Annotated in this window: 99 protein-coding genes, 3 tRNA genes and 3 pseudogenes; 58 read left to right on the forward strand and 47 right to left on the reverse strand. The window is 59.1% G+C overall.

What is annotated here, in order from left to right; translation table 11 throughout:
* The first annotated feature begins 368 nt into the window (after positions 1–368).
* From clpP to ACVWVQ_RS04240, 4 genes are all read left to right on the forward strand, one after another.
* Positions 369–971: an ATP-dependent Clp endopeptidase proteolytic subunit ClpP gene (gene clpP / locus ACVWVQ_RS04225; RefSeq protein ID WP_011434140.1), complete on the forward strand. Its 603-nt coding sequence runs from the start codon at positions 369–371 to the stop codon at positions 969–971.
* A gap of 508 nt (positions 972–1,479) precedes the next feature.
* Positions 1,480–2,904, forward strand: a complete 1,425-nt coding sequence (locus ACVWVQ_RS04230; RefSeq protein ID WP_011434138.1) for a form I ribulose bisphosphate carboxylase large subunit — start codon at positions 1,480–1,482, stop codon at positions 2,902–2,904.
* Positions 2,905–2,970: 66 nt separating this feature from the next.
* A complete protein-coding gene (gene rcbX, locus ACVWVQ_RS04235; protein ID WP_011434137.1) occupies positions 2,971–3,378 on the forward strand; it encodes a RuBisCO chaperone RbcX in 408 nt (135 codons plus the stop codon).
* An 8-nt stretch (positions 3,379–3,386) separates the two neighbouring features.
* Complete coding sequence (locus tag ACVWVQ_RS04240; protein ID WP_457507048.1) at positions 3,387–3,719, forward strand: ribulose bisphosphate carboxylase small subunit; 333 nt, start codon at positions 3,387–3,389, stop codon at positions 3,717–3,719.
* A gap of 165 nt (positions 3,720–3,884) precedes the next feature.
* Here ACVWVQ_RS04240 and ACVWVQ_RS04245 read toward each other — a convergent pair whose 3' ends face one another.
* The 3 genes from ACVWVQ_RS04245 to ACVWVQ_RS04255 form a co-directional block, all read right to left on the reverse strand.
* On the reverse strand, positions 3,885–4,643 hold the full coding sequence (locus ACVWVQ_RS04245; protein WP_457507050.1) for a DUF92 domain-containing protein: 759 nt from the start codon (positions 4,641–4,643) through the stop codon (positions 3,885–3,887).
* Between the two features lie 307 nt (positions 4,644–4,950).
* Positions 4,951–5,041, reverse strand: a tRNA-Ser gene (locus ACVWVQ_RS04250).
* A gap of 153 nt (positions 5,042–5,194) precedes the next feature.
* Complete coding sequence (locus tag ACVWVQ_RS04255) at positions 5,195–5,743, reverse strand: hypothetical protein (RefSeq protein ID WP_457507052.1); 549 nt, start codon at positions 5,741–5,743, stop codon at positions 5,195–5,197.
* 557 nt (positions 5,744–6,300) lie between these two features.
* On the opposite strand from ACVWVQ_RS04255, the gene ACVWVQ_RS04260 reads away from it, so the two are divergent.
* Together ACVWVQ_RS04260 and ACVWVQ_RS04265 are read left to right on the forward strand one after the other, a co-directional pair.
* Positions 6,301–7,284: a PhoH family protein gene (locus tag ACVWVQ_RS04260; protein ID WP_457507053.1), complete on the forward strand. Its 984-nt coding sequence runs from the start codon at positions 6,301–6,303 to the stop codon at positions 7,282–7,284.
* Complete coding sequence (locus ACVWVQ_RS04265) at positions 7,281–8,006, forward strand: HAD-IA family hydrolase (RefSeq protein WP_457507055.1); 726 nt, start codon at positions 7,281–7,283, stop codon at positions 8,004–8,006. The genes ACVWVQ_RS04260 and ACVWVQ_RS04265 overlap by 4 nt, the downstream gene beginning before the upstream one ends.
* On the opposite strand, the gene ACVWVQ_RS04270 is transcribed toward ACVWVQ_RS04265, so the two are convergent.
* The 3 genes from ACVWVQ_RS04270 to ACVWVQ_RS04280 are packed head-to-tail and all read right to left on the reverse strand — an operon-like array spanning position 7,984 to position 10,693.
* Positions 7,984–8,799 (reverse strand): alpha/beta fold hydrolase, encoded by an 816-nt coding sequence (locus ACVWVQ_RS04270; RefSeq protein WP_414400545.1) that lies wholly within the window; start codon positions 8,797–8,799, stop codon positions 7,984–7,986. The genes ACVWVQ_RS04265 and ACVWVQ_RS04270 overlap by 23 nt on opposite strands.
* The gene (locus ACVWVQ_RS04275) at positions 8,796–9,545 is read right to left on the reverse strand and encodes a lysophospholipid acyltransferase family protein (protein WP_414413352.1); all 750 of its coding nucleotides are present in this window, start codon (positions 9,543–9,545) and stop codon (positions 8,796–8,798) included. Before ACVWVQ_RS04275 ends, ACVWVQ_RS04270 begins: the two co-directional genes overlap by 4 nt.
* Positions 9,545–10,693 carry a cob(I)yrinic acid a,c-diamide adenosyltransferase gene (locus ACVWVQ_RS04280; RefSeq protein ID WP_457507057.1) on the reverse strand — a complete coding sequence of 383 codons (1,149 nt, stop codon included), beginning with the start codon at positions 10,691–10,693 and terminating at the stop codon, positions 9,545–9,547. The genes ACVWVQ_RS04275 and ACVWVQ_RS04280 overlap by 1 nt, the downstream gene beginning before the upstream one ends.
* A gap of 210 nt (positions 10,694–10,903) precedes the next feature.
* On the opposite strand from ACVWVQ_RS04280, the gene ACVWVQ_RS04285 reads away from it, so the two are divergent.
* The 3 genes and pseudogenes from ACVWVQ_RS04285 to ACVWVQ_RS04295 all read left to right on the forward strand — a co-directional run.
* Complete coding sequence (locus tag ACVWVQ_RS04285; RefSeq protein WP_457507158.1) at positions 10,904–11,806, forward strand: PLP-dependent cysteine synthase family protein; 903 nt, start codon at positions 10,904–10,906, stop codon at positions 11,804–11,806.
* Between the two features lie 110 nt (positions 11,807–11,916).
* Positions 11,917–11,997: transfer RNA gene (locus tag ACVWVQ_RS04290), tRNA-Leu, on the forward strand.
* A pseudogene (locus tag ACVWVQ_RS04295) lies at positions 11,993–12,511 on the forward strand (IS5-like element ISSoc13 family transposase); the annotation flags it as partial. The gene ACVWVQ_RS04290 and the pseudogene ACVWVQ_RS04295, both read left to right, overlap by 5 nt.
* A 29-nt stretch (positions 12,512–12,540) precedes the next feature.
* On the opposite strand, the gene ACVWVQ_RS04300 reads toward ACVWVQ_RS04295, so the two are convergent.
* The 3 genes from ACVWVQ_RS04300 to ACVWVQ_RS04310 form a co-directional block, all read right to left on the reverse strand.
* Positions 12,541–13,344, reverse strand: coding sequence for a hypothetical protein (locus ACVWVQ_RS04300; protein ID WP_457507059.1), 804 nt, complete (start codon positions 13,342–13,344; stop codon positions 12,541–12,543).
* 263 nt (positions 13,345–13,607) lie between these two features.
* A complete protein-coding gene (gene nrdR, locus ACVWVQ_RS04305) occupies positions 13,608–14,150 on the reverse strand; it encodes a transcriptional regulator NrdR (RefSeq protein ID WP_414374563.1) in 543 nt (180 codons plus the stop codon).
* Between the two features lie 75 nt (positions 14,151–14,225).
* Complete coding sequence (locus ACVWVQ_RS04310) at positions 14,226–15,803, reverse strand: cryptochrome/photolyase family protein (protein ID WP_457507061.1); 1,578 nt, start codon at positions 15,801–15,803, stop codon at positions 14,226–14,228.
* Between the two features lie 136 nt (positions 15,804–15,939).
* On the opposite strand from ACVWVQ_RS04310, the gene ACVWVQ_RS04315 reads away from it, so the two are divergent.
* Positions 15,940–18,393 carry a phospholipid carrier-dependent glycosyltransferase gene (locus ACVWVQ_RS04315; RefSeq protein ID WP_457507062.1) on the forward strand — a complete coding sequence of 818 codons (2,454 nt, stop codon included), beginning with the start codon at positions 15,940–15,942 and terminating at the stop codon, positions 18,391–18,393.
* Here ACVWVQ_RS04315 and ACVWVQ_RS04320 read toward each other — a convergent pair.
* Positions 18,275–19,303, reverse strand: a complete 1,029-nt coding sequence (locus tag ACVWVQ_RS04320; protein ID WP_457503466.1) for a LysR substrate-binding domain-containing protein — start codon at positions 19,301–19,303, stop codon at positions 18,275–18,277. The two genes, ACVWVQ_RS04315 and ACVWVQ_RS04320, sit on opposite strands and share 119 nt — an antisense overlap.
* Positions 19,304–19,878: 575 nt before the next feature.
* On the opposite strand from ACVWVQ_RS04320, the gene ACVWVQ_RS04325 reads away from it, so the two are divergent.
* A complete protein-coding gene (locus tag ACVWVQ_RS04325; protein WP_457507064.1) occupies positions 19,879–21,555 on the forward strand; it encodes a hypothetical protein in 1,677 nt (558 codons plus the stop codon).
* A 37-nt stretch (positions 21,556–21,592) separates the two neighbouring features.
* Positions 21,593–21,958 carry a hypothetical protein gene (locus ACVWVQ_RS04330; RefSeq protein WP_011433539.1) on the forward strand — a complete coding sequence of 122 codons (366 nt, stop codon included), beginning with the start codon at positions 21,593–21,595 and terminating at the stop codon, positions 21,956–21,958.
* A 283-nt stretch (positions 21,959–22,241) separates the two neighbouring features.
* Here the strand turns inward: ACVWVQ_RS04330 and argS are convergent, their stop codons facing one another.
* Positions 22,242–24,038, reverse strand: coding sequence for an arginine--tRNA ligase (argS, locus tag ACVWVQ_RS04335; RefSeq protein ID WP_457507160.1), 1,797 nt, complete (start codon positions 24,036–24,038; stop codon positions 22,242–22,244).
* Positions 24,039–24,308: 270 nt separating this feature from the next.
* Here argS and ACVWVQ_RS04340 point away from each other — a divergent pair, with 270 nt between their 5' ends.
* From ACVWVQ_RS04340 to lpxB, 10 genes and pseudogenes are all read left to right on the forward strand, one after another.
* A complete protein-coding gene (locus tag ACVWVQ_RS04340) occupies positions 24,309–25,397 on the forward strand; it encodes an ABC transporter substrate-binding protein (RefSeq protein WP_457507066.1) in 1,089 nt (362 codons plus the stop codon).
* A gap of 479 nt (positions 25,398–25,876) precedes the next feature.
* Positions 25,877–26,701, forward strand: a complete 825-nt coding sequence (locus ACVWVQ_RS04345) for an electron transfer flavoprotein subunit beta/FixA family protein (RefSeq protein ID WP_414331223.1) — start codon at positions 25,877–25,879, stop codon at positions 26,699–26,701.
* Between the two features lie 173 nt (positions 26,702–26,874).
* Positions 26,875–27,957 (forward strand): electron transfer flavoprotein subunit alpha/FixB family protein, encoded by a 1,083-nt coding sequence (locus ACVWVQ_RS04350; RefSeq protein ID WP_457507068.1) that lies wholly within the window; start codon positions 26,875–26,877, stop codon positions 27,955–27,957.
* A 229-nt stretch (positions 27,958–28,186) separates the two neighbouring features.
* A pseudogene (locus ACVWVQ_RS04355) lies at positions 28,187–29,155 on the forward strand (RRXRR domain-containing protein).
* Between the two features lie 235 nt (positions 29,156–29,390).
* Positions 29,391–29,978 (forward strand): hypothetical protein, encoded by a 588-nt coding sequence (locus tag ACVWVQ_RS04360; protein WP_414329482.1) that lies wholly within the window; start codon positions 29,391–29,393, stop codon positions 29,976–29,978.
* Between the two features lie 14 nt (positions 29,979–29,992).
* Entirely contained in the window at positions 29,993–30,847 is an 855-nt protein-coding gene (lpxC, locus tag ACVWVQ_RS04365) for a UDP-3-O-acyl-N-acetylglucosamine deacetylase (protein ID WP_457507162.1), read from the forward strand.
* Entirely contained in the window at positions 30,837–31,067 is a 231-nt protein-coding gene (locus tag ACVWVQ_RS04370; RefSeq protein ID WP_457507070.1) for a hypothetical protein, read from the forward strand. Before lpxC ends, ACVWVQ_RS04370 begins: the two co-directional genes overlap by 11 nt.
* Positions 31,057–31,557 (forward strand): 3-hydroxyacyl-ACP dehydratase FabZ, encoded by a 501-nt coding sequence (fabZ, locus tag ACVWVQ_RS04375; protein WP_414355588.1) that lies wholly within the window; start codon positions 31,057–31,059, stop codon positions 31,555–31,557. Before ACVWVQ_RS04370 ends, fabZ begins: the two co-directional genes overlap by 11 nt.
* Positions 31,558–31,816: 259 nt before the next feature.
* Positions 31,817–32,794, forward strand: a complete 978-nt coding sequence (gene lpxA, locus ACVWVQ_RS04380; protein WP_457507072.1) for an acyl-ACP--UDP-N-acetylglucosamine O-acyltransferase — start codon at positions 31,817–31,819, stop codon at positions 32,792–32,794.
* Between the two features lie 26 nt (positions 32,795–32,820).
* Positions 32,821–34,029: a lipid-A-disaccharide synthase gene (gene lpxB, locus ACVWVQ_RS04385; RefSeq protein WP_457507074.1), complete on the forward strand. Its 1,209-nt coding sequence runs from the start codon at positions 32,821–32,823 to the stop codon at positions 34,027–34,029.
* On the opposite strand, the gene ACVWVQ_RS04390 is transcribed toward lpxB, so the two are convergent.
* Positions 34,026–34,217 (reverse strand): hypothetical protein, encoded by a 192-nt coding sequence (locus tag ACVWVQ_RS04390; protein ID WP_457503464.1) that lies wholly within the window; start codon positions 34,215–34,217, stop codon positions 34,026–34,028. The genes lpxB and ACVWVQ_RS04390 overlap by 4 nt on opposite strands.
* A gap of 40 nt (positions 34,218–34,257) precedes the next feature.
* The gene (locus tag ACVWVQ_RS04395) at positions 34,258–35,433 is read right to left on the reverse strand and encodes an NAD(P)/FAD-dependent oxidoreductase (RefSeq protein WP_457507076.1); all 1,176 of its coding nucleotides are present in this window, start codon (positions 35,431–35,433) and stop codon (positions 34,258–34,260) included.
* Between the two features lie 226 nt (positions 35,434–35,659).
* Between ACVWVQ_RS04395 and ACVWVQ_RS04400 the strand changes: the two genes are divergently transcribed.
* The gene (locus ACVWVQ_RS04400; RefSeq protein ID WP_457507078.1) at positions 35,660–37,438 is read left to right on the forward strand and encodes a response regulator; all 1,779 of its coding nucleotides are present in this window, start codon (positions 35,660–35,662) and stop codon (positions 37,436–37,438) included.
* Here ACVWVQ_RS04400 and ACVWVQ_RS04405 read toward each other — a convergent pair.
* The gene (locus tag ACVWVQ_RS04405) at positions 37,428–37,919 is read right to left on the reverse strand and encodes a DUF4168 domain-containing protein (RefSeq protein WP_414329775.1); all 492 of its coding nucleotides are present in this window, start codon (positions 37,917–37,919) and stop codon (positions 37,428–37,430) included. The two genes, ACVWVQ_RS04400 and ACVWVQ_RS04405, sit on opposite strands and share 11 nt — an antisense overlap.
* A gap of 829 nt (positions 37,920–38,748) precedes the next feature.
* Between ACVWVQ_RS04405 and ACVWVQ_RS04410 the strand changes: the two genes are divergently transcribed.
* From ACVWVQ_RS04410 to ACVWVQ_RS04420, 3 genes are all read left to right on the forward strand, one after another.
* A complete protein-coding gene (locus ACVWVQ_RS04410; protein ID WP_049749658.1) occupies positions 38,749–39,090 on the forward strand; it encodes a DUF3155 domain-containing protein in 342 nt (113 codons plus the stop codon).
* A gap of 221 nt (positions 39,091–39,311) precedes the next feature.
* Positions 39,312–39,569: a DUF3146 family protein gene (locus ACVWVQ_RS04415; protein WP_457507080.1), complete on the forward strand. Its 258-nt coding sequence runs from the start codon at positions 39,312–39,314 to the stop codon at positions 39,567–39,569.
* A gap of 190 nt (positions 39,570–39,759) precedes the next feature.
* Positions 39,760–41,046 carry an AmpG family muropeptide MFS transporter gene (locus ACVWVQ_RS04420; RefSeq protein WP_457507081.1) on the forward strand — a complete coding sequence of 429 codons (1,287 nt, stop codon included), beginning with the start codon at positions 39,760–39,762 and terminating at the stop codon, positions 41,044–41,046.
* A 59-nt stretch (positions 41,047–41,105) separates the two neighbouring features.
* Here ACVWVQ_RS04420 and gap read toward each other — a convergent pair whose 3' ends face one another.
* Positions 41,106–42,122, reverse strand: a complete 1,017-nt coding sequence (gene gap, locus ACVWVQ_RS04425; protein ID WP_457507083.1) for a type I glyceraldehyde-3-phosphate dehydrogenase — start codon at positions 42,120–42,122, stop codon at positions 41,106–41,108.
* 186 nt (positions 42,123–42,308) lie between these two features.
* Here gap and surE point away from each other — a divergent pair, with 186 nt between their 5' ends.
* Entirely contained in the window at positions 42,309–43,115 is an 807-nt protein-coding gene (surE, locus tag ACVWVQ_RS04430) for a 5'/3'-nucleotidase SurE (RefSeq protein WP_414374912.1), read from the forward strand.
* On the opposite strand, the gene ACVWVQ_RS04435 is transcribed toward surE, so the two are convergent.
* Positions 43,038–43,685, reverse strand: a complete 648-nt coding sequence (locus ACVWVQ_RS04435) for a DUF3318 domain-containing protein (RefSeq protein ID WP_457507085.1) — start codon at positions 43,683–43,685, stop codon at positions 43,038–43,040. The two genes, surE and ACVWVQ_RS04435, sit on opposite strands and share 78 nt — an antisense overlap.
* Positions 43,686–43,918: 233 nt before the next feature.
* Here ACVWVQ_RS04435 and ACVWVQ_RS04440 point away from each other — a divergent pair, with 233 nt between their 5' ends.
* From ACVWVQ_RS04440 to ACVWVQ_RS04455, 4 genes are all read left to right on the forward strand, one after another.
* Positions 43,919–44,749 carry a GvpL/GvpF family gas vesicle protein gene (locus ACVWVQ_RS04440; RefSeq protein ID WP_457507086.1) on the forward strand — a complete coding sequence of 277 codons (831 nt, stop codon included), beginning with the start codon at positions 43,919–43,921 and terminating at the stop codon, positions 44,747–44,749.
* 204 nt (positions 44,750–44,953) lie between these two features.
* Complete coding sequence (locus tag ACVWVQ_RS04445; protein ID WP_457507088.1) at positions 44,954–46,342, forward strand: homoserine dehydrogenase; 1,389 nt, start codon at positions 44,954–44,956, stop codon at positions 46,340–46,342.
* A gap of 77 nt (positions 46,343–46,419) precedes the next feature.
* Entirely contained in the window at positions 46,420–47,976 is a 1,557-nt protein-coding gene (gene hemG, locus ACVWVQ_RS04450; protein ID WP_457507090.1) for a protoporphyrinogen oxidase, read from the forward strand.
* Between the two features lie 53 nt (positions 47,977–48,029).
* Positions 48,030–49,256 carry a DUF3326 domain-containing protein gene (locus ACVWVQ_RS04455; RefSeq protein ID WP_457507092.1) on the forward strand — a complete coding sequence of 409 codons (1,227 nt, stop codon included), beginning with the start codon at positions 48,030–48,032 and terminating at the stop codon, positions 49,254–49,256.
* A 13-nt stretch (positions 49,257–49,269) separates the two neighbouring features.
* On the opposite strand, the gene ACVWVQ_RS04460 is transcribed toward ACVWVQ_RS04455, so the two are convergent.
* Together ACVWVQ_RS04460 and glcD are read right to left on the reverse strand one after the other, a co-directional pair.
* Positions 49,270–50,157, reverse strand: coding sequence for a leucine-rich repeat domain-containing protein (locus ACVWVQ_RS04460; protein ID WP_457507094.1), 888 nt, complete (start codon positions 50,155–50,157; stop codon positions 49,270–49,272).
* Between the two features lie 259 nt (positions 50,158–50,416).
* Positions 50,417–51,928, reverse strand: coding sequence for a glycolate oxidase subunit GlcD (gene glcD, locus ACVWVQ_RS04465; RefSeq protein ID WP_457507096.1), 1,512 nt, complete (start codon positions 51,926–51,928; stop codon positions 50,417–50,419).
* A 72-nt stretch (positions 51,929–52,000) separates the two neighbouring features.
* On the opposite strand from glcD, the gene ACVWVQ_RS04470 reads away from it, so the two are divergent.
* The 4 genes from ACVWVQ_RS04470 to ACVWVQ_RS04485 all read left to right on the forward strand — a co-directional run bounded on the left by ACVWVQ_RS04470 (position 52,001) and on the right by ACVWVQ_RS04485 (position 54,986).
* A complete protein-coding gene (locus tag ACVWVQ_RS04470) occupies positions 52,001–53,233 on the forward strand; it encodes a class I SAM-dependent methyltransferase (protein ID WP_457507098.1) in 1,233 nt (410 codons plus the stop codon).
* A gap of 128 nt (positions 53,234–53,361) precedes the next feature.
* Entirely contained in the window at positions 53,362–53,562 is a 201-nt protein-coding gene (gene rpmI, locus ACVWVQ_RS04475) for a 50S ribosomal protein L35 (protein WP_011434387.1), read from the forward strand.
* Between the two features lie 133 nt (positions 53,563–53,695).
* Positions 53,696–54,052, forward strand: coding sequence for a 50S ribosomal protein L20 (gene rplT / locus ACVWVQ_RS04480; protein WP_457507099.1), 357 nt, complete (start codon positions 53,696–53,698; stop codon positions 54,050–54,052).
* 154 nt (positions 54,053–54,206) lie between these two features.
* Positions 54,207–54,986 (forward strand): transporter substrate-binding domain-containing protein, encoded by a 780-nt coding sequence (locus tag ACVWVQ_RS04485; RefSeq protein WP_457507101.1) that lies wholly within the window; start codon positions 54,207–54,209, stop codon positions 54,984–54,986.
* Between the two features lie 107 nt (positions 54,987–55,093).
* Here ACVWVQ_RS04485 and purH read toward each other — a convergent pair whose 3' ends face one another.
* From purH to ACVWVQ_RS04505, 4 genes are all read right to left on the reverse strand, one after another.
* On the reverse strand, positions 55,094–56,827 hold the full coding sequence (purH, locus tag ACVWVQ_RS04490) for a bifunctional phosphoribosylaminoimidazolecarboxamide formyltransferase/IMP cyclohydrolase (RefSeq protein ID WP_457507103.1): 1,734 nt from the start codon (positions 56,825–56,827) through the stop codon (positions 55,094–55,096).
* A gap of 180 nt (positions 56,828–57,007) precedes the next feature.
* Positions 57,008–57,799: a serine O-acetyltransferase gene (gene cysE / locus ACVWVQ_RS04495; RefSeq protein WP_414424610.1), complete on the reverse strand. Its 792-nt coding sequence runs from the start codon at positions 57,797–57,799 to the stop codon at positions 57,008–57,010.
* 136 nt (positions 57,800–57,935) lie between these two features.
* A complete protein-coding gene (locus ACVWVQ_RS04500; protein ID WP_457507105.1) occupies positions 57,936–59,477 on the reverse strand; it encodes a hypothetical protein in 1,542 nt (513 codons plus the stop codon).
* A gap of 176 nt (positions 59,478–59,653) precedes the next feature.
* A complete protein-coding gene (locus tag ACVWVQ_RS04505; protein ID WP_457507107.1) occupies positions 59,654–60,556 on the reverse strand; it encodes a 4-hydroxybenzoate solanesyltransferase in 903 nt (300 codons plus the stop codon).
* 417 nt (positions 60,557–60,973) lie between these two features.
* On the opposite strand from ACVWVQ_RS04505, the gene ACVWVQ_RS04510 reads away from it, so the two are divergent.
* Positions 60,974–61,699, forward strand: a complete 726-nt coding sequence (locus ACVWVQ_RS04510; protein ID WP_457507109.1) for a response regulator — start codon at positions 60,974–60,976, stop codon at positions 61,697–61,699.
* Here ACVWVQ_RS04510 and ACVWVQ_RS04515 read toward each other — a convergent pair.
* The 3 genes from ACVWVQ_RS04515 to ACVWVQ_RS04525 form a co-directional block, all read right to left on the reverse strand.
* Positions 61,696–63,078, reverse strand: coding sequence for a CCA tRNA nucleotidyltransferase (locus ACVWVQ_RS04515; RefSeq protein ID WP_457507111.1), 1,383 nt, complete (start codon positions 63,076–63,078; stop codon positions 61,696–61,698). The genes ACVWVQ_RS04510 and ACVWVQ_RS04515 overlap by 4 nt on opposite strands.
* A gap of 145 nt (positions 63,079–63,223) precedes the next feature.
* The gene (hemH, locus tag ACVWVQ_RS04520; protein ID WP_457397905.1) at positions 63,224–64,258 is read right to left on the reverse strand and encodes a ferrochelatase; all 1,035 of its coding nucleotides are present in this window, start codon (positions 64,256–64,258) and stop codon (positions 63,224–63,226) included.
* Between the two features lie 245 nt (positions 64,259–64,503).
* Positions 64,504–64,971: a hypothetical protein gene (locus ACVWVQ_RS04525; protein WP_457507113.1), complete on the reverse strand. Its 468-nt coding sequence runs from the start codon at positions 64,969–64,971 to the stop codon at positions 64,504–64,506.
* Between the two features lie 306 nt (positions 64,972–65,277).
* Here ACVWVQ_RS04525 and ACVWVQ_RS04530 point away from each other — a divergent pair, with 306 nt between their 5' ends.
* The 5 genes from ACVWVQ_RS04530 to ACVWVQ_RS04550 all read left to right on the forward strand — a co-directional run bounded on the left by ACVWVQ_RS04530 (position 65,278) and on the right by ACVWVQ_RS04550 (position 70,132).
* Positions 65,278–65,769: a Tic20 family protein gene (locus tag ACVWVQ_RS04530; RefSeq protein ID WP_414355562.1), complete on the forward strand. Its 492-nt coding sequence runs from the start codon at positions 65,278–65,280 to the stop codon at positions 65,767–65,769.
* A 92-nt stretch (positions 65,770–65,861) separates the two neighbouring features.
* The gene (gene moaC, locus ACVWVQ_RS04535) at positions 65,862–66,413 is read left to right on the forward strand and encodes a cyclic pyranopterin monophosphate synthase MoaC (RefSeq protein WP_457507115.1); all 552 of its coding nucleotides are present in this window, start codon (positions 65,862–65,864) and stop codon (positions 66,411–66,413) included.
* Between the two features lie 92 nt (positions 66,414–66,505).
* Positions 66,506–68,317 (forward strand): hypothetical protein, encoded by a 1,812-nt coding sequence (locus tag ACVWVQ_RS04540; protein ID WP_457507116.1) that lies wholly within the window; start codon positions 66,506–66,508, stop codon positions 68,315–68,317.
* Complete coding sequence (locus tag ACVWVQ_RS04545; protein WP_011429917.1) at positions 68,311–69,306, forward strand: alpha-E domain-containing protein; 996 nt, start codon at positions 68,311–68,313, stop codon at positions 69,304–69,306. Before ACVWVQ_RS04540 ends, ACVWVQ_RS04545 begins: the two co-directional genes overlap by 7 nt.
* Positions 69,307–69,571: 265 nt before the next feature.
* Positions 69,572–70,132, forward strand: a complete 561-nt coding sequence (locus ACVWVQ_RS04550) for a gamma carbonic anhydrase family protein (RefSeq protein WP_457507118.1) — start codon at positions 69,572–69,574, stop codon at positions 70,130–70,132.
* 21 nt (positions 70,133–70,153) lie between these two features.
* On the opposite strand, the gene ACVWVQ_RS04555 is transcribed toward ACVWVQ_RS04550, so the two are convergent.
* The 6 genes from ACVWVQ_RS04555 to ACVWVQ_RS04580 form a co-directional block, all read right to left on the reverse strand.
* Entirely contained in the window at positions 70,154–71,614 is a 1,461-nt protein-coding gene (locus tag ACVWVQ_RS04555; RefSeq protein WP_457507120.1) for a circularly permuted type 2 ATP-grasp protein, read from the reverse strand.
* 152 nt (positions 71,615–71,766) lie between these two features.
* Positions 71,767–73,563 (reverse strand): glycosyltransferase family 39 protein, encoded by a 1,797-nt coding sequence (locus ACVWVQ_RS04560; RefSeq protein WP_457507122.1) that lies wholly within the window; start codon positions 73,561–73,563, stop codon positions 71,767–71,769.
* Positions 73,564–73,779: 216 nt separating this feature from the next.
* Complete coding sequence (locus ACVWVQ_RS04565) at positions 73,780–74,040, reverse strand: DUF6761 family protein (RefSeq protein ID WP_011434405.1); 261 nt, start codon at positions 74,038–74,040, stop codon at positions 73,780–73,782.
* A 98-nt stretch (positions 74,041–74,138) separates the two neighbouring features.
* A complete protein-coding gene (locus ACVWVQ_RS04570; RefSeq protein WP_457507164.1) occupies positions 74,139–75,761 on the reverse strand; it encodes a CocE/NonD family hydrolase in 1,623 nt (540 codons plus the stop codon).
* Positions 75,762–76,353: 592 nt separating this feature from the next.
* On the reverse strand, positions 76,354–76,818 hold the full coding sequence (locus ACVWVQ_RS04575) for a cupin domain-containing protein (protein WP_414424334.1): 465 nt from the start codon (positions 76,816–76,818) through the stop codon (positions 76,354–76,356).
* A gap of 45 nt (positions 76,819–76,863) precedes the next feature.
* The gene (locus tag ACVWVQ_RS04580; protein ID WP_414389364.1) at positions 76,864–77,643 is read right to left on the reverse strand and encodes a cysteine hydrolase family protein; all 780 of its coding nucleotides are present in this window, start codon (positions 77,641–77,643) and stop codon (positions 76,864–76,866) included.
* A gap of 273 nt (positions 77,644–77,916) precedes the next feature.
* On the opposite strand from ACVWVQ_RS04580, the gene ACVWVQ_RS04585 reads away from it, so the two are divergent.
* From ACVWVQ_RS04585 to ACVWVQ_RS04625, 9 genes and pseudogenes are all read left to right on the forward strand, one after another.
* Complete coding sequence (locus tag ACVWVQ_RS04585) at positions 77,917–78,075, forward strand: hypothetical protein (protein WP_414374717.1); 159 nt, start codon at positions 77,917–77,919, stop codon at positions 78,073–78,075.
* A gap of 2 nt (positions 78,076–78,077) precedes the next feature.
* The gene (locus tag ACVWVQ_RS04590; protein ID WP_457507125.1) at positions 78,078–78,614 is read left to right on the forward strand and encodes a GNAT family N-acetyltransferase; all 537 of its coding nucleotides are present in this window, start codon (positions 78,078–78,080) and stop codon (positions 78,612–78,614) included.
* Positions 78,615–78,692: 78 nt separating this feature from the next.
* Positions 78,693–78,983: a 4a-hydroxytetrahydrobiopterin dehydratase gene (locus ACVWVQ_RS04595; RefSeq protein WP_414418552.1), complete on the forward strand. Its 291-nt coding sequence runs from the start codon at positions 78,693–78,695 to the stop codon at positions 78,981–78,983.
* Positions 78,984–79,127: 144 nt separating this feature from the next.
* On the forward strand, positions 79,128–80,084 hold the full coding sequence (locus ACVWVQ_RS04600; RefSeq protein ID WP_457507128.1) for an NAD(P)H-binding protein: 957 nt from the start codon (positions 79,128–79,130) through the stop codon (positions 80,082–80,084).
* 522 nt (positions 80,085–80,606) lie between these two features.
* On the forward strand, positions 80,607–82,442 hold the full coding sequence (locus ACVWVQ_RS04605) for an NAD(P)H-quinone oxidoreductase subunit F (RefSeq protein WP_457507130.1): 1,836 nt from the start codon (positions 80,607–80,609) through the stop codon (positions 82,440–82,442).
* A 50-nt stretch (positions 82,443–82,492) separates the two neighbouring features.
* Entirely contained in the window at positions 82,493–84,028 is a 1,536-nt protein-coding gene (locus ACVWVQ_RS04610) for an NADH-quinone oxidoreductase subunit M (RefSeq protein ID WP_457507132.1), read from the forward strand.
* Between the two features lie 58 nt (positions 84,029–84,086).
* Positions 84,087–85,397, forward strand: coding sequence for a CO2 hydration protein (locus ACVWVQ_RS04615; protein WP_457383994.1), 1,311 nt, complete (start codon positions 84,087–84,089; stop codon positions 85,395–85,397).
* An 81-nt stretch (positions 85,398–85,478) separates the two neighbouring features.
* Complete coding sequence (locus tag ACVWVQ_RS04620; RefSeq protein ID WP_011434417.1) at positions 85,479–85,937, forward strand: fasciclin domain-containing protein; 459 nt, start codon at positions 85,479–85,481, stop codon at positions 85,935–85,937.
* Positions 85,938–86,186: 249 nt separating this feature from the next.
* Positions 86,187–86,372, forward strand: a pseudogene (locus tag ACVWVQ_RS04625) (CHRD domain-containing protein); the annotation flags it as partial.
* Positions 86,373–86,606: 234 nt separating this feature from the next.
* On the opposite strand, the gene ACVWVQ_RS04630 reads toward ACVWVQ_RS04625, so the two are convergent.
* The 4 genes from ACVWVQ_RS04630 to ACVWVQ_RS04645 all read right to left on the reverse strand — a co-directional run bounded on the left by ACVWVQ_RS04630 (position 86,607) and on the right by ACVWVQ_RS04645 (position 93,096).
* Positions 86,607–87,998 carry a TldD/PmbA family protein gene (locus ACVWVQ_RS04630; RefSeq protein ID WP_414351927.1) on the reverse strand — a complete coding sequence of 464 codons (1,392 nt, stop codon included), beginning with the start codon at positions 87,996–87,998 and terminating at the stop codon, positions 86,607–86,609.
* Positions 87,999–88,093: 95 nt separating this feature from the next.
* The gene (locus ACVWVQ_RS04635) at positions 88,094–89,248 is read right to left on the reverse strand and encodes an RNA-guided endonuclease InsQ/TnpB family protein (protein ID WP_457507135.1); all 1,155 of its coding nucleotides are present in this window, start codon (positions 89,246–89,248) and stop codon (positions 88,094–88,096) included.
* Between the two features lie 168 nt (positions 89,249–89,416).
* Complete coding sequence (gene leuS, locus ACVWVQ_RS04640) at positions 89,417–92,065, reverse strand: leucine--tRNA ligase (protein ID WP_457507137.1); 2,649 nt, start codon at positions 92,063–92,065, stop codon at positions 89,417–89,419.
* Between the two features lie 140 nt (positions 92,066–92,205).
* A complete protein-coding gene (locus ACVWVQ_RS04645) occupies positions 92,206–93,096 on the reverse strand; it encodes a ferredoxin reductase domain-containing protein (RefSeq protein WP_011434421.1) in 891 nt (296 codons plus the stop codon).
* 351 nt (positions 93,097–93,447) lie between these two features.
* On the opposite strand from ACVWVQ_RS04645, the gene ACVWVQ_RS04650 reads away from it, so the two are divergent.
* Together ACVWVQ_RS04650 and pgl are read left to right on the forward strand one after the other, a co-directional pair.
* The gene (locus ACVWVQ_RS04650) at positions 93,448–94,455 is read left to right on the forward strand and encodes a phosphoribulokinase (protein WP_457507140.1); all 1,008 of its coding nucleotides are present in this window, start codon (positions 93,448–93,450) and stop codon (positions 94,453–94,455) included.
* A gap of 86 nt (positions 94,456–94,541) precedes the next feature.
* Entirely contained in the window at positions 94,542–95,273 is a 732-nt protein-coding gene (pgl, locus tag ACVWVQ_RS04655; RefSeq protein ID WP_457507143.1) for a 6-phosphogluconolactonase, read from the forward strand.
* 152 nt (positions 95,274–95,425) lie between these two features.
* On the opposite strand, the gene ACVWVQ_RS04660 is transcribed toward pgl, so the two are convergent.
* The 4 genes from ACVWVQ_RS04660 to rplS form a co-directional block, all read right to left on the reverse strand.
* Positions 95,426–95,848, reverse strand: a complete 423-nt coding sequence (locus tag ACVWVQ_RS04660; RefSeq protein WP_414344534.1) for a hypothetical protein — start codon at positions 95,846–95,848, stop codon at positions 95,426–95,428.
* A gap of 399 nt (positions 95,849–96,247) precedes the next feature.
* Positions 96,248–97,075 (reverse strand): tetratricopeptide repeat protein, encoded by an 828-nt coding sequence (locus ACVWVQ_RS04665; protein ID WP_457507145.1) that lies wholly within the window; start codon positions 97,073–97,075, stop codon positions 96,248–96,250.
* Positions 97,076–97,144: 69 nt separating this feature from the next.
* Positions 97,145–97,217 (reverse strand) — tRNA-Trp (locus ACVWVQ_RS04670).
* Between the two features lie 51 nt (positions 97,218–97,268).
* Positions 97,269–97,661, reverse strand: a complete 393-nt coding sequence (gene rplS / locus ACVWVQ_RS04675) for a 50S ribosomal protein L19 (protein ID WP_457482586.1) — start codon at positions 97,659–97,661, stop codon at positions 97,269–97,271.
* A gap of 165 nt (positions 97,662–97,826) precedes the next feature.
* Here rplS and ACVWVQ_RS04680 point away from each other — a divergent pair, with 165 nt between their 5' ends.
* Both ACVWVQ_RS04680 and ACVWVQ_RS04685 read left to right on the forward strand, forming a co-directional pair.
* Entirely contained in the window at positions 97,827–99,200 is a 1,374-nt protein-coding gene (locus ACVWVQ_RS04680; RefSeq protein WP_457507147.1) for an efflux RND transporter periplasmic adaptor subunit, read from the forward strand.
* Positions 99,197–100,408 carry an ABC transporter permease gene (locus ACVWVQ_RS04685; protein ID WP_457507149.1) on the forward strand — a complete coding sequence of 404 codons (1,212 nt, stop codon included), beginning with the start codon at positions 99,197–99,199 and terminating at the stop codon, positions 100,406–100,408. Before ACVWVQ_RS04680 ends, ACVWVQ_RS04685 begins: the two co-directional genes overlap by 4 nt.
* On the opposite strand, the gene ACVWVQ_RS04690 is transcribed toward ACVWVQ_RS04685, so the two are convergent.
* Positions 100,405–101,913: a UbiD family decarboxylase gene (locus ACVWVQ_RS04690; RefSeq protein WP_457507152.1), complete on the reverse strand. Its 1,509-nt coding sequence runs from the start codon at positions 101,911–101,913 to the stop codon at positions 100,405–100,407. The two genes, ACVWVQ_RS04685 and ACVWVQ_RS04690, sit on opposite strands and share 4 nt — an antisense overlap.
* A gap of 18 nt (positions 101,914–101,931) precedes the next feature.
* Positions 101,932–102,828, reverse strand: a complete 897-nt coding sequence (locus ACVWVQ_RS04695; protein ID WP_414329037.1) for a carbohydrate ABC transporter permease — start codon at positions 102,826–102,828, stop codon at positions 101,932–101,934.
* A gap of 221 nt (positions 102,829–103,049) precedes the next feature.
* On the opposite strand from ACVWVQ_RS04695, the gene ACVWVQ_RS04700 reads away from it, so the two are divergent.
* Positions 103,050–103,385, forward strand: a complete 336-nt coding sequence (locus ACVWVQ_RS04700) for a YbaB/EbfC family nucleoid-associated protein (protein WP_011434432.1) — start codon at positions 103,050–103,052, stop codon at positions 103,383–103,385.
* Between the two features lie 35 nt (positions 103,386–103,420).
* Positions 103,421–104,020 (forward strand): recombination mediator RecR, encoded by a 600-nt coding sequence (recR, locus tag ACVWVQ_RS04705; RefSeq protein ID WP_414374697.1) that lies wholly within the window; start codon positions 103,421–103,423, stop codon positions 104,018–104,020.
* Positions 104,021–104,033: 13 nt separating this feature from the next.
* Here the strand turns inward: recR and ACVWVQ_RS04710 are convergent, their stop codons facing one another.
* The gene (locus ACVWVQ_RS04710; protein WP_457393978.1) at positions 104,034–104,612 is read right to left on the reverse strand and encodes a hypothetical protein; all 579 of its coding nucleotides are present in this window, start codon (positions 104,610–104,612) and stop codon (positions 104,034–104,036) included.
* Between the two features lie 247 nt (positions 104,613–104,859).
* Here ACVWVQ_RS04710 and frr point away from each other — a divergent pair, with 247 nt between their 5' ends.
* A complete protein-coding gene (gene frr, locus ACVWVQ_RS04715; RefSeq protein WP_011429597.1) occupies positions 104,860–105,408 on the forward strand; it encodes a ribosome recycling factor in 549 nt (182 codons plus the stop codon).
* 231 nt (positions 105,409–105,639) lie between these two features.
* Entirely contained in the window at positions 105,640–108,354 is a 2,715-nt protein-coding gene (locus ACVWVQ_RS04720) for a CBS domain-containing protein (protein ID WP_457507154.1), read from the forward strand.
* A gap of 9 nt (positions 108,355–108,363) precedes the next feature.
* On the opposite strand, the gene ACVWVQ_RS04725 is transcribed toward ACVWVQ_RS04720, so the two are convergent.
* The 5 genes from ACVWVQ_RS04725 to ACVWVQ_RS04745 all read right to left on the reverse strand — a co-directional run bounded on the left by ACVWVQ_RS04725 (position 108,364) and on the right by ACVWVQ_RS04745 (position 112,468).
* Positions 108,364–108,870, reverse strand: a complete 507-nt coding sequence (locus tag ACVWVQ_RS04725) for a hypothetical protein (RefSeq protein ID WP_011434437.1) — start codon at positions 108,868–108,870, stop codon at positions 108,364–108,366.
* A 92-nt stretch (positions 108,871–108,962) separates the two neighbouring features.
* The gene (locus tag ACVWVQ_RS04730; protein ID WP_457507156.1) at positions 108,963–109,904 is read right to left on the reverse strand and encodes a transglutaminase family protein; all 942 of its coding nucleotides are present in this window, start codon (positions 109,902–109,904) and stop codon (positions 108,963–108,965) included.
* A gap of 125 nt (positions 109,905–110,029) precedes the next feature.
* A complete protein-coding gene (locus ACVWVQ_RS04735; RefSeq protein WP_041438122.1) occupies positions 110,030–111,067 on the reverse strand; it encodes an isopenicillin N synthase family dioxygenase in 1,038 nt (345 codons plus the stop codon).
* A 116-nt stretch (positions 111,068–111,183) separates the two neighbouring features.
* A complete protein-coding gene (gene mazG / locus ACVWVQ_RS04740; RefSeq protein WP_457507166.1) occupies positions 111,184–111,984 on the reverse strand; it encodes a nucleoside triphosphate pyrophosphohydrolase in 801 nt (266 codons plus the stop codon).
* Between the two features lie 262 nt (positions 111,985–112,246).
* Complete coding sequence (locus tag ACVWVQ_RS04745) at positions 112,247–112,468, reverse strand: DUF2949 domain-containing protein (protein ID WP_414332365.1); 222 nt, start codon at positions 112,466–112,468, stop codon at positions 112,247–112,249.
* Positions 112,469–112,679 lie beyond the last annotated feature (211 nt).

The following is a 112,679-nucleotide window of genomic DNA, read 5'->3' on the forward strand; positions in this document are numbered from 1 at the left end:
GAAGGGGATGCTGACTATAACGCTGCTCAAGTAATCTCTCTCCTTGGGGCGACTGTAAACTCGCCTGAAATTCCGAAACTTAGCTGTCCTCTGGGTCAGCTAGGGATTGGGATAAAGCCCGCACCCTGCGCATAGCGCGGGTGCCGGGTAGTTTACCTCACCACATCACAAAGAGCCACACCTCAGACCCGTTCCACATCCCAGAAGAAGAGGGATCCCGCCATAACCACCCCGTCTCCTTGCTGTTCTAGCCGGCTCACACCCCATCGAGCCCCGTACGGAGGCGGGCCGGTGAGTCGTCCTGAGCAAAGCATCCATCCAGTGGCTTAGACTACACTAGTAAGGACTGACCCATCGTTTGGACTGGCATGATTCCCACCGTTATTGAGCAATCTGCGCGAGGCGAGCGCGCCTTTGACATTTACTCGCGTCTCTTGCGGGATCGGATCATTTTCTTGGGCACCCAGGTGGACGACGACATTGCTAACCTGATTGTGGCCCAGATGCTCTACTTGGAGTCCGAAGACCCTGAAAAAGACATCTACCTCTACATCAACTCCCCCGGCGGCTCTGTCTATGCTGGCATGGCCATTTACGACACCATGCAGCACATTCAGCCGGATGTCTCCACCATCTGCATTGGTTTGGCTGCCAGCATGGGAGCCTTTCTGCTGGCAGGGGGCACCAAAGGCAAGCGCATTGCCCTTCCCCACGCCCGCATCATGATCCACCAACCCCTTGGTGGAGCTCAGGGGCCAGCTACCGATATTGAAATTCAGGCCAAAGAGATCCTCTTCATCAAAAACAGCCTCAATAGCCTGCTGGCCTACCACACCGGCCAACCTCTAGAGCGCATCGAACGAGATACCGACCGCGACAACTTCATGACCCCAGAACAAGCCAAAGAGTACGGCCTTATCGACCAGGTGATCAGCAAGAGACCCCAGCCAACCCTGGCAGCCGTTTCTTGACCGTCCAGGCCCTGCGGGTGGGTTTGCTCTGCTCCCTCAAAGAAGGGAGCTTTTGGTTTTGGCCGGGGATTCCACCCAAAAGATATTAAGAAAGCCAAAGAAATCTGTATTCTCAGCGGGAAGCAGGGGGCCTCACTTTAATTAAACTAATCAAACTCATAAAGAAAGTAATGTTCAGCCCACTATTGCGGATGATAGCTTAGGATTAAACCTATATAGAGTTGTGTTTGCCGAGATTCTAGCTTAGGCGCTGTATAAATTCCTTTCCGCTGGGTTTGCAAATCCAGGGAGTCGAAGCTAGTAATTGAAGGCGCTCGAAAAGAAGGGTTTAGGGCTTCCATCCGCCGGGATGAAGAGTGTCTTAAAGCCCAACTTTGGCCTCATGGTTGTGGGGCGGTCTTATTCACGGAAACTCGGCGGTCTCGAGTTTTGGCCCTGAGTTTTTCCTCTTGGTTGCATCCGTGAAGGGCATTTTCTGGTTCTGTAATTCGTTCAGAGGGAGATCAACGTGGCCTACTCAGCAACCCAATCCAAAAGCGGCTATCAAGCCGGGGTGAAGGATTACCGACTCACCTATTACACTCCCGACTACACACCCAAGGATACCGATGTCTTGGCCTGTTTCCGGGTTACTCCTCAGCCGGGCGTTCCTCCCGAAGAGGCGGGGGCAGCCGTGGCGGCTGAGTCTTCGACGGGCACCTGGACAACGGTATGGACCGATTTGCTTACCGACTTGGATCGGTACAAAGGCCGCTGCTATGACATCGAGCCGGTTCCCGGCGAAGACAACCAGTACTTCTGCTTCGTCGCCTATCCGCTGGATCTGTTCGAGGAAGGCTCGGTGACCAACATGCTCACCTCGATTGTGGGCAACGTTTTTGGCTTTAAGGCCCTAAAGGCGCTGCGGCTGGAAGATGTGCGGATCCCGGTGGCCTACCTGAAAACCTTCCAGGGCCCTCCCCATGGCATTCAGGTGGAGCGGGACAAATTGAATAAGTATGGCCGTCCGCTGCTGGGCTGCACCATCAAGCCCAAGTTGGGCCTTTCTGCCAAAAACTACGGGCGGGCCGTGTATGAAGCTCTGCGGGGCGGCCTGGACTTCACCAAAGATGACGAAAACATTAACTCCCAGCCCTTCCAGCGCTGGCGAGATCGCTATCTGTTCGTGATGGAGGCTGTCCACAAGGCCCAAGCGGAAACCGGCGAGATCAAGGGCCACTATTTGAACGTGACGGCGCCCACCTGCGAAGAGATGTTCAAGCGGGCCGAGTTTGCCAAGGAGTTGGGCGCCCCTATCATCATGCACGACTACTTGACAGCTGGCTTCACTGCCAACACCAGCTTGGCCAAGTGGTGCCGGGATAACGGCATTCTGCTGCACATTCACCGGGCCATGCACGCGGTGATCGACCGGCAGAAGAACCATGGCATCCACTTCCGGGTGTTGGCCAAGTGTTTGCGCATGTCCGGTGGCGACCACCTGCACTCCGGTACGGTGGTGGGCAAGCTGGAAGGCGACCGCGCCATCACGATGGGCTTTGTGGATCTCATGCGGGAAAACTACGTAGAGGCCGATCGCTCCCGCGGCATTTTCTTCACCCAAGATTGGGCTTCCATGCCAGGGGTGATGCCGGTGGCTTCCGGCGGGATCCACGTTTGGCACATGCCGGCACTGGTGGAAATCTTCGGCGACGACTCGGTGCTGCAGTTCGGCGGCGGAACCTTGGGGCACCCCTGGGGCAATGCGCCGGGCGCAACCGCCAACCGGGTGGCCTTGGAGGCTTGTATCCAAGCTCGTAACGAAGGTCGAGACCTGGCCCGTGAAGGCAACGACATCATCCGGGAAGCGGCCAAGTGGTCGCCGGAGCTGGCGGCTGCCTGCGAGCTGTGGAAGGAAATCAAGTTCGAGTTCAAGGCCGTCGACACCCTCTAGAGATCTGCTGGGGGCAGGGGATCCCCACGGCTCTCTTGCCCTACTGGCTCCCTCCCTGGATCGGCAATGGATCTGAAACAGATCGCCAAAGACACCGCCAAGACCTTGATCAGCTACCTGACTTATCAGGCGATGCGCACGGTGCTGGCTCAACTGAGCGAAACAGATCCCCCCAGGGCTCTTTGGCTACAGCAGTTCTCCGCTCGGCAAAACCTTCAGGATGGGGAAGCCTACCTGCGGGCTTTGCTGGCTGAGCGTCCTGAGTTGGCCTATCGCATCATGACCGTTCGTGAACACATTGCTGCGGAGGTGGTCGATTACCTGCCGGAAATGGCCAAAGCCGGCATCCAGCAAGCCAACATGGAGCACCGCCGCAATCATCTAGAACGGATCACCTCAGCAACAGGATCCCTACCCGTTACCCACCCGGAAGCGGGATCCCCCCCACAAAACCCTAGGCTCGAAACGGAGTGACACCGATCATGCAAACCTTACCAAAAGAGCGCCGCTACGAAACCCTCTCCTATCTGCCGCCGCTGACGGATCTGCAGATCATCAAGCAGGTGCAGTACATCTTGGATCAGGGCTATATCCCTGCCATAGAGTTCAACGAATCTTCTGAACCGACGGTTCGCTACTGGACACTGTGGAAGCTGCCCCTGTTCAGCGCCACTTCTCCCCAGGAGGTGCTCAGTGAGGTGCAGGCTTGCCGCAGCACCTACCCCAACTGTTTCATTCGCGTGGTGGGGTTCGACAACATTAAGCAATGCCAAGTGCTCAGCTTCCTGGTCTATAAGCCCAGCGGCCTGCGCTAGGAGAGCGTCTTGCCAGTTCCCGATCAAGTTCTGGCCAGCAACAGGGGAGAGCTTCTCCCCTTTTTGTCTTTATATTCGCTTCAGTTTAGGGTGAGACGCCTGGGCTACTGAGAAAAGCCTTCCAGCCCCGTGTATTGTTGCTCCGCAACGCTAACGCCGTTGTTTCTAGGATCCGATGCCCACAAGGGATCCCAGCCCTGCCGCCAGAAGAGCGGCCAAAGTTGTTTGAATGCCGTTCACGACTTCGTTGGTCATCCAAGCCAAACGGGGTTGCAACACCACTCCCATCCAGCTTTCTGCCAAGGTGGCCAGGATCCCGGCCAGCCAGCAGATGCCCAGCCAAAATGGGCTTCCCCCTACCCATTCCCCGCCAATCCCCCAGGCCAACCCGGCCATCCCTGCCGCTGCTGCCACTCCCGCCAGGGATCCCTCTAGGCTTACAGCTCCTTCTGTGCCCGCCGGCACGGACTGGAAGGTGGTGATTAAGAAGGTCTTACGGCCATAGGCTTTCCCCACCTCGCTGCTGACGGTATCGGCCAATTTCGCCGCGAAGCTGGCACTGTACCCCAACCACCACAGGGGATGCGGGAAGAAAGCATATCCCACCGCACATCCTGCCCCGGTCAAAGCGGATCCCCAGACGTTCTCCGGCCCTCGCGCCCCCTCTCGCTTTTCGGCGATCCCCTGCGCCTGCTTGCGCCGGATCCCCAGTTTGGTTACGGCTGTCCCTATTAAAAAATAGGCGGCTACCACCGCGTAGCCCCGCCCCCCCAGCCCCCCCCACACCAGCAAGCCCAGAAGGCCCGCGTGGATGACCCCTGCTCGCGTCAGAGCTTTCTGAGGGCTCAGCAGACCCAGCACCACCAGAGCCAGGTTGAGCCAGAGTGCCACCCCCCACTGACTCAGAAGCCACGCCTGCCACATAAACGCTCAGAAGGGGGTGAAATTGCAACCGAGGTTGACATTCTCCCTGCCCTAAAGGGTAAGGATTCTTTCCCAGGTCGCAGGATGATCCCCACTTCCTGGGCCACACCACCCTTGCGAGTGATGGGGGATGCCATGACCCCAACTACTGGGATGAACTCGCAGATACTTTTCCTGTTGACACTGCGCCATATTCAAGTTGGCGGAGTTCAACCAGCACCATAGCACAAAGCCGCCCTGTTCAGCTTGCTGCCGCGCAGCGGTAGGACGGGGCTTGCAACCCAGTTTTCTTGGTCAACTACAGAAACGGAGAGGGAGGGATTCGAACCCTCGACGGAGCTTTTGGGCCCCGTAACTTCTTAGCAGGAAGCCGCTTTCGACCACTCAGCCACCTCTCCAGGGCTAGCAGGGGCAACAAGCAGGCTGGGATCCAGCCACCAGTTCACCTATTGTAGGGGATGGGATCCCACCCGACAACCGCCCTTTGACCCGGCCTGCCAGGACTCCCAGTCGGGATCTCTTCTGGAGACAACTCCTGAGATTGGGTGGGCCTAGCTCACCACCTGCAGGTAAATATCGAAGCTGCCGCTATTGTCGCCGTAGCTGCCCTTGGCATCGTTAATGTTGAAGCCAATGTCCAAGTTGGGATACAGATCCACCTCTTGGGGCTGCTCTGGCGAGGACTCGAACACCTGATGGGCCACCAGTTGGGCGTTGGGTTGAAACAGCACAATCCCGTAGCGGCAGAGGCCTGGGTAGCGCCACTCCTCAGGGGTCGGGATCCCTTTGCCAAGGGGCGAGCGGATGCTGGTGGAAAACGAGAAGCCATAGCGCCAAGCCACATTCCTGGGGAAAAAGCGGATACGGCTGGCCCGCAACGGACGCCCTTGCCAGCGTAAAATGTTGCCCGCCTCTTGGTTCACCCGCAGGTCACGGAAAGCCATCCAAGCCTGTAAAGCTTCTTCTTCAGGTTGGATCCCTTCGATGGCCAGGGCCTGGATCCAATCCAAGTCGCTGCCATCGCAGGTGATCTGCCGCGGAATTTGCGCCAAATCCAGTTGTGCCAACCCCAGGGTATCAGACGCAGATTGGGTAAACATCTATCTCTCCTTTTTCCATCTGATTTTTCAAAATGACTCCAGAAAGGATGGGCTCCCTCCCCAGAGATTGAGGAGCCGCAGGGATCCCAAAAATGTGTCTAGGGAAGGGTTGTAAGAGACCAACCTATTCACATCTCCCCTGCTGGGTAGAGAATGTCAGATGCACGATGCCCAACGGAGCTGAAAACCTCAAGCTCTTGCCCAAACGGATGAGAGGTTGGGAGTTCAAGCCCCTTTAGCAATAGATCAACTTTACTTGATGAATAGGAGCTATTCCCGAAAAAAGAGCCCTTTGCAATACTTTTTTAGGGAACCTTAGAGAGTTGTTAATTCCCTGTGACTCGGCTGCGAATGAAGGCCAGAACCCAAATCCAGGTTTGCTGCAGATCTTCCAGAAGCTTGTATTTTGGAACACATTAATGGTGTAATCGCCTGTTAAGCACTCTTGCGCTCGACCCCTGGGCTCTGCAGCGGCTTTCCACAGCCCAGAGCGCCCTGACAAGCGTTTTTGGTAAGATCACCCCTACAGGTCTCCCAGGGTGCCCGGCGCCCACGGCATGCACGACAACCCTACTTCCCTCTCTTCTGATTTCGAAGTCATCTCTCTGTCCAATCCTCAACAGGCCATGTCTTTGGCGGGCACTCAGGAGGCCAACCTGAGGTGGATCAGTCGCTCCAGCGGTGCTTCTGTAACGCTGCGCGGACAAGACCTGTACCTGAAAGGCACTCCCCAACAGCGGCAGCAGGTGCGGCAATGGCTAGAATTGCTGAGGCCGCTTTGGCAAACTGGGCACCCCGTCACTGTGATCGATGCAGAGCAAGCTTTTCGCGCCCTCTCCGGACAAGAGGCTGCCGCCTACCAGCAAGCACAAGCAGGAGTTTTGGCCCGCACCCGCAAAGGGGAGCTTATCCGACCGAAAACGCCCCGCCAACAGGAGTACGTGCGAGCCATTCGCACCCACGACCTCTGCTTTGGCATTGGACCGGCGGGCACAGGAAAAACCTATCTGGCTGCCGTTGTGGCCATTGCTGCCCTACAAAACCGGGAGTACGAGCGTTTGATCTTGACTCGCCCGGCTGTGGAGGCGGGAGAAAAACTGGGGTTTTTGCCGGGGGATCTGGTGGAAAAGGTGGATCCCTATCTGCGGCCCCTTTACGATGCCCTGTACGAGTTTATCGACCCGGCCAAGCTGCCGCAGTTGATGGAGCAGGGGGTGATCGAGGTGGCGCCGCTGGCCTATATGCGAGGCCGTACTTTGAGCAATGCCTTCATCATTTTGGACGAAGCCCAGAACACCACCCCCGAGCAGATGAAGATGGCCCTCACGCGGCTGGGGTTCCGGTCGCGCATGGTGGTTACCGGGGATCTCACCCAAACGGATCTGGGCAAACATCGCATGTCCGGCCTGGCAGCGGCAGAGCGTATTCTGACAGGGGTAGAGGGGGTTGCCTTTTGCTACTTCGACCAGCGGGATGTGGTGCGCCACCCTCTGGTGCAGCGGATTGTCGATGCCTACGCCCGCTACGAGGGGCAGTCGTGAAGCTGAGGGTGCTCTTTTTCGACGCTGTGGGCACTTTGTTTCGGGTGCGGGGCAGCGTGGGCCAGGTTTACAGCCAGGTGGCAGCGGAGTATGGGGTAAGGGTGGATCCCCAGGCCTTGGATCGCGCTTTTGGCCAAGTTTTTGCCCAGGCTCCAGCCCCGGCCTGCCCAGGATTGACGGGATCCCCTTTGCGGGAGTGGGAGCGGACCTGGTGGCGCCAGGTGGTGCGGGAGACTTTTGCCCGGGTGGGATCCCTGGCTGCCTTCGGAGAGCACCGGTTTGAAGACTTTTTCGCCCAATTGTTTGAGCACTTTGCCGGGGCGGATCCCTGGGAGCTGTATCCCGAGACGCTGCCGGCTTTGCGGGCCCTGCAGCAGGAAGGGATCCGGTTGGGGGTGATCTCCAACTTCGACAGCCGCTTGCCCAGAGTGCTACAGCAGTTGCAGTTGGATCCCTACTTTTCCACCCTCACCCTCTCCACCCAAGTGGGCTATGCCAAGCCCCATCCCCTGATCTTCCGGGCCGCCCTGGCCGCCCAAGGGATCCCCCCCGAAGCTGCTGGCCACATCGGCGACAGCCACCGCGAAGACTACCAGGGGGCAAAAGCAGCAGGCTTGAGGGCCCTTTGGCTGGATCGAGAGGGGAAGGAGAGCTCCGGCCCAGAGCGGATAGAAGATCTGTGGGGATCCCTGTCCATGCTCAATGGGCCGAAGCAGAATTGAGCAGCAGAGGGGCAAAAAGGCCATCCGGCTTGAGCAGGTAACGCCGCAGGTTCATCCGCCGCTCCAGCAGGCAAGCGTGGCCGCTCTGGGGCGAGATTTCTACCTGCGCCTGGGGCAGCCGTTCCGCCAGCCAGCCCACCTCCTGCACCGAGGGCAACAGGCGATCCCGTCCCCCCGCCACCAGCAAAGTTGGCAGGGTCATCGACTCCAGGGGCAGCTTCTCCACAGCAAAGGATCCCAGCAAAGCCAAGCGCTGGGCAGCCACTGTGGGCTCAACACTGTGAACCGCCTGGCGCAGCCGCTCCCGATCCGGCGGCTCCATTTGGCTGAGCTCCGCCAAAGCCCCCAACCCTCGCTCCGACAACTGGTGATAGAGCGCCGGCGGCAAAAAGGGCAAGAGAACATGTCCTGCCCACCACCAGGGCCTGCGTCGCAGCGACGAGGCCGGATTGACCAAAATGAGGCCGCGGCACCGTTCCGGCCATTGGGCAGCCACCAACAAGGCCAGGCAGGCCCCAAAGGATTCTCCACACAAGTACGCCCCCGCTTCTAGCTGGGATCCCACCCAATCGGCCAGGGTTTCCCAGCTATCCCCCGCTTCCGGGTGGTTCAAACTCAGGGGGCGAATGCGAAACTCCCGCCGCAAAGCCTGCGCCTGCCGGTAAAACAACGTACCTGTGCCATCCATACCGGGCAAATACAGCAGCAGGGGCCGCTCCTGACCGACCGCTCCCGTTGCCGGGCTGACCAAGCTAGAGGCAGATGCTACCGGCTCGCCACTCAACTTTCTCATCTCTCTGCCAATCCCAATCGCACCTGTTCTCGGGCCGCTGCAGTTAGCTCTTGAATGACCTGCATTCGCTCGCGTCGGGATCCCTGGCGCTGCTTCCTGCCCACCCAAAGGGGGGATCCCACCCTGAGCACCACCCGCCGATACAACACCACCGGATGTCCCCCTTCCTGTTGAAATCGGGGTTCAGTGGGGTCAAACCAGCGGAAAAAAGCCATAGGAATATCTACTCCCCGCCATTCTTCCTGCGCCCACACCGCCACCGGCAGAATCGGCAAGGGATCCACCGCTGCCGCCAGCGCCAGGTGGGCAAAACCTGGCTGAAACCGCCCCACCTCCCCAGGCGAGGTCTCACGGGTGATCTGCTCCGCCCCTTCTGGGAAGATCCCCACACCCACCCCCGCTGCCAAACTGGCCTGCGCCTGGCGAAAAAAATGGATTTGCTGTCGGGATCCCTGCTTGAGGGGAATGCAGTCCAAAGCCAGGGCGATTTCCCGCAGCAGCGGCACCTGAGCCAGGTAGTAATGGCAGGCAAAGCGAATCGGTCGGTCCAACCCCGCGATCAGCACCGGCGCATCCAGAAAACTGCGGTGATTGCTCACCACCACCAGCGGGCCGGCGGGAACGTGCTCCTTGCCCTCCACCCACACTTCCGTCTGGAAAAGGGTGAGCAACAACTGGGCCAGAGTCCTGGGGTCTGGAGGCCAAGAGAGAGCAGAATTGGCTGAGAACGCTGCGAAGGATCCCATCAATAGTCCACCCCGCGCCGCAGATCGGCCCCCTGCTCGGCATAGTGCTTGTGGCTCACCATTTCCGAGTGGACAGAGGCCAGCTCAAAGTAAGGTAAGGGGGCATGGCACCGCCCCGTGATGATGATCTCCGTATCGCGCGGCTTGCGCAGCAAAGCCTGGACAATCGGCTCCACGTCCAACAGCTCCAGATCCACTGTCGGGTTCAGCTCATCCAGGATGATGGTTTTGTACAGGCCGGAAGCAATGGCCGCCCGCGCCAACTCCCAGCCCCGCTCCGCTTCTACATAGTCGATTTCCTGTTGTTTGCCCCGCCAGACAATGGCGTCCCGACCGCAACGCTGGTGATCCACCAAATCGGGGTAGCTTTCCCGCAGGGCCCGAATGGCTGCATCCTCGGTGTAGCCCGTTCCCCCCTTCAGCCATTGCATGATCAGCACGCGATGGGAGAGATCCTTGCTGATGCCGCGCCCAATGGCTTGCAGAGCCCGACCCAGAGCGCTGGTGGATTTTCCCTTGCCGTTGCCGGTGTAGATCTCGATGCCGCTGGAAGGAAGCTCGCCGTTGCGGGGATCCGCCGTCCGACGCAGGCTGCGCATTTCCGAGTGCAAATCCGCCAGGTCGATAATTTCCTTGGGAGCGCCGCGCCCGGTGATGATCACCTCCATGGCCTCCGGCTTTTGCTTGAGGGTACTGACCACCTCCTCCACAGGCAACAGGCCCAGATCCAGCACCGGGTTGAGCTCATCCAGCACCACCACCGAGTAAAACCCCGACGCCAAAGCCCCTTTGGCCACATCCCAACCGCGGCGGGCCTCCTGACGGTCAAACTTGGTGATCTCATCTGGGCCGAAAAACTCTCCCCGCCCGGTGCGCAATTGATCGATGAGATGGGGGAAGCCTCGCTGCAGAGCCGCAATGGCCGCATCCTCAGCATAGGTTCGGCCTGGCCCCTTGAGAAACCGCACCAGCAACACCCGGCTGGGGGCCGCCTTTTCGATCCCCAAGCCAATGGAACGCAGCACAACCCCTAGGGCCGCCTGGGACTTGCCTTTGCCCTCGCCGTCGTAGACATGGATCTGGCCCCGTCGCCGATCAAACTGCTGGGCAGTCACAATCCCAATTTCTGCCATGCCCCTCCGCGTCATCCTGCTGTGGGAAAATCCCACTTTTCTACCCCCATCTTAGAGCCTACTTGGAGCCTAGCCAGAACTTGGGCAGGAGGGGGAAACTAAAAAGCTCCCAAGAGGCCGGAAAGACCGGGGTAAGATGAGCAATGGTTGTCCAGCCGATGCCTGTCTAGCGAGGGATCCCCCTTGTATCCGACTGCATTTTCTTCTCGCCCGTTACTCCCTGCTGTGGATAGCCCTATTGAGCTGGTGGGGGGGACGCCGCTGATCCGTCTGCGGCGGGTTGCTGCCGATTTGCCGGAATCGGTACGGGTATACGGCAAGGCAGAGTGGTACAACCCTGGGGGTTCAGTCAAGGATCGCCCGGCCCTCAACATGATTCGCGCTGGCGAACGCCAGGGCAAGCTTACCCCCGGCAAGATCATCCTCGATGCCACCAGCGGTAACACCGGCATCGCCTATGCCTGGATCGGGGCGGCCTTGGGCTACAAAGTCAAGCTGGCCCTTCCCGCCAACGCCAGCCCAGAGCGCAAGAAGATCCTGGCTGCCTACGGCGTGGACTTGGTTCTGACGGATCCCGCTCTGGGATCCGATGGGGCCATCGAGAAAGCCCGCGCCCTCTATGCGGAAAACCCCGAGCTTTATTTCTACCCTGACCAGTACAGCAACCCCGCCAACTGGCAAGCCCACTACGAAACCACTGGGGTGGAGATTTGGGAGCAAACCCAGGGGCAGGTCACCCATTTTGTTACCGGGCTAGGCACCAGCGGCACCTGTATGGGGGTGGGGCGGCGCCTGCGAGAGTATCGCCCGGATATCCAAATCATTGCCATGCAGCCCGACTCTCCCTTCCATGGCCTAGAAGGGCTCAAGCACATGGCCACCGCTCTAAAACCTGAGATTTACGATCCCACCCTACCCGACCAGCACATCGAGATCTCCACAGAAGCAGCCCAGAAAATGGTTAAGCGCTTGGCTTTAGAGGAAGGCTTGCTGGTGGGCATCTCTGCCGGGGCCAATGTGGTGGCAGCCCTAGAGGTGGCCCGTCAGCTCTCCTCTGGAGTGGTGGTGACCATCTTTTGCGACGGGGCTGACAAATATCTTTCCGAGCGTTTCTGGACAGAGGATTAACTTTCAGGCATGGGGAGTATGTCAACAAGGCAGGACAAGCCGTCGGCTGCAAAATGGCCAATGCCCTTAACAACTCCACCCTTCTGTCGCTATGATGGTTAGGCTCGGAAGCGGATGTGGCGGAATTGGTATACGCGCACGTTTGAGGGGCGTGTGGCTTTGCCTTGCGAGTTCGAGTCTCGCCATCCGCATCGATCCCTCCCGGAAAGATGTGGAAAGTGGTACACCATTTACCCAAGATTCCATCGCTGGAGTCGCTTGGGAGTCTGGGAGAGAATGTTTCAGTTCTTCATCACAGAACCCGATTGAGAGCATCTTGTCCTGGACTCAACCATCGTTCGTGCTCACCCCTGTGCAGCCAAAGGGGAGCAAGCCTTGGGCAGGAGTCGAGGTGGATACAGCTGGCAAGAAGAACACACGAAAGTGATAGGGGATAGAGGATAGGATTCCCATCGATTTACGCAGAGGATAGGGGAGAGTCGGGTGGTGATTCCTTCTAGGAAGAAGAGGAGGGTGGTGCAAGATTACGACCGGCATGTTTACAGAGAGAGGCACCCAGTAGAGTGCTTTTTTCAGAAGCTGAAGCAGTATCGGCATTTGTTTTCTCGTTTTGACAAGTTGGCCAGGAACTTCTTGAGCTTTCTCGACTTCCCAGGTGCTCTCTTCTGGCTCAAATATACAAATATAAAGACCAACAGAACCTAGCAAGTTTTGGGGCATCCTGTGAACAGCTCTTAGGGTGCTTGCACGGACGGTGGGTTGTTGCGCAAAAAGGGCTGCACGGCTACAAATCCCAACCCAAACGATCCAATGACTAAGACGACTGCAGCGGCTATCCAAAGTACGGCAGAGCCCTGGGATCCGTGATGTTGCTCCCGTACCCGCTGATAAATGCCGGTGGAATAGGCTGAGGAGTCTGCCTCGCCGAGATAGGGATCCGGGCCGCCCCTATCCTGCATCAACTCGTCCAGGGAAGGAACCTGGTAGCCAGTGCGGGGGTAGGGCTCGGCAGAGGTGTGGGTGGAAGGGTGGCGAAGGGAATCAAAGGAGGACGGGGCAAAGCCGTTGGATGAGAAGGAGGGGGTCTCGTTGCGGGCCTGTCGGCGCTTGAGGCGATTCAAAAAATCGTAGCTGGGAGGGGCTTCCGGTTGGCCGGGATTGGCAGTCGGGCTGTTCTGTTGGAAAGAGGCTTCAGAAGCTGCAGCAACTTGGGCAGCCTGGCCATTTGCGTCAGCAAGCCGTAGGCTGATTTGCTGCAGGCGCTTCAGGGTGTGGCCCAATTGCCCCTGGAACTCTCGGGTGATGGCAGCGAGCTCTCCAGACAACTGCTGATGCAGAGCGCGCAGGTGCTGGTTTTCCGAGGAAAGCAGGCTTACCTGCTGACGGGCAGACTCCAACTCTTCGGCCACTTGTTGATACACCTGAATCGGCACCACCCCTGGCCCCGTCTCCATTGCGGCAGGGGAGCGAAAGCCACTGGGGTTACTGTTGCTGTTGCGAGTGCCAGAGGGGCTAGAACCCCGAAAACCGTATTGCATAAATTGGGATCGACTCGGAAGGACAGGGGGCTGGGACAGCTTGACACAGAGGGATCCAAGATATCAGGGATCTCCAAGGATAGTGCTGAACACCGGCAATCTAAAGGCATGCAGCTCTAGCTTTAGTGTAAGCCGCGATTGCTACCCCAAGCATACCGCTAAGCCTTTGGAATGGGCGATCTCTTCACAGCAATTTTTCCCGCCCACAAGCGCCATTTCCCCGCTGCTTCCAGGGAGGGCCGGCTTGCGCTGTCGTTCCCACGTCACGAATACTCCCCCACCAAGTCCGGGGAGCCTGAAGATTCGGAATCTGAGGCAGAGGAGTCCCGCAGCAGCCGCTCCAGATCCCGTCGCAGAGGTGGTTCCAACTGTTCCAGCTCATTGACAAAGTCTTTTATACCCTGAAACTGGCGATAAACGGAGGCAAAGCGCACGTAGGCCACCTCACTTAGGTGTTGCAGGCGCTCCAGCACCATCTCGCCGATGCGCAGGCTGGTTACCTCTTGGGCATCTTCCAATTGCAGTTTTTCTTCGATCTCATTGACCAGCTCTTCCATCTGTCTGACGGTGACGGGGGTTTTTTGGCAGGCACGCATCACCCCTTGCAGGATCTTGTTGCGGTTGAAACTTTCGCGGGATCCATCCCGTTTAATGACCATGATGGGCATGAACTCGATGCGCTCATAGGTGGTGAAGCGGTAGCCACAGGACATGCATTCTCGCCGCCGCCGCACACTCTGGCCACCTTCTGCCGAACGAGATTCCAAAACTCGGATTTCTTGTTTGCTGCAGCGGGGACATTTCATGGCTTGCAGTCCTTACAAAGCGACAGGTGGGTAGGAGGGTGCCTCAATTTTACCGGATGCTTAATCTTCTGGTGCTTAGACAGATTGCAAATGAGATGGACTCTGTTCGTCGAGTGCAGATTGCAAGGGATCCCACCAAGCAGCGGCTTGCGCCTGGATCTGGGCCTTCAGCTCCGGTTCCATGCGATCCAAATGGATCAATACCCATTTCATTCTGCCCAAGGGGGCCAAGAGGGATCGCTGACGCAACAGGAAGTCCCAATACAACGTATTGATGGGGCAGGCTTGTTTGCCAACCTTTTCGCTGGGATTGTAGCGGCAATGGCGGCAGTAGTCACTCATTTTGCGGATGTACTGAGCAGAGGCGGCATAGGGTTTGGTGGAGAGCATGCCCCCATCGGCAAAAAGGCCCATGCCGATGACGTTGGGCTGCATCACCCAGTCGTAGCTGTCGATAAACACATCCTGAAACCACGCTTCTACTGCCTGGGGCTGAATGCCACTGATGAGGGCGAAATTGCTGAGCACCATTAGCCGCTGGATGTGGTGGGCATAACCATGACGGCGAATTTGATCCAGGGTGTGCTGCAGACAGGCCATGTCGGTTTTGCCCGTCCAAAAAAACTCTGGCAGGGGTCGCTGGTGGCCAAAAAAGTTGTTCTGGGCATAGCCGTTGGGCATTTGGTATTCGTAGAAGCCGCGCATGTACTCCCGCCAGCCCAGGATCTGGCGGATGAAGCCTTCGGCGGAGGGCAGGGGGATCCCACCCTGATAGTAAGCCCGTTCGGCGGCGGCAATGACTTCGTGGGGGGTGAGCAGGCCCAGATTAAGGTAAGGGGAAAGCAGGGAGTGGTAGAGAAAGTCTTCCCCAGTTTGCATGGCGTCTTGCCAAGGGCCGAAGTGGGGCAGGCGCTCGTGGATGAAGTGATCAAGCACTTGCAGGGCTTGGGCGCGGGTGACGGCCCAGCCAAATCCTTCTAGAGATCCGAAGTGATGGCCGTAGTGTTGCTTAACTTTTGTGATCACGGCCTGGGTGATGGCGTCGGGGGGGAAGGTGAGGGGCCGAGGGTAGCGCATTCCGGGTTTGGGGGGATGGCGGTTTTCCCGGTCGTAGTTCCAGCGCCCGCCCAGGGGCTTGGGGCCATCCATGAGAATGCGGAAGCGTTTGCGCCCTTCGCGGTAAAAGTCTTCCAGAAGCAGGCGCTTGCGGCCTGAGGCCCACTCGATAAATTGATCAGCTGTCCAGAGGAAGTGGTTGTTTTCCAAGATCAGGAGGGGGCAAGGGAGGGTGGATCTCAGATTTTCCACCTCCTCCCGGATGGGAATATCAGCTGGCTGCATGAGGCGGATCTGCTGCAGTTGATGTTGCTTGGCCCAGGTTTGCAGGGGCTCGGCATAGCTGTCGGCTTCCACGTAGGTGACTGGGTAGCCCCGCTGTTGCAGTTCTTGGGCAAAGTGGCGCATGGCCGACCAGACCAGCACCAATTTCTGCTGGTGGTGGTTGCGGGAGCTGGCCCACCGGTGAGATTCGATGAGAATGACGGGAACTCGGTCTGGGGATAGGGTCGAGAGGGAAGCGAGGGCGGATTGCTGGGGGTGGAGTTGATCCGCAAGGATCCAAACCCCTTCTGGGCCGGCAGATGGAGCGATCATGGGATGCTGAAGCTCTCGGTCTATGGGAGGAGCGCTGAGAATGACACAGGTTGAGTTTAGCTCTGGGGGGCAAGGCCAGGTGGCAGTTGCAAGGGATCCCAATGTCTGCTGAATCTCTGCGGATTGTTTTCAAAGCATGAACGGTACAGACGAGGAGAGAGAGACATTGCCGGAGAGACCCCACAGGCTGGGGATCCCTTTCCTGCGGTGGTGGGCCGGGCTGGGGATGGTGGCCCTGCTGCTGCTGGTGATCTGGAATTGGACGGATCCCTTGCCGCCGGCGTGGGATGAGGCGCAGCATCTGCTGCAGGCGCAGGCTTTTGGGCTTCACCTGGGACGGTTTCGCTGGGATGGGCTGTGGGGGCAGCAGTTTTTGCATTTGAACCAGCGCTACCCCCCTTTGGCCTATTGGCTGGGGATCCCCTTGGCAGTTCTACATCCCTTCAGCCGGGCGGACGGGCAGTTGCTCAACTTGGGGTTGCTGGGGGTGCTGGTTCTGGCAACGCAGCGGCTGGGACAGCGGGTCTATCGCTCTGGGGAAGTGGGCTGGCTGGCGGCGGCGTTGGTGCTCCTCTATCCGGGGATCACGGCTTTGGCCCACGTGTACATGTTGGAGTTGCCGCTGGTGGTGGCGGTGACGCTGGCGTTTTGGGCGCTGTGGGCCTATGGGGAGAAGCCTTCCTGGTGGGGGGCGGTGGGGGTGGGGGCGGGGGTGGCAGCGGTGCTGCTCACCAAGTGGACAGGGGTGCTGTTTTTGCTGCTGCCTTTGGTGGGAGTTGCAGGTCAGGCCCTCTGGCGCTCTGGGAAAGCGGTGGGGTGGTGGAAAGGGATCCCTTGGCCGGCGCGGCTGGCCCACTTGGCCTTGGGGATGGGTGTGATGCTGCTTTTGTGCTGGCCCTGGTATGGGGCCAATTGGCTGTTTGTGCTCAGCAATGGCTGGGCTTACGCCGAGACTGCCCACTACTACATCACTTGCCCAGCGGGATCCCTGTGCTGGTGGACTGCCTACTTGCGCCTTTTGCCCCTGCAGATGAGCCCTTTTTTGTGTGGGTTGCCGCTGCTGAGCGGGTGGGGATCCCTGGACAGGCGAGAGGCAGTCTTGTGGGCCACCTACGGTTCGGGCTACCTTCTCTACACCCTGGTGGACATCAAAGATGTGCGCTTCACCCTACCCCTGCTGCCTCTCTTGGCCGTGTTATCAGTAGGCGGGATCCAAAAGGCTTGCCGGTGGTTGGAGGAACGCTGGGGTGCGTGGGCTTTGCAAAGGGGAGTCTGTGCAGGGCTAGTTCTGGGCTGCTTGGCCTTGGCCAATTTGGGTCGGCCCCTCACCCCAGGGGTGGCCCCTCTGTGGACGGGGATCCAGATGCGCTGGCAGGGGCAGCACCCCACGCAGGAGCTGACCCAGTGGATCCAATCCTTGATCCAGCCAGGCTTGACCACCACGCTGGGGGTTCTCCCCAACACAGAGCTGATCTCTTCCGAAACCCTCACCTACTTGGCGGCTCTTCAGCGCTGGCCGGTTACATTCCGCGCTGCTGGGCAAATCCCCTGGCCGGAGCTGGAGCTATCCTTGCTGGATGGGTTTGTGGATGCCGAAGGGGAACAGGGAATTATCGGCCCTTATGGCCCGACTAAGGAGCAGATCCGGCAGCACCTGCGCAGCAGCCCAGACTGGCGACAAGATCCGGCGGTGGAGTTGCCTACCTTGGGTCGGCTGCACACCTACTTCCCTCGCATGCCAAGAGTGACGGTGCAGAAGTGGCCTCTGGAAGCTGGGGAGGTGGAGCTGGTGGAGGTTGAGACGCTGTCGGAGCTGGGGATCCCGGCCTGGAAGTTGCACTGGCAAGGCCCAGCTCAGAACTTGGCCCAGACGCTGGTTTGGGCGCGGCTGGAAGATGGGCAAGGACGGGTTTTGGAGAAGCGGGCCTGGGTGCTGGGGCAGAATCGCCTGCAGCTCAACTCAACAGGCGGCTGGCTGGTGGAAGAGATCTTGACGCTGCCCACAACCGACTTCCCAAGAGGTGGCCTTCTCCACCTGGAATGGCAGTCGCCCAAAGGGATCCGCCATTCCCTACACCAATCCTGGAGAGGATCCCTGTCGAGCTTCCCGAAGGAGGGATCCCCCCTTGTAACGGATCCCTTACTTCCTCTCCGCAGGGCGGCCAGAGCTGCCGCTGTTGGGGATCTGCAGGCCCTCTCCCTTTACCTCAATGCCTGGACAACCCTGCAATACCCGACTTTTTTGACGGATCCAGATCGCATCCTGGTACGGCAACTGCTGGAGGGGGAACGGCAACAGGCTGCTGCCCAAGGCCAACCGAGCCAGCAAATCCAAAGCCACTACCAACTGGGCTTGATGTTGGCGGCGCTGTTACAACCAGAAGCAGCTCAGTTGCATTTTCAACAGATCGTCGAGCTGGATCCGGAAGACGAGTGGGCGCGGGCTTACCTGGGGTTTTTGCGAGTATTGTTCACTCACGACTTTGAGGGGATCCGGGGGTTGCGACAAGAGCTCTCGGCTGTGCTTCAGCCTCTTTGCCGGAAAGCGGATTTGGATTGGGATTTGAATTGGATTTGTGCTGCTCTTTAGCCACAAAGTCCAGCTCCATTTGAGAAACCTGGGAAAGAAGAAAGTCGGCAAAAGCTTTGGCCACCACCGAAAGACGTTTAGAGCGCAAATAGACCAAATGCCAGAACCCCCGAATGGGAAACTCTTCCACATCCAAAATAGCCAGATGATGCTGCCACCCCCCCAAGGCCAACACATGCTGAGACAAAACCGAAATGCCCAATCCACCCACAATGCCCTGGCGAATGGCTTCGCTGCTGCCTATCTCCATGCGGATGTTGAGTTTCAGGTTATGCTTGTCGAAGAGCCGCTCTACAGCCATGCGGGTGCCGGAGCCGGGTTCACGGGCTAAAAAAGGTTCTTGGGCAATGCGCGCCAGAGGGATCCCCTTTTGGCCCACCAGGGGATGATGAATAGAGGCCATCACCACCAAAGGATTTTCCAGAAAAGGTTGTGCCACCACGTCCAGATCTTCTGGCGGCATCCCCATCACGTAGAGATCGTCCATGTTGTTGCTCATCCGCTCCAAAACCTGCTGGCGGTTGAGCACCTTAAGAGCTACGTCAATGCCGGGATACTGCTGACAAAATGGCCCCAGCAGACGGGGTATAAAGTATTTGGCAGTGGTGACCACTCCAATGCTCAGCCGTCCCTGCTTTAGCCCCTTCAGGTCGGCAAGGGTCATCTCAAATTGATTCAATTGTTCAAAAATCTTCTCGCAGGTTTGGTGTAAAGCTTGCCCCGCTTCGGTGAGATACAGCCGCTTGCCCACCTGTTCAAACAACGGTAACCCCACGGCTTTGCTCAATTGCTTGATCTGCATGGAAATCGTGGGTTGGGTCAGGTAGAGCTCTTCGGCAGCGCGGGTAAAGCTCAGGTGGCGGGCGGCAACCTCGAAGATTTGCAGTTGATGCAGGGTAATGGCCTTCATGGACAATCAAGAAAAGCTAAAGGTTTACTACTAAATCATAAGCGCTAATCTATGCCTTTTGGCGAGATCCCTAGGAGAGCCTGGCTGACGGTCACAGTGGCGAAAGGGGCAAAACCGAAGAGCAACCCCCTACCACTCGGACTTAAGGTAGAGATCGACCAAGGGATTGCGCCGGTGTGGGCACGGGCGGCTGTTTTTTTTCAATAGCCGCTCTCTGGGCAGGAGAAGAGTACGATCGCAGACATTCTCGTGGAGGTTGAGAGCATGCCTCTAACCCCCAAAACCCTGAACTTTGCTGAATTTACTGAGCTTTAGGCGGTTTGGCAAAAGTCATTGAGAGGGATATAGTAGACCAAGTTTCCCCCTGATCCTTGAGTCCACCGCAACGGTTGCCGGGAAGTGAAGGGGGAAAGCGCTCGGGGGGTATTCCTCAGGGCTTTGCGGGATACCGCCTTCCTGCTCAGAGATAGGCAGGATGCGATCGCTTCTTTCCTGAACCATGTTCAGGAGAGTTCAGCGTGAATGTATCAGTGCTAAGACTGCCAAAAAACAAAGGGAGCCGCTGGCTTGCGGGTGTGCTGGGCGCGCTGATGTTGCTGGGATCCGGAATCACGGCCCAGGCTCAGTTCTTGTGGCCCGGCCATTCCCTTTTCCCCAGCTCTGGTTCCGTAGACAGTGCGGAACAGAGGGGATCCCACTTGGCTGCTCGGCTCGACGCCTACTGCCGACAGCCGCCCGAGGAGGTAGCGCGCAAGGCTCAACTGCGCCAACAGGCTGCCCAGTCGAATGCTGCTTGGGCCGAGTACACCCAAGTTTTGGCCGAACATGGCGCTGCCTTGATCGCCTGCCGCAGCCAACGCTGGCCCCAGATCCAGGCCATCTGGGTACGTCTGCATCCCTGTGATGCCAATCCGGGCGTGTTGGATCAGGTGTTCGACCAAGTGGTAAACCTGGGCTACAACCGCGTTTTTATCGAGACCTTTTACGATGGTCGCTCCATTTTGCCGGATGGCGCGGGAGGGATCTGGCCCAGCTTACAGCCCAACGCCGACTTGTTGGATCTGGCTCTGAAGGCGGCACGACGCCGCGGCTTATCTGCCTATGCCTGGGTGTTTTCCCTCAATTTCGGCTACAGCTACGGACAACGGCCCGATCGACAGGTGGCCCTGGCCCGCAACGGTCGCGGCATAACCACTGTTCTGGATCCGGCAACAGCCCTTGGGGAAGATTTGGGCAGCCCGGATGAGGTGTTTGTGGATCCCTTTCATCCCCTGGCACGGCGGGATTTTGCCGAGTTAGTCCGCCGCATCCTACAGCGACAGCCAGATGGGATCCTTTTCGACTACATTCGCTATCCGCGTGGCTCAGGGGGATCCAGCGTGGCGGCCACCGTCCGAGACTTGTGGATTCATGGAGAGGCCGCCCGGAAAGCCTACCTCAATTTGGCAGAAAACCCGGCGGGTCGGGCGCTGCTGGAGCGCTATTTGAGCCAGGGCTACGTGACGGTGAGGGATGTGCAGCAGTTGGATGCCGCCTACGCCGAGGAACCCAGATGGCGTCAGCCAGGGGATCCCTGGCCCAGCCCGACCGAGAAATGGGCGCTTTCCCCAGAGTTACTGGACTGGGCTGCCCAAGACATGGCCAGCAGGAATTGGCAGGGGGATCAGCTTTCCTCTGCAAAAGATTTACCAGAGAGTCTGGAGAAACCGGCGGATTCCAGTTCTGAGGCAGCAGCACCAACTCCTGCCCCTTCCCCCACCCCCAGCGCCGCCGTTCGCCAAGAACGTTGGCAGCAGCAGCTTTGGCAGCTGAGCGTCGAGTTTGCCCGCTACGGCGTTCTCGATTATCTACAGCAGGCCGCCCAACCCGCCCAGAGGCTGGGGATCCCGGTGGGGGCTGTCTTCTTCCCAGAAGGCAACCAAGCAGTAGGAGAAGGGTTTGACGCTCGTCTGCAACCCTGGGACCGCTTTGATCCGGGTATGGAATGGCACCCAATGGCCTATGCCAGGTGTGAGGATGCCACTTGTGTAGCCCAGCAGGTGGAGCAGGTTTTGGCCGTAGCTTCTCCCCAAACCTTCGTTTGTCCGGCCATCGCCGGCCTATGGGGACAGTCGCAACGACAGCGCCCCAGCCTAGAAGTGCAAATGGCAGAGCTGGCCCGTCGCTTTCCGCAGTTGCCCTGTGTGAGTCACTTCGCCCTCTCCTGGATCGAGCCGGAGCTGGAGCGCAGCCGTCGCACCTGTCAACTCTAACGCCCATCCCAATCTGAAAGTTAGGAATTCTGAACTTATGAGCCCTGAGCAATTTGATCTGATTAACCGCCTGTTTCAACTGACCTTTCAGATCGGGGATCGCTTGGGCTGTGAATCCTCAGATCCTGCTCAATTGTTGCTGACCAACCGGCCCAGCCTGGAATCCAGTTGCACATTCTTTCCTTCCGATTTCACCTACGAAGCCTTGGATCCCCAAGTGTGGGCCGACTACATGGCGGAAGTTCCGGCCTTAGCGCAGATGGCGAATATTTTGCAACCTTATCCTTTCACCTGTGGCATTTATCGCCAAGACGAGGTTTCGTGGTGGATTTGCGCCTTTTGGGCAGCCCAAGAGGACTTGGGAACCAACTTGCTCTTGCGCGCCCACAGAGTCGAAACTTAGGCGCTTGAGCCCTATCTCCTCTCCCTCATCGAGACGGGGATCGGCGTTACCGGAATCAAAGGGGCTGATAGCAGTCGTGGTTTTTATTACCATCTATTTCAACTGATCGCGCTAGCGGGCCAGAGGCCTTAGCAGGAAGCAACCGGTCGTTTGTTTCACCTTGACGGTGAGATAAATGACTATGCGTTGTGGAACGGTTTATTGCAATTGACCTACTCGCGACCGCTATAGCTGGCTTCCGCCCAGAGCGTGAGCTGGGGGCCTTACGGCACTCCTTCGTAAATCACATAGACTCCGGCGCGCTCAGGCCGAGAATGCCGGTGAGGACGTTAAACAAAACCTGCTGCGTGGCCTGCACCAATTGGATGCGGGCTTGGGCCAAAAGGGGATCCTCTTTCAAGAGCGGCAAAATACGGCAGTTGTCGTAAAACTTGTTGAAATCGGCGGCGATGGCTTCTGCATAGCGGATGATCTTGTGGGGAGCGCGCTCTTCGGCAGCGGCGATCAGCTCATCCGGCAAGGCCAACAAGCGCAGCAGCAGGGCCCGCTCTTCTGGCTCTTTGTAGGGCAGTTTTTGTTGCTCCGTCAAAGGGACTTTGTTGGTCAGTTCAACCTTTTCTTCTTCCTGTAGCCGCCGCAGCAGAGTGCAACAGCGGGCATGGCTGTAGTGAACATACACGACCGGGTTATCGAAAGTTTGCTTGACGGCCAAATCCAAATCGAAGTTGATGGGGCTGTCCATGCTGCTGCTAAGCAAAAACCAGCGGGCTGCATCGACCCCCACGCCAATTTCTGGATCTTCGATCAGGTCATTGAGTGAGACAAAGTTGCCGGTGCGCTTGGACATGCGCACTTCGGTTTTCTCACCGGTTTGCGGGTCGGTTTTGAACAATTTGACAAATTGTCCAATCAAGATTTCCAGCTTGACATCTGGGCTGAAGGCACCCACCGCCGCCTTTAAGCGGCCGATATAGCCATGGTGATCCGAGCCGAGAATGTTGATCAGCCGGTGATATCCCCGCTGCACTTTATCCCGGTGGTAGGCAATATCGGCGGCTAGATAAGTGAACGAACCATCGGCCTTTTGCACCACCCGATCCTTGTCGTCGCCAAATTCTTGGGTTTTGAAATAGACGGCCTCTTCGGCTCCTGGCTTGGGATCCTCACCCCGGGGAGCCTTGGCCCTGTAGAGAAAGCCGCGTTCTTCCAGCTCCTGTAAAGTCTGTTGGATGGCGCTCAGGCCCGTCTCGGGATCGGGGGTGTGCAGGCGGCGCTCGCTAAACCAGTGATCAAACTCGGTGCGCAATTGCTGGAGAGTTTGCTTCTGCCAGGCCAGCATTTCCCCATAGACAAAATCGGTGTACTCCTCTAGGGTGGTGGGCAGAGGGCGGATCCCGGCTTTCACCTGCTCCAAGAGACGTTGGGCCATCTCGATCAAGTAGGTGCCCTGATAGGCATCTTCCGGCAAAGCGATGTCTTCCCCCTGCAGTTGCCGCACCCGCACCTCGAGGGACTGGCCCAGGAGCCGCATTTGGTTGCCGGCATCGTTGATGTAAAACTCCCGCTCCACCTGGTGCCCCGTCCAGCGCAGCAGGTTGGCCACTGTGGAGCCGACGGCAGCCCAACGCCCATGGCCCACATGCAAAGGCCCCGTCGGGTTGGCGGAGACAAACTCCAGCAGAATGCGCTCGGGATGGGGGGTGGCTGTTTTGCCGAAGTGTTCTCCCAGATGCAGCAGCTCCTGCAGGCGCTCGGCCAAAAAGGGATCCCCCAGCCGGAAGTTGATAAACCCGGCCCCCGCCACCTGGGTTTCGATGTCCGGCAGATCCAGATGGCTCTGCAGGGTTTGGGCAATCTGTGTCGGTGCCATGCGACAGGCTTTGGCCATGCCCAGGGGGGTGGGACAGGCGTAGTCCCCGTAGCGAGGGTCATTGGGGATCTGGATCACGGGGGCAATGGCTGCGGCTTGTGGGGGAGCCAGGGATCCCAGTTGGCCTGCTTCTGCTGCCTGTCGAATGGCCTCAGATACAGCACCGGCGAGAAAGCGAACCAGGGAGGTGGAAGGGGATTGGATGGCCATGGTTGAAGAGGGATACACGTGAGTTAAGAGCAATGGCGATCGGGATCCCTGCGGCAGCAGGAGCACTATCATACCGGCAACGAACCGGCCATGACCAAGGCAGAGTTCTCACCTTGGCTAAAAGGGGATCCCCCAGCAGGTAAAGGTATCCTCAAATACAGAAGTTTGACTCCGCCTTGCTAAGTTGGTTGCTTATAGTCTTCACTCCATTGTTTGCCGCATTCCCGTTTGCGGATCCCTACTGAGCCAGGTGCTGTGGAGCATATAGATATGTCCATCCCGAAATCGTCGCGTCGCCAATTCATTCAGTCTGCTGCTGCGGCTGCTTCCCTGGCCGCTGTTGGGGGGTACAACCTAAAGGCTAGAGCCCAGAGCCGAGGGCCGCTGCTGGTTTCCCAGGGCCTAACGCCCCTGAAGTTTACCCTCTCTTGGTTGCCCTCTTCGATGGATACCCCCCTTGTAACGGCGATCTTGAAGGGCTACTTCGCCGAAGAGGGGCTGGAGGTCACCTACGAGCGCGGCTATGGCTCCGCCGATTCCATCACCAAGATTGCCGCTGGCCAGTACGACCTGGGGGAAGGGGATCCCTACTCCATGATCGAGTTCAATGCCAAAAATCCGGACGTGCCCTTGGTAGCGATCTATGTCCACTTCAATCGCTCTCCCTTTGGCATCTACACCTTGAAAGATAAGGGCATTGGGGAGCCGGCCCAACTGGTGGGCAAGAAGCTAGGAGCACCGGCAGGGGATGCGCCGCGTCGGCTCTGGCCGGTCTTTGCCAAGCAAGTCGGCATCGATCCGGGGTCGGTGGAGTGGCTGACCATGGAGCCGCAGTTGCGCGAACCTTTCCTCATCCAAGGTCGGGTGGATGCAATCAGCGGCTTTATGACCTCGGCCATGCCCAATTTGGTGCGGGGCGGGGTCAAGCTGGAAGATATTGTTCCCTTCCTTTACAACGACTACGGCCTTGAGCTGTATGGCAATGCCGTCATCACCCGTGTGCAATTGCTGCGTGAGAAGCCTGAGCAATTCAAAGCTTTCTTGCGGGCCTATGTCAAGGGTTGGCAAGACACTATTCGTGATACCGATGGCAATATGTTGGCCCTTCTGGACAAAGCCAAGGCCGACGGACAAGTGCTGGATACGGCAATTGAGAAATTGCGCCTTACCCTGGCAATGCCGCGCCTGTTTGTTACCGATGAGGTGCGAGAAATTGGCTTGGGGGATGTGGTGCCCGCGCGTATGGAAACCTCAATTGCTCAGGTGGTGGATGGCTTTGGCTTGCCCACTAAGCCCTCTCTAGAGCAAGTGTTTGATGGAAGTCTGCTCCCACCCAAGTCTAAGCGGATGATTGGATAATCTGGGTTAGGCCAGCAACGATTTTGAAGCCTCTGTCTATTGGCTTGCCGGTGCAGGCCAACTTATCCTGCTTGCTGGGAGGCTATTTCTGGCTGCAGGTGCGGTCTGCGTCCTTATTGGATCCCTCATCCGCGAAGTATCCCCAAAGCTTTTCGTGGCAGGGATCCCAGGCTGCTCCTGAAAGAGGCCGACGGGAGACCTGTTCGCGTTGGTGGATGGGAGACCGGAAGCGGCATGGAGCAGTAGGGGAGTGTCTCGAACTTTGTTTAGGGTTACCCAAGAACGCCGTAAGGCCCCTGCCTTTGGGCATGGGGAGCATGTCAATGAAATCAAACCTGAGAAACAGATGTATTGGGAAGAGTAGCTTAGGGGTGCTTGAAGTCGAGATAGCTTTTCCGATCCCGAAAAAAAGCTGAATAAGTGTGTGGTGCTCAGGGATCCCTTTTAATCTGAAGAGGGTCGCTAGGAAGTTTGGGCCCTTGGAAACTTTTGTTCTGATTAAGCAAGTTCCCGATCAAAACGCCAAGGCCGGCATCAACAGTGACGGCACGATCGATCGCGCCAAGGCCAAGCGGATGTTAAACCCTTTTGATCGCTATGCACTGGAAGCAGCTCTGCAAACCAAACGGCAACACGGGGCGAGAGTAACGGCAATTACAATGGGGCCACCCCCGGCCATTGAGGTGCTCTACGAGGCCATTGCCCACGGGGTGGATCGGGGTATTTTGATGACCGACCGCCGCTTGGCCGCTTCCGATACCCTAGCCACTGCCTATACTCTGGCCCAGACGGTTCGCTATGCTGGCCGGCCCGATGTGATCTTCTGCGGGCTCCAGACCACCGACGGCGATACGGCCCAGGTGGGGCCGCAGTTGGCGGAGCGGTTGGGGATCCCTCAGGTCACCTATTGCGAAGCCTTCGAGATTCGGGATGGGATCCTGGTGGCGCGGCGGGCCATCGAAGGGGGATCCCAGATCGTGATGGTGCCCCTGCCGGTTTTGATTACGGTGGCCAATTCCGCTCGGCGTTTGGCCTACCCCACTCTACGGGGTGTGCAGCGGGTGCAGCGGCTGATGCGGGATGAGGCGGCACGGGCCGAGGCGATCCAGATCCTCAACTTGGACGATGTGGGGGCAGACCCGGAGCGCTGCGGTCTCAAGGGATCCCCAACCATCGTGGCTGCCACCGAAAAAGTGGGGGAAATTGGCGGCAACTGTCAGATCTTTCAAGGGCAGTCCGTCCCCCAACTGGTCAACCAACTAACTCAGGCCGTTGACCTCTTCCGCTACGCGGCAACCTCCTAGATCTTTACATCTTGCGTCCCACCGGCCCCCCATCGCCCCTCAATCATCACTGTCTGATCATCGACCCCAGGCCAGCTGGCTGCGGTGAAAAGTTGACCCAGAAGGACTCTGCTGACATCGTCGCAACCCCAACCCGATTCAATCCCGATCTCAACCTAGGAGTCACAGTTTTTATGGATCGCAAGCGGATAGTGGTCTTCGCCGAGCAGGTGAACGGGGAACTGCAGCCCATTGGCTTAGAGTTGTTGGGGGCCGGGCGGCGGCTGGCCGATAAGCTGGGAGCCACCTTGAGCGCTCTTGTGCTTGGATACAACATTGCCCACTTGCCCCCAATTCTGATCGGCCACGGGGCAGATCAAGTCTTCATCGCCGATCACCCCGAGTTGGCCGAATACCGCACCCTGCCCTACCGCCGGGTGATCACAGACTTGATCAAAAGCTGGCCCCAACCACCCCACACCATCCTGCTGGGATCCACCACCACCGGGCGAGATCTGGCCCCCCGCTTGGCCGCCCACCTGGAGACCGGCCTGACCGCTGACTGCACCGAGCTGGACATTGGCCCCTTCGAGTACACCAACAGCAAAGATCCCAGCAAGTCCGGCCTCTTCCCCGACTGCCTTTATGCCATCCGGCCCAGCTTCGGCGAATCTCTCAAGGCTCGCATCCTTGGCCCCTGGAAAAACCCGCAAATGGCCACAGTACGACCAGGGGTGATGGTGCCCCTGCCCTGGGACAGATCCCGCCAGGGGGACGTGATCCCGGTGCCGGTCAACTTGGATCCCGGCGACCTGAGCCTGCAGATTGTGGAAACGGTGCGCAACCTGTCCCAGGCGGTGGATCTCACCCGCGCCAAGGTAATTGTTTCCGGCGGCTACGGGCTGGGATCCCCAGAGGGATTTGAGCTGTTGAGGGAGTTGGCCGCTTGTTTCCCCAACAGCGCCGTCGGCTCCTCCCGCAAGGCCGTGGATTCTGGGTGGATCCCCTACGCCCATCAAGTGGGCCAAACCGGCAAGACCGTCCGACCTCAGCTCTACATTGCCTGCGGCATTTCCGGAGCCATCCAGCATCGCGTGGGCATGGACAAATCCCAGACGATCATTGCCATCAACAAAGACAGCTCTGCCCCCATCTTCAAATTTGCCCACTACGGTATCGTCGGGGATCTCTACCAGGTGGTACCCGAACTGATCCGTCAGATCCAGCAGGTCAAGTACCCCCAGCTAAAGGTGGGGGCTTGTGGAAGTAAGGTCTAGCCAGCCTGAAACCCCAAGGGCAAGGAAAGACTAGCCTGCCCAAGCAACCCAGTCATGGAGGGCGATTGAAGGGGACTGAGCCGACTGGGCGTGGCAGCCCACAGTACGTAGCGAATGCTTCCCTAGTTGGCTACCTCTACGTTGGTCAGTGGCGAAGGGACGTACATACTCCGAGTAGGAGACTTACCGCATGTTTGTGCCTGTCGTAGACCACAACCAAAACCCGCTCATGCCGACCACACCCAGTCGAGCCAGAAGGTGGATTAAGACCGGCAAGGCTACTCCCTTTTGGAAGAGAGGGGTGTTTTGAGTCCGGCTTAACGTGGAGCCTTCTGACCGGCAAACCCAACCCATAGCCGTCGGCATTGACCCAGGGAGCAAGAAAGAGGGGTGGTCGGTTAAATCCGCCGCACAGACCTACCTGAACCTCCAAGCGGACGCGGTCACCTGGGTGAAGGAGCATGTCGAACAACGGCGCATCATGCGTCGAGTGCGACGGTATCGCCAAACGCCCTGTCGTCAACCCAGGTTTAATCGCGCCAGGGGTGGGTTGCCCCCTTCCACCAAGGCTCGCTGGCAGTGGAAGCTACGTCTGGCTCGGTGGCTAAGCCAGTTGTTTCCCGTATCCGTATTTGTGGTTGAGGACATTAAGGCGAAGACCCGTGGCAAGCGCCGCTGGGACGTGTCTTTCTCTCCCTCAGAGGTGGGTAAGCAATGGTTCTATCGGCAGCTAGCCAATCTGGGACAGGTACTAACCCGCTCAGGGTGGGAAACCCAGCAGATGCGGGATGCCTTGGGTTTGCAGAAAACCAACAAAAAGACCGCCGAAGTGTTTGCGGCCCACTGTGTGGATGCGTGGGTGTTAGCCAACTCCGTGACCGGGGGGCACCTGCAGCCGGACAATCAGCAGATGCTTATGGTCGTTCCTCTGCGGTTTCATCGTCGTCAACTGCATCGTTTGCAACCGGGCAAAGGTGGGAAAAGACTTTCCTACGGGGGTATGCTGAGCTTAGGTTTGAGGCGGGGTAGTTTAGTGCGCCACCCCAAGTTTGGGCTCACCTTTGTCGGAGGCAGTTCTGCTGGAAGAGTAAGTCTGCATCGGTTGGAGGATGGGAAAAGGCTAACCCAGAGCGCCAGGAAAGAAGACGTAAAGTGTTTGAGCTTCTGTTCTTGGAGGTTCTACAGAAGAAACAAATAAAGCCGACCTAAAGGGCAGGGATTCTTTTCCGGGTTGCAGGATGATTCCCACTTCCTGGGCTACACCACTCTTGCGAGTGGTGGGGGATGCCATGACCCCAACTGCTGGGATGAACTCCCAGATACTTTTCCTGTTGACACTGCGCCATAGCACAAAGCCGCCCTAGTCGCGTCAGCGGGCCGTAGGCCCTAGGGCAGGGCTTGCAACCCAGTTTTCTTGGTCATAGATTGTGTTCATGGGATCCGCATACCGTTGTTGGCTGAGCTTGATTTGTCTGGTGTTGGTGGGATGCTGCTGGGGATCCCCGGCGCTGGCTGCCCCTTCATCGCTGGCAGGGCCGGCTCAGGTATCGCCCCAGCTCGTTCGCGATAGCGACTCAGAGCGGTTTTCTCTGGCCGAGGCGCGGCAGCGGCTGGAAGCCATTGCCGAGGTCATGCGCTCGATTCGCCTGTGCAACCGGCCCAACTGCCGCTACCGAGATATCGCTGTGGACGTGTGGCCTGTGGACATATCCATCCCCAATGGTGGTGCCGAGCCGTTCTACGAGGGCAGCATCGACGCCATTATCGACCGTCCTTCCGGCAGCTTGGATAAAGCCCACTACCGGCTGCAGTTTCGCCAGGGGCGCTGGCAGTTGCTGGGGGGCGAAGAGGTGTCCGATGTCTCTTCCTTTTTCTTTGAGGGAGATACCTACGAGGTGTTCAGCGCCTACGGCACCCGCAGCCACAAAGCCAAGTTGGCAGATGCCAGCAGCAACCTGCGCGTGGGCTATCGGGAGCTGTATTACCGCGTTTTCGACCAGGGCCAAGAGCGTTTGCACTAGCGGTGCGGAGCATGATGAGAGGCCGGCAACACACCCTAGCCAGCTCTATTTCTCTGGAAGGCGTTGGCCTGCACACCGGCCTGCCGATTCGCTGCAGCCTGCATCCAGCTCCTGTCGGCAGCGGTCGGGTGTTTGTGCGGGTGGATCGACCGGGATCCCCTGAGATCCCGGCCCAGTTGGGATCCCTGGCCCCTGCCCATCTCTGCACCCTGCTGCAGCAGGGATCCCCCTCTGTTCAAGTGCAGACGGTGGAACACCTGCTGGCCGCCCTTTACATCCTGGGCATTGACAACTGCCGCATCGAGGTGGAGGGGCCGGAGCTGCCGATTCTGGATGGCTCTGCCCTGCCTTTTGTGGAGGCCGTTGCCCAAGCCGGGATCCAAGCCCAAGATCAGCCGGCCCTGCTGGGGGTGATCCAAGAGCCGGTTACTGCCTGGGCGGGGGAAGCTTTCGTCAGCGCTCTCCCCCATCCCACAGCCCGCTTTACCTATGGCATCGATTTTGCCGATTGCCCCATTGGAGAACAGTGGCTGAGCTGGAGGGAGAACGGGCCAGATTTTGTCCAGTCCATTGCACCGGCCCGCACCTTCGCCCGCCAGCAGGATGTGGAGCTGGCCCGGGAACGGGGGCTAATCCAGGGGGGCAGCCTGGAAAATGCCATTGTCTGTAGCCAAACCGAGTGGTTGGGGCCATTGCGCTACCCAGATGAGCCGGTGCGCCATAAGCTGATAGATTTACTAGGAGATCTCAGCCTCCTGGGCTGCCGACTGCAGGGGCACATTGTGGCCTACAAGGCGGGCCATGCCCTGCACCACCGTTTGGCCGAGCAGTTGCTCAAGAGTGGATCCCTGCTGATCCATGAAGAGTGAGGGGGAGCAAGGGATCCGGTTGCGCAGCAACAACCCTGCCATCCTCAGGTGCGACAGCGGTGCCGAGCACTTTTCTTCAAGGGGATCCGCTCTATTGGAATCTCTTGATCTCTTCTCCGTAGATCCCTGGGTGCTCTTTTGGCTGAGTTCTGGCCTGCTTCCTCCCCATCCGGGGTTTCAGTTTTGTCTTCTGTCTCCACGGGTTCACCATGGCCTCTGATGTCTCCCCTCCTCCCCTCCTCTCGGCTGAGGCAGCCGCTCAATTGGCAACTGCTCCCCCTGTCTTCACAACGGAGCAGATTTTGGAGATCTTGCCCCATCGCTATCCTTTTTTGCTGGTGGATCGGGTTGTGGAGTATCAACCGGGGCAACGGGCAGTGGGCCTGAAAAACGTCACCTTCAACGAGCCCTTTTTTCAGGGGCATTTCCCCAACCGACCCATCATGCCCGGCGTCCTGATCGTCGAGGCTATGGCCCAGGTAGGGGGGATCGTGTTGACCAAGTTGCCGGACGTGGCCGGGCGCTTGGCCCTGTTTGCCGGGATCGATGGTGTTCGCTTTCGCCGCCCGGTGCTGCCGGGGGATCAACTGCTGCTCTCTGCCGACTTGCTCACCATTCGCCAGAGGCGCATTGGCAAGATGTTCTGCCGCGCTCAGGTGGGAGGGCAACTGGTGACCGAGGGGGAACTGATGTTTTCCCTGGTGGATTGAGGGACAAACAGCGGCCATCCGAGAGGCGCTCTGCTGTGGGTCTTCTCACCAATTGAGATAAAGTGTTGGCATAGGGAGATGGCTCGGGGACTGCTTGCGCCTTTCTGTCGGGATACGGTAGACATATTGCTGCGTTGGGGTGGCAGCCTATTGGTCACGATGGCGGAGCGTAGCTCTAAGGTTGATCTCCCCCGGAGTCAAGCCTTGGTGATCCTTCGCGGGGTTGGGAGCGTAACCACAGTTGCTGGCTAGGTTGGAAATGAGTTCGTTCGCTTCAGCGGGATCCACTCCCAACGCCTCTGCAAGTGCGCCGCACCGCTCACGCGAGCGGATTCATCCCACCGCGGTGATCCATCCGAAAGCTGAGCTACACGAGACGGTGCAGGTTGGCCCCTATGCGGTGATCGGCGAGCATGTTCGCATTGCTGCCCATACGGTGGTGGGGGCCCATGTGGTGATCGATGGCTGGACGGAAATCGGCGAGGGCAACCACATTTTTCCGGGAGCAGTTGTGGGCACCGAGCCTCAGGATCTGAAGTACAGCGGCGCCCCCTCTCAAGTGGTAATCGGCAGAGGCAATCGCATCCGCGAGTTCGTCACCATCAACCGGGCTACCAATGAAGGGGAAGCCACCCTGATTGGAGATTACAACCTGCTGATGGCCTACACCCATGTCGCCCACAACTGCGTCATCGAAAATCAGGTGGTGATTACCAATGCTGTCTCTTTGGCCGGCCATATCCACATCGAGTCTCAAGCCCGCATTGGCGGCATGGTCGGGATCCACCAGTTCACCCGCATTGGGCGCTTGGCCATGGTGGGGGCGATGAGCCGGGTTGACCGCGACGTTCCCCCCTACATGTTGGTGGAAGGACATCCGGCTCGCATCCGCGGTCTGAACTTGGTGGGGCTGCGGCGAGCCCAAGGGATGGAGGGATCCCTGCCCTTGCTGCGGCAGGTCTACCGATTTTTGTACCGCTCAGGGTTGCCTTTGGAAAAAGCGCTGCAAACGCTGCGCAGCAGCCTGTGTGTTGTTCGTAGCGGCGGTGCGGAGGGAGAGCGCCATGTCCTTTCTCTGCAGGGGAAAGAGTGGGTGGACGAGACGGGATCCCTGCAACATCTGCTGCAATTTTTGGAAGACTCCCTCTCCCAGCCCCAACGACGTGGCCCTCTGCCGGCCCTGCGCGGGAGGGGGGAAGATCCGCCGGTGCAGAGCACTTCAGAGCTGGATGACTAAAGATTGGGGTCGGGAGCGTAGCTCTAGTGAGCCACCTGTTCATCTGCACGGGCGAGGTCTCAGGGGATCTGCAGGCCAGCCATCTGATCGAAGAATTGCTGCGCCAACGCCCTCAGCTGCGCATCACAGCGGTCGGGGGAGAGCGCATGGCTGCTGCCGGGGCCCGTCTGTTGCACCGCACCACCGAGATCAGCTCCGTTGGCATTTTAGAGGCTCTTCCCTTTATCGGCCCCGCCCTCTGGACGGAATGGAAGATTCGCCGCTTTTTGGCCCAAGACCCGCCAGATGTGGCCGTGCTGGTGGACTACATCGGCGTCAACAGCCGCATTGCCCGTCTGCTGCAACGGCGGCAGATCCCTGCTGTCTATTACATTGCCCCCCAAGAGTGGGTGTGGTCGCAGGACGCCAGCCTCACCTACCAACTGGCCCAGCAGATGCGGCTGATGTTGGCAATTTTCCCTGAGGAAGCCCGCTACTACGCGGCGGCAGGAGCCCATGTCCAGTATGTGGGCCATCCCCTGTTGGATATTTTGGCCGCTGTGCCCAGCCGTGCTGCCGCCAGAGCCCAGTTGGGGATCCCTGCCGAAGCCACGGTGGTGGTGGTGGTGCCGGCTTCGCGTCGGCAAGAGCTGCGCTCGGTTCTGCCTGTCTTGCTCAAGGCGGCTCAGTTGTTGCAAGCTCACCTGCCTCAGGCACAGTTTTGGGTGCCCCTGGCCTCGCCCCGTTTTGCTGCCCCGATTGCGCGGGCTGCCCGCCGCCTTGGGCTCAACCTCACCCTTTTGGATCCCCAAGCTCTGCCCTTCTTCTCCCCCCACAAAGCTCATCACCTCGCCTTGGCAGCGGCTGATTTGGTGTTGGCCAAGTCGGGCACGGTGAACTTGGAGACGGCCATCTTGGGGATCCCCCAGGTGGTGATCTATCGCCTTAACCCCCTCACCTTCTGGATCGCCCGCCATTGGCTGAGGGTGTCGGTGCCCTTCATGTCTCCGCCCAACCTGGTGCAGATGCGCTCCATTGTCCCGGAGTTGCTGCAGGAGCAGGCCCAGCCAGAGAAGATTGCCCAACTGGCGCTGGAGTTGCTAACTCGGCCGGAACGCAAAGCCCAACTGCAAGCCGACTACGCCGCGATGCGGGCAGCCCTAGGAGAACCCGGCGTTCTGGCTCGCGCTGCCAAGGCCATCCTAGAGGTGTTGGATGGCGAAGCCGGATCGAAGCAGGATCCCTTCCGCCGCTAACTCCGGCGACCCAGCACCTGGGGCACGGCCCGTCCTCCCGCCAAGGCCGCTGTCGAATCCTCCTCTTCCAGATACTCAGCATCTTGGTTGACCCGCCACCCATCGTAGCGCCGTTCCCCTGCCACAATGTTGCGAGCGGCCAAGAGGCCCGTCATCATGGCGTGATCTTGGTTACTATAGCGGTGCATGCCGTTGCGACCTGCCACCTGCAAATTGGGCAGTGCCTCTTCACAAAAAGGCCCGAATGGTCTGGATGTGAGCTTGATAGCCGTGATTGTAAACCGGGTAGGCTTTCGGGGCGCGAATGACTGTGCCGCCCAAAACCTTTGCCTTCCCCAGCAGGCCCAACCGCTGCAATTCCAGCGTTGCCAAGGCCATCAAATCCCCATCGGTTTGTCCCCAAAAGGGATCCGTCGCTGAGCAAAAATACTCCAAACCCAAGCAGGTGACCGAGGGATCCGGAACCATGTCCGCGCTCCAATTCTTGAAGTTTTGGATACGCCCCACCCGCACCGAGGGATCGTGAATGTAGATCCAGTGATCTGGAAATAGGTTGGGCTCATCCACCAGCAAAGCCACCGTCAAAAAATCCCGATACCGCAGTTGTTCGGCAGCCTCTCGCACCGGCTCCAGTGCTGCAGGTACCAAAGCCCGCACCAGAGAGCGCAGCGGCATGGTGGAAATGAACTGCTCGCCGGTCACCCAAAAGGTCTCTCCCCCTTGAGAACAGGCTTGTACAGCTTGAACTCCGGCCCGGTTCCAGTGGATTGCCGTAACCTTGCGATCCAGTTGTACCGGCTGCCCGGCTTCTGCCAGCAAGGTTTGAACGCGCTCCCACATCTGGCCTGGCCCTAGGCGAGGATAGCGAAAGCGATCGATCAGGGTTTTGATCACCCCCTCTCGGTTGGGGAAAAAGGTTTTACGGATCAAAGAAGCCATCGACAGACCCTTGATCCGCTGGGCTGCCCAGTCGGCGCTGATCTCGTGACAAGGGATCCCCCACACTTTCTCGGTGTAGGTCTTAAAAAAAGTGCGATACAGCCGTTCCCCAAATTGGTTAATGACCCAATCTTCAAAAGATACAGGATTGGGCCTGGGAAAGAGGCGCGCCTTTAGGTAACTGAGCAGACAGAGGGTGGTAAACCCTGGCCCCAGTTTGGCAAAAACATCCGTAGGTCGAATTGGATAATCAAAGAAAACACCTCGGTAAAAAATGTGGGAAAGCCGACGGCAAACCTGCATTTCCGAGCCCAAAATCTCCGTCCACAGAGCCTCAATTTCCGCCGACTTGGAGAAAAAGCGGTGTCCACCGATATCAAAGCGATAGCCTTGGTAGGTTACAGTGCGGGATAGCCCCCCACCTGAACCGGATCCGCTTCCAAAACCGTTACGGCAACTCCTCACACCACCTCGCCGATCCTGACGGAAATAGGTCTGTCCAAGGGATCCCCTCACGCTTTGGGGTTTTAAAGTGCTCCGCACCGCTGTCGCGATAGACTAGGCTGGAGAGGGGTCAGGGATCCCTTTTGCGTGCAAAAAAGCCTTAGTGCTCTGCACCGCTGTCGCGAACGGCCAACTCTGTGGAGTGAATTTTGTGCAATCTCCACCTATCCCCAGTTCTGGATATCCGTTGCCAAATGCTTCGCCGACGGTGCTGCTGGCCGATGACGACCCATTCATACGCGGGTACTTGACCCACCTGTTGGTTCATGAAGGCTATCGAGTGGCAGAGGCCGAAGACGGCGACCAAGCCCTGCTGCTCTTCAGTCAAACTCAGCCTCAAATTGCCCTGCTGGATGCCCTCATGCCCGGCATGGATGGGTTCGAGTGTTGCCAACGCTTGCAGGCTCTGGATGCGGATCTACCCTGCTTGATGATCACCTCGCTCGAGGATCAAGCTTCCGTAGACAAAGCCTTTGCTGCCGGAGCCAGCGACTACATTACCAAGCCCATTCACTGGCCGGTGATGCGTCAGCGCATCCGACACCTGCTCAAGGCCCGCCAGAACTTGTTGAACCTACGCCAACAGGCGGCCCGCGAGCAAGCCCTAAACCGTGTCGTCCGGGCCATTCGCACCTCTCTGCAGTCGGATCAGATCTTTGCCGTTGCCACCCGCGAGATTTGCCATCTGCTAGAGGCGGATCGGGTGAGCATCAGCATCTATCGGCCTCAGCAACAGCATTGGCGCATTGTCTCCGAATATCCCCCTCAGCCCGACGGCTATCTGGGTTGTCAGATCCCCGATTCCGAAAGCCCCATTGCCCGGCAACTGAAGCAGGGGAAAGTGGTGTTGCTGGAGGCAGCCGACCAAGCCAAAGGCTGGGTCTACATCTCCGCCATGGCCAAAGCCTATCCTGGCAGTTGGCTGCTGGTACCGCTCTACGGCGGCGAAAGCCCCGAATCTGACTCGGCCCACCCCACCCTTTGGGGCAGCCTGTGCCTGCAACTGAAAACGGCACGTCCCGGTTGGTTGGCCACCAATCAGGATCTGATCTTGGCCTTGGCCGATCACCTCTCCATTGCCATTCAGCAGGCGGAATTGTTCCAACAGGTTCAGGAGCTGAACCGCACCCTGGAAGAAAAGGTACAGGCCCGCACCGCCCAACTGGAGCGCCAGGTACAGGAATTGCAGCGGCTGGATTGCCTAAAAAATGACTTCCTTAGCACGGTGTCCCACGAGCTGCGCACTCCTCTTTCCAACATGAAAATGGCCATCCGCCTGCTCAGCGCCGTTCTGCTGCCTGCTCAGGGCGCTGCCCGATCCCCGGATCCGGCCAAGATCTCTCAGTACTTGAAGGTGTTGGACAACGAATGCGAGCGGGAGATCAAACTGGTCGAGGATCTGCTGGAACTGCAGCAGTTAGAGGTGCTCAAGGGACTCCGTCCCGCTAACGCGAACGGTTCACAGCAGCCCTGCTGGTTGGAGCTGAAAGAGTGGTTGCCCCAGATCGCAGAGCCCTTTGCTCAGGAGGCCCATAGTCACCATCAGCGCTTCAGCCTTGGGATCCCTCCAGGACTGCCTGCCATTTTTACCCTGCCGGGAGTGCTAAAGTCGGTGCTGGCGGAATTGCTGAAAAACGCTTGTAAATTCACCCCTGCTGAGCACCTGATCAGCCTTCAGGCCACCTGCCATTCCGACCACCTGGACATCCAAGTCCTCAACACCGGCGTAACCATTCCCCTGGAAGAGCAAAAGCGGGTATTTGAGAAGTTCTATCGGGTGCCCAGCGCGGATCCCTGGCGGCAAGGGGGGACAGGGTTGGGGTTGGCCCTTGTGCAGCAGCGGGTAAGCCTGTTGCAAGGAAGCATTCACCTCAACAGCGGGGCCAGCCACACCTGCTTTACCTTGCGGCTGCCTCGGGTTCTCCCTGCCTTTGGCCAAGGCAAGCCAGCTCAGCCTAGGGTGTAGGCGTCGGGGTGGCCGGCTTTGGAGAGTTGGAAGCTTCCCCTTCCTGCAAAACTTCTTGCAAGCGGGCCCGAACCCGCTGGTTGAGAACAGGATTTTCGTTCGCCAAGGTCATCAATTCGCGGTATTGAAGCACTGTCAGCCCTTGCTCCTCGACAATGCGGCTGGCTTGGGTTTCTGTGCGCTGCATAATTTGCTCGTACTCCTCCTCGTTCTGGGTTTCCCGCAGTTGGGCGCTCGCTTCCCGGATCAGGGGATCCAACTCCAACAGAATCCGCACCAACTGTTCCACCTGGGCATCGGTGACTTGCTCTGGGGTCAGGGCTGGAGATGCCACAGGGCTGGGAGTTGCTGTGGCCGGAGCCCCCCCCGAAGTCGGAGAAGCAGTTGCAGCAGGGCCAGGCGACGGGGTTGCTCCCTGTGCCCAAGCCGGCAGGGATCCCAAGCTGAGTCCCAGACCCATCAGCAACGCGAATTTCATCATGCCCAAAACTCCCTAGACCCAGACAAGATAAACCCAAATAGACTTAAGTCCTTGAGGCGCAGCCAAGCCTGAAGTAAGGCTAGCAAGATGCCTGAATTCCGTCTAATCGGTTCAGCGCAGTCCTGGCAGCCCATCAAGCCCATTCCAGCTTGCCGGTCACCTGGTGCGGGATCTATCCAATCCCTACGGTACCAGAACTCCTCACTCCAGGGCTCCCAGGATGAACTCGCGAAAGGGCTGTGTGGACATGCTGGGGATCTGCAGTGGATCTCTTGTAGAAACAAGAAGTTGGTTGTACAGTCTTACATGCGCTGTTCAACGGTAGCCCGGCACCGGAGTGCCCCTTTCTCTCCTCGGTTGAGCAGCTCCAGACTTGCAGCATTGGCAATTGACTTAGCACTTCAGCCCAAAGGGGGTTGTCTTGAAGCTGAGCTTAGGTATATGTTCTGTTGAGTATCGTTTTTGTTAATGTTAGGCTAGGGGCCAGATTTGATGCGGATCTCCCACATCGGCATCTGACTTTCTTCGCAGGTGTCAGAGCCCGTGGATCCCCTATCAATATCAGCAGTCAACCTAGCAAACGCCCAATCGCCAGCTCTCTTTGCAGGCGATTGTTGGAGGATTTTTTGTTCGGAGAAAGGTTCCCGATTAGATTTTTTTGGGCGCGTCCATAAGTAACCCTTCAAGGGCTTTGAGGGCGACTGCTGTCTTTATTGCCTTTGTAAAAGATGATAACAAAAATGGGTAAAAGTTATTGCTTTTCTTAAGCAGCGCTGATATATTCTTTGCGGTTGCGGTTGTTCGGTCATCCTTCTACAGGAGGCTTACATTGGTTAGGAGAAGAAAGCGTAAGAGTCGCCGTCGTCTGGAAGGGCGCAAAATTTTAGATCACATTCCTCAATTTAATCTGGACAGTGGTGAAGAGAAGTCTGTAACCGCTGCTCGAAAGTATATTCAGGAAAAGTCTATTCAGCCCCCCGCGCTGATTTTGGTGCGGCGAAATGAGCATACCGTTGATCGGTTTTTTTGGGCGGAGAAGGGGTTGTTCGGCGCGCAATATGTCGAGGAGAACCACTTCCTTTTTCCCAGCCTGCGAGCTTTGTTAGCAGAGGTTGCGGCTGAAAAGCCAGAGAAAAAATCCTCGAAGACCCTTGCAACTGCCGCTCGCTAGCTTCTGGCCAGCTTTTCCTATTAGCAGGAGCTCAGGAAACAGCCCCCCTACCCTGGGGGGTTTGTTGCAGCCGCTCTCAGAAGATCGAAAGAACTGACCCTGTGTACGGGATCCCTCCCCACGGGTTGAGCTCCTGCTGCCTCACTCGCCATACTCGACCTGCTGGCGGCAGCGAGGGAGCCACGCGCTACCCTACAAGGGATCTCGTCGGGAGATGCCGGATGAGCCGACTGCCTCAAACCACTGCCCATGTCCAAATTACCCGCCGCTCTTGGCAAGAGGGGGCCATTGAGGGGGAAGTCAACGCCAACGGTTGGGTTTGGCGCTTTTGCTGGTGCTTTCAGGCCGGGGAGCTCAAGGTGGAACCCTCTGTGGGGCGGGCTTTGATTTGCGAGCCCTTGAGCCGTTTTCTGGAAAAATCGGACTATCTGCTGGAACCGGGCAGCAACTATTCGTTTGTAATTCGCAGCAGCTTGTGAACTCCTCTCAAGCTGCACAGAGCTTTTGCCCAGCACCGAAGACCGGGGCTGAGCATTGGAAGGCACCTGTTAGGGTGACTGGGAATACAGGGATCCCTGAAAATAGACAGGATGGCGGGGAGGGCTAGTCATGATTGAGGCAGGGGCAAGCGTCTTGAGGCGGATGTTGGGCGTCTACGGCAGCTCTAAGATGGGCGTTCTGCTGCTGTTGGGGTTTTCTTCGGGTTTGCCGCTGCTGCTGATCAACACCACCTTGAATGCTTGGCTGACCCAAGCGGGCTTGACCACCATTGCCATCGGCTTGTTTAACCTGCTCAATTTGCCCTACTCCTTTAAGTTCTTGTGGTCGCCTGTTCTGGATCGATTTCTGTTGCCGGCACCGGGATCCCTGCGGGGCAGTCGGCGGCGGGGGTGGATGGCCCTGACCCAGGTGCTGTTGCTGCTCAGCATAGGGCTACTGGGTTTTCAGGATCCGACCCAAACCTGGCTGGAAGCCTTGGGATGGGAAGAGCTGGCCCAGACTTGGCCGGGAATCACGGTTTTCACCCGCCCGATCTTTCTGGTGGGGTTGCTGGTGGCTTTTTTGAGCGCCTCTCAGGACATCGCGGTGGATGCCTACCGTACCGATATCTTGGCAGAGCGGGAGATGGGGGCAGGGGTAGCGATTTTCGTATTTGGCTACCGCATCGCGCTGTTGGTCAGCAGTGGCGTGAGTTTGATCTTGGCGGACTATTTGCCCTGGTGGCAGGTGTACGGGATCATGGCGCTGCTGATGTTGATCGGGTTGATTACCTCGTTTTTGGCCCCTGAGCCGGAAAACAGCGCCCTCAAGCCTACCTCTTTGCGGTCGGCTATCCTCGAGCCGTTTCAATCTTTTTGGCGGCACCGCTTGGCCTGGGCGATCCTGCTGTTTGTGGTCTGCTTCAAGTTGCCGGATAGCTTGGCAGGGCAAATGACCCCCACATTTTTGTTGCAGACGGGGTTTAGCACCAGCGATCTGGGCATTATCCGCAGTTGGATAGGCTTGTTGGCCACCTTGGCTGGGGCTTTTGTGGGGGGGGAGTGGGTCAGCCGCATCGGCACCTACCGCTGTCTGTTCATTTTCGCAGCCTTGCAAGGGATCGGCAATTTGGGCCTGGGAGCGATTGGGTTGGTGGGGCAAAACTATCCGCTGCTGGTGGGGGCAACCATTTTCGACAACATGGCCGGGGGCATGGGCACGGCTGCTTTTCTGGCTTTTTTGATGAGCCTCTGCGACCGGCAATTTAGTGCCACTCAGTATGCTTTGCTCACCAGTGTGTTTGCCGTGGGGGGAACCTTGGCCGGGGCTGTGTCAGGCTATTTGGCGGCTGCAGTCAATTGGCCTTTGTTTTATCTGATCACGGCGATGACAGCCGCTCCGGCAATGGTGATCCTGCTGTGGCTCGGCCCCCCTTCATCGCCTGCAACCCCGGCCACAACCGCATCTGAACCGTAACTGCCCCACCGCAAATCCGGTTCTAATAGCCTTGCCTTGAACGCAACGGGGATGGCCGCCTACAGCGCAGCCCCGATTTTGGCCGCCAGATCCACCAGCCGCGCCGCATAGCCGTACTCGTTGTCATACCAGGAGAGCACCTTCACCGTGCGATCCCCTAAGGTCAGGGTGGATCCCAAATCCACAATGGAAGAGTGGGGATCCCCGACGATATCCGCCGATACGATCTCTGGCGGAGCAATGGCCAGGATGCCGCGCAGCGGGCCTTCTGCAGCCTCGATAAAGGCTTGGTTGACTGCTTCTTTGGTGATGGGCTGCTCGGTACGCACCACAAAGTCCACAATCGAGCCGGTCAAGGTGGGCACCCGCAGCGCCAGGCCATCCATCTTTCCTCTCAGGGCGGGCAAAACCTCGGCCACTGCCGTGGCGGCCCCGGTGGTGGAAGGCACGATCGACACTGCTGCCGAGCGGCCCCGCCGGTAATCTTTGGGATCCGGGCGATCCACAATTGCCTGAGTGGCGGTATAGGCATGGCAAGTGGTGAGAAAGCCGGTCTCGATGCCGAAGCGATCCAACAAAACCTTGGCCAGCGGCGCCAAGCAGTTGGTGGTGCAGGAAGCATTGGAGACGATGTGATGCCGCTCTGGGTCGTATTGGTCGTCGTTGACCCCCATCACCACCGTCAAGTCGGGGCCTTTGGCGGGAGCAGAGATGATCACCTTTTTGGCCCCGGCTTCCAGGTGTTTGGCGGCCCCGTCTCGTTTGGTGAACAAGCCGGTCGATTCCACCACCAGGTCAACCCCCAGATCTTTCCAGGGCAGTTGTGCCGGATCCCGCTCTGCCAAAACCCGGACTTTCAGGTGGTTGCCGATTTGCAGATGCCCGTCCACCGCGCTCACGGTTTGGGGAAGGCGCCCATAGGCCGAGTCGAACTGGAGCAGATAGGCCAAGTTGTCGGGTTCGGTCAGGTCATTGACTGCTACCACCTCCAGCTCCCGAGCTGGCTGAGACAGCAGCACCCGCAAGAAGGCCCGCCCAATGCGACCAAATCCGTTGATGGCTACCCGTGTGGTCATCGCAATCCTCCAGTGTCAGTTCATACCGTGGGTCGAGGGACGCGGCATGGGAGACGCTACCCCCTATGGATAGGGTAGAAGAAGAACGGGATCCACATCGCTTTTGCACCCAAGATCTCCAGATTTGCCACTGGGACTTGCAAAAGGACTCACCCAAGAAGTTGCCGGCAGAGGGGAAAAGTAGGAATGAAGGTATTGCTGACCAACGATGACGGCATCGAGGCTGCCGGGCTGGCCAATCTCAAGTTGGCCCTCAGCGCCCTCATCCCGGAAGAACACTGTTGGATTGTGGCCCCCCACCAACCGATTTCCGGCTGCAGCCACCAGGTGACAACGGGGCGACCTTTTCGGGCCTTGGCCCGCGGCGAGCGCACCTTTGCCGTCGAGGGATCCCCTGCCGACTGTGTGCGGGTGGCCCTATTCAAGCTGGCCCCAGCGGTGGATTGGGTGCTTTCCGGTATCAACGAGGGGGGAAATCTTGGATCGGATGTGTATCTGTCGGGAACGGTGGCGGCGGTACGGGAAGCAGCGATGCGCGGGATCCCGGGAATTGCCATTTCCCAATACCGAGCAGGGGGCCAACCCATCGACTGGGAGCAAGCCCAGCGGTGGACGCGGGAAATCTTGGCGGAGCTGATGGAACAACCCCTGCCCAGGGGGGCGTTTTGGAATGTGAACCTGCCTCACTTGCCCGCCGGATCCCCTCTGCCGGAGCGGGTCTATTGTCCCCTCTGCACCCAACCCCTGCCGCTCGATTATGCGGTGGAAGCCGAGGGAAATGGGGCAGAGTCGCTGTGGTTTCGCTATCAGGGCCGCTATGCGGAGCGCGCTCGGGATCCCCAAACCGATACCGACATCTGCTTCTCCGGTCGGGTGGCCATCACCCAAGTGCAACTGGCCAAGGACTCCGTCCCGCTAACGCGACCAGGCGTTTCCGCTGGGGGGGGTAGAAGCCAGGTTGCGGGCAATGGTTCTCAGCCGTTGCAGCCGTAGCGCCGTCAGGATAGATGCTTCGCCGCTGTCGCGAACGGTGGGATCCAGCTTCAGAACCTGTTCTATGGCATCTGCCAGGTGTTGAGCGGCCTCCTGTCGGGTGTAGCCGCGGAACTGGGCACGGCGCAGGGCAAATTCATCGGCATCGAAATGGGCGCTCTCCCGGTTCAGGTTTTGCCAGATCTGCCGGACGGAGAGAGCTGTAATGCCACCTGCCAACAGAGCGGAAAAGGGGTGCTGCAAAGAGAGCTCCGCAACAGTGGTGATGCCCCCGAACAAGGCCAGCGACTGGTAAAACCCCGGCTGCAGCCAGTTGCGATTGTCCAGCCAGCCCACCTCCCGCAGAAACAACAGATCCCGCTGTGGCTGAGGGATCCCTTGCCAACGGCGAAAATCGATGGCGATGGTGCCCTGGGGCTGCCAAGGGGCTTTGCGGCGGGAGATGAGCAGGGCTTCACCCCCGAAGTGGGGAACGACGCTGATCAAGGGTCGGAAGGAAGCGGGGAGTAGATCTCGCAGCCGTTCGGTTTCTTCTTTTTCAAAGGATTTGAAATCTGGGCGGCTGTTCATGGCCTCACCTGTTAGGGGCATTGAGGCGGGGAGCCCGCCTGAACACGGGCGCTGTTCCGGCCCCCGACACCACAGCCCTGTGTAGAACCAATGCGAGGTTAGTCTATCGCATCTCCAGGCTGGCCGTAGAACTCCATGGGTTTCTGTTCGCGGTAGCGGGACGGAGTCCTTAGATCCCAATCCTAGGTTGCGTAGACTGGGAAGGCGAGCCTATCTGTCTCAAATCTGAGGCCATGACTTTCCCAGCTCAGCCAGAACCCCAAGTGCTCCGTACTGCTGACGGGAATGAGCAGAGTGCCGTTCGCGGTAGCGGGACGGAATCCTTTAGCCCCCTTTACACGTACGCCTTCTTCCTGCAGCCAGCGCCAGAGCTTTTGCCCTTCATCCGGCAAACCGAGGGGATCCATCGGTCGGTGCAGGTGTTCTCCCCGACAGGCAGCCGAATTGCCGCTGCTGTGGAGCCGATGCAGGATCCAGAGTCGCTGCAAGTCTCGGATGAGGTGTTGGTGCGCTCTGCCCTGCGCCACGACCAGGTGATCTGCCGACTGTTCGCCCAGATGCCGGTGCTGCCCCTGCGCTTCGGCACCTGCTTCCTCTCAGCAGAAAAGCTGGGATTCCACCTGCTGTCCCGGCAAGCGGAATACGAACAAGCCCTGGCAGCCATTGGGGGGCGGGCCGAGTATTGTCTCAAAGGAAGGGTTCGACCTCAGCCCCAACCGGAGCCACAGTCCTCCCTGAGCGGGACGGCCTATCTGTTGGCCCGCAAGCAAGCCTATCTCCAGCAACGACAGGCCCAAGAGCAGCAAGAGCAGGAGCAGCAAGCCCTACAGCAGCTTTGGCCTTCCACCTGGCCTGTGCAAAGGGGGGATCCCCAGCCAGGAGAAGCCTTGCGGCTTTACTTTTTGCTCACCCCTGCCGAGTGGGAAGCCGCCGCTCAGCTCACCCAAGCCTGGCTGGATCAGCACCCCCATTGGCAACTGGATTGGAGCGCCCCTTTGCCCCCCTATCACTTTGTCCGTGCCCTGCGGGATTCTCTGGCGGACAAGTGTATAGATCCCAACTAAGGACGCCGTCCCGCTAGCGCGAACAAAGTGCTCTGCATGCGGATCATGGTCGCGTTAGCAGAGCGTGGATCCAAGCGTGATAATGGTGAGGGGATCCCGTCCGCTTCCTGTTTGCATTGGCGAGGCGGAGCCCTCACAGGGCAAAGGACTCCGTCCCGCTAACGGGAACAGCAGGCAAAAGGAAGAGTTGTGGTCTAAAGCGCTATGCGCCGCTACCGCGAACGAGTTGGGCTATTGGGGCTGGGCACGGTTGGCACGGGTGTTGTGCAAATTCTGCAGCAACCCCGGCATCCTCTCTTGCAGTCGGTTGAGATTGCGGCGGTGGGGGTGCGCTCTTTGGATAAGCCGCGGCAAGTGCGGATCCCACCTGAGCGCCTGACCACCAATCTGGAGCAGATCGTGTCGGATCCGGAGATCGACGTGGTGATCGAGCTGATGGGGGGCTTGGAGCCGGCCCGCAGCTTGATCTTAAAAGCCATTGACCACGGCAAACCGGTGATCACGGCCAACAAAGCGGTGATCGCCCGCCACGGAGAGGAGATCTTTCAGGCGGCAGCCCAAGCCAAAGTCTCGGTGCTCCTGGAAGCGGCAGTTGGGGGCGGGATCCCCATTCTGCAGCCCTTGCAACAGTCCCTGCAGGCCAGCCACATCCAGGCGGTCTGGGGCATTGTGAACGGCACCACCAACTTCATCCTCAGCCAGATGACCCAGGCGGCCAGCTCGTTTGAGGAAGCCCTTGCTCTGGCCCAAGCCCGCGGCTACGCCGAGGCGGATCCCAGTGCCGATGTGGAAGGGTGGGATGCCGCCGACAAGATCGCCATTTTGGCCAGCCTTGCTTTCGGGGTGTCTGTGGAGCGGGCAGCCATCCCCTGCGAAGGGATCCGCGGCATCAGCCCTACCGACATTCGCTATGCTCGCGAGTGGGGCTACACCTTCAAGCTCTTGGCCATCGCCCAGTTGCGTCAGCATTGCGGAGCAGCAAGGGCCCATCCTGTTCGCGCTAGCGGGGCGGAGCCCTTGGATGACGGGGAAGGGGCGGTCGCGACAGCGTTGCGGAGCAACACGATGGCCTTGGACATCCGAGTTCACCCCACCCTTCTGCCCTCTACCCACCCCTTGGCCAACATCAACGGCGTGGACAATGCCGTTTTGGTGCAGGGGGATCCCTTGGGTCAGGTGGTGCTGTCGGGGCCGGGGGCGGGGCGGGGGCCGACTGCCAGCGCCGTTGTCGGCGATCTGCTGACCCTGATTGCCCACCGGCAAACGGGGGCTGATGCCCCCAATCCGCTGTGGGGATTCCCCTGCTTTCCTGCTGCCGCCTCTTTGATCCCTCTCTCGGAATTGGAGTCGGAGTTTTACGTGCGGGTGTTGGCTCAGGATCAGCCGGGGGTAATGGGGGCGATTGGCACCTGCTTCGGTCGCCACCGGGTTAGCCTGGAGAGCATTACCCAAAAGGAATGTCACCAAGAGCAGGCGGAGATTGTGATTCTCACCCACACCGTCCGGGAGGCCGACTGCCGGCAGGCGCTGGCCGAGATCCAACAACTGCCCCAGGTAGCCGGGATCCCCAGCCTATTTCGGGTGCTGCGCTAGCTGCGTAGACCCGCGAGCGGCTCAGAGCATAATTGTTTGACCCTTAGAGGATCGGAAAACCCGTTGGAACCCAAAAGATGAACCCTTCTGTTCGCGTTCGCGATAGCGGTGCGGAGCACTTTGGTAGGACGCAGTCCTTGCAGGCTGAGGTGGTGGTGGTGGGGGCGGGCATCAGCGGCCTAACGTTGGCCTTGCGATTACAACAGGGCTTATCCTCCAGGGATGACTCCACCCAGCCGCTGCTCCTGGCCGAGGCCAGCTCCCGCGTGGGGGGCTGTATCTCCACCCAATCCAAAGACAGCTATCGCTGGGAAGAGGGCCCCAACAGCTTTACCCCCGTCCCCGCCCTGCTTAACCTCATTGCCGAGGTGGGCTTGGCGGAGCACCTGGTGCTGGCCGATGCCAAGCTGCCCCGCTACGTTTACTGGGAGAAAGCGCTGCTGCCGGTGCCCCTGAGCCCTTCTGCAGCCATTGGCTCGCGGCTGTTGAGCGTGGGCGGCAAGTTGCGGGCCTTGCGCGGCTTGTTGGGGTTTGTTGCGCCACCGCCGGGCAAAGAGGAAACGGTGCGGCAATTCTTCCAGCGGCAACTGGGATCCGAGGTGGTGGAACGGCTGGTCGAACCTTTCACCTCAGGGGTGTATGCCGGGGATCCGGATCAGCTCAGCGCCTTGGCAGCCTTCCCCCGCATTGCCGGCTTGGAAGAACGCTACGGCAGCCTCTTTGCCGGTGCTGTGCAGGCTTTGCGCAGCCGTTATCGCTACGCGACGCTCCCGCGAACCCGTCAACAGGACAGCGGCAACTCCCCTATCCAACCTCCTCCCAAGCGGGGCCAACTGGGTAACCTGCGGCAGGGGTTGCAGCAGCTACCTGAGGCGATTGCCCAGAAACTGGGCAGTGCGCTGCGGCTGGGCTGGCGGGCTGTGCATCTCAAGCGGGATGAAACCGGCTACCGGGTGGGCTTTGCCATACACCACAGCGGCGCGGAGCACAACGCCCCAGAAGAAATCCACTGGGTGGCGGCTCAACAGGTGGTGCTCACCCTCCCTGCCTACGCTGCTGCCACCCTCCTGCAAGATCTCAACCCCCAGGCCAGCCGGCTGCTGAGGGAAATCCCCTACCCGCCTGTGGCGGTGGTGGCTTTGGCCTATCCAGAAGAAGCCCTCCCCCAACCGCTGCGAGGGTTTGGCCATCTGATCCCTCGCTCTCAGGGCCTGCGCACCCTGGGCACCATCTGGGCCTCCTCCCTCTTCCCAGAGCGGGCTCCTCAGGGCTATCACTGCCTGATCAGCTTCATCGGGGGAGCTACCGATGCGGCTTTTGCCCGCCAGAAAGGGATCCCGCCCATTACGGCGCTCTCCCCTGACGAGCGGGCCCAAATTGTGCATGCAGAACTCAGCCAGATCCTGCTCACCCGCCCTGTCGAGCCCATCCGCCTGGGAGAGCGCCTGTGGCCCCAAGCTATCCCGCAATACACGCTTGGCCATCGGCAGCGGATTGCCCAATTGCAGGCCAGCCTGGCCGACCAAACCCCAGGGGTGTGGGTGTGCGCCAACTACCTGGATGGCGTGGCCTTGGGAGATTGTGTGCGGCGGGCCGAGGCCCTAGCCCAGCAGATCCTGTCCGTCCGGCGTTAGCGGTGCGGTTCCCGTTCGCGTGTAGCAGCATAGAGTGCTGTAGACATAGCAGCATGAGCCATCCCTACACCAGCCTCCTGCTCATCCCCACCGGCATTGGTGCCCGCATCGGTGGTTTTGCCGGGGATGCCCTGCCTGTTGCCCGCACCCTGGCAGCAGCCGCAGAGCGGGTCATCACCCATCCCAACGTGTTAAACGGAGCCAGTTTGTTTTGGCCGATGGGGAACGTGTTGTACGTGGAAGGGTACGGCCTGGATCAGTTCTGTGCGGGGGTGTGGAATTTGCGGCCAGTGCGCCAAAACTGTGTTGGGGTGGTGCTGGATGCCGGGATCCCCCCCGATCTGCAACAACGCCACCTGCAGGTGATGCAGGCTGCTCAGGCCACCTTGGGGCTCAACATTGGCCCCTGGCGCTTGACCCGCCAACCCTTGGGCGTTTCCGTCGGCTTCTCCCCCTCCGGGGCCAGCCAGGGATCCCTGGCCCAGCCTGATGCTCTCTTGGAGACTGCCCAGGAGCTGGTTCGCCTGGGGGCAGAGGCCATTGCCGTGGTGGCCCGCTTTCCGGATGACTTGGACTTCAGCCAATACGAGCAAGGAATGGGGGTGGATCCCCTGGCCGGCGTCGAAGCCCTGATCAGCCACCTGGTGGTGCGGGAGTTGCGGATCCCTTGTGCCCATGCCCCCGCTTTCTACCCTGAGACTTTCCCCAAGCCGGTTCACCCCCGCGCTGCTGCTGAAGAGGTGGGGTTTACCTTCTTGCCTTCGGTTTTGGTGGGCCTCAGCTATGCTCCCCAATTTGTCAAGAGCGGGGATCCCGTCCAACCGGGTGACCTGACAGCAGAGCAGGTGGACAGCGTCATCGCCCCGGCCACTGCCTTTGGGGGGCCTGGCTTGCTGCACCTGGCCAGCCGTTATGGCTCTGCAATGCTGTCGCAACCCCACCACAATGCTCCGCCGCTGACGCGAACGGACGGAGTCCTTGCCCGTCCTCCGCTTTTCATTGCCGTCGAGGAAAACACCACCGTGATGCAGGTGCACCCCCGCCAGTTGGGGATCCCTCATGTGTCGGTAACCTCCTATCTGGAGGCGGTTGGAGTGGTGGTGGCCCACCGAGCAGGAGTGGCCTGGTCGTCGCTACGGCTCTCCTCCTCCACCCAGGACAAGCTGGGATCCCACACTTGCGCCGTTATTGCTACGCGACGCTGTTGCGTTCGTGACAGCGGTGCAGAGCACAATAGTGGGACAGAGTCCTTTCGCGATAGCGGGACGGAGTCCCAGTAGGCTACCGGTCGCGTTAGCGGGACGGAGTCCATGAGCAGATGGGAGCCGGCAGGGGATCCGCTGGGTTTAGGCCGGCAAACCACTCGGATAGGGCAGCCGGCAAGCAGAAGCCGGGGTTTCCCTCGATGTGCAGCCGCTCCAGTCGGGGCAGTTCTGCCAAAAAGGTCGGCAATTCTCCCGTGAACTGGTTACGTGCCAAGCGCAGATCCCGCAACTGACTCAGTTGGGCCAGTTCGGGGGGCAGGGATCCGCTGAGGCGATTGTCCGACAGGTAGAGGTTTTCCAGGTGGCGCAGTTGCCCCAGTTGGGGGGGAATAGGCCCAGAGAGCTGATTGCGATCCAAAAACAGGCCCTTGAGGGAGCTCATCTGGCCCAGTTGGCCGGGAAGGGTGCCGCTGAGGCGGTTGTTTTGCAGGATGAGGTTTTCCAGGTGGCGCAGTTGCCCCAGCTGGGGGGGAATAGGCCCAGAGAGCTGGTTGTGATCCAAAAACAGGCCGCGCAGGTTGCGCAGCTGCCCCAGCTCGGATGGGATGGAGCCGGAGAATTCGTTGTAGTCGAGAAACAGGTTTTCCAACTGGCTGAGTTGCCCCAGCTCGGGCGGCAGGGGGCCGGAAAGTTGGTTGTGGCTGAGGGACAAGGCTCGCAACCGGCGAAATTGGCCTATTTCGGGCGGCAAGGAGCCGCTCAACCCCTGGCGATCCAACACCAGTTGGACAAGACACTGATCCGGATCAAAAAGGGCCACCTCCTCTACCTTCACCTCCGGACGGCCCAGAGCTGCCAAGATCTGCCGCAGCAAGAGGGGATCCCGACAAAGGGGAGCAGACCAGGCCCCCATCCCCCAGCTCAGCCAAACCCAGATCGCCAACAGGCCCACCGCCCACCTCTTGTGCTGAGCCATTCCTCTCTGCTGCCTCATCCTTGCTCTCCAAAGAATCTTTGCCAAGGTAGCATCCTACTCTGTCCTGCCTCTGCCGGAGTTGTTGCTGTGCCTACGGTAGGGCAACGCTAACGCTGTCGCGACGAGGCTGCGAGCAGCAGGAGTAGAAAAGTTCTGTCTCGCTCCGTCCCGCTGGCGCGATAGGACTCCGTCCCGCTGGCGCGAGCAGTAGCCCAGGCGTCTCACTCTAGCCTGAAACGACTGCATATCACGTTCAAAATCAAAAGACTGGGATCCCTTGCCATTCTGGTTGGCTGTGGGCGTGGGCTGACTCACCGCAGGTGCGGGGGGTGGGAAAGATCTTGCCGGGGTTGGCGATGTGCTGGGGGTCGAACACCTGCCGCACCCATTGCATGCTCTCCAGATCCGCAGGCGTAAACATTTCCGGCATGTAGCAGCGTTTGTCTGCCCCGATGCCATGTTCGCCGGAAATGCTGCCCCCCAAGCGCACGCAGAGCTTAAGGATCTCGCCCCCCAGTTTCTCCACCTGCTCCAGGGATCCCGGCACCGACTCGTCGTAGAGGATCAAGGGGTGCAGATTGCCGTCGCCAGCGTGAAACACATTGGCCACCGGATAACCGTACTCACGGCTGAGGCGCTCGATTTCCTTCAAGACAAAGGCTAGCTGGCTGCGGGGGATCACCCCATCCTGAACATAGTAGTTGGGGCTGAGCTTGCCCATGGCGGCAAATGCTGCCTTACGTCCTTTCCACACCCGCGCCCGCTCTTCCGGGTCGGATGCGACTTGCACCTGTCGCGCCCCATTTTTGAAGCACAGCGCCCTCACCTGCTGGCCGGCTTCTTCCACCTCCAGTTCCAGCCCATCCACCTCCACCAACAAAATGGCCGCCGCATCCCGCGGATAGTAGCCCAACTGCACCACATCCTCCACGGCATTGATGCTAAAGTTGTCCATAATCTCCAGGCCGGCGGGGATGATCCCGGCAGCAATGATGTCGGAGACGGTGGATCCCGCCGCTTCCACACTGTCAAAGTCTGCCAGCAAAACCTGCACTTGAGCCGGGGCCTTGAGCAAGCGCAGGGTAATCTCGGTGGCAATGCCCAGGGTGCCCTCGGATCCCACAAACAGCCCCACCCAGTCGTAGCCGGGCATCTCCGGGATCTTGCCTCCCCAGCACACCACCTCCCCGTCCGGCAGCACCACCGTCAGGCCGAGAATGTGGTTGGCCGTCACCCCGTATTTGAGGCAGTGAACGCCGCCGGAGTTCTCCGCCACATTGCCTCCGATGGAGCAAACCGACTGGCTAGAGGGATCCGGCGCATAAAAGTAGCCTTGGGCGGCCACGGCCTGGGTAATCCAAGTGTTAATAACCCCCGGCTGCACCACCATGCAGCGGTTGTCCAGGTCGATTTCCAGGATCTGCTTCATCAGGGTGGTGGCGATGACGACGCTATTTTCCACCGGCAGGGCTCCCCCTGAGAGGCCCGTACCGGATCCCCGCGCCACGAAGGGCACCTGGTAGCGGCTGCACAGCTTCACCACCTGCGCTACCTCTTCTGTTGTGCGGGGCAGCACCACCAGCGCCGGCCTTTGCCGGTAGCTGACCAGCCCATCGCATTCGTAAACCAGCAGCTCCTCCGGCTTGCTGATCACCCGCTGGGGATCCAAAATCTTTTTGAGCTCAGCCGTCAGCCTAATCCAGTCGAAGGTGAGGCCGGTTTGCAGAGGATGAGAAGAAGTTTTTGCGCTGGCAGTGCGAAGCACTTTCATAACAGTAGGCTCAGCAGGAGTTTGGGAGGGGGATATTGTCACTATAGTCTTGCTGGCTCCAACAGATAGTCCATGCAGCCCAACTCCCCCAGCGCCGAACAAATCCTCAACCAAGTGCGGCAGCTCTACGAGCTCTACCCTTTCCCCCCGCAGCCCGTCGGCACTGTTCCCCCGCCAGGGTGGAATTGGCGCTGGAGTTGGCCCCAGGCCCATGCCTTTTGTACGGGATCCCATCCGGGTCGGCGCAAGGTGCGCATTCTGGATGCCGGCTGTGGCTCGGGAGTGGGAACAGAATACATTGCCCACCAAAACCCCAACGCAGAAATTTGGGCCTTTGATCTGAGCAGCCGCGCCCTGGAGATTGCCGAGGCCCGTTGTCGGGCTTCCCAGGCACCGCCGGTGCAGTTTCGCCAGCTCAACGTCTACGACATCGACCAGCTACCAGGGCAGTTTGACTTCATCAACTGCGTGGGCATGCTCCACCACCTGCCCGATCCGGTGGCAGGGCTGCAGGCTTTGGCCAGCAAATTGGCTCCCGGCGGGATCCTGCACCTGTTTGTGTACGGCGAGCTGGGTCGCCACGAAATCCGCCTCATGCAAAAGGCCATCCGCCTGCTGGTAACGGGTTCTGAACACCAGACCCTTGCCTCGGCGGAGCAATTGCAGAGGGGTCTCCAGGTGGGCCGCCGCCTTTTCGAGATCTTGCCGGAAACCAACCGCATCCAGCAGCAAGAACGGGCCCGCTGGGCCATCGAGAACGTGGACGACGAATGCTTCGCCGATATGTACCTGCACCCCCAGGAAGTGGACTACACCATCGAGACTCTGTTTGAATTAATCCGGGCTTCTGGACTGCAGTTTTTACGCTTTTCCAACCCGGAGTTTTGGCGGCTGGAGCGGGTGTTGGGTCAGGATGAAGCGCTGCTGGCGCAAGCTGCTCAACTGCCAGAGCCAGAACGCTATCGCTTGATCGAGCTGCTGGATCCGGTGGTGGCCCACTACGAGCTGTTTCTCGGTCAGCCCCCCATCTGCTGCTGGGAATGGACAAGCCCGGAAAGTGTAGCATCAGCCATTGCCCACCTCAGCCCCTGTCTGGGCCTGTGGCCGGGGCGGAGCATTTTCAACTATGCTTACGAAGCCATCTCCCTGAGCGAAGAAGCCTTCGCCTTTCTCCAACAGGTGGACGGGATCCGCACCGTCCAAGAGATCCAGGCTGGCCTAGAGTGCCCCCTGAGCTTTGAGCAACTGCAACGCTTGCTGCGCTGGCAAGTGCTGCTGCTGGAGCCTCAAAACTCAGTCTCCTGAGAGTTTCTCGACCCCTTTCCCTTGCCTCAGCGGGACGAACCTTGGCATTTGCCCTCTTGTTCTTCTATGGCTTATCCTAGAAAGCTGTGACCTTTAGCTCTGGCCCCGCATATTCTGGGGTTGTCATCATGCCCAAAATCAAAACCCGCAAGGCAGCAGCCAAGCGCTTCCGCCTGACCGGCAGCGGCAAGTTTATGCGTCGCAGGGCCGGGCACAACCACTTGCTGGAGCACAAAACCAGCAAGCGCAAACGCAAATTGGCCGGTGTGGCCCTGGTGGACAAGCGGGATGTGGTCAATGTGCGCCTGATGTTGCCCAACACCCACTAGCCGGGATCCCGCTCGCGCCGGCAAGAAGATTTCAGGGGCTGGCATTGGCGACAGCAGTTCCGATCCCGTTAGCAGGACGGAGTGCTTCTACCCTTCAGTTTGAGTTTGTTCAAGTTCCTATTGAGTTACTGCCATGAGAGTCAAACGGGGCAATGTCGCCCGCAAGCGCCGCAAAAAGATCCTCAAGCTGGCCAAAGGCTTTCGGGGAGCTGGTTCAAAGCTGTTCCGCACCGCCAACCAGCAGGTGATGAAGGCTTTGCGCAGCGCCTACCGGGATCGCCGCCGCAAGAAGCGGGATTTTCGTCGCCTATGGATTACCCGCATCAACGCGGCCACCCGTGCCCAGGGCCTGCGTTACCACGAGTTCATCGATGGCCTAAAAAAAGCTGACATTCAGCTCAACCGCAAAATGTTGGCTCGCTTGGCCATGCTGGATCCGGAAGCCTTCGCTCAGGTGGTTGCTGCAGCCCGGCAGTCCCGCACTGCCTGAGCCAATGGGATCCCTGCCTGCCCCAGTGGGTTTTCTGCTTGCATCGGCGTTCGCAACAGCGGTGCGGTTCCAATCGTGTCGTGTTAACGGGACGGAGTCCCCAGTGGGTGCTGTGTGGCCTCCCTCTTCTCTCTTCTTGCTCCTGAAGCCTTTATTGGCATTCAGCCTGGTTTTGGGTTGCCTAGGGGCGGGGATCCCTGCGGAAGCCCGCCCTTGGTCGGAGATTGTGGATTCTGGGCGGCTGCGCGTTGCCGTAAAAGACAACTTGAGGCCGCTGGGGTTTCGCACTCCCCAAGGGGATCTGCAGGGGTTTGAGATCGAGCTGGCTCGAGAGCTGGGATCCCGGTTATTGGGGTCGGCAGAGGCTGTGGATTGGGTTCCGGTCTCGAATGTAGAGCGGCTGCAAGTGTTGGCTGATGGCCAAGTGGATCTGGCCATCGCTCAGATCGGCATTACACCCGATCGGGCACGCCAAGTGGAGTTTACCTCTGCTTACTACCAGGACGGCCCCAGCTTGGTTGTGGCTCGTTCCCACAACTGGGAAAGCTGGTCGGACTTGCGGGGCGGTCGCGTTGCAGTCTTGCGCGGTTCCAGCGCCATTCCCCTGCTGAATCGATACCTGCCAGGGGTGGAGTTGGTGCCTGTCGATTCCTACCGAGAAGGGGCGGAACTGCTCCTGAAAGGGGCGGTGCAGGGGTGGGCAGCAGATCGCTCGGTGCTGGCAGGGTGGCTAGCAGAGCATCCCCGTCGCGAAAGCGCTGCGGAGCAACAGTTTCAATTTCTGGGATCCCCCTTGGCAACGGTGGGGCTGGGCATTGCCATGCCCAAGGGGCTGCAGCACGCCGAATTGCGGCTGCGGGTGCGCCGAGAACTGGAGAATTTGCGGGCTGAGGGCTGGCTGGCAGAGCGGGCCAGAGCTTGGGGGTTGCCCTAGAGCGTTGCGGAGCAACAGTGAGGAGTGAGAAGTGAGGAAAGAGAAGTGAGGAGTAAGGATACTCCCTTCTCACTCTTCCCCGCTCTCTTCTCTCCCGAGAGGCAGGCTCAGTGCAGAAAGTGACGTATGCCGGTGCAAACCATGGCAATACCGGCAGCGTTGGCAGCAGCAATGGAATCGGCATCGCGGATGCTCCCCCCCGGCTGGATGATGGCGCGGATCCCTGCTTGGGCAGCCATCTCCACGCTGTCGGCAAAGGGGAAGAAGCCATCGCTGGCCAAAACAGCTCCTGCTGCTTGGGATCCCGCCTGCTGGAGAGCGATCTCCGCTGCTCCCACCCGATTCATTTGTCCGGCTCCGACGCCGAGCGTCTGCCTCTGCTTGGCGACGACAATGGCGTTGGATTTCACATGTTTGCAGACTATCCAGGCAAATTCCAGATCCGCCCACTCCTCCGGTGTGGGCTGGCGCTGGGTGACCACTTGCCAAGAAGGGGGGCTGTCGGTTTGCGTCGGTTCCTGGTCGTGACAGCGTTGCAGAGCAACAGGTGAATCGGCGTCTTGCACCAGAAAGCCCCCGGCCAGGGTGCGGATTGTTTGGGCAGGCCCCACACACAAGTCCGGCAAGATCAAGACCCGCAAGTTCTTTTTGACTGACAGTAGCTCAGCCGCTTCTGGAGTGCAATCGGGAGCCACCACACACTCCAAAAAAGGCTCCACCAGCCGTCGGGCGGCCTCTGCGTCCAAGGGTTGGTTGAGGGCGACGATGCCCCCAAAGGCCGAAACTGGATCAGCAGCCAGGGCAGCCTCGAGGGCGGCAGCCGGCGATGGGCGAATGGCCACCCCGCAGGGGTTGTTGTGCTTAACCACCACCGCCACCGCTTGTTCAGGTTGCAAGAACTCCCTCCGAGCAGAGCCAGAAGACACAGAGCCCTTCCCGTCAGTGGGCCGCGTCGCATCAGCATTGCGGAGTAACAAGGTTAACTCTGCCGCCAGGGCACGGGCCGCCTCCAGATCCAGCAGGTTGTTGTAGCTCAGCTCCTTCCCCTGCAACTGCTTAGCCCGGTGCCAGCCGGGGGCAGCCGGATCCGTCACATACCAAGTGGCAGCTTGATGGGGATTTTCCCCGTAGCGCAGGCGTTGCCACAGGATCCCTTGCAGTTGAAACCTGTCTTCAGCGGCAGCTGCGGAGGACTGGGAGGGACCTGCTAGCTCCAGGCGAGCCAGGTAGGTGACGATGGCGCGGTCGTAGGCCAGCACCTGCTCAAAGGCCCGACGAGCACACTGGAAGCGAAACGCCAGCCGCTCTGTTTCCCCATAGGCCCCGGAGAGCAGTTGCAAATACCGAGGGTATTGGCTGGGATCCGTCAGCACCGTAACGTAGGGATAATTTTTGGCTGCCGCCCGCGCCAAAGTGGGCCCGCCGATATCGATCTGCTCAAAAGCTTCCTCCAGAGACACTCCTGCCTGGGCCACTGTCTGTTCAAAAGGGTAGAAGTTGACCACCACCAGTTGGATGGGAGGGATCCCCAGCGCCTCTAGGTCTGCCCGGTCTTCGCTGCATTCCAGGCGGGCCAAAATGCCGCCGTGGATGCGGGGGTGCAGCGTCTTCACCCTTCCCCCCAAGATTTCCGGCGCGCCAGTGTGGGCAGAGACAGGGGTGACCGGGATCCCAGCTTCTGAGAGCGCCTTGGCGGTTCCCCCACTGCTGAGCAGTTGAAAGCCATGCTCTTGCACGAGGGACTGGGCCAGCGGGATCAGTCCGGTTTTGTCGGATACACTCAATAAAGCCAACGGTACAGAATCCTGGTCGCGACAGGGTTGCGGAGCAACAAGGGACATCGGACGGCGTTACCCAATAGAGATTCAGAGGAAAAAGCTGGCCAGCGCTCTCACAGCATACCCCGAAAGCTGGACCCTCTTGTCCAGCCACCTGGTTCATATCGTTCGCATCAGCGGTGCGGAGCACAATGGTGTTCAAAAGTGAACAGAGCCCGTTCGCGCTGCTCGGACGGAGTCCTCTCAGGAATAGTCTGCTTCGCCTCTAACCTGATCCTGCCGAGCCTGTTCCCGTTCCCGGTTAAGGCGGGCCACCTGGGCCTCCAGATCTTGAATACGGTGCAGCAACTGCTCGATTGCACGCCCCACCGGGTCAGGCATGAGATGGTGATCTAGGTCAATGCCATGGGCGGGGATGCGGCGCTGATGGGGCGGGATGACCGCACGGCCTGGGATCCCAACCACCGTCATGCCGGGAGCTACATCCTGAATCACGACCGCGTTGGCTCCGATACGAGCTTTTTCCCCAATGCGAACCGGCCCCAGAATCTTGGCCCCCGTGCCGACAATCACCCCGTTTTCCAGGGTGGGATGACGTTTGCCCTTGTTCCAAGAGGTACCCCCCAAGGTGACCCCGTGGTAGAGGGTAACATCATCGCCAATTTCTGCCGTCTCACCGATCACCACCCCACAGCCGTGGTCAATGAAAAAGCGCCGCCCAATCTTGGCTGCCGGGTGGATTTCAATCAATGTGAAAGAACGAGCCAAGAAGCTGAGCAGCCGCGCTAGGAAAAACCAGCGCCGTTTCCACAGCCAGTGGGCGATGCGGTGCAAAAACAGAGCATGCACACCGGGATAAGTGAAGATGACCTCCCAGCGATTGCGTGCTGCCGGATCCCGATCGAAGACACAGTCAACATCCTCCCAAAATTGCTGCCAGAACCCCAGTTTTGGCTCCGGCTTGCCAGCAGGGAGAGAATTGCCCTCCCCCGTTTTGGGGCTTTCCACCGCCGACTGCTCGGCCTCCGTCAGCATGAATGGTCTCCGTTTAGGAACCTCCACTCCCCTTTTAGCACTTTTTGCCGGCAGCAAGGAGAGATCTCCAATCGCGCCAAGGGAGCTCCTCGCGCAACTCTCCACTGGGTCGAGCTCAAGCAAATTGCCTTCTGCCCTAGCCTTTACCCAACTGTTGAGCCACCAGTTCTCCAATGGCTTGCGCGGCTCCCGGCTTGCCCCCCAGCCGCTGCAACTCTGCCTGCATTTGCTGACGGCGCTGGGGATCTTCCAACAGAACTCGCATTTGCTCGGCCACGGCCACCGGGCGCAAATGGCCCCGCAACTCTGGCACCACCTCTCGCCCCGCCCAGATGTTCGGCCAAGCCAAGTGGCCCAGCCAACGCAGAGCAATCCTATTGAAGACGCGGGCCAGCCAAGTGCCCAAGCCCGGAAGGTGGGTCAACAGGCCGAGGATCCCATCCCAGGCGCGCATTGCCTCCAGCTTGTTGGTAGGGATCACCACAACCATCGGCACCCCCAAATAGGCCAGCTCGGCGGTGTTGGCGCCAATGGTGGTCAGACAGAGATCACAGTTGGCCAGCACAGAATAGGCAGGGAAGCTTGTCCACAATTGCACCGTGCTGCCAAAGGGGGTAACAAACTGGGATCCCAGATTGGTCTGCTCCAGAATGGCTGAGGTGCCATAGATCAAAGCCATATCGGGATTGAGCTTGGGATGGGCATAGGCTGCCAACGACTGGGGGGTTTGTCCTGGGGCCACCGGGATCACAAAGCGGACATTCGGCAGCATCTGTCGCAGCTCATCGGCCACAGCCAACACCAATGGCACCCCCAAGGAGAGCTTGGCTGGCTTGGAGCCTGGGAGCAGCCCCACCTGATAGTGGGTGCGGTTCTCATCGCTCAGACGCTGCCAGCCGCGCGGTAGCAATTCTTCAAAGGCCTCCGGCCCGCTTACGCGAAAGGCCTCCGGCCCGCTTACGCGATCGGTGAAGCGGTTCCCCACTCTCTCTGGCGCAGTTCTTACAGGCTCCCCCTCGCCGATGGAGCTGGGAGATGCATCTTGGAGCAGGCCAAAGGCTTGGGTTGGGGAAGAAAAGCCTGCCGTGGGTTTGGAGGCAGCGGCAGGAGATCTGCTGCCAAGCCAGCCGGAAAGGGGCACCCCCGGCAAATAGACAGCGCTGGCTACGCCATCCGCCATCAAATCCCCGACAACGTGCATTTTGTGGGCCCAAGGGTGGCCCAGCAGCCGTCCGCCATCGTAGCGGCGTTTGATTGCCTCGGTTCGCACGGCGAAAGCATGTACCCAAGGCCGCCAACGGGGTTGATGCTCAGCATAGACTACCAGCCGATAGCGCAAGCGGCGAGCAATCCAGACGGCAAAAAATTGATCCCCCCCCAGAAACAGCACCACCCCTCGCTTGGCCCAATTCCAGGCTTCTTCGGTTTGGCCGGTAAGCAAAAAAGCCAGAAAAAAATCGGGATCCTGCACCCGATCCACGTCGACGAACGCTTGCGCTATCTTCATCTCTTGCCCGGAAGCATGGGGGCAGGGGGACAGCACCAGGGAGAGGCGTGCCTGAGGCAGTTGCTGGCGCAATTCCATCACCACCGGACGCACCCAGGTGGTCAGCTCTCCAGGGCCGTTTGAGAGAATAAGAATGTCATAGGGAGGCTCACCGCTGCTCAGTGGGGCCATCGGAGGCTGGGATCCTGCAATTAATCGTCTCATTCTACCGTTTGCCCATGGCCCTGGGCCGATTCCTGCCAGTCCGGAGATTTGTCGGGATCCCTTCCCAAAGAGGCAGCTCTGACGTAGGTCGAGGGGCAAGGCGCCCCTGTTGGAAGAGACCTCTGGCCCTGCCAGGGGATCCCTCAGGCCAGCAGGGACCCGCCGATCATCCCCGCCAGCAGAATAAACCCTTGCACCACATTTTGGCCGAAGATGGCCAGGTACAAGGTGGGAGAGGCATTCCTTTGGTGGAGCTGCCAGGTTTGCCGGCCCCAGAGGACGCTGGCGATGGCCCAACTGACAAAATAAACCCCATGGAGCTGCAGGCTGATCCCCACCCCCAACAGCGCGATGGCAGTGCCCAAAAAAAACAGCCCCACCGCCGTCGGCGTCCGCTGCCCGAAAAAACGGGCGCTGGAATGGATCCCGGCCCGCTCATCGTCCTCCCGATCCGCAAGAGCATAGACGGTATCAAATCCCAGTGTCCACAACACCGTGGCCAGCCACAGCCAGCCCAGCCCCTCTTCCCACAGAGGTGTGTTGGCATCTTGGCCGCTCACCGCCGTCCAACTGATGAGCACGGCAAATCCCCACGCCAGAGCCAGTACCAACTGCGGCACCGGAAACACCCGCTTGGCCCCCGGATAGAGCAGGATCACCGGCACCGCCGCCACACAGAGGGCAAAGCTAACCGGGTTGAGAAACAGCGCCAGCCCTGCCGCACAGGCCAAACTCACCACCGCCATCAGGATCCCGACGCCAACGGTCAACTCCCGACTGGCCAACGGGCGATGGCGGGTGCGCTCCACCAATGGATCTAAGTCCCGATCCCAAAGATCGTTGATGACACAGCCTGCCCCACTGGCAGCCAGGCTGCCCAAAATGATGATCCCGACCAACGGCCAAGGGGGCGTTCCCCGTCCGGCCAAAAAAGCTCCCCACAGAGCCGGGATCATCAAAATCAATCGCCCTGCCGGCTTATGCCAGCGCAACAGCCGCAGAATGGCTCCGCCGGTGGCCCAGAGTGCAGGAGGGGAAGCAGACATAACCGGTTTCCGGCCAATCGCGACAGCGGGACGGAGTCCTTAAAGCGTGAGTTGCCGTTCGCGGGAGGGGTGCAGAGCACCATGAGGCGTGGGTAGGGGCGGCTCCACATTAGAGATCTTAAATCATCCTGAATTAATTGCAGGTTTTTGGAATCCTTTCGGTTCCATTCGCCGTCTCAAGGCCCTGTGCAAGTCGCCGTCTCAAGGCCCTGTGCAAGTCAGTCCGCCCCTGTTCTCTTTATTGGCCTGCCCTGGAAGTTTGATATCCTATCGGGGGGCTGCTGTTGACGGTGGCGGCACTTGCCCTTCTCACCCTGTGAGGCTGTTATCGCTACGTGACGCTTCCGCGTTCGTGACGGCGGTGCGGAGCACTTGCGTGCAGGCGCGACGGAGTTCTGTATGGAAGCAACCCTCTCCATGACTGGTTCACTTCCTCAAGCCAAGGAAGCTGCTCCCCATCTGGAGACCCTGCTGGTGGTGGATGACGAGGATGCCATTCGGGAAACGGTTGCCCTGGCTTTAGAAGAACAGGGATATCAAGTTTTACAGGCCGCCGATGGTCGGCAAGCCCTTGAGGTGGTACATACGGCTGAGCGGCTGGATTTGATGATCCTGGATTTGATGTTGCCCAGCTTGAACGGTTTGGATCTATGCAGGCTGCTGCGCAGGGAGGGCAACACGATTCCCATCTTGATGTTGACGGCCAAAAGTAGCGAAACCGACCGCGTGGTGGGCTTAGAGCTGGGAGCTGACGATTATCTGACCAAGCCCTTCGGCATGCGGGAGCTGATCGCCCGCTGTCGTTCGGTGTTGCGTCGGCAACAACTGGCCCAAGCCAGCGATGCCACGGTGCTCCGTTACGGGGATCTGTGTATGTTTACCCAGGAGTGCCGCGTGTTGGTGCGGGGCGTCGAGGTGAGTTTTTCCCCCAAAGAGTTTCGCCTGTTGGAGCTGTTTATGTCCAACCCCCGCCGCGTTTGGACGCGGGAACAGCTTCTGGAGCGCATCTGGGGATCCGACTTCATGGGCGACAGCAAGACCGTCGATGTACATATCCGCTGGCTGCGGGAAAAATTGGAGCTGGATCCCAGCAACCCAGAGTATTTGGTGACGGTGCGCGGCTTCGGCTATCGCTTCGGCTAGTCTTTTTGCTGGCCACGCCACCGGCGGGCAAAAGAGAGCGCCTCGGCACGAGTTTGAATCTGCCCCCAAGCCTGCGCCTCCTGGAGGTCTTGCAGCAACTGGCCTACCCAGGGGCCGGGTTTGGCCCCCAAGCTGTGCAGCAGATCGCGGCCATCCAGCAGGGGCACCAGATGGGCCAGGGGATCCTGGGGGTCTTCGTAGCGTTTGAGCCAAGACTCCAGCTTTTGAGGGTCGCCGCCCGTAGCCACCGCCAACAGCGCCAAGCCGCCGAACAGGGATCCCGCCTGTTGGTAAAGCCGCCACTGTTGCGCAGGGGTGGGGGAGTCCGTCAGGAGAAGCTGAAGCTGAGGCAGAAGATGGTGTAGCTTTTGGATGGCCCGCATTTCCGCTCGGCTGAAGCGCAGCCGCTCCAGCTCGGTTTCCACCCTTTCTGCCGTTCGCGTCAGCAAGACAGAGTCCTCAGTTCCCGCTGGATCCCACAATAAAGCCGCCAGCACCACTGTCAACAGCTTGCCGCGCCGCTCGCGTGAGGACGCCAAAGGTTGAGCCAGCTCTACCAGCGTGCGGGGATAGAGCGGTTGCCAGCGCCCGGCCCACTCCCACACGGCCTGAGCTTGAGGGAAGCCCGGACTTTCCGGCTTCAGGTGGGGCAGCCAAGCCTGCAGCAACCCCGCCGCCACCGCCGCCTGTAGGTGAGCCAGCCCTGGGATCCCTGCCTCCAAGAGGGCCACTACCTCTGCCCGCACTCGTTCTGCCGCCACGTTGGCTAAAAGGGGGGCCCGCTCCCGGATTGCCTCTTGCGTAGCCGGATCCAGCCCAAACCCCAGTTGAGCTGCCTGTCGATAACCCCGCAACAGCCGCACCGGATCAGCGCTGAGGTTGTCGGGGTGGATCATGCGCATCCGGCCCTGGCGAATATCGGCTTGTCCGCCCGTGGGATCCAGCAGTTGCTCCCGTTGCAGATCCAAGGCCAGGGCATTGCAGGTGAAGTCCCGCTGCTCCAGATCCGCCTCAGGGGTGGATCCCGCCTGCAGCCCCACGTCCACGGTCAACTTTGCCAACACAATGCGGGCAATCTGCCGTTCGGGATCCAACACCACAAAGCCCGCCCCCAACCGCCGTGCCACTGCCGCTGCCCAGCCCACGGGATCCACAGCGCACATCAGGTCCAAATCCACCGACGCTGAGGACTCCATCCCACCGTCGCGAGCGGGATCCCCAGCAGCACGGCCCTGCAGCCAAGCCAGGTAAGCATCCCGCAGGGATCCCCCTACCCAATAGCTTTTCTGCGGCAGCCACTCTTGGGGGAAAGGCAGCCGTTGGTAAAAATAGGTCAGCAGCCACTTCGTCAGCAAGGCTTCGCTCGGGCTTAGGGTCATTCCCAGTCAAAACTCCATGAAGATGAGACACCTGGGGTGGTAGGAGAACGCTTCTGGGGGTATGAAGTCAGCGTCCTCGTCTGGTCGCGTCAGCGTTGCAGAGCAACAATGAGCAGAGCAACAATGAAATGCCTGGCGTTCTTCCCTACCGCTCCAGCAGCGAGCTGCCCACAGCAGCAGGGACAAAGGCAGGAGCTGCCAAGCCCGGAGTGAGCAGATGAGGCCGCACCAGCGCCGCCAAGCCAGCAATGAACAGAGGGTCGGTATTTAAGGCGGGCACACGGCGAAAATCGGCAATCCCAGCTCGATGGGCCAGTTCCCGATACTCGATGTCGATCTCCTGCAGGGTCTCGATGTGCTCCGACACAAAGCTAATCGGCACCACCAGCAACTGTTTCACGCCTCGGGAGCCCAACTCCAGGATGACCCGTTCGGTATAGGGTTGCAGCCACCGCACCGAACCCACCCGGCTTTGATAGGAGAGGGTGTGGTCATTGGGGCGTCCCACCTGCTTCCAGATCAGCCGCACGCAGGCTTCCATTTCCCGTTGGTAGGGATCCCCGGCCTCGGTGACATAGCTTTCGGGAATGCCATGGGCGCTGAACAGCACATGCACCCCTTCGGGCTCGGCAAATCCATCCAACTGTTCCCGAATTGCTCTGGCCATCGCCTGCACGTACTGAGGCTGATCGTACCAGGAGTAGATCTGGCAGCGCTCGATGCATGCCAGCTCCGGATCTTCAGCCCAGAGCCGATCCAGCAGCTTAAAGCTGGATCCCGTCGTGCTGATGGAATACTGCGGGTAGAGCGGCAGCACCACCAAGCGGGTGATCCCATCCGACTTGATCTGCTGCACCACCGACTCGATCAACGGATGCCAGTAGCGCATGGCAACATACACCGGCACGTCATAGCCCTCAGCCACCAGGTGGGCCTGCAGTTCTCGCGCTTGCTCAGCAGTAATGCGCCGCAAGGGGGATCCCCCCCCAATGGCCGCGTAGTTGCGGCGGGATTTTTCGGCCCGCAGTGTGGAGATGGCCCAGGCGAAGGCCCGCTGCAAGAAGGGAAACGGCAGCCGGATCAGCTCGGGATCGGCAAACAGATTGTAAAGAAAGGGCTGCACATCGGCCTGGGCCTCTGGCCCCCCCAAGTTCAGTAGGAGCATGCCGCTTTTGGACATAACAAGGCTCATTGCGTTGGCGGTATGTTTCTTTATCCACTATCCCACAGCGGGAAAGTGACCTTAAGTTTTTTTGCAGTCTTTCTCAGCTTTCCCCTCAGGAGAAACCACCCGCACCCAAACCTACAAGTCCAATCCGGAGACTCCGTCCCGCTGTCGCGAACAAAGTCCAAAAAGGGATCCCCACCCACTGCAGGGATCCCCAGCCTTAAAACTCCACTGTCGTGCAGAGCAGCAGAGCGGTGTTAAAACTCTCGACCTCGGTAAACCCGCTGCAGGGCCGGAGTGACCGGATAGCAATCGACATCGGCCAGGCTCAACTTCAAGCGCAGCGCATTAAGAAGTCTCCAGTAGGGGGGCACAAAAGCCTTTTCAGGGATGGGTTGGGCGGTAGGAGAAGGATCCCCAGGTCGGGCAACCGTCTCCACAGGGCAGCCGCGGTAGCGGAGCGGACGGGATCCAAGGTAAGCCGAGCGCAGCTCTCGGCTGGGATCCACCGTCAAGCCGCGAAACTGGATCGCCCCCGGACGAGAGGCTTCCCGATAGCGCAGATAGCCAGCCCACACCTGGGCAATCCACTCCGGCAAAGCTTCAGGCCGAATGTGATAGCGCTCCGGCAACAAACGGTCGTTGAGAAAACCAATGAGCCCAGACCAAACTTGCCAGACAAAAGCTCCGACGATGCGAGCAGCGGGAGACGATGAAATCTTCATGGTGGAAGCTGAAAAATGTAGAGAACCTGAAAAACCGGTGATGCAGCCAGAATTTGCCGTTGATTATATCAGCCTGGATTCATCGGAGCGCTCACTCTGAACGTTTTGGCCTCCAGTTTTTCTGCTCACTGGAAAGCAGAAGCCAGCTTGCGGCCAAGCGCGTTGAGCCACCCAAATCCATCGACTACAATAGGCCCAAGGCTTGGGTGTTGCTTTCTCTCTCTGAATCTTTAGCTGGTGGGGATCCCAGAAGCGCACCGACAAGCCAGCTCCAGTAACCATTGCACCTATGGGGATCGACGGATTATGACCTGGCGCGGCGACATCACTCCCATCAATCGGCTGTGGGGATCCCTTCCCTACCTTCTGCCTTTGGTATCGGCTCTGCCCTTGGGCTTTTTGCCCTCTGGGTTGTTTCAATCTCTGCCAGGGCTGATCCCCATTTTTGCGCCTCTGTTTCGTCTGGTGCCCCTGGCCACGGGCTGGCTGGGAATGGGGGTGTTTTTGGCTCTGCTGTTCCTGGTGATCCGCAACACCCGCGTAGCCCATTTTGTTCGCTTCAACACCATCCAGGCGCTCTTGCTCAACATTGCCTTGTTCTTGGTGCAGGTGCTGATGCAGGCGTTTGGCATACTCTTCGGCAACCTTGGCCTGGCAGCGATGGTCAGCATTTTGGCCACCACGGCTCTCTTGGGGGTGATTGCCATCACCGTCTACGCCTGGGTGCAAAACATTCGCGGCCACTACGCCGAGGTGCCGGTGCTCTCTGATGCCGCCTATGCCTGGATTCGCTACTAGTTGTCAAGTCCCTGCGGGTCTGGTTGCCGATTTGCCGACCTCATCGGAGCCTAAGCCAACTCTTCAGCTCTCAAGGATTGTGGGAGGCCGGGGTGCCATCGGATTCGAGTTCTAGTCGCGCCAGCAGGACAGAGTCCTTTGTTGGGCAAGCCCTCACCCACCTGGACGCCTCTGGCCGAGTACAGATGGTGGAAGTAGGAGATAAGCCCACGGTTGCCCGTTTGGCCACTGCCCAAGGGCAGGTACGCATGTCAGAAACGACTTTGCAGGCTATTCTGGCCGGTCAAGGGCCCAAAGGGAATGTGGTGGAAACGGCCCGGCTGGCCGGGATCATGGCTGCCAAGCGCACCGCCGATCTGATCCCGCTGTGTCATCCTCTCCCCTTGAGCAGCGTCACTGTGGATCTGGATCCGGATCCCCATCTGCCCGGCTTTCTGATCACCGCTACAGTAAAAACCAACGCCCAAACAGGGGTGGAGATGGAGGCTCTGACGGCTGTTTCCGTGGCCGCCCTCACCCTATACGACATGGCTAAGGCCCTGGAAAAGACGATGGTGATCGAAAACATCCGGCTGTTGCGCAAGTATGGGGGGAAGTCTGGGCCTTTCGAGGCAGAGGATCGGGATAACGCCGAGAAATGCTAAAAGCGTTGTGCCAACCAGAGAGGGGTGTTGGGCTAGGGTTGTTGGTGGGCATTGGGGTGCTGCTCTGGCCCATGCTGCACCAGGGATATCCCATGACTCACTCCACTCACTTCAACCTCAGTTGGGCCTTTCAGTATCAACGACAGTTTTTCGGCGGGCAGTTTTACCCCCGCTGGCTGGAGTATTCCAACTTCGGCTACGGCAATCCTACCTTTGCCTTTTACCCCCCTCTGTGCATGGTGGCCCCTCTGCCGTTTCGCCTGCTGGAGCTGGATATGCCCGGATCCCTGGTGGCCAGCATGGGCTTGGCGATGGCAGTCTTTGGCGCAGGGCTGTATGCCCTTCTCCGGCAACTCATCCCCTGGGCTTGGGCTCTGGTTTTGGCTCTGGCGGGTATGGCCGGCCCCTATTGGCTGGTGGATATTTACCAACGGGGGGCAATTGGGGAAGTGTGGGCCATTGCTGTCTCTCCCTGGATTTTCTGGGCCTCAGTCCAGGTGATCTGCCGGCCCCAGTCCCTTTGGCCGATTGTGGCCTTAGCCATTAGCTACGGCCTGTTGGCCCTATCTCACTTGCCCACTTTGCTGGTCTTTACGCTAACTTGGCTGCCTCTGCCTTGGGTGCTGGGCTGCTGGGATCCCCTCTGGCCCAGGGTGGGGCGCTGCTACTTGGGGTTTGGGCTGGGGCTGGGGTGGACGGCGTTTTATCTGCTGCCCGCCTTTTGGGATCAGCGCTTTGTCCAGGTGGACTTCGTCAATTTCGTCGAAGAGTACATGCCCCAACATCGTTTGATGGTGAGTGGGCTGACCCGGCTCCAGCCACAACTGACGCAGCACTGGTTTGAAAGCGGCCTGGTAGGGTACTGGATCTGGATGGTAGCCGTTGTCTTGGGTGCTGGGATCCTGGTTTTCTGGGAATGGCTGGCCCGCAGGACAAGGGGGATGACCCCAATCCATTCCGTTCGCGCTGGCGAGACGGAGTCCCATGGTGCCTTAGAACCCTCTGCTCCCCTGGCCAAAGCGATCCTGCTCTACAGCTTGGGGGCCAGCTTGGTGGCCCTGCTGATGATGACGGATTTGCTGGGTTGGCTCTACGAGTGGATTTTGCCCCTGCGGCGCATTCAGTTTTCTTGGCGCTGGATGGCGGTGACGGCGGTAACCGTGCCCTGGCTGTTGGGATCCCTGGCCGCCTGGGGGTGGGGGCAAAAGGGCTGGAGGATCCTCTTGATTGTGGGGATAGGTCTGGCCATGGGGATACAAAGCTGGCAGGGCTGGCAGGTCTTGTCCAGAGCCTGGTTTGACCCGCAAACCATCCAGACTTTTCAAGAGCTGTCTGCCGCCAAGCAATTTCCCAACGAGCCCCAGGAGCGACCGGGCATCGCTTTTCTTCACTGGCACTGGATCTTTCCCGATGGGCTGGCGCTGGTGGATGTGCTGGAGTACCGACCTCGCCAAGCAACCCTGCCCATGCCGCCCCCAGAGGTGGATCCGCTGCTGCGGTGGCAAGGCGACATGGTGAACTTTGGACGAGAACAAAGCGATCTGGAGCCACTGTTGGAAGTGGAACGGTGGAGCTATGGCTATCGTCGTTTTCGGGCCGTTAACCCCACTGCTCAGGACCGATGGGTAGTCCTGCGCACGTTTTACTACCCCGCTTGGCGGGTACAGGTGGATGGTCGCCTCACGTCTGCTGAGCACAATGGACTGGGGCTGTTGCAGGTGCGGATCCCGCCGGGGGATCATCGCGTGGAGGTGCGCTATCTGGGCACCCCAGCCGACTGGATAGGATGGATCCTGACTGGCCTAACGGGGGTGCTGCTGGTGAAGGTGCGGCGGCTGCTCCGCCTGCTGGGTTTGAACGGAGCGCAGAGACAAGACACTCCAGAGGAGGCAACAGCATGCTGAGTCGGGTGGCCGATTCCATCTACTGGCTCAACCGCTACGTGGAGCGCGCCGAGAACATCGCCCGCTTCATCGATGTCAATCTCAACCTCATCCTAGACTTGCCCAGCGGTCCCGCCCAGCAGTGGGATCCCATCGTCTACACCACCGGGGATCAGGAGCTGTTTTACCAGCGTTATGGCCAGGCGACCCAAGAAACGGTCATCCAGTTCCTGGCTTTTGATAGGGATTACCCCAACTCCATCCTTTCCTGTTTGCGGCTGGCGCGGGAAAATGCCCGTTCTGTGCGGGAGGTCATTTCTTCAGAAATGTGGGAGCGGGTCAACCGCTTTTATTTGATGGTCAAAGAAGCGGCTCAGCAAGGCCCCCACCTGAGTCAGCTCCATGATTTTTTCACGGAAGTGAAGCTGGCCAGTCACCTATTCGCCGGGGTGATGGATGCCACCATGACCCATGGGGAAGGATGGCATTTTGGCCAGATTGGCCGTCTTTTGGAGCGGGCGGACAAAACGGCGCGCATTTTGGATGTTAAGTATTTTATTTTGCTGCCCTCTCTGCAGTACGTGGGCACGGCTTTGGATGAGCTGCAGTGGATCGCCTTGCTGAAGTCGGCCAGTGCTTATGAAATGTATCGGAAATACAGCCGCCAACACCGCATCAATCCCAGGGAGGTGGCCTCTTTCCTGATTTTGGATCGGCAATTTCCCCGCTCCATTCAGTTTTGTCTTATTCATGCGGATCGATCCCTGCACCAGATCACCGGCACCCCAGCCGATACTTGGCGGGATCCCAGCGAGCGAGCTTTGGGCCGCCTGCGTTCTGAGCTGGACTACCTAACCATCGACGACATTATGGAGCAGGGCTTACATGAGTTTCTCGACAAATTGCAGCTACAAATGAACCACGTTGGCGATTGCATCTACGAAACTTTCTTTGCCATTCGCCCCTTGCAACCGTCTGAATCCTCTCCCCTGCTGCAACGGCAGGCTTAGCTAAAATCCCTCACCCCTAGCCCCTCTCCTACAAGAGTTAGAAATTAATCTAACGAACGCTTCCACAGCTATCGACAATGAGCCAAATGTGTTGCTTATATCTCATTGCTATTGTGCAATGGATTGACAATGGTGAAACAGGAGCAAAGGGACGGGTTGATTTTCTGGATCCCTGGCTCCTCTCTTTTTCTGGGACTGGAGGCGGCGCGGAGCGCTGGGGCAGGTCTGGAATTGCCGCACCCCCGGTAGCAGTAGGATTGGGGAAATGGAAGCCGTTGCCAAGGGCGTTTGGAAAGTGGGGTTAGAGCAGCAGCCGAGAGGGATCGACCAGGCAGCCTTTATTGCCGCCAATGCCACACTGATCGGCGATGTCCATCTTTCGGAAGCGGTGAGCATCTGGTACGGGGCCATCTTGCGGGGGGATCTCTCGCCCATTGTCATTGGCCGCCGCAGCAACATCCAAGATGGAGCCATCCTGCACGGGGATCCCGGACAGCCGACCCTGGTTGGCGAGGAAGTGACCGTAGGCCATCGAGCGGTCATCCACAGTGCCCACATCGAGGGGGGATGTCTGATCGGGATTGGGGCCATTATCTTGAACGGGGTCACCATCGGGGCAGGCAGCATGGTGGGAGCTGGAGCAGTGATCACCCGGTCTGTGCCACCCCACTCTTTGGCGGCGGGGATCCCGGCCAAGGTTATCCGCACCCTCACCGAGGAAGAGGTCGAGCAACTGCGCCTTCACGCTCAGCACTACGTGGATCTGGCGCTTCAACATGCCAGCCGCTTTGGCCGGTGGAGCAGAGGTTCGGGCGAGCGACTTTGAGCCTATTTTGCCAGCCGTCTCTCAACAGCCGGGATCCACACAGAGCACCCAGGTATCTTTGCTGCCGCCCCCCTGGGAGGAGTTCACCACCAGGGATCCCTTCTTGAGGGCGACGCGGGTCAGCCCCCCTGGGTGAACATAAATGTCCTTGCCATAGAGGATGTAGGGCCGCAAGTCCACATGACAGGGCTCCAGACAGGGGCCTTCTCCCCGATCCACCAAGGTGGGCACGCGAGAAAGGCACAGGGTGGGTTGGGCGATGTAGTTGCGCGGTTGGGCGCGGATTTTCTCGGCAAAAGCAGCCCGCTCTTCCGGTGTGGCCTGGGATCCCATCAACATGCCGTAGCCACCCGACTCGTTGGCTGCCTTCACCACCAGCTTGTCGAGGTTCTCCAGCACATACGCCTGATCCTTGGGATCCCAGCAGAGGTAGGTGGGCACGTTGGGCAAAATGGCCTCTTCTCCCAGGTAGTAGCGGATCATCTGCGGCACATAGGCGTAGATCACCTTGTCGTCCGCCACCCCCGTTCCCAAAGCGTTGGCAATCGCCAGCCGCCCTGACCGATAAACCTCAAACAGGCCCGGAACCCCCAGTAGAGAATCGGGGCGAAAGGCCAGCGGATCGATGAAGTCGTCGTCGATACGGCGGTAGATCACATCCACCCGCTGCAGCCCCTTGGTGGTGCGCATTTGCAAATAGCCATCTGCCACCACCAGATCCCGTCCTTCCACCAGCTCCACCCCCATCTGCTGGGCGAGGAAAGAATGCTCGAAGTAGGCGGAGTTGTAGATGCCGGGGGTGAGCACCACCACCGTTGGATTGGCCAGTTGCGGCGGCGCCAGGTAGAGCAGAGTATCCAACAAGTGGCTGGGGTAATCGTCCACCGGGCGGATCCCCATTGTGTTGAACAGGGAGGGAAAGGTGCTTTTCATCACCCGCCGATTTTCCAGCACGTAGGAGATTCCCGACGGACAGCGCAGGTTGTCTTCCAGCACGTACCAAGTTCCGTCCCGATCCCGCACCAAGTCGGTGCCGGTGACGTGGCACCAAATTCTCCCCGGTGGGTTGAGCCCCACACAGGGCCGCAGAAATCCCTTGGCCGTCTCGATCAGCTCGGCAGGGATCACCCCATCCTTAAGGATCTTCTGGTCGTGATAGACATCGTCGATGAACAGGTTGAGGGCGTGGATGCGCTGCTTGAGACCCTTCTCCAGCCGCTGCCACTCGGAAGCCGAGACGATGCGGGGAATGATGTCAAAGGGGAAAATTCGCTCCGTGCCCTGGCTATCGCCATAGACGTTGAAGGTCACCCCCATTTGAAAGAGGGCCGCCTGCGCCGCCGCTTGCCGCTGCTGCAGTTCCCCTTCTTCCAGAGAATGAATGCGCTCAATCAGCGGGATCGCCTCAGGACGGGGCTGGTTACGCCCCAAAAACAGCTCGTCGTAAAACCCCTCGCCCGGGTCGTAGGCATCAAAACGCACGTCTGGGATCCCTGGAACGCTATCATCTTCTTCTACTTCTTCTACTGTTGGCGGCTCTGGATCTGCATAGTGTGCTTTCAGCTACTTTTAGCCTGGTAAAAAGAAAGGACTCCGTCCCGCGGACGGTGGGTTGGCCAAACCAGGGGGGAGCTCTAGGGATCCGCCACCTCAAAGGCCCATAGCCCCCGCTCGGCAGGGATCCGATGCAACTGCCCCTTGGGAAAGCGCCGTTGCAGCTCTGCCCCCTGCTGATCCCATACTGCCTCATTCGTGAACAGGGTAAACGGCGGTTCTAGGTCTTGGCCGGGCAACGTCTCTGGGGAAAAAACCTTCACCTCCTGCTCCGGCCCAGCAAAAAATTGAATCCAACTTTGCCAGTAGATAGGCTCTCCCCAGCTGAAATAGGGGTAGGCAGTGCTAGCCGCCAGATAGAAGCGGTAGTCGGGATCCATTTGGCGAGCTGCCACATAGCGCCCGGTGGCCCCCACATCGTTGCCCTGCGTCCAGCCTTTGTGGACAAAGTCTCCAAAAATGGCCAGGTTCCACCCCCCAATCAGCAGGATTGCCCCCGCCATCGCCGCCGCCGGCAGCCAACTCCCGGCCCGGGATCCCCAGCGTTCCAGGAGACCTGCCAGCACTTGGATCCCTTCCAAGGTTAGATAGGCTACAAAGGGCAGGATCACCAGCAGGCGGGTGTAGTTGGGGGCTTTGGTGATGGCCAAGCTAAACAGCAGGTAGAGAAATAGGAAGCTGCCGATACAGAGCCAGTCGTGGGGCTGGCTGCGCTTCTTGAAAAGGCGGTAGAGGCCGGATCCCAGCCCCAGCCAGATCAAAGCCCCCGTCAAGGGATCCACAAAAGCATGGCCGTAGTTGGGATAGATGTAGCCGCGGTCGTGCTGGCCGGGGTCGTTGAACATACTCAGGCCGTTGAAGATGTTGCGCCAGACCGCCTCCTCTGGCGTAGCCGCATTCACCCACATCTGTTGTAACGCCCGCCCTTCCGGGAAAAAGAGAAATTGTTGGCGAGAGTACTCCGCGCTCACCGCGGGTGCTGTGACCGTAGCCACCAGAATGGGCCCAGCCACCAGAAAAAAACCCAACGCCGCCGGCACTGTCAGCTTGGCCAATGCCCAAACCGGATTGGCTTGCCCATCTTTGAGATCTGCCTGCCCCAAGAGCAAGTACAGAACTCCAAACAACAGCCCCAACAGGATCACCACCCGCCCCGGCAAATAGCCGTACAGAGAGAAGCCCGCCGCCCCTCCCCCCAGATAGAGCAGCAGGGGGTTTTTCTCCCGCACCCCCTTCAAGATCAAGGCCAAGGCTGCACACTCTACCAAGACAATGAGGTTTTCCCGCATGGCCATGCGGCTGATGCCCAGCAAGGCGTGGTTGGATCCCAAGAGGGCCGCCCCCGCCAAAGCCAGCCGGGATCCCCAAAATGCCCGAAAAAACCCGTAGGCCACCAGAATGGTGACGACCCCGAAGGCGGCATGTACCGTGCGCACATTGAGCAGCGTGACTCCCCCCATCAGCCGCGTCAGGCCGCCGAAGAGGCTGAACATGAAGCGGGGGAAATAGAAATACTCCGGCATCAGCCCAAAGATATCGGGATAGCGCACCCCTGAGGCGCGACGGGCCATGGAGGTGATCACAATCTCGTCAGTATTGATCTGAAAAGGGATGTTGGGCAGGTCGTAGAGGTAGATCGGGGCAAAGACCAACACCAACAGCCCCAGGTGCAACAGCTCCTGTTGCCAGCGCAGCCGCGTCGGATCCCAAGGGGGTTGAGCCGGGGAAAACTGCGCCCAATACAACCCCACCAGCAGGATGCTCAGCAGCCAGAGGCCAATCTGCAGCACGTGGTAGCCAAACACCCCGTACCAGAGGATCAGGGCTACCCCCAAGCCCAAGCCGGATCCCAGCAGGGGCAGATGCCGGGAGGTCATCACCCTATCCCAAACCGCCATAGAACCGATACGACTGGAATCAGGAACGAATCGATCCCTCTCAGCCTACCAGGCGCAAGATGCTCGACAAAACCAGAACTCAGTCAGCGCCCTCCCCCCTAGTCTTTCTCCCAAGGGGCGAGGGGAGATCAGAAAAGGTTGGAATCAAAACTTTGCCCCACCTGTTCTAGGGATCGCCAACAGGGATTCACAAAATCAATAACCCCGCATCGGCTCCGCCTCTGGCTCCAATTCCGGATCTATGAAGTTGGACGGATCGTAGAGGAAGCGGTTGACCTCGTCTTCAATGCGATAGATCTCGAAGGGCTCCAATTGTTTGCCAGTTCGCAAGGCCAGCAGGTAGCCATCCACCAGCAGACGTAGCTCATCGGTGCGCCGGTAGCCCCGCTGCCAGGTATCCACCAGAGCATCGGTCAAAGCCTGATAGTGCCGGATCAACTTTGGGTCTTGCAACATGGTGTTCCCTTGCCCTGCCTGTTTCTATCCTAACGTTTGGTGTCTCTTTGTAAGCGGGGATTGCAAACGGGATCCCGAAGCTTGGTCTCTTCTTGGCTTCAAGCCATGGGCAGGTGCAGCCGCGAAGGCGTCTCGCCACCGCTGCGGAGAGTGATGGTGAGAATGCGGGCCTCAATCAGCCGCTCTTCCCGCATTCCCGTGCCTGTGTTGACAGGATAGGCCGGAAAACAAGCCGCGCTAAGGCTGAGGCGCAGAGCATGACCGCAAGGAATGCGAATACAGGTGGGCTGACAGGGAATCAGAATGGGGGTACTGGGCTGGGGATCCCGTAGGCGACAATAGCCTTGGGAAAAGTTATACACCTGCCCATCGGGCCTTACCACCGAGAGCACAGCGCAAAGATCGAAACTGGGGCTGTCGGCCTCCGCGTACACCTCCACAGCAATGTCCCCGACCAGAACCAGCTCGGCTTGCAGCGGCGGAGTGGTATAGGTCAGGACATCGGTGCGGCAGTCGAGGGCGGAGCGCTCTTGCGGCCCGGCAGGATGAGCCAGGTGGCCTCCCAGGGCCGGCACCGGTCGCCAGGGATCGTGAACAAAGGTATCCGATTGTTGCGTCGGCGAGGGTTCAGGGCGAAGGGATCCCTCTGCTTCTGAAAGGGCAGCCAAGCCGGTGCTGTGTAGGTAAAAAGCTTTTGGCTCAGGGGTAGGCCAAGCATCAAAGCCGCGCCAGCGGTTGGATCCCATCTCGAACAGGCGTACCGGCGGCTCCTGGAGGATCCCTGTATCTTTGCCTTTGAGGAACTGGTCAAACCAGCGCACCTGCAGGCGATCGATGGGGCTAATGGCCTCTGGGCCGAAATCCAACGCCCCCACTTTGCGGCCCCAAGGGAGATGGATCCAAGGGCCGATGATCAGGTATTGAGGGTTCTGGCTGCGGGCGCTCATTTCCTTGTAGAGGCGCAGGCTACCACTCAGGTAGCTGTCAAACCAGCCGGCAATGTGTAGCATCGGCAGATCCACCACCTCTAGACGGGGAGAGAGCTTGCGCCAGTATTCATCCGGCTCGCTGTGCTCCAGCCAGTCGAAGTAATAGGATTGGGGGGCATACTGCTGCAACACCCCCGGCTTGAGGGGGATAGGGTCGTAGAGGGGGAGATTGCGGGCAGCTTTCAAAAGCGCTTGGTAGGCATTGGCATCCCCCCTGAGACGCGCCCCTTCGGTCTCCAGTTGCAAGGCCCAACTGAGGTTGTTGTAGAAGGCAAAGGCCCCCCCTGGGTAAGCGGCATCGGCATAGAGATCGTAAGGCAGCATCGCCGGGCAGATGGCCTTCAAGGCGCTGGGACGGGTAGAAGCCGCATACAGCTGGGTCATGCCCTGATAAGAGAAGCCGTACATGCCCACTACGCCGTTGCTCCCCGGCAAGGCAGCCGCCCAATTGACGGCGTCAAACCCGTCTTCCACCTCATGGCGGAAAGGGTAGAAGGATCCCTTGGAAGTTCCCCGTCCGCGCACATCCTGGATGACCACAATGTACCCCTGGGCCGCATACCACCTGGGATGGGCATACACCACCGTCGAGGCAATGGCCCGCCCATAGGGCTGCCGCATCAGCAAAACCGGGTAGCTCCCCTCCCCTTGCGGGCGATAGACATCCGCGTCCAGTTGGATCCCGTCGCGGGTGAACATGGAAACAGTTTCGCGGGGGCGAACGGGCAACATGGCCTGGGTTGGGCTAGCGGATCTTGCCAAAGGGATACCAACCAAGGACAACCTAAGGGATCCCTGGGTGGATTCTTCCTAAGATAAAACAGAAGCCCTTATGAGAGGGAGAAACTCCCACCAGAGTTTGAGCCCCTTCCCTGGTATTGCCCTTGATCTCCGGCCTGCTGGCGCAAACGCAGCCCCCTCCAGACCCCTCTTTTATGGCTTTTATGGATTTATGGAAACAGAGACCCTGGGAAAAGATTTGTCGGAGCATGCCTCTAACCCCCAAAACCCTGAACTTTGCTGAATTTACTGAGCTTTAGGCGGTTTGGCAAAAGTCATTGAGAGGGATATAGTAGACCAAGTTTCCCCCTGATCCTTGAGTCCACCGCAACGGTTGCCGGGAAGTGAAGGGGGAAAGCGCTCGGGGGGTATTCCTCAGGGCTTTGCGGGATACCGCCTTCCTGCTTGGACTCCGTCCCGCTGACGCGAACAGAGATAGGCAGGATGCGATCGCTTCTTTCCTGAACCATGTTCAGGAGAGTTCAGCGTGAATGTATCAGTACCCCTGACTTCCAACCTCTACAGCTCCCAGAGCCATTGAGGCCTAAGCCTCAGCAAATGCCCTTCTCCAGCCCCCCGACAGTACCTGCAGATCCTCCTCATCCAAATCTGCAGGAGTACCGGATCGGATGAGCTCGGCAAAATCTTCGTTGGGCACCATCATGCAGAGGGCGTAGAGGCGGCCTGGGCCGGTGTTGTGAATTTCATGCACACCCGTTGGCGGCACCAGAACGCTGTCTCCGGTCTTGATGGGGGCAGCTTTTCCATCGCAAATGGCTAAACCTTCTCCCTTGAGAACGAAAAACATTTCCACAGCCATTTGATGGCGGTTGGGAGGAGTTCTGCCTCCCTCATCGAAGATCTCCACACAAAAGGTTAGAGAAATCTGAGCATGAGAAGGATCGAACACGATGGCCAGGCGATTGGTATCGTGGGGGCTGATGCGAAAAGCCTGATAATCGGCAGGGGTTTTAACAATTGGAATCACGCAGCGGGAAAGCGTTTGCATCCGGATCCTCCGCTCAAGAGATGAGGGGTGAATAGTGGGCAAGTGCTAACAGGGGAGAGCCGCGAGCAAGTCAGGGGAGGAGGCGACAAAGCCAAAGCATTGCTTGACGTTGTAGAGGGTAGCTAGCAAACAGTATTCAGGAGAGGTGGTGGCGGCGCAGTCTTCCAGCAAAATGCAGTCGTAGCCGAGGAAATTGGCATCTTGCAGCGTGGTCATGACGCACTGGTCGATGTTCACGCCGGCAAAAAAGAGGGTGGTGCGCCCCAGGTTTCTGAGAATGCTATCGAGAGGGGTATCCCAAAAGCCGCTCATGCGGAACTTATCCACCCAGATATCCTCGGGTTTGACCTCCAGTTCCTCCACCACAGCAGCGCCCCAACTGCCCCGCGTGAGGACTAAAGACCCGTTCTTAGGCAAGGGATCCCCCAGCCCTACTCCCTCTCCGGTGGGGTTGTACACATGTCGCAAGCCGGCGCTGATGTTGAGCAAGTCAGGGCGATTGCCCCAGTTCACCCACACAATCGGCACTTGAGCTTGTCGCAGGCGGGGCAGCAGGGCTTTTAGAGGGCCGATGGGAGCCCGTGCAGGTGTAACATCGACGCCAATGCTGGCCAGCCAACCGTCGGGATGACAAAAGTCGTTTTGCATGTCGATCACCAACAACGCCGCCTTGGCCAGATCCAAGCGCAGGGTTTTGCTGGAGGTGGGCAGCAGGATGGGCCGGGGATCCAAGGGCGGACGGGTGAGGTCGGCCATTTCAGCATTCACGGCCCAAGCATTGGGAGGGATCCCAAGGGTCTTCAAGGGGCGATTGGGAGTGCTCATGGATTCTCCGCTCGCGTCGCGCAGCAGTGGGATCAGGTTGGGCAGTTGAGTGATGACCCACAACTAGGCTCGACCTTAATGCACAGCTGACCTGACTTTGGAATCATAGGCTACACTTTCTCACCTTATTAACGCATGGGATCCCCCAGGGTCAGTCGATAGGGGCTGAGATGGAGATCAGGAGAAGAAAAACCGAGGAGATTTCCGAAAAGCTGCCCAGGGATCCCTCCCTGCACGCTATGCTGTAGAAACTTGAAATGATTATGTAGAAGCATGAGCATCCTGCGGCAATATATCTTTCCTGCCCTCATCCTGCTGGTGTTTCTGTTTACCCTGGTGGTGGTGAGCATTCGCTCGTTTCTGCCGGAGGATATGGCCCAGCCTGCCCCTCTAGAAGAAGCGACGCCTGTGGCCCTTTCTGCAAACCCCTGAGGATGGCTGAACAAGGGATCCCTCTGCCTGTGGGTTATCGTTGGCGCATCGGTTCAGCCTGGGATCGGCCCTGGGTGCGACGAGGATTGCAGGCCACGTTGCAGGAATCTTTTCCAGAACAAAGCAACTGGGATCACCTGGAAGAGACGCTGGATCGCCTCTTCGACCCCCCCCGCACCCCCTGCTGGTGGATCCTCAAGGAAGAAACAGGGGAGCCGGTGGGCTGTGTTTGGGCCGGCATCTCCACCGATCAAGCCACCCATCGGCGGGTAGCCTACATTTTTCTGATCTGGGTGGATCCCGCCCATCGCCGGCAGGGCCTGGGCAGAGCTTTGATGCAACAGGTGGAACGATGGGGATCCCAGCAGCAGCTAGCTGCCATTACCCTGCAGGTTTACCATCACAACCAAGCCGCCCTCCATTTCTATCAGCAGGCCCACTTTGCTGTACAAGGCTACTGGTTGTACAAGCCGCTCAGCCCCGCGCCCATAGACGCGCATGTAGAAGAGCATGAATACAAAGGTCATGAAGTTTTGTGAATAAGCCGGGATCCGCTCTCAGTTGCTCCTTTGATGAAAGCGTGATGAAAACGATGGCATCGACCGGAGGGAACGCCCATGTCCAGACCTGTCAAACTCAGTGAAGCTGAGGTCCAAGCCAAGCTGGAAAATCTGCCGGGCTGGTCTTTGCAGGATGGGAAGCTGCATCGTCAATTTCAGTTTCGCTCCTTTGTCGAAGCCTTTGGCTGGATGAGCAGTGTGGCCTTGGTGGCCGAGAGCATGGGGCACCACCCCGAATGGAGCAATGTCTACAACCGCGTGCGGGTGGATCTCACCACCCACGATGCCGGGGGCATTACGGAATTGGACTTCACCTTGGCGCAACGCATGAACGAGCTGGCCGGCTGAACGCTTTCTCAGTACCTAACTCTAGGGATCCCTTCAGAGCTGGTTTGGCAAGGGATCCCCATTGGTTTGTTGCTGCCTCTAAGGTTGTGTCGGGAGTTGCGCTGGTCTGATAGACTAAGCCTAAGGTTAAGAAATGATAATTTTATGAACGTGCTGGTTGTGGGGGCGACGGGAACGCTGGGCCGTCAGGTGGTGCGCCGAGCCATCGAAGAAGGACATCAAGTCACCTGTCTGGTGCGAAATCCGGCAAAGGCTGCTTTCTTGAGTGAATGGGGCGCTCACCTGAAGGTGGGAAACCTGCTTCAGCCCAGCACCCTCAACTCCGCCATGGAAGGCATCGAGGCGGTGATCGACTGTGCCACGGTGCGGGTGACCGATACCCTCAGCGCCCGTCAGGTGGACTGGGATGGCAAAGTTGCCCTGATCAATGCAGCCCGAGCTGCCCAGGTGAAGCATTTTATCTTTTTCTCCATTATGGGCGCCCACCACGAGTACCCCAACGTGCCCCTGATGAATTTCAAGCATCACATCGAGAAGTATTTGATCGGATCCCAGATGCCCTACACGATTTTTCGTCCGGCGGGCTTTATGCAGGGGTTGATCGGCCAGTACGCCATCCCCATCTTGGAAGAACAAATCGTCTGGGTAACCGGCGAGGGCGTGCCGACGGCCTACCTGGACACCTTGGATGCTGCCCGGTTTGCGGTGCGATCCCTCAGTGTAGAAGCCGCCAAGCAGCAAATCTTTCCCTTGGTGGGGCCTAAGGCTTGGACGGCCCGAGAAGTCATCGCCTTGTGCGAGCAGCTCTCCGGCAAAAAGGCCAAAGTCAGCACCATGCCGCTGGGACTGCTGAGAGGGGCGCGCAAGGTGGCGCAGTTTTTTCAGTGGAGCTGGAACATTGCCGACCGGCTGGCGTTTGTGGAGGTGATCGCGGCCAAAGAACCCATGCACGCCGATATGACGCCTGTATGCGAAACCTTGGGGATTGAACTGGCCTCTCTGACCTCGCTTGAGGATTACCTGGCGGAGTATTTCCAGAAGATGTTGAAACGGCTTCGCGAGCTAAAGGTCAAGCAACCCAAAGTCAAGACGCCCTTCTAAGTCGTTGTTCTCAGTCTTCTCGGCAATTTCACAGCAGCTTGAGCAGCAACCTTGGGAGAAGGGGTGGACGGGGTCGTGTTTGCGTTAGCGGATGCCATAGCCCCAACTACTGGGATGAACTCCCAGACACTTTTTGTTGACACTGCGCCATATTCAAGTTGGCGGAGATCAACCCGTACCATAACACAAAGCCGCTCTGTCGCGACAGCGGGCCGTAGGCCTTCGCTTTGGCGGTGCGGAGCGCTAAACCCAGTTTTCTTGATCATTCCCTGTGTCCAAACAATCGCAAATCCTTAGGTTCCCAAGGGGTTCATTTCCATCTACGCTTTAGAGAGTGAGGGGGTGACAACGACAGAGGTTATTCTGCTCCCCCTGCTTGAACTATAGATTTTTGTCTATAGTTTTTATCGGAAAGTTCAATTTTTATCTATCTCGGTTCGCAGCTAAGATGCTGCTTAAGATTTTTTACAGGATCTCAGCAAGTGTTCCAGTTTGGCCAAGATCCCTGGCCGAAGGAGGATTATGAGCTTGAACGGGCTGGTCACAACTGCATGGCTGATTCCCCTCTACGCTTTGGTGGCGTGGGCGGGAGCGCTGATCTGGTCCCCAGGAATCACCCGGCGCACGGGACCACGTCCGGCAGGTTATCTGAATGCGCTCTTGACGTTGATGGCCTTCCTGCACAGCGTGGGGGCGCTGGTGGCAATTTGGGATCAGCCGGCGCAGGTCATTCGGTTGCCCTGGCTACAGGTGGGGGATCTGATGTTAGAGCTGCCGCTGCAGGTGTCATCGGTAACTCTGGGGGCCTGCGCTGTGGTGACGGGGCTGAACCTGGTGGCCCAGATCTACGGCTTTGGCTACATGGAAATGGACTGGGGCTGGGCGCGGTTTTTCTCCCTGCTGGGCCTGTTTGAGGGGGGGATGTGTGCCTTGGCTTTGTGCGACTCCCTCTTTTTCAGCTACGTGATCCTGGAGATTTTGACCCTGGGCACTTACCTGTTGGTGGGCTTTTGGTTCAACCAATCGCTGGTGGTGACGGGAGCGCGGGATGCTTTTTTAACCAAGCGCATCGGCGACCTGTTGCTCTTGATGGGGGTAATCGCCATCTATCCCCTGACCGGCTCCTGGGAGTTTGAGGATTTGGCGGCCTGGGCAGAGGCGGTGCAGGCAGGATCTGTCACTGTGGATCCCACCCTGCTGGCCCTGGTAGGGCTGGGGTTGCTGGCCGGCCCCGTAGGCAAGTGTGCCCAATTTCCTCTGCACCTGTGGCTGGATGAGGCGATGGAAGGGCCGATCCCCTCGACGATCTTGCGCAATGCGGTGGTGGTGGGCACAGGGGCCTGGGTGTTGATTCGCCTGCAACCCCTCTACGAGCTTTCCCCAACAGTGCTAAGGGTGATGCTAACCATCGGCGGCTTGACAGCGGTGGGGGGATCCCTAGTGGCCTTGGCCCAGATCGATGCCAAGCGGGCCCTGTCTTATCTGGTGAGCGCCTACATGGGCTTGATCTTTGTGGCGGTGGGCACCGGTCATCCCCAGCAAGCCTATGGGTTGCTGCTGACCTATGCGCCCGCGATGGCCCTGTTGGTGATGGCGCTGGGCATGGTGATCTGGAACAGCATTACCCAGGATCTGCGCTATCTAGGAGGCTTGTGGTCGCGGCGCCCTATCTCGGGGCTGTGCTTCTTGACCGGGATGGCTGGAATCATCGCTTTGCCTCCCTTCGGCTCCTTTTGGGTGCTGACGGATCTGTGGCAGCAGTTGGTGCAATCGGGGCAGGGGTTGTGGGCGGCAGTCGTGCTGGTCACCAATGCGGTGACGGCCCTAGGGCTGACACGGGTGTTTGGCCTTGTTTGGGGGGGCAAACCGCAGCAGATGAGCGAGCGCTCGCCAGAGGTGCATTGGCCGATGATGCTGCCCAGCACCGCCATGATGGGGGTAACGCTGCACATGCCCATGATCCTAGCGGCACTAGGTCTGATTCCCGCTCTGGAAGGGATCCCTGTTGGGGTAATGACGGGATCCAGCTTGACAGGCATTGCCTTGGGAGCCTGGCTGTATCTGCGTCCGCAGCGGCAGCCGGTGGACTGGGCCTTCTTGGCCGACTGGCAGGATTTGTTGGCCAACGACTTCTACACCCCCAAGCTCTACCGGGCCAGTGTGGTGTTTGCGGTACGCATCATCTCTGAGGTTACAGCCTTGTTCGACCGCTATGTGGTGGACGGCTTGGTAAATTTGACCAGCTTGGCGGTATTGGCGGGTGGACAGGTTTTGAAATACACCACCTCTGGCCAGTTGCAAGCCTACGTGCTGACGATTGTGGTGGGGGTGGCCCTGCTGGGCTGGCTGATTCTCTAGGCTTGGGCAAGGTAGCGGGACGGAGTCCTTAGATAAAGAGGGAAAAGACCATGCTGAGTGCCTTGATTGTGTTGCCGATCTTGGGATCCCTGCTCCTGTTCCTGGGCTTGGGGGGGCGAAAGCTGGCGGTGGCCTTGGCCGGGATCCCGCTGGTGATCTCGCTGCTGCTGTTTGCCAACTTTGACCTGCAAGCGGAAGGGCTGCAGTGGGTGCAGCGGTGGGATTGGATCCCGTCAATTGGGCTGAGCTACTCCCTGGGCCTGGACGGGTTTTCCCTGCTGATGGTGGCTTTGAATGGGCTGCTCACGCTGATTGCGGTGCTGACAGCTGAGCCAGAGGTGAAGCGGCCCAACCTCTTTTACGGCTGCATTTTGCTCATGAGCGGGTCGGTCAACGGGGCTTTTGTTGCCCAGAACCTGCTTTTGTTCTTCTTGTTTTACGAGCTGGTGCTGATCCCGATCTACCTGCTCATCTCCATTTGGGGCAGCCCCAAGCGGGATTATGCTGCCATCAAGTTTTTGATTTACACCGCCGTTTCCGCCATCTTTCTGTTGGGGGCCTTTTTGGCCATCTACTGGCTGGGGGATCCCCATAGCTTTGAGCTGCTGGAGATCCGCATCACCTCTCTCAGCCCTGTTGCCCAGACCTTGACACTGTTGGCCTTGATCGTGGCTTTCGGCATTAAGATGCCGCTGATCCCCTTCCACACCTGGTTGCCTGATGCATACGGGGAGTCGTCGCCGCCAGTGGCCATCCTTCTGGGAGGGATCCTCTCCAAGTTAGGCACGTACGGTCTGTTTCGCTTTGGGCTGCAGTTGTTTCCCCAAGCTTGGGCCGACCTGGGCGGGATCCTAGCCTGGTGGGGAGCCATTGCCGTGTTGTCCGGGGCTTTGGCAGCCATCGCCCAAAAAGACATCAAGCGCATGGTGGCCTACAGCTCCATTGGCCACATGGGCTACATCTTGCTGGGCATGGCGGCAGCCACCCCCATTAGCCTGACCGGGGCGATGGTGCAGATGGTCTCCCATGGTCTCATCTTGGCGCTGCTGTTTGATCTGGTGGGCTTGGTGGAGCGCAAAGTGGGAACGCGGGATCTGAACGTACTCAACGGCCTGCTCAACCCCTTGCGAGGCTTGCCCACAGTGAGCGCCCTGCTCATCTTGGGGGGGATGGCCAGCGCCGGGATCCCTGGCCTGGTGGGCTTTGTGGCGGAGTTTTTGATCTTCCAGGGCAGCTATCAGGATTTTCCTTTGCCGACTTTGATCAGCATCTGTGGCACCGGTTTGACGGCGGTGTACTTCGTGATTTTGCTAAACCGCACCTGCTTTGGCAAATTGGACAACCGTACCGCCTACTACCCACGCGTGCATGGCTGGGAGCGGATCCCGGGGCTGATTTTGACGGCCTTGATCGTTTGGTTTGGGATCCAGCCCATGAACCTGGTGAAATGGCCACAACCGTTGGCCTTTACCCTATCCACCCAGGTGGCTCAGGCCCAAACGCTTATCTTGGCATCAGCCGGTGACCTTGCCCCCATCACCCTCTCTGGAGCCGATCCAGGCAAGCGGGAAACTCCCAGGAATTGAGATCCCAGCAGATGCCCCCTATGGAGCCAGGACTTTTGAAGAGTTGGAGACTTCTTCTATGACGACAACCCTCACAGCCCGCAAGCTGCCCCCTTCTACCCACCCTTTTGCGGATGTAGTCCACCGCTTGGAGGCTGGGGGATCCATGTTGCCGGATACGCCGGAAAACCTGATGCAAATTATCGGCCTCTACAAAGCCTATGCCGTGCCAATGGATTTCTACTGGCGGGATCTGCTCTACATTGCCGAGCAGGTGTTTGTGGATCCCTTGCCTTTTTTCAAGTTCATCATTCCTGAAGAGTATCTGAAGCTGGCCAACCACTACGCGGGGGATAACGCGGATTTGCGCATTTGGCGAGGCCAGGCTACGGCCCATCCCGAGCTGCTGGAGTTTATGGAAAAGGGGGAGCTGAAGCGCAAGCTGCCCAGGATTTTGCATCACCTCTGGCATGACCGCATCAACATGGAATTTGCCGAAGAATGTATGCGGGCCATGCTCTGGCACCGGGATATGGGGGGCTTGCTGGATCCCTACATGGATTCCGAGGAATATAAGCAAAATGCCGACCGCGCCATCCGCGCCTATTGCCAGGGCAACCCCTTGTTGATGGGGCTATACAAGCTCTTCCCTGATATGTTCTTGGAGCTGTGCCGCCAGGCCACCATGTACTCGGTGTTGGGCCTGTTTTGGGAGGTGATGGCTCCGGTCTTTTTTGAGATGAGCGATCTCTACGATGAAGGCAAAATTACCAGCGTGCCGGAGGCGATGAACTTTCTGGTCAACGGGATCTTCGCCATTGCCGGACGACCCATCTACCACCGCGTGCGTATTCGGGGAGAATGGTACGATATTGTGCCCAAATCCAAGGGATTCACCTGGCTATATGAGGCTGCCTTCCCCTATGTAGAGGCCGTGTTTTATCGCACCTCTCCTTTCCGCGGCACTAAGTCCTACAACGCCCAGGCCAACGAAGTTCCCACCAACCAGTTGGACTTCCACTACGGGATCCTCTACGCCGATAAGTTTCCGGTGGGCACCGCCGGGATCCCGCCCACGCTCTTGCACCAGGATATGTACCACTTTTTGCCCCAGTATTTGGTGGAGTATTATCGCAAGCATTGCCGCGGCGAAGAGGACATGCTGATTCAATTGGGGGTTAGCTTCCAGCGCTCCATGTACAACGTCACCTCAGCCGTGATTCAGGCGGGAAGGGCCGCTTTCTTGTATCCCCTTGATGATCCAAATCCACGGCACTTGATGATGAACCGCCGTTATTTTGAGGGCCAACTCAATCGCTTCACTCGACCGGAATACGGGATCCGAGAAGCCGCCCGTCTTTCCTACATCCAAGATCAGAATTATCGCTAGCCTATGGCAACTTTAACCATCCCAAAACATTTCGAGCAGCAACTTTGTTAGCAGCAACTTCCCAGCCAAAGGATCCCGACCATGCCCGATATTGTCGATATTGCCGTCTCTGCTGAGGGCTTTTCCACCTTGGTAACTGCCGTTAAAGCGGCAAACCTGGTAGACACTCTCAAAAGCCCTGGCCCCTTTACCGTTTTTGCCCCCACCGATGGGGCTTTTGCCAAGCTGCCTCCTGGCACCATCACCACTCTGGTGCAAAACATCCCCCAACTGACCCGCATCTTGTGTTACCACGTGGTGCCCGGCCGCTTGAAAAAGGCAGATTTGGCCAAGTACCAAAGTGTGGGCTCGGTAGAGGGATCCCCCATCGACTTGTTGATCGAAGGGGACGTTTTCGAGGTCAATAACGCCACCGTTATCCAAGCGGACATCGAAGCCGATAACGGCATCATCCACGTCATCGACACTGTCATCCTGATGCGGCCCCACTGGTTCTGGCCGATCATGAACTCTGCTTTGGCCGCCTCGGCCAGAGGATAGACAGATCTATCCTGAACCGAGCTTGGGGAAAGTGCCTGGGTGAACCCTCTCCCCCTCTCCGCAACTTTAAACTTTATAGGTACGGTCAGAGATTTCTGCTCCGCGTGCAGTCTACACCATCCCCCGCCCCCCACAGGGTGGGGATTTTTGTCTCTCGGTAGCAGTGATTTTGCCATCTTTTAAACCCAGAGATGAATCCGAAGCTTGGCCTGATACGTACCTTCAGGACAATCTTTCGCCCAGGCCACAGGGCCGGTGGCCTTTGTCTTGAACATGTTGCCGAATCCAGGCAATCAGTCGGGGAATTTCCGACTGGAAGCCAACCTCACCCCTGAGCAAGTCTCCAGCTTTTTGGCCGGAGCTTACTACATCAACATTCACACGCAGGCCAACCCGCCGGGCGAGTTGCGAGCCCAGGTGGTTTTCCCTCGCTAAGGTTTGATCCAGTACCCCATCTGAGATCCCCGCAGGTGAGGGGATCCCTAATTTTTGCGGACGGATTGGCTGTCCTGTGAACTCCCCCACGGTCAGTCGTGCCGGCAGGACAGAGTTTCTGTGTAGCTCCTGGCCAGCAGCTTTCGGTAGTCCTGGAGCTGGCCTGCCAGTCCCCTTTACAGAGCGAGCTGTAGGCTTCACCTCTGGGCTAGCTGTGGAGCGCCAAGGGAATAACTACACAGGTTGTTGCCCACCTACAATGGCCCGACAGCGAATGTAGGGGCCGCCCGCATCCACCTTGGCCGGTTGACCCTTGCCGCAATGGCCGGATCCCAAATCCCACAGGAAGTCCCGCGAGACGGCATCCACCGATTGCAGCACCTCAAAAGCATTGCCGGTGATGGTGACACCGCGCAGCAACTCCGCCAGCTTGCCATCGCGAATGCGGTAGGCCCGCTCCACGCCAAACATAAACTCGCCGGTGGAGTCCGCCTGCCCGTTCCTGGCCCCATCCAGGAAGTAGCCATCGGGAGTGCTGGCGATGATTTCCTCTAGCGTTTGGGATCCGGGTTCAATGAAGGTGTTGCGCATGCGGATCAAAGGCTCATCGGCATATTCCCAGGCGCGGGCATTGCCGGTGGGCTCTACGCCAAAGTGGGCAGCAGTTTCGCGGTTGTGGAGATAGCTGACCAGAATGCCGTTTTGGATGATGGTGGTGCTTTGGGTAGGAACGCCCTCGTCGTCCACAGGAAGGGTTCCCCCTGCCCCTGGCATAAACTCTGAATGGCCGGAGTCTTTGAGAGTAACCAAGTCGCTGGCCACCCGCTGCCCCAGCTTGCCGGCAGCCACAGAACCCGCCAGGACAAAATCCGCTTCGACAGTGTGGCCAATGGCCTCGTGCACCAATAGCCCCACGATGGAAGGCGACAGAATAACCGTGGCCCATCCCCCTTCCGCGTAGCCTGCGGACAACAAGTCAACAGCGGTAGCAGCCGCCTTTTCCGCCATCTGCAAGGGATGCGAGCGGAACAGGCAATCCCATCCCCCTGTTACCCCAATGGCCTCGGAGCCACTGCTGAGCTGGCCGGCAGCTTCGGCCACCGCCTGAACTCGCAGCTCGGGGCGCACCAGACGAAAGGCCACATCCGCCCCATCGGTGGTGACGATGGCTTTTTCCTCGTAAATCTCGTTGTAGGTGCAACTGGCGGAGCTAATTTGGCGAGAGGCCTGCCGGGCCTGCGCCTCGGTTTCCAGAGCCAACTGGATCTTCGCCTCCAGCGGCTTATTCAGCACCTCCTCCACACCGGGCTCGCAGAACTCCCCTTGGGCCAGCCGCACACTGGGCAGGGATCCCAGTTTTTGCTTGCGGTAGTCGGCACTGGCTTGAGCAGCACGGCGAGCCTCAGCGATGGCCTCCCGAATAGCAGCCGGCGAGGGATCCCCGGTGGCAGCAAAGCCCCAAGTGCCGGCCTCCAACACCCGCACCCCCACTCCGGAACGGCGACGAACCGCGGTGCGCTCAAGGCGGCCCTTCTCGGCAGTAATGCTGCGAAACACCTTGCCGTGGTAGCGCAGTTCCACAAAGCCAGAGCAATCCCGAAGAATGTCGCGCAGAAGATCTCGCATGGCAACAGGGAGATGGGTGTAGTCCTCAGTCCAGCATAGCCCGATCCTGGAAAGTCGATGAGCTGCCACGCCGAGTAAACTACCCGACACCCGCGCTATGCGCAGGGTGCGGGCTTTATCCCAATCCCTAGCGGCCCCAGAGGACAGCTAAGTTTCGGAATTTCAGGCGAGTTTACAGTCGCCCCAAGGAGAGAGATTACTTGAGCAGCGTTATAGTCAGCATCCCCTTCCCACCCGCAGTGTCCACACTTGAACGACTTACCATTGCGGTAGGACTTACCCCGCTCAGGGTGGATGTGCAGGCATTTGTGGCAGGTCTGACTGGTGTAGGCAGGCGGCACCAGTACCACAGGCACTCCAGCAATGGCAGCCTTGTAGGCCACAAACATCCTGAGCTGGTAGAACGCCCAGTTGTTAGTCCTGCGCCGCTCAGTCTTGCTCCGAGGCTTCTGATTCAAGCAATCTCTGATGCCTGTTAAGTCTTCAAAAGCCAGTGCCGCACCAATAGCCTGGGCATCCCTGACCAAGGTTTTGCTGATGTTATGGTTCAGCCATGTCTGGTAGCGCCGTTCTCTCCCAGAGAGCCTTCTCAACAGCCTCCTAGAGCTGCGAGTGCGTTTGGATTGAACCTTGGCGCGTACACGGCTGAACCGGTCACGGACGGCCTGGATGTGTTCTCCACTCCAAGAGCGTCCGTTGCTAGCGGTGGCGATATCCCGCCTGCCCAAGTCAACTCCGATTACCTTGGGAGTCTTGCCAGTCGGGGGAGTGTCCAACTCAACCGCAATGTTGATGTAGTACTCCCCTTGCTTGGTCTTGGACAGAGTAGCACTGGTGGGTGTTTGCCCCCGCAGCAAAGCGATTTGATAACCGCCAATCTTGAGCTTGAGCCAAACCCGTCCGCTCATCAGGGTCACGCCCACGGCTTGGTCGGACTCTCGGTACTTAAAGGTACGAGCGTCCAAAGTCAGACTGGTGGGGCGGAACTTGTGGACTTGCTTCACTGCCTTGGCGTTACTAATCACTCGACGGAGCGCCTGACAGACGTGGTTGGCCTTCAGCCCTGTTGCTGCCCTTACCGGTCGATAGACCAAGTGGTGCAGCTTGGCGGTGTTCCAGCAGTTCTTTTGTTTGGCGGTATCGAGAATCTGGTTGCAAGCGTCAGCAAATCTCTGCAAGGTGCGATCAATTTCTTGACGCAACTCTTGTGGGACTATCAGCTTGCAACGTACGGATATAGTCTGGCTCATGGGCTTATTGTAGTTCATCCAGACTTTGGCCGGCAAACCCATAAGGAGGCGGGCTTTCCTCCCGACACCAAGCCTGCGGCTATGGTGCGGGCCTCCAGCCCGAAAATTTGGTGAAAGCCCCGATCCCGTTCGTGTCAGCAGTGCGGAACATTTTGGCCAGGCCCGCCGTTAGAGGACAAAGTTAACCAGCTTTTTCGGCACCACCACCACTTTTTTGGGTGTTGCCCCCTCCAGGTATTTCTGCGCTGCTTCTGACCGAAGGGCCAACTGTTCCTGCTCCTTCGGCGTTACCTCGGCAGGGGCCTCAAACGAGCCGCGCAATTTGCCGTTCACCTGAATCACAATGGTCACCGTGTCGGCCACCAGCGCTGCCGGGTCATAGCTGGGCCAAGACTGCCGATGCACCGAGTCTGCGCCCCCCAGCGCCTGCCACAGCTCCTCCGCAATATGGGGGGCAAAGGGCGCCATCAGCAACACCAGCGTGCGGATCCCCTCTGCATAGACCGGCGAATCCGGGATCCCGGCCTCCCCCAGAGCATTGCTCAGCTTCATCAGCTCGGCAATGGCGGTGTTGAATTGATAATCGTTTTCCAGATCTTCGCTGACTTCCTTGATGGCGGTGTGGATGGCCCGGCGCAGATCTTTTTCCGCCTTGGTCAGGGATCCCACCTCGACCTTGGCCGGCAACAGCTCTGGGGCCCCGCTCTGCAAGGACTCCGTCCCGCCACCGCGAACGACAAACTCGTACACCTGCCGCCAGACGCGGTTGAGAAAGCGAAATTGCCCCTCCACATCGGCATCGTCCCACTCCAGATCCTTCTCCGGCGGGGCCTTGAAGAGGATAAACATGCGGGCCGTATCCGCCCCGTAGTGGGCCAGCACCTCCTCGGGATCCACGCCGTTGCCCTTGGACTTGGACATGGTAGCGTAGATAACTTGCAGGGGCTCGCCCGTTTCCGGATCCCGCGGGTCGTTGGGATCCTGCACCAGAGCTGCCGGGATCCAGCGATCCTTGCCGGACTTGTTGGGGTTGTAGTAAGTGCGCCCTTGCACCATCCCCTGGGTGAGCAGACGCAGGAACGGCTCGTCAAAATCCAGCAGCCCCCGATCCCGCAACACCTTGGTAAAAAAGCGGGAGTAGAGCAGGTGCAGGATGGCGTGCTCGATGCCGCCCACATACTGATCCACCGGCAGCCAGGCGTTCACCCGGTCTTTGCGGAAGATCTCTCGGTCGTTGCGGGCATCGCTGAAGCGCAGGAAGTACCACGACGAGCAGACAAAGGTGTCCATGGTATCGGTTTCCCGGCGGGCTTCCGTGCCACAGGTGGGGCATTTCACCTTCACCCAGTCCTCCAACTGGGCCAACGGGGATCCCCCTCGCCCCGTCAGCTCCACATCCTCCGGCAAGAGCACCGGCAGATCCTTCTCCGGCACCGGCACAATGCCACAGTGGGGACAATGGATCACCGGGATGGGACAACCCCAGTAGCGCTGCCGCGAGATCAGCCAATCCCGCAGGCGGTAGTTGATCTGCTTTTCCCCCAGCCCCTGGGCTTCCAGCCAGGCGATGGCTCTTTCCACGCTTTGCCCTGGGCCTTTGCCCACCGGGATCCCGTCTAGGGGGCCAGAGTTGATCATCACCCCTTCCCCCGTCCAGGCAGCCTGCAGTTCTGAGGACTCCGTCCCGCTGGCGCGATCCGCTGAGGCCGGAGAACCCTCCGGCGGCTGCACCACCCGCTTGATGGGCAGGCCGAACTTGCGGGCAAACTCGAAATCCCGCTGGTCGTGGGCAGGCACAGCCATGATGGCCCCCGTCCCGTAGCCCATCAACACATAGTCGGCAATCCAGATGGGGATCCGCTCTTGGTTAACGGGGTTGATGGCGTAGGATCCCGTCCAAACCCCCGTTTTTTCCCGGTCTTCGGCGCTGCGCTCGATCTCGCTGCGGGCAGCGGCCTGGGCTTGATAGGCTCTGACGGCCTGCAGTTGCTCGGCGGTGGTGAGCTTGTCCACCAAGGGGTGCTCCGGCGCCAGCACCATGAAGGTGGCCCCCCAGAGGGTATCGGGCCGGGTGGTGAACACTGCCAGCTCGTCCCCTGCCTCGGTTTTGAAAATCACCTTAGCCCCCACCGATTGGCCGATCCAGTTCTCCTGCATGGTGCGCACCCGCTCCGGCCAGCCGGAGAGCTTTTCCAGATCCGCCAGCAGTTGGTCGGCATAGGCGGTGATTTTGAAAAACCACTGCTTGAGCATGCGCTTTTCCACCAGGGCGCCGGATCTCCAGGAACGCCCCTCCGCATCCACCTGCTCGTTGGCCAACACCGTCTGATCCACCGGATCCCAGTTCACCGCCGCCTCTTTCTGGTAGGCCAAGCCCGCCTGCAAAAATTGCAGGAAGATCCACTGCGTCCACTTGTAGTAGTCCGGCGAACAACTGGTAATCTCCCGCTCCCAGTCGTAGGACAGGCCCAACCGCTGCAGTTGCTCCCGCATCTGGGCAATGTTTTGGTAGGTCCACTTGGCCGGTGGGATCCCCCGGTCGATGGCGGCATTCTCCGCCGGCAGGCCAAAGGCATCCCAGCCCATCGGGTGCAACACCGCGTATCCCTGCATTCGCTTGTGGCGGGCAATCACATCGGTGATGGTGTAATTGCGCACATGCCCCATGTGCAGGTTGCCGCTGGGGTAGGGGAACATAGACAGGGCATAAAATTTGCGGCTCCCGTCCTTCAGCTCTGGGGTGCGATCCAGCCCAATTTCACGCCAGTGGGCCTGCCACTTGCTCTCAATGGCCTGGGGATTGTAGCGCGCGTCCACGGTTCGATGCTCCTGGGAAAAAAGCGCATACGCTGGGAGATAGAAGCATTTTGACATACTCCCCACGCCAGTGCTCTCAAGCAAGGAACGGGATCCCTATTGGCGCTGACAAACCGACAAGCAGGGATCACAAGCAGGGATCAGTAGGTTTCTTCGTGCCACCTGTCTGCTTTCTTCAGTTCCTTCTGGAACTTGCTCCAATCCTGACCGGCTTGTTCGGCCAAAGGCCCCATGACGTTGTTGATCCCGTCCTCCATCCCCTTGAGGCCGCAGATGTAGGTGTAGGTGTTGGGCTGTTGCAGCATCTCCCACAGCTCGGCGCCGTACTCGGCCATGCGGTTTTGCACGTACATTTTCTTGCCATCGGGGGTTTGTTGCTCGCGGCTGATGGCGTAATCGACGCGGAAGCGATCCCCGTACTGGGCTTTCCAAGCCTCCAGATCCCCGTGGTAGAGCAAGGTGGAGGTGGTGGGCACCCCAAAGAACAGCCAGATCTTGCCCTGATAGTTGGGATCCTCTTCAAACAGGTGCTTGATGAAGGCGCGAAAAGGGGCAATGCCGGTGCCGGTGGCGATCAAGATCAGGTTGGCATTCTCATCTTCAGGCAACAGGAAGGTTTTCCCCGATGGCCCCGTGATCATCACCTCGTCGCCTGCCTTCAAATCGGTGAGGAAGCCGGAGCAGACCCCCACCCCCGGCTGGCCTGTCTCTCTATCGACATATTCAGCCCGCTTCACGCTCAAAGAGACGGTGCGCCCCTCGCCATCATCGCCAAAGCGGGTGGAAGCAATCGAGTAAAGGCGGGGCTTGTGGGGCTTGCCCTTGGCATCTTCGCCAGGAGGGATAATGCCAACGCTTTGCCCTTCTAGGTAGCGGTAGTTGGGATCCGGCAAGCTGAGCACAATGTGCTTAGTCAGTCCGGGTGCTCCTTCACCGACAATGGAGTAGGTCTCCACGCAGTGGCCGATCAACGGTGCGTTGGGACGATACAGATTGACGACAACCTCTCGCTTTTCTGCGCTGGCAACCATACCTGCGATCTGCTCCTGGCACTGGGAGGAAATGAGTTTACATATAGCAAAATAGCAAACACCACAGCAGCCCGGCTGCTCAAATGGAACTTGCCAGAAGAACAGCAGACGACCTTCGCCAGCCCCCCAGGCCGTCCTGAGAGCGGCAACCCCGGAAAAATAATCCCGGCCAAGCTCATCGGCCAAAAATATGGATTTTTTGTTAAATTGTTGCTTAGGGTGCCCACCTCTCTGGCCTGCCAGCGGCTTGTGATGTAACGGCTTTATTTGGTATCATGCAAGACCGTAACAGTTGGTAACTTTCTAGAGCCTTTTTCTCAGTTTTGCCCTGCCCGTCCCCGAGGAGTTCCCATGGCAAGCAGTCCTGATCGTGTTGTGATGATTGGTGTCGCCGGAGATTCTGGCTGTGGCAAGTCCACCTTTTTACGCCGGCTGGGGGATCTATTTGGCCGGGATCTGATTACCACCATCTGTCTGGATGACTATCACTCCTTGGATCGCTACCAGCGCAAAGAGAAGGGCATCACGGCGCTGGATCCCCGCGCCAACAACTTCGACCTGATGTACGAGCAGGCCAAGGCGCTTAAGAACGGCCAAAGTGTGATGAAGCCCATCTACAACCACGAGACGGGGCTGATTGACCCACCGGAGCTGGTGGAGCCCAACCGCATCATCGTCCTGGAGGGGCTGCATCCCATGTATGACGAGCGGGTGCGCCAGCTGCTGGACTTCAAGGTGTACTTGGATCTGGCGCCGGAGATCAAGATTGCTTGGAAGGTGAAGCGGGACATGGCCGAGCGGGGCCACACCTACGAAGATGTGTTGCGCTCAATCGAGGCTCGCCGCCCGGACTTTGAAGCCTATGTCGATGTGCAGAAGCAGTACGCCGATGCCGTCATTGAGGTTTTGCCTACCCAGTTGTTGCCGGAGCTGGATTCAGAGCACAAAGTACTGCGGGTGCGGCTGATCCAGCGGGAAGGGGTGAAGTACTTCGACCATGTCTATCTCTTTGACGAAGGCTCCACCATTGATTGGATCCCCTGCGGCAAAAAGCTGACCTGTTCCTACCCGGGGATCCGCCTCCACTATGGCCCTTCCACCTACTTCGAGCACCCGGTTTCGATTCTGGAGATCGACGGCACCTTCGACAAGCTGGAAGAGGTCATCTACATCGAGAACCACCTGAGCAACCTGTCCACCCGCTACTATGGCGAGCTGACGGAACTGTTGCGCAAGCACCCAGAATACCCGGGATCCCGCAATGGCTCTGGTCTGATTCAGATCATCGTGGGCCTGAAGCTGCGCGCCCTCTACGAGCAAATTCGGGCAGAAGCCAAAGAGCTGGCGGTGGCTTCCTAGTGTTTGCCCCGCTTAGGGGATCCCTTCGGTAAAGTGTTGGTGCAGGTCGGCTGACCCAGCATAGGTCGGCAGTAGGGCTTCGGTGTATGCAGGGATTCCAGTTGGAGATCTTTCCGGAGGGCCCCGTCTTAATCCAACGGGCCATCGAGATTTGGCAAGCTCGGTCAGCCGCTGCCATTCGCGAGCGGGGACGCTTTACGGTGGCCTTGGCGGGAGGAAGCACCCCCAAGAAGCTGTATGCTGCCCTGGCCCAAACCCCAGGGATCCCTTGGCAACAAACCTGGCTGTTCTGGGGAGACGAGCGCTATGTTCCCCCGGATCACCCTGAGAGCAACTACCGTATGGTGCGGGAAACCTTGCTGGAGCAGATCGGGATCCCGGCGGCTCAAGTTTTCCCTATGCCCACCCAAGCGGGGGATCCCCTTCGCGATGCTGCCGAATACGAGGCGACCCTGCGGCAGATTTTCGGTGCAGAGTGCCCTTCTCTCGACCTGGTATGGCTGGGAGTGGGGGAAGACGGCCACACAGCTTCCTTGTTTCCCGACACCGCCGCTCTGCAGGTGCAGCACCGCTGGGTGACAGTGGGGCAAAAAGGGCAGGAGCCGCGTCTAACCTTGACCTATCCCGTCCTCAATCAGGCAGCCCAGGTGGTGTTCCTGGTAACCGGAGCGAACAAAGCCCCCATCGTGAAAGAGGCGCTGACCACCGAGGCCCACCTACCCTGCCAGCGCATAAACCCCAGAGGACGGCTGCTGTGGTTGCTGGATGCGGCGGCAGCGGCTCAACTGCCCCTGCCCTGTGTCCCGCTGCTCAGCTAAACAACAGGCGGGCTAACTGCCGATGGGATAGGATCCCCCAGGCCCACCGCCCCCAAAATCATCCCAGCCCATTCCAGTGGCCACAGGTTTGATAGCCCCAGCGGCCAACGCACCAGGTTTCATGGGTCGAGAACCGGCGGGGCAGGGATCCCTCAGGGGTTGCCGGGCAAATTCTTCAGTACTGGAATCACCAGCTCTTGGACGGGCAACGCTACGGGCTGGGCGGAGTCACTGCTCAGGGAGCTGGATGGCGCAGAAGGAGAAGAGCTGGGGATCTCGCCCATGGGCCGCAGTTGCCAGCGGATGATCTGCTCGCCGCGGTAAAAGGTGACCAACAACTGATCCCCTTGCGATTGGATTTGCCAAGTGCCATCGCCGCTGGTTACCGAAATATGGCCGCCGGAAAAGGGTGCATCCAAAGCCGGCCCCGATTGGCTCCAGATACGCCCGCCACCCGTTTCCAAGATCAATTGCACCGTCGCCCCCTGCCCCTGGCCGCTCAAAATTTGGCCGGTTCCGCTCCAAACTCGGGTTTCCGTCTGAGCCACGGCGGGTTGCCCAAGCTGCAGAACCATGAGCAACAGCCCTGCCCAGCTCCAGTGATTTCGCAGCCTCCCTCTCCCATCAGGGAAGAAGGAAGAAGAGCGAGAGAAACAAGCCATTGCACTCACGTTGATACCACGCGCCGCGATAGGACTGAAACAGACGAAGAAGAAAGCGACAAGGTGTCGCAGGAAGCAATCCTTTACACAGTCTTTTTCACAGTCTACCGAGAGGCTCCGGGATCCCTCTGCGCTCTCTTGGCTCTGGGTTAAGCCTGCTGCTGGAATCGGCCCTCGGCTTGATCCCAATCTAGCAATCTCCATACCCCCAGACAGGATGTAACCTGAGACTCTGGCTGCGAGGATCCCCAGCAACTGTTTCGTCAATGCGCAGAGTCAAGGCCCAGGGTATCTCCGACGCGATCCCGATCCTCACGACTTGAGAGAAAGGAAACGCTCCAGAGCTGCCACCATCGCCGGTGGCCAACGGCGGACGGTTTTCACCCATTCCAGGTCGGCGTAGCGGGGATCCAGTCCTTGCACAGCCACCCAGTGACTTTCAGCCTCTCCCTGGCGACCCTGCGCCCAAAGAATGGCGCTGAGAGCAGCCCGCATATCTGGAAACTTCGGGTACTTGCGCACCAGAGCCCGCATCAAGCGCAGGGCAGCTTCTGTTTCGCCCACCTGGTAGAGGCTCAGAGCATAGTTGGCCTGAGCAAAGGCGTAGTCGGGAGCCAATTCTGTGGCGCGGCGGTAGTCAGCCAAGGCCTGTTGCCATTGGCCCAGCCCTGCTTCCGCATTGCCACGGTTGTTGTAGGCCGCCGCATCGTTGGGATCCAACTGCAACACCCGCTCATAATCGGCAATTGCTTCCTGCCACCGCCCCAACCCCTCCAAAGCAGCCCCTCGGTTGAGATAGGGATCCGGTGCCTCAGGGGCCAAACGAATGGCCTCAGCGTAATCCTCCAGAGCTGCCTGCAGTTGGTGCTGGCTGACACGGGCATTGCCCCGGTTGCTCCACAGGGCCGGGTTGTCCGGCTGGATCTGCAACAGTTGAGTCCACAGGGTTTCCGCCCGGGCAAAATCTCCCCTCTGAGTTGCAGCAAAGGCTTCCTCAAACAGTCGATCGATCTCGTGATCTACCCTGTTGCTCGCTGCCGTTGCCACCACACCCGATCCAGGCCAGATAGGGATCCCTAGCCAAAACAGCAGCCCCAGCAGCAGCGCAGGGAGTAGGTTGGGTACACTGACGGACTTCATGGCTGCAAAAACCACCTTGGATGGGGTGTCCCCACCTGAAGCCATCGCCGCAGGGGGTCTGATGGTTAGCGCGCCCTGGAGGACTCGAACCCCCGACATCCGGTTTTGGAGACCGACGTTCTACCAACTGAACTAAGGACGCATTGGCCAAAGGTTACACCCGCTTACCCAGTGTAGCAGGTACACCCACCTTTCAAAGAAGCTGTTCCTTGCTATCCGCACTCTCTGCCTTAGCCTTGATGCGAGTGGCTTTGCCCACCCGATCCCGCAAATAGAACAGCTTGGCCCGGCGCACTTTACCTCGCCGCAGCACCTGAATCGACTCGATGCGCGGGGAGTGAATGAGGAAAACCCGCTCCACGCCGATTCCCTGGAAAACCTTGCGCACCGTGATGGTGCGGTTAATGCCGGAGTGGCGCATGGCAATGACCGTGCCCTCAAAGGCTTGCACCCGCTCCTTGCCCCCCTCTTGGATGCGAACTCCCACCCGTACCTGATCCCCAACCCGAATCTCCGGCAGATCCGGCTTCATCTGGGCAGCTTCAATGGAGCGGATGATCTCCTCAGCGTTGATGCGAACGTTCATGGCTTTCCCGCGCTACCGGCAGTTAACCATGGTAACAATCGTCGCTGTTTTTTGTACAGAGCTGGCCGAATAGACCTCAAGAGGCGGGAGACTGTGTTTACGCTTCCCCCATTTTTCCAATAGGCTAGACAAAGATAAAGCTTTTGTTACAAACGGGAGACTTTTGTGATCCTGCACACCGATGAGCCCAAGACGGGATCCCTGTCTACTCCCAGGCCTGCAGATCAGCCTCTGCCCCAGAGCAAACCCCGCCCCAAGAGATTTCCCTTCGGTTGGATGCTCTTGGGCTTGCTGTTGGCCGGCCTAGGGGGCAGCGGTCTCCTGATCCAGCGTCAGCTGCAGCAGCAGAGGGCAGAACGGCTGGAAAGATTGACGGTACCGGTTCAAGTGGTGGATCTGACCCAACGCCTGCGGGTGAGCGGCCAGGTGCAGCCGCTCCGCCAGGTGAATGTCAGCCCTCGCGAGTCGGGTCGCCTGGCGGAACTGTTGGTGGATCAGGGAGATGAAGTGGTGGCAGGGCAGTTATTGGCCCGGATGGACTACGGCGATCTCGCCAGTGGCATTCGCCAAGCCCAAGCCCGCATTCAAGAGCTGCAAGCCCGTCTAGCGGAGCAACAGGCCGGAGAGCGCCCCCAGGTGATCGCGGCGGCCCAGGCCAGGGTGGATGCTGCCCGGTCGCAGGTGGACTTGGCTCAGAGGGAGTTAGAGCGCATCCAGGCCCTGGTGCAGGCGGGGGTGGTAGCCCGCAGCGAGCTGGATCAACGCTCGGCCCGCCTGGAACAAGCGCAAGCGGATTTGCGAGCTGCTCAACAGGAGTTGGAGCGATTGCAACTGGGGAGCCGCCCGGAAACCCTACAGCAAATTCAAGCCCAAATTGCCCAGGCACAAGCCGAGCTGGCCCAACGGCAATCCCGGTTGGCTGACACCGAAGTCCGCGCCCCTTTTTCTGGTGTGGTGGTGCAGCGCTTTGCCGAGGTGGGATCCTTTGTAGCTCCCACAACAGCAGCTTCCGATGCCACCGCAGCTTCTTCCAGTTCCATTTTGGCGCTGGCTCAGGGAATTGAGGTGCGGGCAGAAGTGCCAGAAGCCCAGATTGCCCAGGTGCGGGTGGGTCAGCCGGTGGAGATCCGCTCCCTGGCCTACCCCGACCGCCTGGTGCAGGGGCGGGTGAAGCGGATTGCAACCGCTACGGTGGTGGTGCGAGAGGTAACCGTCTTTCGGGTCTTCGTTGAACCGGAGCCTGGGGCCGACTTTTTGCGCACCGGCATGACTGTTTCGGTGGATTTCATTGGGGATCCCCAGCCTCAGGCTCTGACGGTGCCCTCAGTGGCTATCCTCCGGGAGGAAAGCCAGGAAGGCGTGCTCCTGCTGGATCCCCAAACCCGACGACCTGTCTATCGCCGCGTGGAAACGGGCATCACTCAGGGTGGAGTTACCCAAATCCTCTCCGGTCTGCAGGCAGGGGATCGGGTCTTTACTGCCCTGCCTCCTGGGGTGAACCTAGAGACTTTGATTAAAAGAGCGGAGCAACAGCCATGAGCCTGGCAACGGCGGCCAAAATGGCCTGGCAAATGGTGCGACGACATCGCCTGCGAACCGGGCTGAGCATGCTCGGGATCCTCATCGGCAATGCGGCGGTGGTGGCCATTGCCGGATTTGGCTACGCCGCCCAAGAGATGGCGGTGGATCAATTTCGCTCTCTGGGCACCAACTTGCTGATCGTCTTTTCGGCCAACTTGGGCCTGGTCGATGCCGGCAACATCCGCCCCCTCACTTTGGAGGATGTGCGAGCCATTGCTGCGGAAGTGCCTGCCGTGTCAGCAGCTGTCCCCAGCCTGGGCACCAATGTGCGCGCTGTGCGAGGTGGAGTGGATCGCCGCTATGAGGCCACCGGCACTTGGCCGGAGTACTTGTCGGTCTTGAACCTGGAGATCGAGGCAGGCCGCTTCCTCTTGCCCTCGGATATCGAGGAACAGCGCCCGGTGGTGGTGCTGGGCAGCGATGCCGCCAGCCAGTTGTTCGGCCTGGATCCTGCCGCTGCCATTGGGGAGACCGTCCTGCTGAACAACTTGCCCTTCGAGGTAATCGGCACTTTGCGCTCGAAGCCGACGGTGTTTGGCAACAGCGATGCCGGAGTGTTTCTGCCGGTGGATGTGGTGGCCAATCAGTTGGTCGGGCGACGCTCCCCCTACGGCACAGAGCTGACGGCGATTTTCGTCTCGGCCCGCTCTGAGGCCGATCTGCCTGCTGCCGAGTTCCAAATCCGCAACCTGCTGCGCCAGCGGCACCAATTGGTGGGAGAAGATGACTTCATCATCCGCAACCAAAAGGTGCTCCTGGATGGGTCGGCCAGGATTTTGAGCCTGCTGCGGGTGCTACTGACGGGCACGGCGGCCCTCTCCCTGCTGGTGGGAGGGGTGGGGATCATGAATGTGATGCTTATCTCGGTTGCGGAACGCACCCATGAAATCGGGCTGCGCAAGGCGATTGGGGCGGATAGCCGGCAGATTTTGCAGCAGTTTGCCGCCGAAGCGATTTTCATTGCCGTGACCGGGGGGGTGCTCGGGATCCTCCTCAGCAGCAGCCTGCTGGTGGCGGTGCAGGTGTTCACCCCCTTGGCCACCCAAGTCGATGGGGTGGCAGTGGGAGTGGCGTTCTCCCTGTCCACTGGGATTGGGCTAGTCTTTGGCATTTTCCCGGCCCGCAAAGCGGCGCAACTGGATCCCATTGAGGCCCTGCGGGCCTAGAGATCGTATCCAAACAGGCGGGGATCCGCCGGCTGCCAATTGAGATCCGCCAAGCCGTACTCCGCCCAGCGGCGATCCACCAAGCGGGCCACCTCCGGATCTGGAGCAAGGGGCTCCCGCCAGGGAGCATCGGTTTCTGGGGGAATTTTGGTGGTGGCATCAATGCCCATCTTGCCCCCCAGACCCCGTCTTTCGGTGGCAAAGTCCAAGGTGTCAAAGGGGTTGTCCGGCAGAACAAACACATCCCGCTGCGGATCCACCCGCGAGCACAGGCACCACAGCACCTGCCGTGGATCCCGCACATTGATATCCTTGTCCACCACGATCACAAACTTGGTGTAGCTAAATTGGGGCAGGGCGCTCCAAAAAGCCAAAGCCGCCCGCCGCGCCTGGCCAGGGTAGGCCTTGTCGATGGAAAGAATAGCGGCCTTGTAGCCCAGCGCCTCCATCGGCAAAAAGAAATCTACAATCTCCGGCACCTGCTGCCTGAGGATGGGGGTGTAGATGCGGTTCAGGGCCAGCGCCATCATGTCGTTTTCTTTGGGGGGCTTGCCGCTGAAGGTGGTGAGATAGATGGGATCCCGGCGGTGGGTCAAGCAGTGGAAGCGAATCAGAGGGGCCTGCTCGTTGCGGGGGCCGTAGTAGCCGATGTGATCTCCGGCAGGCCCATCGGGGGCCACTTCCCCAGGGGTGATGGTGCCCTCCAAAACGATCTCAGCATGAGCCGGCACCTGCAGATCCACCGTTTTGCACTGGGCCAGGTGCAACCCTTCTCCGGCGTAGAGACCGGCAAACAGCCACTCGGACAGATCCACCGGCAGGGGTGTGGCCGCCGCCAAAATCACCACCGGATCCACCCCCACCGCCACTGCCACCTCCAGCTTTTGGCCCAGGGCCGCCGCCTTGCGCAGATGCCGAGTTGCCCCCCGCACCGACAGCCATTGCACCGTCATGGTGGTGCGGCTTTGCAACTGCAGGCGGTACACCCCCACGTTGGGGATCCCATTTTCCGGGTCTTTGGTGACCATCAGGCCCAAGGTCAGCACCCGTCCGGCATCGCCGGGATAGACCCGCAACAGGGGCAATTGGGTGAGATCCACTTCCTCTCCCCGCAGCACCACCTGCTGACAGGGAGGAAGCAGATCCCGGCTGGGTTTAGCTTTGAGTACGCTAAACAGAGCTTGTCCCAACTCCACCGCCTGGGCAAAGCTCCGCGGTGGCCGCGGCTGGTAAAGCAGGGCCAGCTTTTTCCCCAGTTCCTCCAGATCCTGAGGCTGCTCCATTCCCAAAGCCCAGCAAATGCGCTCCACCGTGCCCAGGGTGTTGATGAGCAGCGGCATTGAGGATCCCTTCACCCGCTCAAACAGCAGCGCCGGCCCCCCGCAGGCCAAGAGGCGATCGGCAATCTCGGCAATTTCCAGATCCGGATCCACTTCTGCCGAAATGCGGCGGAGCTGACCACGGGATTCCAGCAGAGCAATAAAACGGCGTAGATCTCTGGGCATGAAAGGGAACCTAAGGGCTTACTTGTCGCGATTGAGGGCTAACCCGCTCATGAAGGGCTTCTGCAGCGCAATAAACACCAGCAGCGGCGGGATACTGGCGATGATCGCTCCCAGCATCATGGGGCCATAGGAGGCCGAGCTATCCAGATTGAGCAGGGATTGCAGCCCCACCTGCACCACTTGTCGCTCTCGGCCTTGCACGATCAAGCGGGGCCACAGGTACATATTCCAAGCGTAAACGAAGTGAATCACCGCCTGCGCCCCGATGGCGTTCCAGCTCAAAGGGATCAGCACCTGGGTGAGAAATTGCAGCGGGTTGGCCCCGTCCAGTTGGGCCGCCTCCGCCAGCTCGCGGGGAATGTTGGAAAAATGCTGGCGGAACAAAAACGTGGCCGTGGCGCTGGCCAGAAAGGGCACGATTAAAGCGTAGTAGGTGGATCCCCAGCCCAAGTTGGTGACCAATCGCAGCAGGGCAATAATCAAGATTTCGGTGGGCATCATCAGCGTGATCAGCACAAAGCCAAAGGCCAGCCCTTTGCCGGGAAAGCGGAAGTACACAAAGGCCAGCCCGGCCAGCAGCGACAAAACCGTCTTGCCCACCGTGATTGCCACCGCCACGATGGTGCTGTTGACCATGTAGTGGCCCAAGTGCCGCGCCACCATCACCTGATGCCAGTTGAAGGCAAAAGAGGAGCCAAAGGTCAATTGATAGCGGAACACCTCGGCATTGTTCTGGGTGCTCACGAGCAGGGCGTACAACACCGGAAATCCCAGAACCAAGCAGGCCAGCACCAGGCCCAAATGCACATACCAACGCTCCGGGATCCAGCGCCGCCAACGCCAGGGAGAAGGCTCCACCCGAGTTGAACTGGGCTGGGCTACTTGAGATCGGGGATCCTGCAACAGTTGGGCCATGGCACCTCCGGACAGCAAACGCTGATGAGCAGATGGAGTTTCTGGGTCGATCTTCGGCTTCTCTTGTGAGGATAATCTGCCAGAGTTAAGGGCAACCTAAGGAAGGCCGGTCGCCTTAGCGGTGCGGAGCACCTCTGCCCAGACTTGCGAGTGCTTTCACCGGCGATGGGGAAACGGGTAGAGTAGAACAGCAGTATCTGGATAACCCAAGAGAGGATCCCATGACTCGAGGCTTTGGCCCCTTCGGCAAAATCCAAGAAGCGCTCAAGAAAGCCCAAGAGGTGCGCGATGGCGCTCAAAGGCTGCAAAAAGAGCTAGAGGAGATGGAGATCGTCGGCGAAGCCGGCAATGGGCTGGTGAAAGTGACGGTCAACGGCAACCAAGAACCTCTCAAAGTCTCTCTGGATCCCCAAGTGCTCCAGGAGTCGGTGGATGTGGTAGAAGACTTGCTCCTGACAGCAATGGTGAACGCCTACACCCAATCTGCTGAGACGATGCGCAAACGCATGGAAGAGCTGACCGGAAACATCAGTCTGCCGGGGTTGGGACTGGGTTGAGCCCCACTTGCTTAACCCCGCTTGCTTAACTCTGTATGTACACTCGCCCCTTGGCTCGCCTCATCGAAGAGCTGCAACGGCTGCCCGGCATTGGCTCCAAAACCGCTCAGCGCCTAGCTCTCCACTTGATCAACCGGCCTGCCGGCGAGATCGAGGCCCTGGCCAAAGCCCTGCTGGAAGCCAAGCAGACGGTTCGGCACTGTTCCATCTGCTTCAACTGGTCGGCGGAGGATCCCTGTGAGATCTGCCGTTCGCCGCAGCGGGATCCCTTGCTGTGGTGCGTGGTGGCCGACGTCAAAGACTTGATTGCGATGGAACGCACCCGCGAGTTCAAGGGGCTTTACCACGTTTTGGGCGGCCTCATCTCCCCCATGAACGGGATCGGGGTCGATCAACTGCACATCCGCGAGCTGGTGGCCCGGGTGGCACGGGAAAAACCGCAGGAGCTGATCTTTGCCATCAGCCCCAGCGTAGAGGGGGAAGTAACCATGCACGTGGTCAAGGATTACCTGAAGCCGGTTGCCCCCACCTTGCGCATGACCCGCCTGGCCTTCGGCCTGCCCATGGGATCCGAGCTGGAATATGCCGACGAGGTTACCCTGGCCCGTGCCTTGGAAGCGCGGCAGGAGTTGTGAGCCGCTCAGCCCATCAATCGCAGCCGGTTACCCCCTCCGCGCAGTAGGTGCTCCACCAGGGGTTGAAGTTGGCAGGATCCTCCGGCAGAGTGCTGATGTTCAGAAGTTCCTGGAAGCTGCTGTTGCGGCCTCCGTAGCGCAGGTGCATGTGCACCGGATCCCCGTGGGGTGCCCGCAGAATCACATAGGTGAAGGTCTCGCAACTGGCGTCTGCTCCAGGCCGCAACTGAAACAAATCCCAGATGGAACTTAAGGAGCGCTCAGGGTAGTAGAAGGGATCCGGCGCAGCCCCCCGATAGGCGTAGCGACAATTTTCCGCCAGGGGCTTTTTCCCCTCCAGATCGGCGTAGAAGGAGAAGAACTCCATCTTCTCAAACTTCACCCGCTTTGGATTGCGCGGATCGTTGGCCGATTGTTCCAGGGACGTATCCAGAGTGAAAACACCATCAATTCCCAGGTAGGGCACTTTATAAGCATTGGGGGACACAATCTGCAGCTCTAAGGCTGCCGCAGCCGCTCCAAAACCCAAGAGACTCAAGCTGCCGATCAGCCAGGTTAGGGCCGTTGAAGAACCAATTTGGCGAGAGAGCATAAAACTTTGTTGTGCCTGTGTTGTGCAGTAAACTGCAGAGCAGTTTAGGGGAAGCTTTGAGCTCGTACCATCCCACTGGGGGGCATCTGGCGAGAAATTCGCCGACTGCAGGTGCAGCTCTGAGGAACGGGATCCCATCTGGATCCCAACAAGGCAGTAAAATTGAGGTCAGGCTCACCGTAGAGGTGCCAGGTTTGCTGCCAGAGCCTGATATCTGGAAACTGATTTTGAAAGCGAGGAAAACCCCGTGGAGCTAGCTGAGATTGAGGAGTTGATGAACAAAGCTGTGCAAGCCACACAGCGCTCCTTTAATACGGTACGCACCGGGCGGGCCAATTCCAGCCTGCTGGATCGCATTCAGGTGGAGTACTACGGCGTGCCCACTCCCCTCAAGGCCCTGGCCAGCCTCACCACGCCAGACTCCAGCACCCTCTTGATCCAGCCCTTTGATCCCTCGACCCTGGCGGCCATTGAGCGGGCCATTGTCGCCTCTGACCTAGGTCTAACCCCCAGCAACGACGGCAAGGTGGTGCGGCTCACCATTCCCCCCCTGACAGAAGAGCGGCGCAAAGAGCTGAGCAAACAGGTGGCCAAGCTGGCCGAAGAGGGGCGAGTCTCGATCCGCAACATCCGGCGGGATGGCATTGACTCGGTGCGCAAGCGAGAGAAAAATGGCGAGCTGTCTGAAGATGAGTCCAAAAGCTTGCAGGATGCCATCCAGAAGCTGACCGACCGCTATATCAAAAAGATCGATGAGCTGCTGGCAGAAAAAGAAAAGGAGCTGACGACGCTGTAAAAGCTCCTTGTGGACATAACTCCCCACGCTACTGGCCTGCTTCTGCATAGCCGTAGGACGGGGTTAAAGACCCCATTTTTTGATCAAAACTCGACACTCATCCCGAAACTTCAAGGTTTCCACTTGCCCCTCGGAGTTGAGCAGCCCTTCATTTCTTCTTGTCCGACTCCAACAAGAGGGATCCCGGCTTAGGCCAGGATGGAAGGGGGGAAAACGACAACTCTTGCCGCAATGGATCTGATCCTGTGCCATCAATCGGCGGATTTCGACACCCTAGGGGCGGCGGTGGGAGCGGCGCGCCTGTATCCGGGTGCCCGCATCGCCTTGACCGGGGGATCCCTGCCGGGGGTGCAGGAGTTTTTGGCCTTGTACCGAGATGAATTTCCCCTCATCGAGCTGCGCTCTGTGGATCCGGGACAGGTGCAGCGGTGGATTGTTGTGGATTGTCACGATCCGGATCGCTTGGGCAAAGCTGCCGCTTGGTTAAGCGTCCCCGGCGCGCAGATTGAGATTTTCGACCATCACCCCAGTCCACTGGATAACTTTTGGCCGCAGCAGCAGGTCAACTGCCATATCGAGGCTGTGGGGGCCACCTGTACCTTGCTGGTGGAGCGGCTGCAGGCTGCTGGGATCCCTCTCAGCCCTTTTGAGCGGCTGGCGCTGGCTTTGGGCATTTACATGGATACGGGATCCCTGACCTTCCCGGAGACCACCGCCCGCGATGCTGCTGCCCTGAGCTGGCTGTTGGATCAGGGGGTGAACCTGGTCTTGTTGCGGCGCTTTTTGGGGGATGGCCTCACCCCAGAGATGCGCGAGCTGCTCAGCCAGGGGTTGGCCCAGATGCAGGTGCAGCAGGTGGGGGAGTATCGCCTGGGAGAATGGCTGCTGGAGCTGCCGGAGTTTGTGCCCGGCTTGGCCGGCCTGGTGATGCGGCTGATGGATCTGACGGGAGTGGATGTGCTGCTCTTGGTGGCGCGGCAGGGGGAGCGGCTCAGCCTGATCGGGCGGGCGCGGCAGGAGTTTGCCCAGTTGGGCAGGGTGATGGCCCTCTACGGCGGCGGTGGACACGATTGTGCTGCAGCAGCCACGTTAAAAGCCAGCCCAGAGCAGCCTTTGCCCGACCCGGCCCAAGTCATGGCGGCCCTCAGGCAGGCTGTCCAAGAGCGGATCCCGCCCCCGGTGACGGCCAAAGATTTGATGTCGGCTCCGGTGCGCACCATCCGACCGGAGATCACCATCGACGAGGCCCAGCGGGTGCTGCTGCGCTACGGCCATTCCGGCCTGGTGGTGGTGGACGCTCAAGGTCGCCTGGTGGGGGTGATCTCGCGGCGGGATATCGATATCGCCCTGCACCACGGATTTGGCCATGCCCCCGTCAAGGGCTACATGACCACCGACGTGAAAACCCTCTCCCCCGACACCCCCTTGGCGGAGATTCAGCGGTTGATGGTGCAGTGGGATATTGGCCGCCTGCCGGTTCTCCAGGATGGACAGTTGGTGGGCATTGTAACTCGCACCGATGTGTTGCGGCACCTACACGAGTTGCCGGCCCTCTCACCCCAGTTGGCTTTGCCCACCCTTTCCTGCCCCTTGGATCTCACCTTCGCCGCTCTTTCGGAACGGCATCGACAGTTGCTGGAGCAGGCCGCCCGCCTCGCCGATGAAAAGGGCCTGAGGTTGTATCTGGTGGGGGGAACGGTGCGGGATCTGCTGCTGCATCGGTGGGGACGGCAGCCCTCACCCAACCTGGAGCGGCTGGATCTGGACTTGGTGGTGGATGGGCCCTACTCTCCGGCCCTGGATGGGACGGATCCCCCGGGCTGGGGCTTGATTTTGGGACAAGCGCTCAAACAACGCTTCCCGGAAGCGCGGCTGGAGATCCACGGCAAATTCCAAACGGCGGCCTTGATCTGGCCAGGAGGCTTTTGTGTGGATATCGCCAGCGCCCGCACGGAGTTTTATCCCTACCCGGCCTCTCCCCCCGAAGTGGCCATGGGATCCATTCAGCAAGACCTCTATCGGCGGGATTTTTCCATCAACGCCTTGGCCTTGCGCCTCAACGGCCCCCAGCGAGGACAGGTGCTGGATTTTTTCGGCGGACAAGCGGATCTGCAACAGGGGATCATCCGGGCATTGCACCCCAACAGCTTCATCGAGGATCCCACCCGCATTTATCGGGCGGTGCGCTTTGCGGTGCGCTTAGGCTTCGCCCTGGACTCGACCACAGAAAAATGGATCCGCGCTGCCGTGGCCAGTGGTCTGCACGATGCCGTCGGCGGGGATCGCCTCAAGCAGGAGCTGGCCTACATTCTCGGATCCCGCGATTGGCCCCAAGCCTTTGAGCGGCTGGCAGAATGGGGAGCTTTGCGCTGTATTCACCCCGACCTGGAGTGGGATCCCTCCCTGTGCCGGCGGTTGCAACGGGTGGGTCGCTGGGCTTATCACTTTCGCCGCCGCTATCCTGAGCTGGGATCCCAGGAGATCTGGCAACTGCGCCTAGAGGCTCTCCTCCTCACCCTACCCCAAGCCCCCCAGGTGGCCAGCCAACTCCACCTTACCCAAGCAGGCATCGAACGCCTCAGCCATTCCTCCTATTACCAAACCCTGTTGGCCCAATTGGATCCCGGCACCCTCTCTCCGGCCCAGGTGGTGCAACTGCTGCAGGGGCTGCGGATCCCGGCGGTGATTTTGTTGGCTGGGATCGCCCCCAAGCCGGCCCGGCGGCTGATCTGGCGCTATTTGCAGGAGTGGTACTGGGTGAAGCCGCTCCTCAACGGCCACGATCTGCGTCGTCTGGGTTATAAGCCAGGTCGCCCCTTCCAAGCCATTTTGGAGCAACTGCGTTGCCTCACCCTGAACGGCGAACTCACCACCCCGGCAGAAGCTGAAGCCTGGCTACAAGAACACTTCCCCCTGCCGCAAGCTCAATACCGAGGAAGAAAGTAGAAGGGCAAATCAGTCGAAATAGAAGAGAGTGACCAACTTGTGTTGTTCCTCAGCATGCTTGCAGGCATCCAGCAGCGTGACGCTGTCGTGGAAGACAAAGCAGATCAACTGCTGGCACTTGCTGATGATCTCCAGGTTGCACAGGCGGCTGGCCTCCGCCAGGGGAAGATGGTCGTTTTCGGGATGTTCCACCAGATGCAGCACCTGCTCCAGGCTGGCCCGCGACTCTGCCGGCTGTCGCTCCAAACTCTGGGGCAAGATCACCGTCAAGGACTTCATGTCCGCCCGCATCGCCCCCCGAATGACGGCCAAGTTGGTGCCAATGGCCCCAGAGGTGAGGATCTGATTGCCGGTAAGGGCCAGGGCATAACTGAGGGTCTCGATCAAATACTGATGGGTAATGGGCACATGACGGCTGCCCAGGATGGCCACTCGCTTCGGCCCAACTTGCTGAATGGCGGCCAACTCCTGCAAAAACGTATCAACGCTGGTGGGGACATCAATAGACTGGGTCAACGGGATCCCTCGGCAAATTCTCAAGATCTGGGCTAGGCCATGCTATCTCAAATTTCCGCTTTGGGATCCGGCCAAGTTGAAGCTCTACGGCTTCAGCCCCAAACTTTTGGTGGAGTGCTCAGGCTGTCTGCAGCAAGCTGGGCTTGGCTGTGGGCGGAAGATCCCGCCTGAATGTGGATGGTGTAGCTCATGCTGCTGTGAACGCCCCTGCCCAGCCAATGGCCGTAGAGAGGGGCAGCATCTCTGGGATAAGCGCTGGCCGCCAAAGCCACATGACCGTCGGCCACGGCCAACCCTTGGGTGGGATCAAAGCCCCGCCAACCGGCCCCCGGCAAGTACACCTCCGCCCAAGCGTGCAAATGACGGCGCACAGGCTCTGGGGGTTCTCCACCCCTGCTCTCCCCTGAAGGCCGTGAGGGGCTGACTTGGTAGCCACTGACAAAGCGAGCGGCCAAGCCCACGCTGCGGCAGACCTCCATGAACAACAGGGCCAGATCGCGGCAGGCTCCGGTTTTGCGATGCCAAGTCAAGCCAGCAGGCCAGGGATCCCCCTTTTCCCGCAAGATGTGGCGGCATTCTGAATAGATGCGCTGGTTCAGCGTCGGCAGAAAAGCCGTCGTTTCCCCCTGCACGTGATCCCATAGCTCCCAGGCCAAGGCTTGGACGCCGGGATCCGCCTGAGCCGTCAGATAAGGCTGTAGTTGAGCTGCCAGCGTGCTGGGATAGTCGATGGGGAGATGGGTGGCCCAATCGCAGAGGAGATAGTCGAAGGGATTCTCCCGCAGGGTGAGCACCGTGGCCTGAGTTTGAATGCGCAAATGCTCGGTGGGATCCCCAAACCAGAGCCGAACCGCCGCGTTGCCCTCCAGGTCCACCAGCGCCGATTGGCCCACCGGCTGCGGATCCACCTGCAACTCAAAAGCCAGGAGAGTTTGGATCCCGTCGCAGCGCGGTCGCAATCGCACCGTGTGGGGCTCCAGTTGGACTGGACGACTGTAGCGATATTCGATGAGATGGCGGATCTGAATTTGCACAGGTTGGCCAAATGACGGGCAAGGAGTTTTATCACAGGCAAAGGAGCACCGAGATCAGGCAACCCAAACTGCTCCCAGATCAAAGCCAAGAAGCGGTTGCATCGTCTGCCCGAGATCTCTAGACTTCAGGGATCCCGAGTTTGAGATCTCCGAGAGCTTTGCCCTGCCTTCCCAATCATCGAAACCTCCAGCTTAGAGCGGATGTACTCCCCAGCCTGTACAGGAGCATAGCGAGGGGGATTTGCTGCATTCTGGCATGTGGGCAGGCATTCGATCCAAGCATCGTCCCGAGGAGCTGTAAAGTAAACCAAAGACAGGCGGCGACTGGAACCGAAAGCCGATCGGGGTGGATTGACCACGCGGTGCAACGTGGAGCGCCAACGGTCATTGGTCCAACGGGATAGCAGATCGCCAACGTTGATGACAAAGGCGTTGGGAACAGCCTGCACATCAATCCACTCTCCTGCTTTGGAGTACACCTGCAGCCCTCCCGGCGCCCCATCCTGTCGCAGAATCGTGAAGCCACCGTAGTCGGAGTGAGCCCCATAGCGTAGCTGTCCCGGGATGGGCTCCACCTCCTGTTCAGGATAATGCACAGCCCGCAGCACTCCCCCTTTCCCCTCCATAAAAGGCAGAAAATAGGTTTCCGGCAGATCCAAAGCCAACGCGCCCATGCGCATCAAGGTTTGGGTGAGCTGAAGCAGAGCCGCATCATAAGCCAGAAGAGCAGCCCGCAGTCCTGCTGGATGGGTGGGCCAAAGGTTGCCCGAATCCGGATCCACCCCTGCTTGGGGCCGTTGTGGATCTTCCCGAAACAGGTCATTGAACACCAGCGCCTCACAGAGATCGTAGGGAACCTCTGCCCCACGGGTAGCGGCTACACTTTCGATGCCAATCGGCAGGTATCCCTGGTTTTTGACGCGATCCGGAGTCACCACCTCCATTTTTTGTTCCAGCGGCAGGTCGAAGAAAGCCCTCGCTCTCTCGTAGGCTGTTTGTATGATGGCCTCCGGGATCCCATGCCCTGTGATCACCACAAACCCCACCTCCTCCAAGGCTGCCCCAAAAGCCTTTGCAACCCCTAGCGGATCCGTGCCCTCCCGAAAGGGGGTCAAATCCAGACAAGGGATCCCAGCTTGCTCAAAGGAAGAAACTGGAGACATAGCCGACGTAGAGACAGGTGCTCAGAACAGCTCCTACCCTACAAAGAGAACTTGCCCCAAGACTGTGTGGGCGGATACCCCCTCAAAGCCAGCGCCAGCTCAACCCCATATCCAAACTAGAGATATTCTTGCTTGGCCTGTTGCCAGAGGACTTCCAGCTCCTGGAGACTGCGCCCTTTCAGAAGGGAGCTTTTGCCACCGCCGGGCAGGGATCCCGCTGGTTCCTGAGCCAGCTCTTCCATGCGCAAAAAACGGCGAGCAAAGCGCAGGTTGGTTTGGGTTAGAGCTTGGGCAGCATCCAAACCATACCAACGGCCCAAGTTGACCAGGGCAAAAAGCAGATCCCCCAGTTCGGCTTCCTGCCGAGTTGGATCGGGGGGATCCCTCTCCAATTCTCGGCGCAGCTCGGCTTCTTCCTCGCGGATCTTGGCCCAGATCCCCTCCACCGTTGGCCACTCAAACCCTGCCCCCACCACTTTGCAGGAAATTTTCAGGGCAGCCATTAGGGGAGGCAAACTTTGGGCATAGTGCAGCAGTTTTTGGCCAAGGCTTTGATCCGGTCGCTCCCCTTGCTTGATCTGTTCCCAAGAGCGGTGCAACTCCGGAAGATCTGCCATCACAGCATCCCCAAACACATGGGGGTGACGGCGGATGAGCTTATCGGCAATTCCCGCAGCCACAGCTTCCAGATCAAAGTGGTTCTGCTCGGCAAAGATCTGAGACTGCAACACCACCTGCAACAACAAATCCCCCAGCTCTTCGGCAATTGCTGCCGGATCCCCGGCTCGAATGGCAGCTACCGTCTCATACGCTTCTTCAAGAATGTAGGGGGTAAGAGACTCTGGAGTTTGGGCCCGATCCCAAGGACACCCGTCGGGAGCGCGCAACCGAGCAACAACAGCCGCCAAACGACTCATGTGTGAGCTAGAGGCGGAACGCTCCAGATAAAGGTGGGCAAAATGGCCCGTCGCTTGAGGATCCCAGCTTTGGAGCGTCAATGGGCCGGCCACCACCTCCAAGTCTTCTGTTAGCAACGTAACAGACTGGACAGGAGAACAGATCTGTTGCAAAACACTGCGCAGCTTCGCCAGATCCTGGCCCCCACAGCTTTTCAGCAGCAGGGATCCCTGCTCAGCAGCGAACCACCGAGCCAGAGCTTGTTGCCAGTCGGGCTGAAGACTATCCAGCGTTTGCAGCATGGTCAAAAGGGTAGGTGCGGCCCAAATCCAAAAGGCGGCTGAGCTGCTCCAGATCGATGAAACTCAACTCCAAAAGAATCATCAGCAACGGCCCTTGCTGGCGATGTTGCAGCTTCTTGGCCAGGCTCAGTTGAGAACGGTCGATGATGCCCGTTTGCAAGAGATATTCCTCAAGGGCTGGGGGGGGAATGGGATCTAGCATGGTCGTTTCGCAGCGCTGAAGAAGGACAAATATGAAACTGAGAAGATAGTAAACTAACGTAACTATTCTTAACACTCCTACAGAGTTTCGGCAAAGATCCGGCTGGCAAATAGGCCACAGGTGAGCTTACCAAGCCCTGTGCCCACAGCTCCACGGCAAGAAAACCCCTAAATTGCCTCAGCAAATGAGGTTTCTGTATCCAAGGACACAA

The sequence above is a fragment of the Thermostichus sp. MS-CIW-36 genome (assembly GCF_054059035.1).

Excerpts from the sequence above, each read along its gene's own strand:
- ACVWVQ_RS04745 (WP_414332365.1), bottom strand. The coding sequence starts at position 112,468 with ATGCTAGATCCCATTCCCCCCCCAGCCCTTGAGGAATATCTCTTGCAA.
- gap (WP_457507083.1), bottom strand. The coding sequence starts at position 42,122 with ATGACCACACGGGTAGCCATCAACGGATTTGGTCGCATTGGGCGGGCC.
- ACVWVQ_RS04710 (WP_457393978.1), bottom strand. The coding sequence starts at position 104,612 with ATGCTCTCTCGCCAAATTGGTTCTTCAACGGCCCTAACCTGGCTGATC.
- ACVWVQ_RS04530 (WP_414355562.1), top strand. The coding sequence starts at position 65,278 with ATGACCTGGCGCGGCGACATCACTCCCATCAATCGGCTGTGGGGATCC.
- ACVWVQ_RS04685 (WP_457507149.1), top strand. The coding sequence starts at position 99,197 with ATGAGCCTGGCAACGGCGGCCAAAATGGCCTGGCAAATGGTGCGACGA.
- ACVWVQ_RS04270 (WP_414400545.1), bottom strand. The coding sequence starts at position 8,799 with ATGAGAAAGTTGAGTGGCGAGCCGGTAGCATCTGCCTCTAGCTTGGTC.
- lpxC (WP_457507162.1), top strand. The coding sequence starts at position 29,993 with ATGAGAGGCCGGCAACACACCCTAGCCAGCTCTATTTCTCTGGAAGGC.
- ACVWVQ_RS04605 (WP_457507130.1), top strand. The coding sequence starts at position 80,607 with ATGAGCTTGAACGGGCTGGTCACAACTGCATGGCTGATTCCCCTCTAC.
- rcbX (WP_011434137.1), top strand. The coding sequence starts at position 2,971 with ATGGATCTGAAACAGATCGCCAAAGACACCGCCAAGACCTTGATCAGC.
- nrdR (WP_414374563.1), bottom strand. The coding sequence starts at position 14,150 with ATGAAATGTCCCCGCTGCAGCAAACAAGAAATCCGAGTTTTGGAATCT.
- ACVWVQ_RS04340 (WP_457507066.1), top strand. The coding sequence starts at position 24,309 with ATGTCCATCCCGAAATCGTCGCGTCGCCAATTCATTCAGTCTGCTGCT.
- ACVWVQ_RS04310 (WP_457507061.1), bottom strand. The coding sequence starts at position 15,803 with ATGATCGCTCCATCTGCCGGCCCAGAAGGGGTTTGGATCCTTGCGGAT.
- ACVWVQ_RS04610 (WP_457507132.1), top strand. The coding sequence starts at position 82,493 with ATGCTGAGTGCCTTGATTGTGTTGCCGATCTTGGGATCCCTGCTCCTG.
- ACVWVQ_RS04320 (WP_457503466.1), bottom strand. The coding sequence starts at position 19,303 with ATGAAGGCCATTACCCTGCATCAACTGCAAATCTTCGAGGTTGCCGCC.
- ACVWVQ_RS04435 (WP_457507085.1), bottom strand. The coding sequence starts at position 43,685 with ATGAACAGCCGCCCAGATTTCAAATCCTTTGAAAAAGAAGAAACCGAA.
- ACVWVQ_RS04595 (WP_414418552.1), top strand. The coding sequence starts at position 78,693 with ATGTCCAGACCTGTCAAACTCAGTGAAGCTGAGGTCCAAGCCAAGCTG.
- ACVWVQ_RS04620 (WP_011434417.1), top strand. The coding sequence starts at position 85,479 with ATGCCCGATATTGTCGATATTGCCGTCTCTGCTGAGGGCTTTTCCACC.
- ACVWVQ_RS04700 (WP_011434432.1), top strand. The coding sequence starts at position 103,050 with ATGACTCGAGGCTTTGGCCCCTTCGGCAAAATCCAAGAAGCGCTCAAG.
- ACVWVQ_RS04440 (WP_457507086.1), top strand. The coding sequence starts at position 43,919 with ATGACTTTCCCAGCTCAGCCAGAACCCCAAGTGCTCCGTACTGCTGAC.
- purH (WP_457507103.1), bottom strand. The coding sequence starts at position 56,827 with ATGTCCCTTGTTGCTCCGCAACCCTGTCGCGACCAGGATTCTGTACCG.
- ACVWVQ_RS04245 (WP_457507050.1), bottom strand. The coding sequence starts at position 4,643 with ATGTGGCAGGCGTGGCTTCTGAGTCAGTGGGGGGTGGCACTCTGGCTC.
- ACVWVQ_RS04720 (WP_457507154.1), top strand. The coding sequence starts at position 105,640 with ATGGATCTGATCCTGTGCCATCAATCGGCGGATTTCGACACCCTAGGG.
- cysE (WP_414424610.1), bottom strand. The coding sequence starts at position 57,799 with ATGCTGACGGAGGCCGAGCAGTCGGCGGTGGAAAGCCCCAAAACGGGG.
- ACVWVQ_RS04660 (WP_414344534.1), bottom strand. The coding sequence starts at position 95,848 with ATGGTTCTGCAGCTTGGGCAACCCGCCGTGGCTCAGACGGAAACCCGA.
- ACVWVQ_RS04645 (WP_011434421.1), bottom strand. The coding sequence starts at position 93,096 with ATGGTTGCCAGCGCAGAAAAGCGAGAGGTTGTCGTCAATCTGTATCGT.
- rpmI (WP_011434387.1), top strand. The coding sequence starts at position 53,362 with ATGCCCAAAATCAAAACCCGCAAGGCAGCAGCCAAGCGCTTCCGCCTG.
- ACVWVQ_RS04585 (WP_414374717.1), top strand. The coding sequence starts at position 77,917 with ATGAGCATCCTGCGGCAATATATCTTTCCTGCCCTCATCCTGCTGGTG.
- ACVWVQ_RS04600 (WP_457507128.1), top strand. The coding sequence starts at position 79,128 with ATGAACGTGCTGGTTGTGGGGGCGACGGGAACGCTGGGCCGTCAGGTG.
- ACVWVQ_RS04275 (WP_414413352.1), bottom strand. The coding sequence starts at position 9,545 with ATGGGATCCTTCGCAGCGTTCTCAGCCAATTCTGCTCTCTCTTGGCCT.
- ACVWVQ_RS04315 (WP_457507062.1), top strand. The coding sequence starts at position 15,940 with ATGAACGGTACAGACGAGGAGAGAGAGACATTGCCGGAGAGACCCCAC.
- ACVWVQ_RS04615 (WP_457383994.1), top strand. The coding sequence starts at position 84,087 with ATGACGACAACCCTCACAGCCCGCAAGCTGCCCCCTTCTACCCACCCT.
- surE (WP_414374912.1), top strand. The coding sequence starts at position 42,309 with ATGAAGGTATTGCTGACCAACGATGACGGCATCGAGGCTGCCGGGCTG.
- ACVWVQ_RS04280 (WP_457507057.1), bottom strand. The coding sequence starts at position 10,693 with ATGACGCGGAGGGGCATGGCAGAAATTGGGATTGTGACTGCCCAGCAG.
- ACVWVQ_RS04650 (WP_457507140.1), top strand. The coding sequence starts at position 93,448 with ATGGCAAGCAGTCCTGATCGTGTTGTGATGATTGGTGTCGCCGGAGAT.
- ACVWVQ_RS04635 (WP_457507135.1), bottom strand. The coding sequence starts at position 89,248 with ATGAGCCAGACTATATCCGTACGTTGCAAGCTGATAGTCCCACAAGAG.
- ACVWVQ_RS04460 (WP_457507094.1), bottom strand. The coding sequence starts at position 50,157 with ATGGCTCAGCACAAGAGGTGGGCGGTGGGCCTGTTGGCGATCTGGGTT.
- ACVWVQ_RS04505 (WP_457507107.1), bottom strand. The coding sequence starts at position 60,556 with ATGTCTGCTTCCCCTCCTGCACTCTGGGCCACCGGCGGAGCCATTCTG.
- mazG (WP_457507166.1), bottom strand. The coding sequence starts at position 111,984 with ATGAGTCGTTTGGCGGCTGTTGTTGCTCGGTTGCGCGCTCCCGACGGG.
- ACVWVQ_RS04570 (WP_457507164.1), bottom strand. The coding sequence starts at position 75,761 with ATGTTGCCCGTTCGCCCCCGCGAAACTGTTTCCATGTTCACCCGCGAC.
- ACVWVQ_RS04260 (WP_457507053.1), top strand. The coding sequence starts at position 6,301 with ATGCACGACAACCCTACTTCCCTCTCTTCTGATTTCGAAGTCATCTCT.
- ACVWVQ_RS04695 (WP_414329037.1), bottom strand. The coding sequence starts at position 102,828 with ATGGCCCAACTGTTGCAGGATCCCCGATCTCAAGTAGCCCAGCCCAGT.
- ACVWVQ_RS04330 (WP_011433539.1), top strand. The coding sequence starts at position 21,593 with ATGAGCCCTGAGCAATTTGATCTGATTAACCGCCTGTTTCAACTGACC.
- ACVWVQ_RS04390 (WP_457503464.1), bottom strand. The coding sequence starts at position 34,217 with ATGCACCGCTATAGTAACCAAGATCACGCCATGATGACGGGCCTCTTG.
- ACVWVQ_RS04470 (WP_457507098.1), top strand. The coding sequence starts at position 52,001 with ATGCAGCCCAACTCCCCCAGCGCCGAACAAATCCTCAACCAAGTGCGG.
- pgl (WP_457507143.1), top strand. The coding sequence starts at position 94,542 with ATGCAGGGATTCCAGTTGGAGATCTTTCCGGAGGGCCCCGTCTTAATC.
- rplT (WP_457507099.1), top strand. The coding sequence starts at position 53,696 with ATGAGAGTCAAACGGGGCAATGTCGCCCGCAAGCGCCGCAAAAAGATC.
- ACVWVQ_RS04550 (WP_457507118.1), top strand. The coding sequence starts at position 69,572 with ATGGAAGCCGTTGCCAAGGGCGTTTGGAAAGTGGGGTTAGAGCAGCAG.
- hemG (WP_457507090.1), top strand. The coding sequence starts at position 46,420 with ATGAACCCTTCTGTTCGCGTTCGCGATAGCGGTGCGGAGCACTTTGGT.
- argS (WP_457507160.1), bottom strand. The coding sequence starts at position 24,038 with ATGGCCATCCAATCCCCTTCCACCTCCCTGGTTCGCTTTCTCGCCGGT.
- ACVWVQ_RS04240 (WP_457507048.1), top strand. The coding sequence starts at position 3,387 with ATGCAAACCTTACCAAAAGAGCGCCGCTACGAAACCCTCTCCTATCTG.
- glcD (WP_457507096.1), bottom strand. The coding sequence starts at position 51,928 with ATGAAAGTGCTTCGCACTGCCAGCGCAAAAACTTCTTCTCATCCTCTG.
- ACVWVQ_RS04575 (WP_414424334.1), bottom strand. The coding sequence starts at position 76,818 with ATGCAAACGCTTTCCCGCTGCGTGATTCCAATTGTTAAAACCCCTGCC.
- clpP (WP_011434140.1), top strand. The coding sequence starts at position 369 with ATGATTCCCACCGTTATTGAGCAATCTGCGCGAGGCGAGCGCGCCTTT.
- ACVWVQ_RS04370 (WP_457507070.1), top strand. The coding sequence starts at position 30,837 with ATGAAGAGTGAGGGGGAGCAAGGGATCCGGTTGCGCAGCAACAACCCT.
- ACVWVQ_RS04360 (WP_414329482.1), top strand. The coding sequence starts at position 29,391 with ATGGGATCCGCATACCGTTGTTGGCTGAGCTTGATTTGTCTGGTGTTG.
- ACVWVQ_RS04420 (WP_457507081.1), top strand. The coding sequence starts at position 39,760 with ATGGGCGTTCTGCTGCTGTTGGGGTTTTCTTCGGGTTTGCCGCTGCTG.
- ACVWVQ_RS04540 (WP_457507116.1), top strand. The coding sequence starts at position 66,506 with ATGACTCACTCCACTCACTTCAACCTCAGTTGGGCCTTTCAGTATCAA.
- ACVWVQ_RS04510 (WP_457507109.1), top strand. The coding sequence starts at position 60,974 with ATGACTGGTTCACTTCCTCAAGCCAAGGAAGCTGCTCCCCATCTGGAG.
- ACVWVQ_RS04735 (WP_041438122.1), bottom strand. The coding sequence starts at position 111,067 with ATGTCTCCAGTTTCTTCCTTTGAGCAAGCTGGGATCCCTTGTCTGGAT.
- ACVWVQ_RS04415 (WP_457507080.1), top strand. The coding sequence starts at position 39,312 with ATGAGCCGACTGCCTCAAACCACTGCCCATGTCCAAATTACCCGCCGC.
- ACVWVQ_RS04500 (WP_457507105.1), bottom strand. The coding sequence starts at position 59,477 with ATGGCCCCACTGAGCAGCGGTGAGCCTCCCTATGACATTCTTATTCTC.
- recR (WP_414374697.1), top strand. The coding sequence starts at position 103,421 with ATGTACACTCGCCCCTTGGCTCGCCTCATCGAAGAGCTGCAACGGCTG.
- ACVWVQ_RS04560 (WP_457507122.1), bottom strand. The coding sequence starts at position 73,563 with ATGACCTCCCGGCATCTGCCCCTGCTGGGATCCGGCTTGGGCTTGGGG.
- hemH (WP_457397905.1), bottom strand. The coding sequence starts at position 64,258 with ATGTCCAAAAGCGGCATGCTCCTACTGAACTTGGGGGGGCCAGAGGCC.
- ACVWVQ_RS04455 (WP_457507092.1), top strand. The coding sequence starts at position 48,030 with ATGAGCCATCCCTACACCAGCCTCCTGCTCATCCCCACCGGCATTGGT.
- ACVWVQ_RS04580 (WP_414389364.1), bottom strand. The coding sequence starts at position 77,643 with ATGAGCACTCCCAATCGCCCCTTGAAGACCCTTGGGATCCCTCCCAAT.
- ACVWVQ_RS04630 (WP_414351927.1), bottom strand. The coding sequence starts at position 87,998 with ATGCGAGATCTTCTGCGCGACATTCTTCGGGATTGCTCTGGCTTTGTG.
- fabZ (WP_414355588.1), top strand. The coding sequence starts at position 31,057 with ATGGCCTCTGATGTCTCCCCTCCTCCCCTCCTCTCGGCTGAGGCAGCC.
- ACVWVQ_RS04445 (WP_457507088.1), top strand. The coding sequence starts at position 44,954 with ATGCGCCGCTACCGCGAACGAGTTGGGCTATTGGGGCTGGGCACGGTT.
- ACVWVQ_RS04590 (WP_457507125.1), top strand. The coding sequence starts at position 78,078 with ATGGCTGAACAAGGGATCCCTCTGCCTGTGGGTTATCGTTGGCGCATC.
- ACVWVQ_RS04525 (WP_457507113.1), bottom strand. The coding sequence starts at position 64,971 with ATGAAGATTTCATCGTCTCCCGCTGCTCGCATCGTCGGAGCTTTTGTC.
- ACVWVQ_RS04405 (WP_414329775.1), bottom strand. The coding sequence starts at position 37,919 with ATGATGAAATTCGCGTTGCTGATGGGTCTGGGACTCAGCTTGGGATCC.
- rplS (WP_457482586.1), bottom strand. The coding sequence starts at position 97,661 with ATGAACGTTCGCATCAACGCTGAGGAGATCATCCGCTCCATTGAAGCT.
- ACVWVQ_RS04515 (WP_457507111.1), bottom strand. The coding sequence starts at position 63,078 with ATGACCCTAAGCCCGAGCGAAGCCTTGCTGACGAAGTGGCTGCTGACC.
- ACVWVQ_RS04300 (WP_457507059.1), bottom strand. The coding sequence starts at position 13,344 with ATGCAATACGGTTTTCGGGGTTCTAGCCCCTCTGGCACTCGCAACAGC.
- ACVWVQ_RS04350 (WP_457507068.1), top strand. The coding sequence starts at position 26,875 with ATGGATCGCAAGCGGATAGTGGTCTTCGCCGAGCAGGTGAACGGGGAA.
- ACVWVQ_RS04665 (WP_457507145.1), bottom strand. The coding sequence starts at position 97,075 with ATGAAGTCCGTCAGTGTACCCAACCTACTCCCTGCGCTGCTGCTGGGG.
- lpxA (WP_457507072.1), top strand. The coding sequence starts at position 31,817 with ATGAGTTCGTTCGCTTCAGCGGGATCCACTCCCAACGCCTCTGCAAGT.
- ACVWVQ_RS04565 (WP_011434405.1), bottom strand. The coding sequence starts at position 74,040 with ATGTTGCAAGACCCAAAGTTGATCCGGCACTATCAGGCTTTGACCGAT.
- ACVWVQ_RS04255 (WP_457507052.1), bottom strand. The coding sequence starts at position 5,743 with ATGTTTACCCAATCTGCGTCTGATACCCTGGGGTTGGCACAACTGGAT.
- ACVWVQ_RS04690 (WP_457507152.1), bottom strand. The coding sequence starts at position 101,913 with ATGCCCAGAGATCTACGCCGTTTTATTGCTCTGCTGGAATCCCGTGGT.
- ACVWVQ_RS04545 (WP_011429917.1), top strand. The coding sequence starts at position 68,311 with ATGCTGAGTCGGGTGGCCGATTCCATCTACTGGCTCAACCGCTACGTG.